The 115,343-nt window shown below is 75.4% G+C and carries 93 protein-coding genes and 3 rRNA genes; 23 read left to right on the top strand and 73 right to left on the bottom strand.

Going from position 1 to position 115,343, the window contains the following annotated elements:
• Window positions 1-38 precede the first annotated feature (38 nt).
• From HNR08_RS16160 to argC, 27 genes are all read right to left on the bottom strand, one after another.
• Complete coding sequence (locus HNR08_RS16160) at window positions 39-644, bottom strand: NUDIX domain-containing protein (RefSeq protein WP_146838768.1); 606 nt, start codon at window positions 642-644, stop codon at window positions 39-41.
• On the bottom strand, window positions 641-2,341 hold the full coding sequence (locus HNR08_RS16155; protein WP_146838766.1) for a CTP synthase: 1,701 nt from the start codon (window positions 2,339-2,341) through the stop codon (window positions 641-643). Before HNR08_RS16155 ends, HNR08_RS16160 begins: the two co-directional genes overlap by 4 nt.
• 187 nt (window positions 2,342-2,528) lie before the next feature.
• The gene (locus tag HNR08_RS16150) at window positions 2,529-3,614 is read right to left on the bottom strand and encodes a glycosyltransferase (protein WP_146840810.1); all 1,086 of its coding nucleotides are present in this window, start codon (window positions 3,612-3,614) and stop codon (window positions 2,529-2,531) included.
• Window positions 3,611-5,344 carry a murein biosynthesis integral membrane protein MurJ gene (gene murJ / locus HNR08_RS16145; protein WP_146840809.1) on the bottom strand — a complete coding sequence of 578 codons (1,734 nt, stop codon included), beginning with the start codon at window positions 5,342-5,344 and terminating at the stop codon, window positions 3,611-3,613. The genes HNR08_RS16150 and murJ overlap by 4 nt, the downstream gene beginning before the upstream one ends.
• The gene (locus tag HNR08_RS16140; protein ID WP_146840808.1) at window positions 5,341-6,285 is read right to left on the bottom strand and encodes a hypothetical protein; all 945 of its coding nucleotides are present in this window, start codon (window positions 6,283-6,285) and stop codon (window positions 5,341-5,343) included. The genes murJ and HNR08_RS16140 overlap by 4 nt, the downstream gene beginning before the upstream one ends.
• Window positions 6,282-7,349 carry a copper transporter gene (locus HNR08_RS16135; protein ID WP_146840807.1) on the bottom strand — a complete coding sequence of 356 codons (1,068 nt, stop codon included), beginning with the start codon at window positions 7,347-7,349 and terminating at the stop codon, window positions 6,282-6,284. The genes HNR08_RS16140 and HNR08_RS16135 overlap by 4 nt, the downstream gene beginning before the upstream one ends.
• A gap of 73 nt (window positions 7,350-7,422) precedes the next feature.
• Entirely contained in the window at window positions 7,423-8,613 is a 1,191-nt protein-coding gene (steA, locus tag HNR08_RS16130; protein ID WP_146840806.1) for a putative cytokinetic ring protein SteA, read from the bottom strand.
• A 6-nt stretch (window positions 8,614-8,619) separates the two neighbouring features.
• A complete protein-coding gene (recN, locus tag HNR08_RS16125) occupies window positions 8,620-10,350 on the bottom strand; it encodes a DNA repair protein RecN (protein WP_168431922.1) in 1,731 nt (576 codons plus the stop codon).
• A 4-nt stretch (window positions 10,351-10,354) separates the two neighbouring features.
• On the bottom strand, window positions 10,355-11,275 hold the full coding sequence (locus tag HNR08_RS16120; RefSeq protein ID WP_146840841.1) for an NAD kinase: 921 nt from the start codon (window positions 11,273-11,275) through the stop codon (window positions 10,355-10,357).
• Entirely contained in the window at window positions 11,272-12,093 is an 822-nt protein-coding gene (locus HNR08_RS16115; protein ID WP_146840840.1) for a TlyA family RNA methyltransferase, read from the bottom strand. Before HNR08_RS16115 ends, HNR08_RS16120 begins: the two co-directional genes overlap by 4 nt.
• A 5-nt stretch (window positions 12,094-12,098) precedes the next feature.
• Window positions 12,099-12,266: a hypothetical protein gene (locus HNR08_RS16110; RefSeq protein ID WP_168431926.1), complete on the bottom strand. Its 168-nt coding sequence runs from the start codon at window positions 12,264-12,266 to the stop codon at window positions 12,099-12,101.
• Between the two features lie 68 nt (window positions 12,267-12,334).
• Window positions 12,335-13,384, bottom strand: a complete 1,050-nt coding sequence (locus HNR08_RS16105; protein WP_146840839.1) for an HAD-IIA family hydrolase — start codon at window positions 13,382-13,384, stop codon at window positions 12,335-12,337.
• Complete coding sequence (locus HNR08_RS16100) at window positions 13,381-14,256, bottom strand: ICP22 family protein (protein WP_183835112.1); 876 nt, start codon at window positions 14,254-14,256, stop codon at window positions 13,381-13,383. Before HNR08_RS16100 ends, HNR08_RS16105 begins: the two co-directional genes overlap by 4 nt.
• Before the next feature lie 1,897 nt (window positions 14,257-16,153).
• A 5S ribosomal RNA gene (gene rrf, locus HNR08_RS16095) occupies window positions 16,154-16,270 on the bottom strand.
• A gap of 97 nt (window positions 16,271-16,367) precedes the next feature.
• A 23S ribosomal RNA gene (locus HNR08_RS16090) occupies window positions 16,368-19,477 on the bottom strand.
• Between the two features lie 363 nt (window positions 19,478-19,840).
• Window positions 19,841-21,361, bottom strand: a 16S ribosomal RNA gene (locus tag HNR08_RS16085).
• Together the 16S, 23S and 5S rRNA genes form the textbook arrangement of a ribosomal RNA operon.
• Window positions 21,362-22,300: 939 nt before the next feature.
• Complete coding sequence (gene tyrS / locus HNR08_RS16080) at window positions 22,301-23,566, bottom strand: tyrosine--tRNA ligase (RefSeq protein WP_146835716.1); 1,266 nt, start codon at window positions 23,564-23,566, stop codon at window positions 22,301-22,303.
• Between the two features lie 53 nt (window positions 23,567-23,619).
• On the bottom strand, window positions 23,620-24,354 hold the full coding sequence (locus HNR08_RS16075; protein ID WP_371862371.1) for a DNA-3-methyladenine glycosylase: 735 nt from the start codon (window positions 24,352-24,354) through the stop codon (window positions 23,620-23,622).
• On the bottom strand, window positions 24,351-24,953 hold the full coding sequence (locus HNR08_RS16070) for a uridine kinase family protein (protein ID WP_246803000.1): 603 nt from the start codon (window positions 24,951-24,953) through the stop codon (window positions 24,351-24,353). The genes HNR08_RS16075 and HNR08_RS16070 overlap by 4 nt, the downstream gene beginning before the upstream one ends.
• Window positions 24,950-26,386, bottom strand: coding sequence for an argininosuccinate lyase (gene argH / locus HNR08_RS16065; protein ID WP_146835722.1), 1,437 nt, complete (start codon window positions 26,384-26,386; stop codon window positions 24,950-24,952). Before argH ends, HNR08_RS16070 begins: the two co-directional genes overlap by 4 nt.
• Window positions 26,379-27,617 carry an argininosuccinate synthase gene (locus tag HNR08_RS16060; RefSeq protein ID WP_146835725.1) on the bottom strand — a complete coding sequence of 413 codons (1,239 nt, stop codon included), beginning with the start codon at window positions 27,615-27,617 and terminating at the stop codon, window positions 26,379-26,381. The genes argH and HNR08_RS16060 overlap by 8 nt, the downstream gene beginning before the upstream one ends.
• A 56-nt stretch (window positions 27,618-27,673) precedes the next feature.
• Entirely contained in the window at window positions 27,674-28,207 is a 534-nt protein-coding gene (locus tag HNR08_RS16055) for an arginine repressor (RefSeq protein ID WP_146835728.1), read from the bottom strand.
• Window positions 28,204-29,139 (bottom strand): ornithine carbamoyltransferase, encoded by a 936-nt coding sequence (gene argF / locus HNR08_RS16050; RefSeq protein ID WP_146835731.1) that lies wholly within the window; start codon window positions 29,137-29,139, stop codon window positions 28,204-28,206. The genes HNR08_RS16055 and argF overlap by 4 nt, the downstream gene beginning before the upstream one ends.
• A complete protein-coding gene (locus HNR08_RS16045; protein WP_146835734.1) occupies window positions 29,136-30,413 on the bottom strand; it encodes an acetylornithine transaminase in 1,278 nt (425 codons plus the stop codon). The genes argF and HNR08_RS16045 overlap by 4 nt, the downstream gene beginning before the upstream one ends.
• Window positions 30,414-31,415, bottom strand: coding sequence for an acetylglutamate kinase (gene argB, locus HNR08_RS16040; protein ID WP_146835738.1), 1,002 nt, complete (start codon window positions 31,413-31,415; stop codon window positions 30,414-30,416).
• Window positions 31,412-32,593, bottom strand: a complete 1,182-nt coding sequence (gene argJ / locus HNR08_RS16035; protein WP_246803001.1) for a bifunctional glutamate N-acetyltransferase/amino-acid acetyltransferase ArgJ — start codon at window positions 32,591-32,593, stop codon at window positions 31,412-31,414. The genes argB and argJ overlap by 4 nt, the downstream gene beginning before the upstream one ends.
• Window positions 32,590-33,660: an N-acetyl-gamma-glutamyl-phosphate reductase gene (gene argC, locus HNR08_RS16030; RefSeq protein ID WP_246803002.1), complete on the bottom strand. Its 1,071-nt coding sequence runs from the start codon at window positions 33,658-33,660 to the stop codon at window positions 32,590-32,592. The genes argJ and argC overlap by 4 nt, the downstream gene beginning before the upstream one ends.
• 79 nt (window positions 33,661-33,739) lie before the next feature.
• Between argC and HNR08_RS16025 the strand changes: the two genes are divergently transcribed.
• From HNR08_RS16025 to HNR08_RS16010, 4 genes are all read left to right on the top strand, one after another.
• A complete protein-coding gene (locus HNR08_RS16025) occupies window positions 33,740-34,444 on the top strand; it encodes a DUF1361 domain-containing protein (protein WP_146835744.1) in 705 nt (234 codons plus the stop codon).
• Between the two features lie 51 nt (window positions 34,445-34,495).
• Window positions 34,496-35,248 carry an alpha/beta hydrolase gene (locus tag HNR08_RS16020; protein WP_146835747.1) on the top strand — a complete coding sequence of 251 codons (753 nt, stop codon included), beginning with the start codon at window positions 34,496-34,498 and terminating at the stop codon, window positions 35,246-35,248.
• A gap of 393 nt (window positions 35,249-35,641) precedes the next feature.
• Window positions 35,642-36,625, top strand: coding sequence for a quinone oxidoreductase family protein (locus HNR08_RS16015; RefSeq protein ID WP_146835750.1), 984 nt, complete (start codon window positions 35,642-35,644; stop codon window positions 36,623-36,625).
• Between the two features lie 119 nt (window positions 36,626-36,744).
• The gene (locus tag HNR08_RS16010; protein ID WP_307724250.1) at window positions 36,745-37,476 is read left to right on the top strand and encodes a DsbA family oxidoreductase; all 732 of its coding nucleotides are present in this window, start codon (window positions 36,745-36,747) and stop codon (window positions 37,474-37,476) included.
• Between the two features lie 67 nt (window positions 37,477-37,543).
• Here HNR08_RS16010 and HNR08_RS16005 read toward each other — a convergent pair whose 3' ends face one another.
• The 8 genes from HNR08_RS16005 to infC form a co-directional block, all read right to left on the bottom strand.
• Window positions 37,544-41,770 (bottom strand): ExeM/NucH family extracellular endonuclease, encoded by a 4,227-nt coding sequence (locus HNR08_RS16005; RefSeq protein ID WP_146835753.1) that lies wholly within the window; start codon window positions 41,768-41,770, stop codon window positions 37,544-37,546.
• A 301-nt stretch (window positions 41,771-42,071) separates the two neighbouring features.
• Complete coding sequence (pheT, locus tag HNR08_RS16000; protein WP_146835757.1) at window positions 42,072-44,645, bottom strand: phenylalanine--tRNA ligase subunit beta; 2,574 nt, start codon at window positions 44,643-44,645, stop codon at window positions 42,072-42,074.
• Window positions 44,645-45,709: a phenylalanine--tRNA ligase subunit alpha gene (gene pheS, locus HNR08_RS15995; protein WP_146835760.1), complete on the bottom strand. Its 1,065-nt coding sequence runs from the start codon at window positions 45,707-45,709 to the stop codon at window positions 44,645-44,647. The genes pheT and pheS overlap by 1 nt, the downstream gene beginning before the upstream one ends.
• Before the next feature lie 257 nt (window positions 45,710-45,966).
• Window positions 45,967-46,596 (bottom strand): RNA 2',3'-cyclic phosphodiesterase, encoded by a 630-nt coding sequence (gene thpR / locus HNR08_RS15990; protein ID WP_146835763.1) that lies wholly within the window; start codon window positions 46,594-46,596, stop codon window positions 45,967-45,969.
• A gap of 62 nt (window positions 46,597-46,658) precedes the next feature.
• Entirely contained in the window at window positions 46,659-47,558 is a 900-nt protein-coding gene (locus tag HNR08_RS15985; protein ID WP_246803004.1) for a TrmH family RNA methyltransferase, read from the bottom strand.
• A gap of 245 nt (window positions 47,559-47,803) precedes the next feature.
• On the bottom strand, window positions 47,804-48,190 hold the full coding sequence (gene rplT, locus HNR08_RS15980) for a 50S ribosomal protein L20 (RefSeq protein ID WP_146835766.1): 387 nt from the start codon (window positions 48,188-48,190) through the stop codon (window positions 47,804-47,806).
• A 61-nt stretch (window positions 48,191-48,251) separates the two neighbouring features.
• Window positions 48,252-48,446, bottom strand: a complete 195-nt coding sequence (rpmI, locus tag HNR08_RS15975) for a 50S ribosomal protein L35 (protein WP_146835768.1) — start codon at window positions 48,444-48,446, stop codon at window positions 48,252-48,254.
• Between the two features lie 87 nt (window positions 48,447-48,533).
• A complete protein-coding gene (gene infC / locus HNR08_RS15970; RefSeq protein WP_246803728.1) occupies window positions 48,534-49,424 on the bottom strand; it encodes a translation initiation factor IF-3 in 891 nt (296 codons plus the stop codon).
• A 445-nt stretch (window positions 49,425-49,869) separates the two neighbouring features.
• Here infC and HNR08_RS15965 point away from each other — a divergent pair, with 445 nt between their 5' ends.
• The 3 genes from HNR08_RS15965 to HNR08_RS15955 all read left to right on the top strand — a co-directional run bounded on the left by HNR08_RS15965 (window position 49,870) and on the right by HNR08_RS15955 (window position 52,409).
• The gene (locus HNR08_RS15965; RefSeq protein WP_146835771.1) at window positions 49,870-50,340 is read left to right on the top strand and encodes a Fur family transcriptional regulator; all 471 of its coding nucleotides are present in this window, start codon (window positions 49,870-49,872) and stop codon (window positions 50,338-50,340) included.
• A 118-nt stretch (window positions 50,341-50,458) separates the two neighbouring features.
• Complete coding sequence (locus HNR08_RS15960) at window positions 50,459-51,964, top strand: catalase (protein WP_146835774.1); 1,506 nt, start codon at window positions 50,459-50,461, stop codon at window positions 51,962-51,964.
• An 88-nt stretch (window positions 51,965-52,052) separates the two neighbouring features.
• Complete coding sequence (locus HNR08_RS15955; protein WP_146835777.1) at window positions 52,053-52,409, top strand: DUF1844 domain-containing protein; 357 nt, start codon at window positions 52,053-52,055, stop codon at window positions 52,407-52,409.
• 5 nt (window positions 52,410-52,414) lie between these two features.
• Here the strand turns inward: HNR08_RS15955 and HNR08_RS15950 are convergent, their stop codons facing one another.
• Window positions 52,415-53,713 carry an MFS transporter gene (locus tag HNR08_RS15950; RefSeq protein WP_146835781.1) on the bottom strand — a complete coding sequence of 433 codons (1,299 nt, stop codon included), beginning with the start codon at window positions 53,711-53,713 and terminating at the stop codon, window positions 52,415-52,417.
• A 112-nt stretch (window positions 53,714-53,825) separates the two neighbouring features.
• Here HNR08_RS15950 and HNR08_RS15945 point away from each other — a divergent pair, with 112 nt between their 5' ends.
• The 3 genes from HNR08_RS15945 to HNR08_RS15935 all read left to right on the top strand — a co-directional run bounded on the left by HNR08_RS15945 (window position 53,826) and on the right by HNR08_RS15935 (window position 55,968).
• Complete coding sequence (locus HNR08_RS15945; protein WP_221286374.1) at window positions 53,826-54,548, top strand: hypothetical protein; 723 nt, start codon at window positions 53,826-53,828, stop codon at window positions 54,546-54,548.
• The gene (locus tag HNR08_RS15940) at window positions 54,545-55,285 is read left to right on the top strand and encodes a S1C family serine protease (protein ID WP_246803005.1); all 741 of its coding nucleotides are present in this window, start codon (window positions 54,545-54,547) and stop codon (window positions 55,283-55,285) included. The genes HNR08_RS15945 and HNR08_RS15940 overlap by 4 nt, the downstream gene beginning before the upstream one ends.
• Before the next feature lie 68 nt (window positions 55,286-55,353).
• Entirely contained in the window at window positions 55,354-55,968 is a 615-nt protein-coding gene (locus tag HNR08_RS15935) for a hypothetical protein (RefSeq protein WP_146835784.1), read from the top strand.
• Window positions 55,969-56,216: 248 nt separating this feature from the next.
• Here HNR08_RS15935 and HNR08_RS22790 read toward each other — a convergent pair whose 3' ends face one another.
• The 6 genes from HNR08_RS22790 to HNR08_RS15905 form a co-directional block, all read right to left on the bottom strand.
• A complete protein-coding gene (locus HNR08_RS22790) occupies window positions 56,217-57,119 on the bottom strand; it encodes an SseB family protein (protein WP_307724251.1) in 903 nt (300 codons plus the stop codon).
• Window positions 57,116-57,856, bottom strand: coding sequence for a bifunctional 1-(5-phosphoribosyl)-5-((5-phosphoribosylamino)methylideneamino)imidazole-4-carboxamide isomerase/phosphoribosylanthranilate isomerase PriA (priA, locus tag HNR08_RS15925; RefSeq protein WP_146835787.1), 741 nt, complete (start codon window positions 57,854-57,856; stop codon window positions 57,116-57,118). The genes HNR08_RS22790 and priA overlap by 4 nt, the downstream gene beginning before the upstream one ends.
• A gap of 44 nt (window positions 57,857-57,900) precedes the next feature.
• A complete protein-coding gene (hisH, locus tag HNR08_RS15920) occupies window positions 57,901-58,548 on the bottom strand; it encodes an imidazole glycerol phosphate synthase subunit HisH (RefSeq protein ID WP_146835790.1) in 648 nt (215 codons plus the stop codon).
• Between the two features lie 73 nt (window positions 58,549-58,621).
• On the bottom strand, window positions 58,622-59,146 hold the full coding sequence (locus tag HNR08_RS15915; RefSeq protein ID WP_146835793.1) for a hypothetical protein: 525 nt from the start codon (window positions 59,144-59,146) through the stop codon (window positions 58,622-58,624).
• A complete protein-coding gene (gene hisB, locus HNR08_RS15910; RefSeq protein ID WP_146835796.1) occupies window positions 59,143-59,757 on the bottom strand; it encodes an imidazoleglycerol-phosphate dehydratase HisB in 615 nt (204 codons plus the stop codon). Before hisB ends, HNR08_RS15915 begins: the two co-directional genes overlap by 4 nt.
• Window positions 59,754-60,887, bottom strand: coding sequence for a histidinol-phosphate transaminase (locus HNR08_RS15905; RefSeq protein WP_146835798.1), 1,134 nt, complete (start codon window positions 60,885-60,887; stop codon window positions 59,754-59,756). The genes hisB and HNR08_RS15905 overlap by 4 nt, the downstream gene beginning before the upstream one ends.
• Window positions 60,888-60,989: 102 nt before the next feature.
• Between HNR08_RS15905 and HNR08_RS15900 the strand changes: the two genes are divergently transcribed.
• Window positions 60,990-63,173 (top strand): RecQ family ATP-dependent DNA helicase, encoded by a 2,184-nt coding sequence (locus HNR08_RS15900; protein WP_146835801.1) that lies wholly within the window; start codon window positions 60,990-60,992, stop codon window positions 63,171-63,173.
• A gap of 66 nt (window positions 63,174-63,239) precedes the next feature.
• Here HNR08_RS15900 and hisD read toward each other — a convergent pair whose 3' ends face one another.
• Entirely contained in the window at window positions 63,240-64,553 is a 1,314-nt protein-coding gene (hisD, locus tag HNR08_RS15895; RefSeq protein WP_146835803.1) for a histidinol dehydrogenase, read from the bottom strand.
• A 74-nt stretch (window positions 64,554-64,627) separates the two neighbouring features.
• On the opposite strand from hisD, the gene HNR08_RS15890 reads away from it, so the two are divergent.
• The gene (locus HNR08_RS15890) at window positions 64,628-64,855 is read left to right on the top strand and encodes an RNA-binding S4 domain-containing protein (protein WP_146835806.1); all 228 of its coding nucleotides are present in this window, start codon (window positions 64,628-64,630) and stop codon (window positions 64,853-64,855) included.
• Between the two features lie 178 nt (window positions 64,856-65,033).
• Here the strand turns inward: HNR08_RS15890 and dnaE are convergent, their stop codons facing one another.
• The 20 genes from dnaE to mraZ all read right to left on the bottom strand — a co-directional run bounded on the left by dnaE (window position 65,034) and on the right by mraZ (window position 89,710).
• Window positions 65,034-68,612, bottom strand: coding sequence for a DNA polymerase III subunit alpha (gene dnaE, locus HNR08_RS15885; protein WP_371862372.1), 3,579 nt, complete (start codon window positions 68,610-68,612; stop codon window positions 65,034-65,036).
• 68 nt (window positions 68,613-68,680) lie between these two features.
• Window positions 68,681-69,616: an RluA family pseudouridine synthase gene (locus tag HNR08_RS15880; protein ID WP_146835811.1), complete on the bottom strand. Its 936-nt coding sequence runs from the start codon at window positions 69,614-69,616 to the stop codon at window positions 68,681-68,683.
• The gene (locus HNR08_RS15875; RefSeq protein WP_146835813.1) at window positions 69,609-70,220 is read right to left on the bottom strand and encodes a signal peptidase II; all 612 of its coding nucleotides are present in this window, start codon (window positions 70,218-70,220) and stop codon (window positions 69,609-69,611) included. Before HNR08_RS15875 ends, HNR08_RS15880 begins: the two co-directional genes overlap by 8 nt.
• Window positions 70,221-70,309: 89 nt before the next feature.
• Window positions 70,310-70,768 (bottom strand): TraR/DksA family transcriptional regulator, encoded by a 459-nt coding sequence (locus tag HNR08_RS15870; protein WP_146835816.1) that lies wholly within the window; start codon window positions 70,766-70,768, stop codon window positions 70,310-70,312.
• A gap of 130 nt (window positions 70,769-70,898) precedes the next feature.
• A complete protein-coding gene (locus HNR08_RS15865) occupies window positions 70,899-71,579 on the bottom strand; it encodes a DivIVA domain-containing protein (protein WP_146835818.1) in 681 nt (226 codons plus the stop codon).
• A gap of 157 nt (window positions 71,580-71,736) precedes the next feature.
• A complete protein-coding gene (locus HNR08_RS15860) occupies window positions 71,737-72,027 on the bottom strand; it encodes a YggT family protein (protein WP_146835821.1) in 291 nt (96 codons plus the stop codon).
• A gap of 23 nt (window positions 72,028-72,050) precedes the next feature.
• Entirely contained in the window at window positions 72,051-72,533 is a 483-nt protein-coding gene (locus tag HNR08_RS15855; protein WP_146835866.1) for a cell division protein SepF, read from the bottom strand.
• Between the two features lie 102 nt (window positions 72,534-72,635).
• A complete protein-coding gene (pgeF, locus tag HNR08_RS15850) occupies window positions 72,636-73,379 on the bottom strand; it encodes a peptidoglycan editing factor PgeF (protein ID WP_146835823.1) in 744 nt (247 codons plus the stop codon).
• Window positions 73,380-73,383: 4 nt separating this feature from the next.
• On the bottom strand, window positions 73,384-74,628 hold the full coding sequence (ftsZ, locus tag HNR08_RS15845) for a cell division protein FtsZ (RefSeq protein WP_146835825.1): 1,245 nt from the start codon (window positions 74,626-74,628) through the stop codon (window positions 73,384-73,386).
• Between the two features lie 144 nt (window positions 74,629-74,772).
• The gene (locus tag HNR08_RS21950) at window positions 74,773-75,549 is read right to left on the bottom strand and encodes a cell division protein FtsQ/DivIB (RefSeq protein WP_246803006.1); all 777 of its coding nucleotides are present in this window, start codon (window positions 75,547-75,549) and stop codon (window positions 74,773-74,775) included.
• 329 nt (window positions 75,550-75,878) lie between these two features.
• Complete coding sequence (gene murC, locus HNR08_RS22785) at window positions 75,879-78,701, bottom strand: UDP-N-acetylmuramate--L-alanine ligase (protein ID WP_146835829.1); 2,823 nt, start codon at window positions 78,699-78,701, stop codon at window positions 75,879-75,881.
• 72 nt (window positions 78,702-78,773) lie between these two features.
• On the bottom strand, window positions 78,774-80,003 hold the full coding sequence (gene ftsW / locus HNR08_RS15830) for a putative lipid II flippase FtsW (RefSeq protein ID WP_146835832.1): 1,230 nt from the start codon (window positions 80,001-80,003) through the stop codon (window positions 78,774-78,776).
• A gap of 11 nt (window positions 80,004-80,014) precedes the next feature.
• Window positions 80,015-81,463 carry a UDP-N-acetylmuramoyl-L-alanine--D-glutamate ligase gene (murD, locus tag HNR08_RS15825; RefSeq protein ID WP_246803007.1) on the bottom strand — a complete coding sequence of 483 codons (1,449 nt, stop codon included), beginning with the start codon at window positions 81,461-81,463 and terminating at the stop codon, window positions 80,015-80,017.
• A 2-nt stretch (window positions 81,464-81,465) separates the two neighbouring features.
• The gene (gene mraY, locus HNR08_RS15820; protein WP_146835837.1) at window positions 81,466-82,542 is read right to left on the bottom strand and encodes a phospho-N-acetylmuramoyl-pentapeptide-transferase; all 1,077 of its coding nucleotides are present in this window, start codon (window positions 82,540-82,542) and stop codon (window positions 81,466-81,468) included.
• Window positions 82,539-84,035 carry a UDP-N-acetylmuramoyl-tripeptide--D-alanyl-D-alanine ligase gene (locus tag HNR08_RS15815; RefSeq protein WP_146835840.1) on the bottom strand — a complete coding sequence of 499 codons (1,497 nt, stop codon included), beginning with the start codon at window positions 84,033-84,035 and terminating at the stop codon, window positions 82,539-82,541. The genes mraY and HNR08_RS15815 overlap by 4 nt, the downstream gene beginning before the upstream one ends.
• A complete protein-coding gene (locus HNR08_RS15810; protein ID WP_183835106.1) occupies window positions 84,032-85,636 on the bottom strand; it encodes a UDP-N-acetylmuramoyl-L-alanyl-D-glutamate--2,6-diaminopimelate ligase in 1,605 nt (534 codons plus the stop codon). Before HNR08_RS15810 ends, HNR08_RS15815 begins: the two co-directional genes overlap by 4 nt.
• Before the next feature lie 73 nt (window positions 85,637-85,709).
• On the bottom strand, window positions 85,710-87,443 hold the full coding sequence (locus tag HNR08_RS15805) for a peptidoglycan D,D-transpeptidase FtsI family protein (RefSeq protein ID WP_146833381.1): 1,734 nt from the start codon (window positions 87,441-87,443) through the stop codon (window positions 85,710-85,712).
• A 128-nt stretch (window positions 87,444-87,571) separates the two neighbouring features.
• Window positions 87,572-87,985: a cell division protein FtsL gene (gene ftsL / locus HNR08_RS15800; protein WP_146833384.1), complete on the bottom strand. Its 414-nt coding sequence runs from the start codon at window positions 87,983-87,985 to the stop codon at window positions 87,572-87,574.
• On the bottom strand, window positions 87,982-89,049 hold the full coding sequence (rsmH, locus tag HNR08_RS15795; protein ID WP_146833387.1) for a 16S rRNA (cytosine(1402)-N(4))-methyltransferase RsmH: 1,068 nt from the start codon (window positions 89,047-89,049) through the stop codon (window positions 87,982-87,984). Before rsmH ends, ftsL begins: the two co-directional genes overlap by 4 nt.
• 226 nt (window positions 89,050-89,275) lie before the next feature.
• Window positions 89,276-89,710 (bottom strand): division/cell wall cluster transcriptional repressor MraZ, encoded by a 435-nt coding sequence (mraZ, locus tag HNR08_RS15790; RefSeq protein ID WP_216446845.1) that lies wholly within the window; start codon window positions 89,708-89,710, stop codon window positions 89,276-89,278.
• A 451-nt stretch (window positions 89,711-90,161) separates the two neighbouring features.
• On the opposite strand from mraZ, the gene HNR08_RS15785 reads away from it, so the two are divergent.
• From HNR08_RS15785 to HNR08_RS15775, 3 genes are read left to right on the top strand one after another with little or no spacing between them, the layout of a single operon-like run.
• Window positions 90,162-91,166, top strand: a complete 1,005-nt coding sequence (locus HNR08_RS15785; protein WP_146833393.1) for an AAA family ATPase — start codon at window positions 90,162-90,164, stop codon at window positions 91,164-91,166.
• A gap of 26 nt (window positions 91,167-91,192) precedes the next feature.
• A complete protein-coding gene (locus tag HNR08_RS15780) occupies window positions 91,193-92,386 on the top strand; it encodes a DUF58 domain-containing protein (RefSeq protein ID WP_246802912.1) in 1,194 nt (397 codons plus the stop codon).
• Window positions 92,383-94,617 carry a transglutaminase TgpA family protein gene (locus HNR08_RS15775; RefSeq protein WP_146833399.1) on the top strand — a complete coding sequence of 745 codons (2,235 nt, stop codon included), beginning with the start codon at window positions 92,383-92,385 and terminating at the stop codon, window positions 94,615-94,617. Before HNR08_RS15780 ends, HNR08_RS15775 begins: the two co-directional genes overlap by 4 nt.
• A 553-nt stretch (window positions 94,618-95,170) precedes the next feature.
• Here HNR08_RS15775 and HNR08_RS15770 read toward each other — a convergent pair.
• The 3 genes from HNR08_RS15770 to HNR08_RS15760 are packed head-to-tail and all read right to left on the bottom strand — an operon-like array spanning window position 95,171 to window position 97,366.
• A complete protein-coding gene (locus tag HNR08_RS15770; protein WP_146833402.1) occupies window positions 95,171-95,551 on the bottom strand; it encodes a DUF3040 domain-containing protein in 381 nt (126 codons plus the stop codon).
• A 37-nt stretch (window positions 95,552-95,588) separates the two neighbouring features.
• On the bottom strand, window positions 95,589-96,938 hold the full coding sequence (locus HNR08_RS15765; RefSeq protein WP_146833405.1) for a DNA polymerase IV: 1,350 nt from the start codon (window positions 96,936-96,938) through the stop codon (window positions 95,589-95,591).
• Window positions 96,935-97,366, bottom strand: coding sequence for an SAV_6107 family HEPN domain-containing protein (locus tag HNR08_RS15760; protein WP_146833408.1), 432 nt, complete (start codon window positions 97,364-97,366; stop codon window positions 96,935-96,937). The genes HNR08_RS15765 and HNR08_RS15760 overlap by 4 nt, the downstream gene beginning before the upstream one ends.
• Window positions 97,367-97,573: 207 nt before the next feature.
• Here HNR08_RS15760 and HNR08_RS15755 point away from each other — a divergent pair, with 207 nt between their 5' ends.
• Entirely contained in the window at window positions 97,574-98,380 is an 807-nt protein-coding gene (locus HNR08_RS15755) for a spermidine synthase (protein ID WP_246802913.1), read from the top strand.
• A gap of 80 nt (window positions 98,381-98,460) precedes the next feature.
• Here the strand turns inward: HNR08_RS15755 and HNR08_RS15750 are convergent, their stop codons facing one another.
• From HNR08_RS15750 to HNR08_RS15740, 3 genes are all read right to left on the bottom strand, one after another.
• Window positions 98,461-98,664 carry a cold-shock protein gene (locus HNR08_RS15750; RefSeq protein WP_146833414.1) on the bottom strand — a complete coding sequence of 68 codons (204 nt, stop codon included), beginning with the start codon at window positions 98,662-98,664 and terminating at the stop codon, window positions 98,461-98,463.
• Between the two features lie 317 nt (window positions 98,665-98,981).
• The gene (locus HNR08_RS15745; RefSeq protein ID WP_146833417.1) at window positions 98,982-100,262 is read right to left on the bottom strand and encodes an MFS transporter; all 1,281 of its coding nucleotides are present in this window, start codon (window positions 100,260-100,262) and stop codon (window positions 98,982-98,984) included.
• A gap of 46 nt (window positions 100,263-100,308) precedes the next feature.
• A complete protein-coding gene (locus tag HNR08_RS15740; RefSeq protein WP_146833420.1) occupies window positions 100,309-101,244 on the bottom strand; it encodes a proteasome assembly chaperone family protein in 936 nt (311 codons plus the stop codon).
• A 246-nt stretch (window positions 101,245-101,490) separates the two neighbouring features.
• Between HNR08_RS15740 and HNR08_RS15735 the strand changes: the two genes are divergently transcribed.
• The 4 genes from HNR08_RS15735 to HNR08_RS15720 all read left to right on the top strand — a co-directional run bounded on the left by HNR08_RS15735 (window position 101,491) and on the right by HNR08_RS15720 (window position 107,816).
• Window positions 101,491-103,722, top strand: a complete 2,232-nt coding sequence (locus HNR08_RS15735; protein ID WP_146833423.1) for a HelD family protein — start codon at window positions 101,491-101,493, stop codon at window positions 103,720-103,722.
• A 60-nt stretch (window positions 103,723-103,782) separates the two neighbouring features.
• Window positions 103,783-104,979 (top strand): phosphoglycerate dehydrogenase, encoded by a 1,197-nt coding sequence (gene serA / locus HNR08_RS15730; protein WP_146833426.1) that lies wholly within the window; start codon window positions 103,783-103,785, stop codon window positions 104,977-104,979.
• Between the two features lie 25 nt (window positions 104,980-105,004).
• On the top strand, window positions 105,005-106,054 hold the full coding sequence (locus HNR08_RS15725) for an aldo/keto reductase (protein WP_146833429.1): 1,050 nt from the start codon (window positions 105,005-105,007) through the stop codon (window positions 106,052-106,054).
• Window positions 106,055-106,115: 61 nt separating this feature from the next.
• Window positions 106,116-107,816, top strand: coding sequence for an AMP-binding protein (locus HNR08_RS15720; protein ID WP_146833431.1), 1,701 nt, complete (start codon window positions 106,116-106,118; stop codon window positions 107,814-107,816).
• A gap of 66 nt (window positions 107,817-107,882) precedes the next feature.
• On the opposite strand, the gene HNR08_RS15715 is transcribed toward HNR08_RS15720, so the two are convergent.
• Together HNR08_RS15715 and nrdR are read right to left on the bottom strand one after the other, a co-directional pair.
• On the bottom strand, window positions 107,883-109,913 hold the full coding sequence (locus HNR08_RS15715) for a S9 family peptidase (RefSeq protein ID WP_146833434.1): 2,031 nt from the start codon (window positions 109,911-109,913) through the stop codon (window positions 107,883-107,885).
• A 235-nt stretch (window positions 109,914-110,148) separates the two neighbouring features.
• On the bottom strand, window positions 110,149-110,649 hold the full coding sequence (nrdR, locus tag HNR08_RS15710) for a transcriptional regulator NrdR (protein WP_146833437.1): 501 nt from the start codon (window positions 110,647-110,649) through the stop codon (window positions 110,149-110,151).
• Window positions 110,650-110,834: 185 nt separating this feature from the next.
• On the opposite strand from nrdR, the gene HNR08_RS15705 reads away from it, so the two are divergent.
• Window positions 110,835-111,296 carry a MarR family winged helix-turn-helix transcriptional regulator gene (locus tag HNR08_RS15705; protein WP_146833440.1) on the top strand — a complete coding sequence of 154 codons (462 nt, stop codon included), beginning with the start codon at window positions 110,835-110,837 and terminating at the stop codon, window positions 111,294-111,296.
• A complete protein-coding gene (locus HNR08_RS15700; protein ID WP_146833443.1) occupies window positions 111,293-112,501 on the top strand; it encodes a DUF6544 family protein in 1,209 nt (402 codons plus the stop codon). Before HNR08_RS15705 ends, HNR08_RS15700 begins: the two co-directional genes overlap by 4 nt.
• Window positions 112,502-112,808: 307 nt before the next feature.
• On the opposite strand, the gene HNR08_RS15695 is transcribed toward HNR08_RS15700, so the two are convergent.
• A complete protein-coding gene (locus tag HNR08_RS15695) occupies window positions 112,809-113,210 on the bottom strand; it encodes a LysM peptidoglycan-binding domain-containing protein (protein ID WP_146833446.1) in 402 nt (133 codons plus the stop codon).
• Between the two features lie 297 nt (window positions 113,211-113,507).
• Here HNR08_RS15695 and lexA point away from each other — a divergent pair, with 297 nt between their 5' ends.
• Window positions 113,508-114,251, top strand: a complete 744-nt coding sequence (gene lexA / locus HNR08_RS15690) for a transcriptional repressor LexA (RefSeq protein ID WP_146833449.1) — start codon at window positions 113,508-113,510, stop codon at window positions 114,249-114,251.
• A gap of 31 nt (window positions 114,252-114,282) precedes the next feature.
• Here the strand turns inward: lexA and HNR08_RS15685 are convergent, their stop codons facing one another.
• Window positions 114,283-115,338 carry an aminotransferase class V-fold PLP-dependent enzyme gene (locus HNR08_RS15685; RefSeq protein WP_246802914.1) on the bottom strand — a complete coding sequence of 352 codons (1,056 nt, stop codon included), beginning with the start codon at window positions 115,336-115,338 and terminating at the stop codon, window positions 114,283-114,285.
• Window positions 115,339-115,343 lie beyond the last annotated feature (5 nt).

The raw sequence follows: 115,343 nt of genomic DNA, 5'->3' as shown, positions 1-115,343 counted from the left end.
GTCCGAACCCCCAGGTCAGAGCCATGCCGTGAGCGGGGTCACACCGGACGCAGCGTGCTCCACCCGCGGTCCCGCGCCGCGGCGGCGGCGAGGACGCCGACGACCGCGCTCGGGCTGTGCAGCCGGCCCGCGAGCACCGCGCCGACCGCCTCGTCGAGCGGCAGCCACAGCGGCTCCATCTCGGCCTCCTCCTCCTCGCGGGCGAACCGCTCGGCCTCGGGGACCTCCGACAGGTCGCGCGCCAGGTAGACGCCGATCCGCTCGGTCGAGCCGCCGGGGCTCGTGGCGAACTCCGTGAGCAGGTGCCAGGTGGCCGCGCGCAGGTCGGCCTCCTCGGCCAGCTCGCGCGCCGCGGTGACGTGCGGCGGCTCGCCGTCGACGTCCCGCAGTCCGGCCGGCGGCTCCCACAGCTCGCTGCGCACCGGGTGCCGGTACTGCTTGAGCAGCAGCACCCGGTCCTCGGCGTCGAGCGCGATCACGGCGACGGCGCCCGGGTGGTCGACGAACTCCCGGACCACCTGCGCCTCGCCGAGGTCCACGGTCTCCGAGACGAGGTCCCAGATCTTCCCGTGGTGCAGGTCGGTGTGCGCGAGCACCGGCCGCGGGGCGGGCCGGTCGGCCGGCCCGGCCCCGGCGACCGTCACGCCTTCGCCTTCGCCCTCGCGCCGGCCGGCACCGCGCCCTGCTGGGCGGCGAGCGCCGCCGCGACCAGGCCCGCGAACAGCGGGTGCGCGCGGGTCGGCCGGGACTTGAACTCCGGGTGCGCCTGCGTGGAGACGTAGTACGGGTGCGTCTCGCGCGGCAGCTCGACGAACTCGACCAGCGACGAGTCCGGCGAGACGCCCGAGATGACCAGGCCGGCCTCCTCGAGCTTGTCGCGGTACGCGTTGTTCACCTCGTACCGGTGCCGGTGCCGCTCGGTGACCCGGGTCGAGCCGTACGCCTCGGCGACGACCGACCCCTCGGCCAGCACCGCCTCGTACGAGCCGAGCCGCATCGTGCCGCCGAGGTCGCCCTCGCCGCCGACGATCGCGAGCTGCTCCGCCATCGTCGCCACCACCGGGTCGGCGGGGTCGGCGTCGAACTCCGAGGAGGACGCGCCCGGCAGGCCCAGCACGTTGCGGGCGTACTCGATCACCATCGTCTGCAGGCCCAGGCAGATGCCGAGCGTCGGCACGCGGTTCTCCCGCGCCCAGCGCAGCGCGCCGAGCTTGCCCTCGATGCCGCGCACGCCGAACCCGCCCGGGACCAGCACCGCGTCCGCGCCGCCCAGCGCCCGCTGCGCGCCGTCCGGCGTCTGGCAGTCGTCCGACGGGACCCAGCGGATCCGCACCTTCGCGTCGTGGTGGAAGCCGCCGGCGCGCAGCGCCTCGGTCACCGAGAGGTACGCGTCGGGCAGGTCGATGTACTTGCCGACCAGCGCGATCTCGACGTGGTGCCGCGGCTGGTGCACGCGCTGCAGCAGCTCGTCCCAGCCGCTCCAGTCGACGTCCCGGAACTGCACGCCCAGGCGCTGCACGACATAGGCGTCCAGGCCCTCGGCGTGGATGACGCGCGGGATGTCGTAGATGCTCGGCGCGTCCACGCAGGAGATGACGCCCTGGGTGTCGACGTCGCACATCAGGGCGATCTTCGCCTTGATCGACTGCGGGATCTCCCGGTCCGAGCGCAGCACGATCGCGTCGGGCTGGATGCCGATGCTGCGCAGCGCGGCCACCGAGTGCTGCGTCGGCTTGGTCTTGAGCTCGCCCGACGGGCCGATGTACGGCACCAGCGACACGTGCAGGAAGAACACGTTGTCGCGGCCGAGCTCGTGGCGGACCTGGCGGGCCGCCTCGAGGAACGGCTGCGACTCGATGTCGCCGACCGTGCCGCCGATCTCCGTGATGATGATGTCGACGTCGTCGGCCGCCTGCGACCGCATGCGCGCCTTGATCTCGTCGGTGATGTGCGGGATCACCTGGACCGTGTCGCCGAGGTACTCGCCGCGCCGCTCCTTCGCGATCACGTGCGAGTACACCTGGCCGGTGGTGACGTTCGCGGAGCCGACCAGGTCGACGTCCAGGAACCGCTCGTAGTGGCCCACGTCGAGGTCCGTCTCGGCCCCGTCCTCGGTGACGAAGACCTCGCCGTGCTGGAACGGGTTCATCGTCCCGGGGTCCACGTTGAGGTAGGGGTCGAGCTTCTGCATCGTGACCCGCAGGCCGCGGGAGCGGAGAAGTCGTCCGAGGCTCGAGGCGGTCAGGCCCTTGCCCAGTGAGGAGGCGACGCCTCCCGTGACGAAGATGTGCCGGGTCGTGGAGTCCGACCGCCCGGAGAGTCGATTTGCGCGCTCTGCCACGGGCTTCCACTGTACCGGACGCGCGGCTCCCGTGGGGCAGCCGCGCGGGCGCGGCGGGGGTGACTCCGGCGACACGCGGCCACCCGCCCCGCCGAGCGGAGGGTTCCGGCGCGACACGCCTGGCGTGTCCGGCGGAACCCTCCTCTCAGGGCGGGCACGGGGCCGCACGGGCCTGCACGCGCCCGCGTCAGCGGTAGTGCGCGTCCAGCTGCGCCAGGACGTCCCCGAGCGCCGGGAGCGTCGCCGCCCGGGCGCGAGCCGCCGCCCGCAGCGCGTCGCGGCGCGCGCCGTCGGCCAGCACCGCCGCGACCGCCGCGCCAAGCGCCGCGGCGTCCCCGACGGGCACCAGCACCGCCGCGTCCCCGGTGACCTCACGGGTCCCGCCCGCGTCGGTCGCCACGACGGCGGCCCCGAGCCCGAGCGCCTCCTGCACCGCGAGCGGCTGCCCCTCCCACACGGCGGTGGAGGCGACCACGTCCGCGGCGGCCATGAGCTCGGCCACGTCCTCGCGCCGGCCGAGCAGCCGCACCGGCGCCCCGGTCGCCGCGACCCGCGCGGCCAGGTCGTCGTGCAGGGGCCCGTCCCCGGCGACCACCCAGCACAGGCCGGACCGCACCCGGCCGGCCTCCGCGGCGGCCGCCACGAGGGTGTCGAGACCCTTCTGCGGCGCGAGGCGCGCGACGGTCACCACGAGGTCGGCGTCCGCCGCCAGCCCGAGTGCGGCGCGGGTCTCCCGCGGGTCCTGCGCCGGGGCGGGACGCCGCGGCGCGGGGACCAGCGCCCGTTCCGCCGTGCGCGCACCCTGCGCGCGCGCCAGGTCCACCAGGTCGCCGGACACCCCGAGCACGACGTCCGCGCCCCGGGCGACCACCCGGCCGAGCACCGCCGACACCGCCCGGACGGCGCGCCCGCCCACCGGCAGGTTGTGCAGCGTCACGACGACCCGCGGGCGGCGGCCGGGCCGCGACCGCACCGCGAGCACCGTGAGCGCGCCGGCGCGCAGCCCGTGCGCGTGCACCGCGTCGGCCTCGCGGGCCAGCGCGGCGAGCCGGGCGACGGCCCGCAGGTCCGAGGCGTGCGGCCGGTCGGCGATCTCGACCGGCGCGAACCGCACCGCTCCCCCGTCGGGCGCGACCGTCCCGCGCAGCCCGGACGGACCCGCGACGACGACGTGGTCCCCCGCCTCGGCGAGCGCCTCCGCGACCTGGGCGACGTGCCGGGCGACGCCGCCCGCGCTCGAGCCCAGCACCTGCAGCACCCGTCGTGCCGTCACCGGTCCGCCTTCCGTGCGGGGTCGTCGTCGTGGGCGGGCGGCTCCGGCGGCAGCGTCCCCGGCACCGCCGCGTCGAGCGGCACGTCCGCCGGGGTGACGGCCGCGCCGCCGCGCCGGACCAGGCCGGTGAGGGTCGTCCGGTCCAGACCCCAGACGAGCGCGACCACCACCGCCCCGGCGACGGCACCGCCGCCCGCCGCGGCCGCGATGGCGCCGGGGAGCCCGTCGGTGAGCGCCTGCACCGTGTCGACGGTCCACCGCCCGACCACCGCACCGACGGTCCCGCCGACCAGCAGCACCGCGGACGTGCGCAGGATCCCGCGGACCGCCTCCGCGCCGGCCGCGGCGCGGAGCACGAGCACGAGGACGACGGCGGCGACCAGCATGCCGGTGCTCGTCCCGATGCCGAGCGCCCGCAGCGTCGCCGGGCCGTCCTTGGCCCCCGGCACGAGGATCGCGCACGCCACCCAGGACGCGACGACGACCGTCGCCCAGCCGCTGCTCACGGCGAGCACCGCGAGGCGCCCGCGCTCGAGGGCGTACAGGGCCCGGGACACGTGGAAGATCAGCCCGAGCCCGAGCAGGCCCGGCGCGATCAGGGTCAGCGCGACGTCCATCGAGGCGATGAGCTCGGTGCGCCCGGAACCGATCACCGAGAACACCGTGGCGACCGCCGGGGCGACCGCCGCCAGCAGCGCCGCACCCGCACCGCCCGCCACCAGGACCGCCCGCGTGGTCACCGCGGCCAGCGGCGCGTACCCGGCCCGGTCCGCCCGCGCGGCGGCCGCGGCCAGCCGCGGGAACGTGCTCGTCGCCAGCGGCACCGCGAGCACGGCGTAGGGCAGCAGGTAGGTCGGCTGCACCATCGACTGGAACACCGTCAGCGCGCCGTCGCCGCCGTAGCGCCGGGACAGCGTGATCGTCGCGAGCACCGAGACCTGCTGCGCGACCAGCCCGCCGATCCCCGCCAGGGCCAGCGACCGGGCCCGCGACGCGACGCCCTCGGGGAACCGCAGGCCGAGCCGGAGCCGCACCCCGGAGCGCCACACCGGGACCAGCAGGGGCAGGCCCATCGCCAGCACGCCGGCGGTGGTCCCCCACGCCAGCAGCTCGGCGGCGCCGGGCGGCAGCCCCGCGACGTCCGCGGTGTCCGCCGACAGGCCCGCACCGGCGAGCAGCCGCCCGTAGCCCGCGTACGTCGCGATCACCACGAGGCTGGACAGCACCGGCGCGAACGCCGGCCAGAAGAACTTCTTCTGCGCCTGGAGCACCCCCGACAGCACGACCGCGAGCCCGTACAGCGGCAGCTGCACCGCGAACACCCGGATGAAGAACGCGACGAGGTCGCGCTCGGCGGGCGACCCGAGGTCCGCGAGCACCGCGATCGGGTGCGCGGCCAGGGCCAGCGCGGCGCCGATCAGCGTGAGCCCGCCGAGCGTCCAGCCGAGCATCCCCGAGGCGATCCGCGAGACGTCGTCCCGCATCCCGCGGGCCAGCGGCCCGGCGATGACAGGGATCAGCGCACCCGCGAGGGCCCCGCCCGCCGCCACCTCGAACAGCACGTTCGGCAGCGTGTTGGCCCAGTTGTACGCGTCGCCGACCGCCTCGGCGCCGACCGCGTTGGCGAAGACCAGGTTCCGCGCGAAGCCCAGCAGCCGGCTGACGACCGTCACGACCGAGATCAGGGCCGCGGCGCCCGCCAGACCGGACAGGACGCCCCGCCGGCTCACCGCCCGGGCACCCCGTCCGGCGCGGGCACGTCGGGCGCGGGCCCGTCCGGCGCGTCCGCGGCGACAGCCGGCGCGTGCGCGGGCCGCCGGCCCCAGCCATCGATCTCCCGCAGCACCGGCGTGCGCGCGATGACCTGCGTGAAGCTCACCTTCTCGGACGCCACCGTCAGGCCCACGACGCCCGCGAGCAGCGCGAGCCGCGCGGGCCGCGGGAGCTGCTGCACCGCGACGGTCCCGAGCACCGCGCCCAGCCCGTTCGCCCCGGAGTCGCCGAGCATGTCCCGCTCCGCGAGGTCGTCGGGCAGCTCCGCGGCGACCGCGCCGAGCACGGCGGCCGCGGCGCCCCCGCCCGGGCCGCCGAGCACCGCGGCGGGCGAGGCGGCCAGGCCGGCGGCCTTGAGCGCGCGCCCGGGCCGCAGGTCGAGCAGGTTCACGAGGTTGGCGGTGGCGGCGATGAGCGCGCCGTCCAGCGCGACGTCCACGAGCCGGGCCGCCGCCGCGGCGCCCCGTCCGGACGGGTGGGTGTCGTGGGGCCGGCACAGCGCGGCGGCGACGAGCGCCCCGGCGCCGATGCCGAGCACCTTGAGCCCGCCGGTCGTCACCTCCCCGCGGGCCAGGGCGCCCAGGTGGCCGCGCAGGCCCTTGCGGACCGTGCCCTCCCGGTCCTCGGTGAGGTCGTCGACCAGGCCGAACGCGGTCGCGGACGTCGTGGCCACGGCGAGCGCGGCCCCGTCCCGGGCCGACGGCGCACCGACGAGCCCGCCGGCCAGCACGCCCGCCGCGACGGCCGGGCCGCCGAGCAGGCTCACGGGCTCGCCGCGGTGGTTGGTGCGCTCCCAGAGCCGCGCCCCGCCGGGCGGGTCGTCGTCGAGGACGCCGCGCACGACGCTGGTGGTCAGCCGCGCGGTGACCGCCGCGGCGACCCGCCGGGCGACGCTCACCCCTCGGCCCCCGCGTCGCCCTCCGTGCCGGCGCCCTCGGTGCCGTCAGCCGGCACCTCGTCGCCGGTGGCGGTCGGCGTGCGGTCCGGCAGCGGCAGCACGGTGGTGGTCGGCAGCGCCGTCAGGTCCTCGCCGCGCCCGTAGTGGCCGTTCGTCCCGCCGATGCGCGCGTTCAGCGCGAGCGGCACGTTGACGCGGCCCGCGGTGGTGTCGCCGTCGGAGACGGTGGTGAGGTCGCCGGCGGCGTCCTCGTCGGCCAGGATCGCGGACACCAGGGTGCCCTCGGCGAGCGGGCCGTCGACCACCACCGCGCCCTCGGAGCGGTCCTGCGCGACGCGGGCCAGCGCGATCTCGGCGTCCAGGGTCGCCTGCAGCTCGTCGGCGTCCGGCGTGGCCTCGGTGCCCGCGGCCGTGGGCACGACGGTCGGCGCGACCAGCACGATCGCGTCGGCCGGCGCGGACACGGTGTCCTCGAACGCCACCAGCGGGTCGTCGCCCGAGGTGAGGAACTCCAGGAGCGTGGCGGCGGAGCTGCTGAGCTGGTCGGGGTTCGCGGCGTCCGCGCCGGTCAGGCCCTGGACGAGCGCCTCGGCGAGCGAGGTGTCCACGGACGCGCCGTCGGCGGGCTGCGGGTCCAGGTACGCCGCGATGCTGCTGACGAGCGCCGAGCGGAACTGCCGCAGGTCCGTGGAGGTCCACGCCTCGTTCAGCGTGACGCGCGCGCTCACCGAGGCGCCCGCGTCGGTGAGCTGGTCCTCGACCGCGGTGCGGGCGTCGCCGTCCACGGTGCCGAGCGAGACCACGGCGACGCGGCGGTCGCTCAGCGTGCCCTCGACGAGCTCGGCCCCGGCGGCCCCGATCCAGGCGTCCGCGGCGGCGACGTCCGCGGCGGACTCGTCGAGCTCGGTGCGCAGCGCGTCCTTCTCGGCGCGCAGCTGGTCGACCTGCCCGGTGAGGGTGTCGCCGATCGTCTCCTTCAGCGGGCCGGCGCCGAGCGCGATGCCGACGGCCAGCGCCAGGAACACCGAGATCAGGGAGACGAGGTGGTAACGGAAGTCGATCACAGCGGGAGCTCTCGGTCGGGTGCCGGCACGAGGGCGGCACGGGAGGGGGCGGGCGTCGGGGCCGGCGGGCACGTCATGGCGTGCCGCCGAACAGCGACCCCAGCCAGGAGACGAAGTCGTCCCACCGGGCCGCGGTCAGGCCGATCAGGGTCTGCCCGGCGGTGGTCGAGGCCAGCGCGACCCCGAGGGCGAGCAGGCCCGCCAGCACGAGCAGGGTGAGCTGGAGGTTCGAGATCCGGTTCCGGTACAGCCGGGACACGCCCTTGGCGTCCACGAGCTTGCCGCCGACCCGGAGCCGCGTGAGGAAGGTGCTCGCCATGCCGGAGCGGCCCTTGTCGAGGAACTCCACCAGGGTCGCGTGCGTGCCCACCGCGACGATGAGCTCGGCGCCCTTGTCGTCCGCGAGCAGCATCGCGACGTCCTCGCTCGTGCCGGTCGCCGGGAAGACGATGTGCGGCACGCCGAGCTGGTCGACGCGGGCCAGGCCCGGCGCGCGGCCGTCGCGGTACGCGTGCACGACGATCTCCGCGCCGCAGCGCAGCGCCCGGTCGGACACGGAGTCCATGTCGCCGACGATCATGTCCGGGGTCCACCCGGCCTCGAGGATCGCGTCCGCGCCGCCGTCCACCCCGATGAGCACCGGGCGGTACTCGCGGATGTACGGGCGCAGGGTGACCAGGTCCTCCTTGTAGTGGTAGCCGCGCACCACGATGAGGACCTGCCGGCCCTCGATCTCCGTGACGATGTCGGGCACGCCGACGCCGTCGAGCAGCAGGTCGCGCTCCCGGCGCAGGTAGTCCATCGTGTTCGCGGCGAACGACTCGAGCTGGACCGACAGGCCCTCGCGCGCGGCCGCCTGGTCGGTGGCCACGGACTGCTCGGTCTGCACGACGCCCTCGGCGACCAGCCGGTCCCCGTCGTGGACGGCTCCGCCGTCGATGCGCAGTGTCCGGCCCTCGCGGATCGTCATGACGTCCGGCCCGAGGTCGTCGACCAGCGGGATGCCCGCGGACACGAGGATGTCCGGGCCGAGGTTCGGGTAGCGGCCCGACGTCGAGCGCGCGGCGTTGAGCACCGCGGCGGGCTGGCAGGCGACGAGCGCCTCGGCCGAGACCCGGTCGATGTCGACGTGGTCGATCACGGCGATCTCCCCGGGGCGCAGCCGCTTGGTCAGCGACTTCGTGCGGGGGTCGACCCGGGCCGGGCCGACGAGCTCGCCCCCCTGGGGCGCGGCGGGGCGTCTACGGGAGGGCAGGAGTTTCATCGGTGTTCATCGTGCCACGCTTCCCAGCTCCAGGAGCTCCGCCGCGTGCGCGCGCGCCGCACCGGATTCCTCCTGGCCGGACAGCATCCGGGCGAGCTCGCGCACCCGGTCCTCCCCCGCGACCTCGCGCACGCCGGACGCCGTCACCGCCCCGTCCTCGGCCTTGGTGACGACCAGGTGCCGGTCCGCGAACGCCGCGACCTGGGCCAGGTGCGTCACCACGAGGACCTGCGCGTTCCGCGCCAGCGCCGCGAGACGACGCCCCACCTCGGTCGCCGCGCGCCCGCCGACGCCGGCGTCGACCTCGTCGAACACGAACGTGCCCGGGCGGTGCTCGCCCTGGTCGGGGGACGTGGCGAGCGCCACCTCGAGCGCCAGCATGACGCGGGACAGCTCGCCGCCGGACGCACCCTTGCCGAGCGGCCGGGCGGGCGCGCCCGCGTGCGGGACCAGGAGCATCTCCACGACATCTCCACCGTGCGGACCCAGCTCCGGCGCAGGCTCGACGCGCACCTCGAGCGACGCGCCCGCCATCGCGAGGCCGGCGAGCTCCTCGGAGACCGTCGCGGCGAGCCGGGTGGCGGCGTCCCGGCGGGCCGCGCGGATGCGGTCCGCGAGGTCCGCGAGCCGCGCGTCCAGGGCCTGCCGCTCGGCGGTCAGGGCGGTGACCCGCTCGTCGCCGTCGCCGATGTCGAGCAGCCGGCGGCTGCCCTCGTCGGCCCAGCGCAGCACCGCCTCGACGTCCTCGCCGTACGACCGGGTCAGGGCGGCCAGCTCCGCGCGCCGGGTCTGCGCCGCGTCGAGGCGCAGCGGGTCGGCCTGCAGGTCCTGCAGGTAGGAGGACAGCTCGGTCGCGGCGTCCGCCAGCAGGTAGCCGGCCTCGGCCACCCGGTCGCGGAGCTCGGCCAGCCGGGCGTCGTGCGCGCCCGCGCCGTCCAGCAGGCGGCGGGCGTGCTCCACCGCGCCGGCGGCGCTCGGGGCGTCGTCCGCGGCGTCCTCGTCACCGACCAGCGCGGCGTGCGCGCCCGTCGCGGCGGCCCGCAGGTCCTCCGCGTGCTCGAGGCGCTCGATCTCCGCGGCCAGCTCCGTGTCCTCGCCGGGCTGCGGGTCGATGCGCTCGACCTCCGCCAGCCCCAGGCGCAGCAGCTCCGCCTCCCGCGCCAGGTCCTGCCGCCGGGACGTGAGGTCGTCGATCGTCGCCTGCAGCCGCGCCCGCTCGGCCCACGCCGCCCGGTACTCGCCGAGCAGCGCGCCGTGGGCCGCGCCCGCGAACGCGTCCAGCGCCTCCCGCTGGTGCGCGGGCGACCGGAGCCGGGCCTGGTCCTGCTGCCCGTGCACCGTGATGAGGTACTCGGCCAGCTCGGCCAGCACGGCCTGCGGCACCGACCGGCCGCCCAGGTGCGCGCGGGACCGGCCGGGTGCGTCGTCGGTCGGCGCGGACACCGTGCGCAGCAGCACGAGGCCGCCGTCGTCGTCGGTCGCCGCGCCGGCCTCCTCCGCCCGGTCCAGCACGGGCGACCCGGCGGGGACGACGACGCGCCCCTCCACCACCGCCGACGCCGCGCCGCGCCGGACCGTCGCCGGGTCGGCCTTGCCGCCCAGCAGCAGGTTCAGCCCGGTCAGCACCATCGTCTTGCCGGCGCCGGTCTCGCCGGTCAGCACCGTCAGCCCCGGATGCAGCGGGATCCGGGCGCCGGTGATGACGCCCAGGTCGCTGATCGTGATCTCCTCGAACACGCCCTCAGTCCTCGTCCGTCCGGTCGGGGTCGTCGTGCCGCCGGCGCGCCGCGTGCCCGGCGTGCAGCTCCGGCGGCCTGCCGCGCCAGCCCGCCACCGGCAGCGCGAACTTGTGCACCAGCCGGTCGGTGAACGGCGCCGGGGTCAGCCGCGCGAGGCGCACCGGCACGGGCGAGCGCCGCACCTCGACCCGCGAGCCGGCGGGCACCTCGATGTGCCGCCGGCCGTCGCACACCAGCACCGCCGGGGACGGCGACCGCGTCAGCACCTCGACGGCCACGACGCTGCGCGGGCCGACCACGAGCGGCCGGGCGAACAGCGCGTGCGCCGACAGCGGCACCACGATGAGGCTGTCCACCTCCGGCCACACGACGGGCCCGCCGGCCGAGAACGCGTGCGCCGTCGAACCGGTCGACGTCGCCAGCACCACCCCGTCGCACCCGAAGCTGGACAGCGGCCGGTCGTCGACCTCGATGACGACCTCGACCATCCGCGCCGGCTCCGCCTTCTCCAGCGCCGCCTCGTTCAGGGCCCACGACGTCACCGGGTCCGCGCGCCCGGGCACCTGGACCTGCACCTGCAGGGTGGTGCGCTCCTCGACGGTGTAGTCCCCCGCCGCGATCCGCCGGACCGCCTCCGTGATGTCGTCCCGCTCGCTCTCCGCGAGGAAGCCGACGTGCCCGAGGTTGATGCCGAGCAGCGGCACCCCGGCCGCCCGGGCGAGCTCCGCGGCGCGCAGGATCGTCCCGTCGCCGCCGAGGATCATCGCCAGCTCGATGTCGTGGAACGCCATCCCCGGCACGTCCTCGCCGGCCAGCACCGGGGTGAACCCGGCTGCGGTCAGCGCGGCGGCGGCCTCCTCGGTCGCCGTCACGGCCTCGGGCCGACCGCTGTGCGTGACCACCAGCACCCGCCTGCTGCTCATGCGCCGGCACCTCCCTCGTCCTCGACGACCTCCCGCACCCGCGCGCCGAGGGCACCGGCGGGCAGCGCGCCCGCCGTCCCGCGGCGCAGCCACAGGAAGAACTCCACGTTGCCGCTCGGCCCGGGCAGCGGGCTGCGCGCCACACCCCGGACGCCGAGCCCCTGGTCCGCGGCGGCCCCGGCGACCGCCAGCACCGCCTCCGCGCGCTGCTCCGGCGAGCGGACCACGCCGCCCGACCCCAGCCGCTCGCGGCCGACCTCGAACTGCGGCTTGACCATGAGCACCAGGTCCGCGTCCGGCGCGGCGACCGCGACCAGCGCGGGCAGCACGATCGCGAGCGAGATGAACGACAGGTCCCCGACCACCAGCTGCGGCGCCGGGTCGACGTCCCCCGCCGCCAGGTACCGGACGTTCACGCCCTCGCGCAGGTCGACCCGCGGGTCGGCGCGCAACCGGTCCACGAGCTGCCCGTGGCCGACGTCCACGGCCACCACCCGCCGCGCCCCGCGGCGCAGCAGCACGTCGGTGAACCCCCCCGTGCTCGCGCCCGCGTCCAGGCAGACGCGGTCCGCCACGGCCACGCCCGGGAACGCCTCGAGCGCCCCCAGCAGCTTGTGCGCCCCGCGGGAGGCCCAGTCGTCCTCGGGCTGCTCCGGGGGCTCGACCCGCGCGTGCTGCCCGTCCGCCAGCGGGGACGCCGGCCGGAGCACCGGGTGCCCGTCGACGGACACCCGGCCGGCGGCGATCAGCTCGGCCGCGTGCCGGCGCGACCGGGCCAGCCCGTCCCGGACCAGGGCGGCGTCGACGCGCGTCGCCACCCGCCTCAGCCCTCCGCGTCGGCGAGGCGGTCCTGCAGGGCCGTGTGCACGGCGTCGAACACGGCGAGCTGCTCGTGCAGCCCCAGCTCGGTGACGTCCGTCAGGCGCGTCAGCACCTCGTCCACCGCCCGGTCGCCCGTCGGATCCACGCTCGCCTCTCCCTGCTCCGCCACCGGCGGCTGCTCGTCGGCGCGACCGTCCGGCCACGCCGTCCCGCGCCCCCCTTGCACTGCCGGCCAGGCTACCGGCCGGCACCCACGCCCGCGGCGTCCTGCGGGTCGACACGCAGCTCCGGCACCGAGGCCGGGTCCAGCTCCGCACCGCCGTCCACGGCCGCCCAGGCGGCGGCGCACGCCGCGCGCACCAGGTCGATCCCGGCGGTCGAGCCGCCGAGCTCCAGCCGCCCGCCGGTCACCCGGGCCGCGGCGTCCCCGCAGGTCCACCAGCCCTCGGCGCCCTGGACCGGCTCCGGGTGCGGCACCAGCAGGCCACCCAGGTCCGCCGCGATGAAGTGCGGCCGCAGCCCCGGGGGCGCCAGCACGTCGTCCCGCGCGGTGCTCACGCCGGTCAGCACGTGCAGCCCCGCGAAGCCGCCGGTGCGCGCCCCCGCGAGGTCGGTGTCCAGCCGGTCCCCGACGACGAGCGCCTCGCGGGCGCCCGCCCGCTGCACCGCCATCTCGTACATCGTCGACGCCGGCTTGCCCGCGCTGTCCGGCTCGACGCCGGTCGCCGCCGTCACCGCGGCCACGAGCGCGCCGTTGCCCGGCGCGAACCCGCGGGCGGTGGGCAGGCTCAGGTCCCGGTTGCTCGCGACGAACCACGCGCCGCCCGCCACCGCGTACGCCGCCTCGGCCAGCTGCGCCCAGCCGACCTCGGGGGCGAAGCCCTGCGCCACGGCGTCCGGACGGTCCTCCGCGGACGTGACGACGGTGAACCCGGCGTTCCGCACCGCGGTGACCAGGCCGGCGCCGCCGACGACGAGCACGGTCGCGCCCGGCTCCAGCCGCGTGGCCAGCAGCGCCGCCGCGGCCTGCGCCGCCGTCATCACGTCGTCCGCCCGCGTCGGGATGTCCAGCGACGTCAGCTGGTCCGCCACCGACTCCGGCTCGCGCGACGCGTTGTTCGTGACGAAGACCAGGCGCATGCCCGCCGCCCGCGCGCCGGCCAGGCCGGCGGCCGCGCCGTCGATGGGCTCGTGCCCGCGGTACGCCACGCCGTCCAGGTCGACGAGGGCCAGGTCGTAGCGCTCGGCCAGCGGGATGTCGCTGCCGAGCAGTCGTGCGTGGGTCACTCGTCCTCCGTGTCGTCCTCGGTCGGCGCGTCGGCCGGGTCGGGTGCTTCGGCGGGCTCGCCCTCCGCGACGTCGGCGTCCCCGGCCTCGGCGGCCGGCTCCTGGTCGGCGTCCTCGGGCTCGGCGCCGGCCTCGTCGTCGTCCGCGAGGTCCGTGGTGCCCGCGTCCGTGCTGTCGCCCTCGGCCTCGTCGTCCTCCTCGAGGTCGAACACGACGACGTCCTCGTCCGGCTCGGGGTCGGCGAGCTGCGCGAGCAGCGCCGGCGGGACCGCGGCCTCGGCGGCGGCAGCCTCCTCCGGGCGGCCCGCGGCGCGTAGCGCCTCGGCCCGGGCCTGCACGACCCGCGCCCCGAGCACCGTCTTCACGGTCCCCGTCGCGATCCCGGACAGCGCCGCGATGGCGGCGTCCGGGTCGCCCATGTCGAGACGCGCCCCGCTGACGACCATCGCCAGCTCCACCCGGCCCTGCACGTCGAGCTGCTCCGCCTCGGGCTCGGCCGCCATGGCGATCGCCCGCTCGGGACGCCCGAGCCCCCGCTCGCAGTCCGCCATGACGGCGAGGTGCTCCGACGACCCGTTGAGCCGCCGCACCGTCCGCAGCTCGCGCAGCGCCTCGGCGAACCGCCCGGTCCGGTACGCCGCCAGCCCGGCGGCCTCCCGCACCACGTCGACCCGGCCGCCGTGCCGCACCGCCGCCTGGGCGTGCTCGTAGGCGAGCTCCGGGTCGACGTCGAGCAGCCGACCGGCCATCACCAGGTGCCGTCCGACGACGCCGGCGTTGTCCTTGCTCAGGGTGCGCAGCCGCGCGCGGACCTCGCGGTCGAGCTGACCGAACTCCACGTCGTCCGGGATCTCCGGGCCGTAGACCCGCACGGCCTGCGGCGGACGGCTGTCCCGCCGGTCGTCCTCGCGGTGCGGGCCTCGGCGCAGGGGACGCCGCTCGTCGGAGCCGCCCGGGCCCCGGCGGTCGTCCCGCGGGCCACGACGGTCGTCACGGAAGCCACCGCGCTCGTCCCGCGGGACGCCACGACGGTCGTCCCGGGGACCGCGACGCTCGTCACGGAAGCCGCCGCGGTCGTCACGAGGCCCCCGACGATCATCGCGGAAGCCCCCGCGGTCCTCCCGCGGACCACGACGGTCGTCGCGGAAGCCCCCGCGGTCCTCCCGCGGACCACGACGGTCGTCGCGCCGGTCCGCACCGTCGCGGCGGTAGCCGCCGGAGCGCTCGCCACGGGCGTCGCCGTGGCGCGCCCGGTCGCGGCCGTCGACGTCCCGGCGCTGGCCGCGCTCCTGCCAGGGACCACGCGGCCGGTCGCCGCCCTCGGTGGGCCGCGGCGCGGAGCCGCGCTCGCCACCGTCCCGCGGACCGCGGAACCCGCCGTCGCGCGGGCCGCCCGACCGCCGGTCGTCGCCGTCGCGCCGGAAGCCGCCCCGCACGTCCCGGTCGTCCCGGCGGATCCCGCGCTCTCCGCCGTCGCGGTGCCCGCCGCGCGACTCCGCAGCACCTTGGCCGCCGCGGTAGCCGCCACGCGTCTCGTCGCGCGGACCGCGGTCGTCCCGGCGGAACCCCCCGGAGCGAGCCCCGGCGTCACGCCCCTGCGGCGCACCGGACGAGCGACGTGCGCCGCCCCGGTCGTCGCGCCCGGCGGCGTCGCGGGGGCGGTCACCCTGGTACCCGCCACCCGGCCGCGAGGAACGGTCGCCCGAGTACCCGCCGGCCCGCTCGCCGCGGTCGCGGCCGTACCCCGACCGCTCGCCCTGGTACCCGCCGCGGGAACCGTCGCCGGCTCCACCGCGCGGGCGGTCCCCCTGATAGCCACCGGAGGGGCGGCCACCGCGGTCGCGCTGGTACCCGCCGCCGTCACGCGAACGGTCCCCCGGGTACCCACCACCGGTCCGCTCGTCGCGGTCACGCCCGTACCCGGACCGCTCTCCCTGCCCGCCGGGCCGCTCGCCTCGCTGGTAGCCGCCGCCGTCACGCGGACGGTCGCCCTGGTACCCCCCGCTCGGGCGACCGGCACGGCCACCCTGGAAGCCGCCCGTGCGCGAGCCGCGGTCATCCGGGTACCCGCCCGTCCGGGGGCCGCGGCTCGCGCCGCCGTCACCCGACTGACGCCCACCGCGGTCGGACCGGTCGCCGCCACGAGCGCCCCGGACGTCCCCGCCGGCGCCCCGCTCGGGCCGCGATCCCGCATACCCACCGCGCTCGCCGCCGGTGCTCCGCTCGCCGTCGCCGCGTCCCCGCTGACCCGCCACCCTCGGGGTGCGGGCGGGCCGGGCACCGCCCGCCGGGCGTGCTCCGTTCCGGTTGCCGTAGCGCCCGACGCCACCGCCGCGGCGATCGCCCTCGTCCGCCGAACGCGTCCCGCGCTCGTCGCTGCTCATGTCCTGCGTCTCCTCGTCATTCGACCGCTGACCATGGTCTCATCCAGCCGCCCCCGCCCCCACATCGAGCCCCGCACCCACGCCGAGACCGCAGCAGATGCCGACTCGAGGAGCCCCGAGACCGCACCTCCTGCACTCTCGGCAGTGGGGGTCAGCTGCGCCGGGCACCCGCACGGCGAAGCCGCGTGCCGGGCCGGCGGTCGACCATCCGTCCCGGGGGTGTCGACTTCGTCACGTCCTTCGAGGCCCCCGAGGCACTCGAGTTCGTCAGGCGGCTCTGAGAGCAGCGCCGCCCCATCCCCGGCGCCCACCGCGGGCGGCACGCGAAAGTCCTCGGGAAACAGAAGAAGCCACCCCAGCGATGGGGTGGCTTCTTCTGAATGATGTCCGGCGGCGTCCTACTCTCCCACACCCTGGCGAGTGCAGTACCATCGGCGCTGAAGGGCTTAGCTTCCGGGTTCGGAATGGGACCGGGCGTTTCCCCTTCGCTATGACCGCCGTAACTCTGTCGAACTGTCAACACGGGACACCCCTCGGGTTCGAAGGGTGCGTGCTCGTGGTTCGGGAACCGCACAGTGGACGCGTAGCAAAGAGTATGAGTGGTGAAGTTGTCGGCTTATTAGTACCGGTCAGCTGCGAGAGTCTTGAGTCCTCTCTTCCACATCCGGCCTATCTACCCGGTGGTCTAGCCGGGAGCCTCTCGGGGCAAGCCCCGTGGAAACCTCATCTTGAAGCAGGCTTCCCGCTTAGATGCTTTCAGCGGTTATCCCTTCCGAACGTAGCCAACCAGCCGTGCTCCTGGCGGAACAACTGGCACACCAGAGGTTCGTCCGTCCCGGTCCTCTCGTACTAGGGACAGCCCTTCTCAAGTTTCCTGCGCGCGCAGCGGATAGGGACCGAACTGTCTCACGACGTTCTAAACCCAGCTCGCGTACCGCTTTAATGGGCGAACAGCCCAACCCTTGGGACCTACTCCAGCCCCAGGATGCGACGAGCCGACATCGAGGTGCCAAACCATGCCGTCGATATGGACTCTTGGGCAAGATCAGCCTGTTATCCCCGGGGTACCTTTTATCCGTTGAGCGACGGCGCTTCCACAAGCCACCGCCGGATCACTAGTTCCGACTTTCGTCCCTGCTCGACCTGTCAGTCTCACAGTCAAGCTCCCTTGTGCACTTGCACTCGCCACCTGATTGCCAACCAGGCTGAGGGAACCTTTGAGCGCCTCCGTTACATTTTAGGAGGCAACCGCCCCAGTTAAACTACCCACCAGGCACTGTCCCTGATCCGGATTACGGACCGAGGTTAGATGTCCAGAGCGACCAGAGTGGTATTTCAACGTTGACTCCACCGACACTGGCGTGCCGGCTTCACAGTCTCCCACCTATCCTACACAAGCCGCACCGAACACCAATACCAAGCTATAGTAAAGGTCCCGGGGTCTTTCCGTCCTGCTGCGCGTAACGAGCATCTTTACTCGTAGTGCAATTTCGCCGAGTTCGCGGTTGAGACAGCGGAGAAGTCGTTACGCCATTCGTGCAGGTCGGAACTTACCCGACAAGGAATTTCGCTACCTTAGGATGGTTATAGTTACCACCGCCGTTTACTGGGGCTTAAATTCTGAGCTTCGCCTTGCGGCTGACCCGTCCTCTTAACCTTCCAGCACCGGGCAGGCGTCAGTCCGTATACATCGTCTTGCGACTTCGCACGGACCTGTGTTTTTAGTAAACAGTCGCTTCTCCCTGGTCTCTGCGGCCCTCCACGCTTCCCGGGCAAGCCGGTACACGCTTCAGGCCCCCCTTCTCCCGAAGTTACGGGGGCATTTTGCCGAGTTCCTTAACCACGATTCTCTCGATCGCCTTGGTATTCTCTACCTGACCACCTGAGTCGGTTTAGGGTACGGGCGGCTAGAACCTCGCGTCGAAGCTTTTCTCGGCAGCATAGGATCACCCAATCATCCAGCATACGCTGTCACCATCGGTTCTCAGGCTGTGTGAGTGGCGGATTTGCCTACCACTCGCCCTACGGCCTTGGACGTGGACTACCATCGCCACGCTGGGCTACCTTCCTGCGTCACTCCCGTTAATACGCTTACCTACTACCGGATCGGGTCACGCGCTCCCCGTGACGGTGACTCCCGAAGGAGTCGGTGCCACGGCTCGGGCGTTTAGCATCACCGGGCTCGGTATGGGCGGTTCTTCGCCGGTACGGGAATATCAACCCGTTGTCCATCGACTACGCCTGTCGGCCTCGCCTTAGGTCCCGACTTACCCAGGGCGGATTAGCCTGGCCCTGGAACCCTTGGTCATTCGGCGGACGGGTTTCTCACCCGTCATTCGCTACTCATGCCTGCATTCTCACTCGTGTGGCGTCCACCACTGGGTTACCCCGCAGCTTCACCCGCCACACGACGCTCCCCTACCCATCCACACGCCTGGACCACGAAGGCCTAGCGCAATGTGTGAATGCCACAGCTTCGGCGGTATACTTGAGCCCCGCTACATTGTCGGCGCGGAATCACTTGACCAGTGAGCTATTACGCACTCTTTCAAGGGTGGCTGCTTCTAAGCCAACCTCCTGGTTGTCTGTGCAACTCCACATCCTTTCCCACTTAGCATACGCTTAGGGGCCTTAGCTGGTGGTCTGGGCTGTTTCCCTCTCGACTACGGAGCTTATCCCCCGCAGTCTCACTCCCGCGCTCTCACTTACCGGCATTCGGAGTTTGGCTAACGTCAGTAACCTGGTAGGGCCCATCGGCTATCCAGTAGCTCTACCTCCGGCAAGAAACACGCGAGGCTGCACCTAAATGCATTTCGGGGAGAACCAGCTATCACGAAGTTTGATTGGCCTTTCACCCCTAACCACAGGTCATCCCCCCGGTTTTCAACCCAGGTGGGTTCGGTCCTCCACGCGGTCTTACCCGCGCTTCAACCTGCCCATGGCTAGATCACTTCGCTTCGGGTCTAGAGCACGCGACTGTGACGCCCTATTCGGACTCGCTTTCGCTACGGCTTCCCCACACGGGTTAACCTCGCCACGTACCACTAACTCGCAGGCTCATTCTTCAAAAGGCACGCCGTCACCCCTGCTAGGGAGGCTCCGACGGATTGTAGGCACACGGTTTCAGGTACTATTTCACTCCCCTCCCGGGGTACTTTTCACCTTTCCCTCACGGTACTTGTCCGCTATCGGTCACTAGGTAGTATTTAGGCTTAGCAAGTGGTCTTGCCAGATTCACACGGGATTTCTCGGGCCCCGTGCTACTTGGGATCCCCTTCGGGAGGTCACGTCATTTCGTCTACGGGGGTACCACCCTCTGTGCCGGGCCTTTCAATGCCCTTCGACTATAACGAGACTTTCTGACTCCCTGCTGACTCGGCAGAATCAGCTGAAAGGTCCCACAACCCCGTACACGCAACGCCTGCCGGCTTGACACGCATACGGTTTGGCCTGATCCGCTTTCGCTCGCCACTACTCACGGAATATCTCTTCCTGCCGGTACTGAGATGTTTCACTTCCCGGCGTTCCCTCCACACACCCTATATATTCAGGTGCGGGTCACACGACATGACTCGTGCGGGGTTTCCCCATTCGGACATCCTCGGATCACGGTTCGTTTGCCAACTCCCCGAGGCTTATCGCAGGCTACCACGTCCTTCTTCGGCTCCTAGTGCCAAGGCATTCACCCTGTGCCCTTAAAAACTTGACCACAAAGACATACTTTAAAAGATGCTCGCGTCCACTGTGCAGTTCTCAAACAACGAACGATCCCCGACCTCACGCCGGCGCCTACCCACCGCCCCGAAGAGCAGCTGGCGGTTCGACCGACCGACCGGGCCCGTCATGAAGCAACCTCCCTCGCGGGCTGTTCCCTCAGGACCCAACAGCGTGCCTGGGCGACCGACCCGACCCGGCGGTGCGCGTTCCATCCCGAAGGAGTACTGACGCGATGCCGGCCCGAGCGGGCCGCCGTAGTTGATGTTCCACCCTTGAGCACCACCCCCGACGCGTTCGGCCGGGGCATGGCCTCTGCACGACCCCACCGAAGCAGGGCGTGTCAGATGCTCCTTAGAAAGGAGGTGATCCAGCCGCACCTTCCGGTACGGCTACCTTGTTACGACTTAGTCCCAATCGCCAGTCCCACCTTCGACGGCTCCCCCTCAAAGAGTTGGGCCACCGGCTTCGGGTGTTACCGACTTTCGTGACTTGACGGGCGGTGTGTACAAGGCCCGGGAACGTATTCACCGCAGCGTTGCTGATCTGCGATTACTAGCGACTCCGACTTCATGGGGTCGAGTTGCAGACCCCAATCCGAACTGAGACCGGCTTTTTGGGATTCGCTCCACCTCGCGGTATCGCAGCCCTTTGTACCGGCCATTGTAGCATGCGTGAAGCCCAAGACATAAGGGGCATGATGATTTGACGTCATCCCCACCTTCCTCCGAGTTGACCCCGGCAGTCTCCTATGAGTCCCCGGCATGACCCGCTGGCAACATAGGACGAGGGTTGCGCTCGTTGCGGGACTTAACCCAACATCTCACGACACGAGCTGACGACAACCATGCACCACCTGTACACCGACCTTGCGGGGCAACCATCTCTGGAAGTTTCCGGTGTATGTCAAGCCTTGGTAAGGTTCTTCGCGTTGCATCGAATTAATCCGCATGCTCCGCCGCTTGTGCGGGCCCCCGTCAATTTCTTTGAGTTTTAGCCTTGCGGCCGTACTCCCCAGGCGGGGCACTTAATGCGTTTGCTGCGGCACGGAACTCGTGGAATGAGCCCCACACCTAGTGCCCAACGTTTACGGCATGGACTACCAGGGTATCTAATCCTGTTCGCTCCCCATGCTTTCGCTCCTCAGCGTCAGTTGCGGCCCAGAGACCTGCCTTCGCCATCGGTGTTCCTCCTGATATCTGCGCATTCCACCGCTACACCAGGAATTCCAGTCTCCCCTACCGCACTCTAGTCTGCCCGTACCCACTGCAAGCCCGAGGTTGAGCCTCGAGTTTTCACAGCAGACGCGACAAACCGCCTACGAGCTCTTTACGCCCAATAATTCCGGACAACGCTTGCGCCCTACGTATTACCGCGGCTGCTGGCACGTAGTTAGCCGGCGCTTCTTCTGCAGGTACCGTCACTTGCGCTTCTTCCCTGCTGAAAGAGGTTTACAACCCGAAGGCCTTCATCCCTCACGCGGCGTCGCTGCATCAGGCTTGCGCCCATTGTGCAATATTCCCCACTGCTGCCTCCCGTAGGAGTCTGGGCCGTGTCTCAGTCCCAGTGTGGCCGGTCGCCCTCTCAGGCCGGCTACCCGTCGTCGCCTTGGTGGGCCGTTACCCCACCAACAAGCTGATAGGCCGCGAGTCCATCCCTGACCGATAAATCTTTCCAACCGCATCGGATGCCCGAGCGGCACGTATCCGGTATTAGACCTCGTTTCCAAGGCTTATCCCAGAGTCAGGGGCAGGTTACTCACGTGTTACTCACCCGTTCGCCACTGATCCCCCCAGCAAGCTGGGGTTCACCGTTCGACTTGCATGTGTTAAGCACGCCGCCAGCGTTCGTCCTGAGCCAGAATCAAACTCTCCGTAAATGTCTACTGGTCCCCACCACCCGAAAGCGGTGGACAACCGACACACGAAACGACCCCCACCCGCTGGCGAGCGGAGATCAGTCAATTCGGCTTCTGCAGGAACCGACCCGACGGGGTCGGACTCGGCTCCCAATCGAAACCAAGACCCACCACACGAACCAGTCACCCCGAACGAGGCGACCAACCCGAGCGATGAACCATCTTGGCATCAACTACTAGGCACACTGTTGAGTTCTCAAAGAACAGACGCGCATCCCCCACTCACCCTTGCGGGCTCCTGGCCGGAGGCTCGGTTCCAATCTACCAGAGCTTCTGGTCCGTTCCGCTCGCGTTTCCGCGGCTTCCCGTTCCTCCACTCTATCAGAGCTTCTGGTTCGCTTTCCCGTTCCCGGTCCGGCGCTCCATCACTCTACCAGAGTTTCTGGTCCGCTTTGCCGGGGCAATTCCCGGCTCGGCTTTCCTTCACTCTACCAGAGTTTTCGTCCCGCTTTGTCGGCGTCAATTCCGACCTCGCGAGCGTCCCGCTCCGGTCTCGGCGCGACCGTCCGGACGCCGAGGCGCCTGCCGGTCGTGCTGAGGGGGTGGCCACCCGTGGGACCAGCCACCGGGTTGATCCTCGGTGTCCGTTCCTCCCTGCCGGGCGACTCGGAGAACATTACGCGGACGTTTCGCCCAGCGTCAAGCCAGCGGGCTCACGGGCCCCGCGCGCTCCCCGCACCCCCGCTGACCTGCGCGTTCGCGCGCGGCCTGCCGGGGTGACCCCAGTTGTGGCGCGACGGGCGCCGGTGCGACGCCCGTCACTCTGGGTCCAGGGTGCCCCGGGGCCGCGGCCGGCGCAAGCCCTCGCCCGTCATCCGGGCACGCCGGGGTCGCACCCCGGACGACGACGGGGCGGCCAGCACCGGACGTGCCGACCGCCCCGTCGGGGCGGAGCCGCGCCTAGGCCGACGCCACCCGCGCCACCGCGAGGGTCCGCTTGCCGCGGCGCAGCACCAGCCACTCCCCGTGCAGCAGGTCGTCGGCCCCCACCACGGCGGTGTCGTCCGCGACCTTCCTGTTGTTCACGGACGCCCCGCCCTCGGCGATGGCGCGGCGGGCGGCGCCCTTGGACGCGACCAGCCCCGTGGCGGCGAGCACGTCGACGACCGGGTCGCCCACCCGCACGTCCGCGGACGGCAGCTCGGCCACGGCCGCGCGCAGCGTCGCCGCGTCGAGCTCGGCCAGGTCGCCCCCGCCGAACAGCGCGCGGCTCGCGGCGATCACCTTGTCGGTCGCGTCGGTGCCGTGCACCAGCGAGGTGACGTCGTATGCCAGCGCCCGCTGCGCCTCGCGCGCCTGGGGCCGCGTCGCCACGGCCTCCTCGAGCTCCGCGATCTCCTCGCGGGGGCGGAAGGTGAACACCTTGAGGTAGCCGACCACCTCGGCGTCGTCGACGTTGAGCCAGAACTGGTAGAAGGCGTACGGGCTCATCATCTCGGGGTCGAGCCAGATCGCCCCGCCCTCGGACTTGCCGAACTTCGTGCCGTCCGCCTTGGTGATGAGCGGGGTGGTCAGCGCGTGCACCGACGCGTGCTCGGACTTGCGGATCAGCTCGACACCGGACAGCAGGTTGCCCCACTGGTCGTTGCCGCCGGTCTGCAGGGTGCAGCCGTGCCGGCGGTGCAGCTCCAGGTAGTCCATGCCCTGCAGGATCTGGTAGCTGAACTCGGTGAAGGAGATGCCCTCGTCGGAGGCCAGCCGCCGGGCGACGGTGTCCTTGGCGAGCATCGTGCCGAGCCGGTAGTGCTTGCCGACCTCGCGCAGGAAGTCGATGGCGGTGAGCTCGCCGGTCCAGTCGAGGTTGTTCACCATGCGCGCCGGGTTCTCGCCGTCGAAGTCGAGGAACCGGCTGATCTGCGTCTGCAGGCGCTGCACCCACTCGGCGACGGTGTCCTTGGTGTTGAGGACGCGCTCCCCCGACATCCGGGGGTCGCCGATGAGGCCGGTGGCCCCGCCGACGAGGGCGAGCGGGTGGTGGCCGGCGAGCTGCAGGTGCCGCATGAGCACGAGCTGCACGAGGTGGCCGTGGTGCAGGCTCGGCGCGGTGGGGTCGAACCCGGCGTAGAACGTCACCGGGCCGGCGTCGAGCGCCTCGCGCAGGGCGTCGAGGTCGGTGGTCTGGGCGACGAGGCCGCGCCAGGCGAGCTCGTCGAGGAGGTGGGTCACGGGTGCTCCTTGCGTCGCGCGGCCGGGGGCGGCCGCACCGTCGGCGGTCGGGGTCATGCCGGCGTCGCCCCGCGCTGCGGGCTGCTTCCCGACGCCGGCCGGCGATACGCCGGGCGGAAGGCGGACACGGTGGGCTCGCCGGCGAGCCAGAACCGCCACGGGTACCGCGCGGCGTCGCCGCCGGCGCCGGAGACGCCGACCCGCGGGCCCGTGGCGTGCGCGCCGGTCACGGCGTCGGGGTCGCGGTGCAGCACGATCCGCCCGCCGGGCTCGGTGACGTCGGCGCCGTAGTCGTCCATGCCGAGGCCGAGCGCCACCGCGAGCCGGGCGGGGCCGCGCGCGATCTGCCGGTCGGAGTCCACGACGCCGGCGCGGGCCCGCCGGTCGCGGGCGAGGTCCACGCCGTCGACGACCTCGCCGGCGCGCAGCAGCACGGCCGAGGCGGCACCGGCGGGCCCGGTGACGACGTTGACGCAGTGGTGCAGCCCGAGGTGCCGGTAGACGTACATCCGCCCGGGCTCGCCGAACATGACGGCGTTGCGCGCGGTGCGGCCGCGGAAGGCGTGCGAGCCGGGGTCGGCCTCGCCCGCGTACGCCTCGACCTCGGTGAGGCGCAGCGTGACGTCGCCGTCGGCGGAGCGGACGGTGAGGTGCGCGCCGAGCAGGTCCGCCGCGACGTCGAGCACGGGCCGGGAGTACCAGACGCGGGCGGGCACGCGGCCGAGGGGGACGCCGGCCGCGGCGGCGTCGGGCACGCCGCCGGCGCTGTCCGGGACCGCCTGGCTCACCGGGCCATCCTGCCCCATGCGTCCACCCGGACGTCGGCGCGTCCGCGGGTGTCCTCGCGGGCGTAGTGCGCGGTCTCGGTCCGCATCCACCGCTCCCACTGCGGCAGGGCCGCCTCCCCGTCGCGCTCGAGGCCGCGCGCCAGCCGGGTGGCGTCGTCGGCCTCCACCCACACGAGCAGGCTGAGGTCGGGCGCCGCCGCCCGCCGGCCGGAGCCGCAGCCCTCCAGCACCAGGACGTCGGGCACGGGCACGTCGACCCAGTCGTCGAACCGGCCGGCGACCCAGTCGTACCGCTGGAACCGCCCGGGCAGCCCGCGGCGCAGCGGCTCGAGCACCTGCGCGGCCAGCCGGGGCCACAGGTCGCCCTCCAGCCCGGACCAGCCCTCGTACAGGTCGTCCATGTGCAGCACGTGGCCGCGCGCCCCGGCCTCGGCGCACCGCTGGACGACCGCGGCGGCCAGGGTGGTCTTGCCCGACCCGGCGGGGCCGTCGACGGCGACCAGCCGGACGGGCCCGAGCCGGCGCGGCGCGGACAGCAGCAGGGGCACGACGACGCCCGCGGCGTCCTCGTGCCCCTGGGGCGGCGCGGTCGAGGTCATCCCGCGATCGTGCCAGACGCGGCCGCCCACCCCCGCAGGTCCGCGGCCCGGGCGCGCGCCCGCTCGAGCTGCTCGGCCACCCGCACCGGGGCGGTCCCGCCGTGCGCGGACCGGGAGGCCACGGACCCCTCGACCGACAGGACGGTCCGCACCTCGGGGGTGAGGTGCGGCGACACGGCGGCGAGCTCGTCGTCCGTGAGGTCCCACAGCTCCACCGGCGGCTCATGCTGCTCGCACGCCCGCACGCACGCGCCGGCCACCTCGTGCGCGACGCGGAACGGCACGCCCTGGCGGACCAGCCACTCGGCGACGTCGGTGGCCAGCGAGAAGCCCTGCGGCGCGAGCGACGCCATCCGCTCCGTGTCGAAGGTCAGCGTCGCGACCATCCCCGCGAACGCCGGCAGCAGGACGGTGAGGGTGTCGACCTGGTCGAACACCGGCTCCTTGTCCTCCTGCAGGTCCCGGTTGTACGCGAGCGGCAGGCCCTTGAGCGTGGTCAGCAGCCCCGTGAGGTCGCCGACCAGCCGCCCCGCCTTGCCGCGCGCGAGCTCGGCCACGTCGGGGTTCTTCTTCTGCGGCATGATGCTCGACCCGGTCGAGTAGGCGTCGTCCAGCCGGACGAAGCCGAACTCGTGCGTCGACCAGAGGACGACCTCCTCCGCGATGCGGGACAGGTCGACGCCGAGCATCGCGGACACCCAGGCGAACTCCGCCACGACGTCGCGGGCGGCGGTGCCGTCGATCGAGTTCTCCACCGGCCCGTCGAACCCGAGCTCCGCGGCGACGGCCGCGGGGTCGAGACCGAGCGACGACCCGGCCAGCGCGCCGGAGCCGTAGGGCGACACCGCGGCGCGGCGGTCCCAGTCGGCGTACCGCTCGACGTCGCGCAGCAGCGGCCACGCGTGCGCCAGCAGGTGGTGCGCGAGCAGGACGGGCTGCGCGTGCTGCAGGTGCGTGCGGCCCGGCATGACGGCGTCGCCGGCCGCGGCGGCCTGGGCGACGAGGGCGTCGACGACGTCGAGGGTCAGCCCCGCGACCTCGCGCGCGGACGACCGCAGGTACATCCGCACGAGCGTCGCGATCTGGTCGTTCCGGGACCGCCCGGCGCGCAGCCGCCCGCCCAGGTCGGCCCCGGCGCGCTCGATCAGCCCGCGCTCGAGCGCCCCGTGCACGTCCTCGTCGGACTCGGCGGCGGCGAACGCCCCCGACTCGACGTCGGCGCGCAGCCGGTCGAGCGCGTCGAGCATGCCCGCGAGCGCGGCGTCGTCCAGCAGCCCCGCGGCGTGCAGCACCCGGGCGTGCGCCCGCGACCCGGCGATGTCCTGCGGGGCCAGCCGCCAGTCGAAGTGCGTGCTCTTCGACAGCGCGGCGAGGGCGTCCGCGGGGCCGCCGGCGAACCGGCCGCCCCACAGCGCGCCCGCCTGCTCAGGCACCGATGCCGCCCTGCGTGCCGAGGTCCTCGCCGTTGCCGAACTGCACGTCGCGCGCGGCGGCGAGCTTGGACGACAGGCCGTAGATCTCGATGAAGCCGCGCGCCGCCGACTGGTCGAACGTGTCGCCCGAGTCGTAGGTCGCGAGGTTGAAGTCGTACAGCGACGTCTCCGAGCGCCGGCCGGTGACCGTCGCGCGGCCCCCGTGCAGCACGAGGCGGACCTCGCCGGAGACGTAGCGCTGGGTGTCGTCGATGAACACGTCGAGCGACTTCTTCAGCGGGGAGAACCACTGGCCGTCGTAGACGAGCTCGGTCCAGCGCTGCTCGACCTGGCGCTTGAACCGGGCCTGCTCGCGCTCGATGGTGACGTTCTCGAGCTCCTGGTGCGCGGCGATGAGCGCGATGGCGCCCGGGGCCTCGTACACCTCGCGCGACTTGATGCCGACCAGGCGGTCCTCGACGATGTCGATCCGGCCGACGCCCTGGGCGCCCGCGCGGCGGTTCATCTCCTGGATCGCCTGCAGCGGGGTGACCGGCACGCCGTCCAGCGCGACCGGGACGCCCCGGTCGAACGTGATGACGACCTCGTCGGCGACCGGCGGGAACGTGGGGTCGTCGGTGTAGGTGTAGACGTCCTTGGTCGGCTCGTTCCAGATGTCCTCGAGGAAGCCGGTCTCGACGGCGCGGCCCCACACGTTCTGGTCGATCGAGAACGGGTTGTGCTTGGTGGTCGCGATCGGGAGCTTCTTGCGCTCGGCGAACTCGATGGCCTTGTCGCGGGTCAGCGCGAGGTCGCGGACCGGGGCGAGGCACTTGAGGTCGGGCGCGATCGACGTGATGCCGACCTCGAACCGGACCTGGTCGTTGCCCTTGCCGGTGCAGCCGTGGGCGACGGTGGTGGCGCCGAACTGCCGGGCCGCGCGGACCAGGTGCTTGACGATCACGGGGCGGGACAGCGCGGACACCAGCGGGTAGCGGTCGAGGTAGAGGCCGTTGGCGCGCAGCGCGGGCATGCAGTACTCGGCGGCGAACTCGTCGCGGGCGTCGGCGACGTAGGCCTCGACGGCACCGCAGTCGAGGGCGCGCTGCCGGATGACCTCGAGGTCCTCGCCGCCCTGGCCGACGTCGACCGCCACGGCGATCACCTCGGCGCCGGTCGCCTCCGCGATCCAGCCGATGCCCACGGAGGTGTCCAGGCCGCCCGAGTAGGCGAGGACGACGCGCTCAGTCATGTTCTTCTCTTTCGTGTCTGCGTGACGGGGATGTCGGAGGTGGTGGCGCGCCGGCGTCAGCCGGTCTGCGCGAGCTCGAGGAACCGGGCCGCGATCGCGGGGCCCTCGGGGCCGTCGGCGCCCTCGCGGGCGATGACGAGGACGGTGTCGTCGCCCGCGATCGTGCCGAGCACGCCGGGCAGGACGGAGTGGTCGATCGCCGAGGCGAGGAACTGCGCCGCGCCGGGCGGGGTGCGGAGCACGACGAGGCTTCCGGACGCCTCGGCGGTGACCAGCAGCTCCGAGCAGAGCCGGGCCAGCCGGGCGGCGAGGGCCTCGGCGTCGGACACCGGGGCCGGGCTGCGGTCGCCGCCCTCCCCCGGCACGGCGTACGCGAGCGCGCCCACGGGGGTGCGGATCTTCACGGCCCGCAGCTCCACGAGGTCGCGGGACAGCGTGGCCTGGGTGACGGTGACGCCCTGGTGCGCGAGCAGGTCCGCGAGCTCGGACTGCGAGTGCACCGACTGGCGGGACAGCACGTCGCGGATCAGGGCGTGCCGGGCGGCCTTGGTCGCGGGGATCCGGCCGGTCGAGACCTCCTCGGCGGTCACGACGCGCGCTCCAGCAGCCAGGCCAGCAGCGCCTTCTGCGCGTGCAGCCGGTTCTCCGCCTCGTCCCAGACGACCGACTGCGGGCCGTCCAGCACCTCGGCGGTGATCTCCTTGCCGCGGTACGCCGGCAGGCAGTGCAGCACGAGGGCGCCGGGCGCGGCGAGCGCCAGCGCGGCGGCGTCCAGGCGGTACGGCACGAACGGCTGCTCCCGCTCGGCGGCCTCCGCCTCCTGGCCCATCGAGACCCACGTGTCGGTGGCCACGGCGTCGGCGCCCGCGACGGCGGACGCGAGGTCGTCGGTCACCGTGACGGACCCGCCGGTGGTCGCCGCCACCCGCTCGGCCGCCGCCACGACCGCGTCCGACGGCCGGTACGCGGCCGGGGTCACGACGCGCACGTGCAGGCCGGCGGTCGCGCCGCCCAGCAGGTAGGACTGCGCCATGTTGTTCGACCCGTCGCCCGTGTAGGCGAGCGTCCGGCCGCGCAGCGCGTCGACCCCGCCCCAGTGCTGGGCCAGCGTCAGCAGGTCCGCGAGGATCTGGCACGGGTGGAAGTCGTCGGTCAGCGCGTTCACGACGGGGACGCCCGCGTGCGCGGCCATCTCCTCGATCCGGGTCTGCGCGTGGGTCCGCCAGACGATCGCCGAGACCTGCCGGCCCAGCACCCTGGCGGTGTCCGCGATCGACTCCCGCACCCCGATCCGGGCCAGGTTGCCGTCCACGGCCAGCGGGTACCCGCCGAGCTCGGCGACGCCCGCGGTGAACGACACCTGGGTGCGCAGCGTGGGCTTGTCGAAGATGATCGCGACGGCCTGCGGGCCGGCGAGCGGCTGCCGGGCGAACCGGTCCTCGCGCAGGACCAGGCCGAGCTCGAGCACCTCGGCCTGCTCCGCGGGGGTGAGGTCGTCGTCGCGCAGGAAGTGCCGGGTCACTGGTGGGCTCCCAGGTCGTGCGGCAGGGCCGCGAGGAAGTCGGTGAACGTGGCCGCCTGCTCGCGCGTGAGCACGTAGGGCGGCGCCATCCGGAGGGTGTCGGGGGTGCACGGGTTGACGACGAACCCCGCGGCCAGCGCCCGGGCGGCGACGTCCGCAGCGACCGGGGCCGTCAGGCCGACCGCGATCAGCAGACCCTCGCCGCGCACCTCGCCGACCAGCGGGTGGCCGAGCGCCGCGATCTGCGCCCGCCACCACGCGCCGAGGTCGGCGACGTGCGCCAGCAGGCCGTCGCGCTCGATGACGCCGATGGTGGCGAGCGCGGCGGCGGACGCCACCGGGTTGCCGCCGAACGTCGTGCCGTGCTGGCCGCGGCCGAGCAGCGTCGCGGCGCGCTCGCCGTACGCGACCACCGCGCCGACCGGGAACCCGCCGCCCAGGCCCTTGGCCAGGGTGACGACGTCGGGCCGGATGCCGCCGCCGAGGTGCGGGTGCTGGTGCGCGAGCCAGGCGCCGGTGCGGCCCATGCCGGTCTGCACCTCGTCGAGGACGAGCAGCGCGCCGTGCGCCGCGGTCAGCTCGCGGGCGCGGACCAGGTAGCCGGGCGGCAGCGGGCGGACGCCGGCCTCGCCCTGGATCGGCTCGAGGAACAGGGCGGCGACCCGGTCGCCGTCGGCGCCCTCGAACGCCGCCTCCAGCGCCGCCGTGTCCCCGAACGGCAGGAACTCCACGCCGCCGGGCAGCGGCTCGAACGGCTCGCGGTAGGCGGCCTTGGAGGTCAGGGCCAGCGCGCCCATCGACCGGCCGTGGAACGCGCCCTCGAGCGCGAGCACGCGGGTGCGCCGGCCGGCCGGGCCGTCCGCGTTGCGGCGCGCCATCTTGAACGCCGCCTCGTTCGCCTCGGTGCCGGAGTTCGTGAGGAACACCCGGGAGCCCCCGGGGGCGTCCGCGACCGCGAGCAGCCGCTCGGCCAGCGCGATCTGCGCCGGGCTGGCGAAGAAGTTGGAGACGTGCCCGAGCGTGCCGAGCTGCGCGGAGATCGCCGCGGTCAGCGTCGGGTGCGCGTGCCCGAGGGAGTTCACGGCGATGCCGCCGAGCAGGTCGAGGTACCGCACCCCGTCGGCGTCCCACACGTACGGGCCCTCGCCGCGGACCAGCACGCGCTGCGGCGCGCCGAACGTGTCCATGAGCGCGTGGCCGTAGCGCTCGGTCCAGTGCGCGACGGAGTCCGTGCCCGCGAGGGCGGAGACCTCGGGCGGCGTCAGGTCGGTCACTCAGCTCACCTCGGGGACGTGGTGCGGCGGGTCGACGCGCGGGATCGGCGCCGTGAACGGGGACGGCACGGGCTCGTCGTCCGGCAGGACCATCGTGCCGACGCCGTCGGAGGTGAAGACCTCGACGAGGATCGAGTGCGCCTGCCGGCCGTCGATGACGTGCGCGCGGCCGACGCCGCCCTGCACGGCCCGCCAGCAGGCCTCCATCTTCGGGCGCATGCCGGAGTCGAGCGTCGGCAGCAGGTCGGCCAGCGCGCCCGCGCGGATCCGGCGGGCCAGCGAGGTGCGGTCCGGCCACGACGTGTACAGGCCCTCGACGTCGGTCAGGACGATGAGCTTGCGGGCGCCGAGCGCGACCGCCAGGGCGGCCGCGGCGGTGTCCGCGTTGACGTTGAGCACCTGCGTCGGGTCCTCGACGTCGGGCGCCACGGTGGACACGACCGGGATCCGGCCGGCGTCCAGGAGGTCGTGCACCGCGCCGGGGTTCACCTCGACCACGTCGCCGACCAGCCCGACGTCCACCTGCTCGCCGTCGACGGTCGCGGTGCGCCGCCGGGCGCGCAGCAGGCCGCCGTCCTCGCCGGACAGGCCGACCGCGTAGGGGCCGTGGGCGTTCAGCAGGCCGACGAGCTCCCGCGACACCTGCCCGGTGAGCACCATGCGGACGACGTCCATCGCCTCGGGCGTGGTGACCCGCAGGCCGCCGCGGAACTCGGACTCGATCCCGAGCCGGTCGAGCATCGCGTTGATCTGCGGGCCGCCGCCGTGCACGACGACGGGACGCAGCCCGACCTGGCGCAGGAACACCATGTCCTCGGCGAACGCGCGCTTGAGGTCGTCGTCGACCATGGCGTTGCCGCCGTACTTGACCACGACCAGGGCGCCCGCGAACCGCTGCAGCCAGGGCAGCGCCTCGATCAGCACCTCGGCCTTCTGGTCGGGGCGCAGGTCGGTGCGGGTGTCGAACGCGTCGTCGTGCGGCGGCGGTGCTTGCAGGCTCATGTGGAGTACGCGCTGTTCTCGTGGACGTAGTCGTGGGTGAGGTCGTTGGTCCAGACCGTCGCGGTGGCGTCGCCGGCGTGCAGGTCGATGTCGACGCGCACCTCGCGGGCCGCGGCCAGGTCGACGCCCTCGCGCGGGTCGCCGACGCCGCCGGCCCGGCACACCTGGACGCCGTTGATCGCGACGTCGAGGGCGGCCGCGTCGTACGGCGCGACCTCCTCCGGCACCGTGCCGACCGCGGCCAGCACCCGGCCCCAGTTGGGGTCGTTGCCGAACACGGCGGCCTTGAACAGGTTGGACCGGGTGACCGCGCGGGCGACCGCGACGGCGGCCTCCTCGGACGTCGCCCCGGTGACCGTCACGGCGATGTCGTGCGAGGCGCCCTCGGCGTCCCCGACGAGCTGCCGGGCCAGGTCGGCGGACACCGCGGCGACGGCCGCGGCGAACGCACCGGCGTCGGGGGTGACCCCGCTCGCCCCGGAGGCCAGCAGCAGCACGGTGTCGTTGGTGGACATGCAGCCGTCGGAGTCGACCCGGTCGAAGGTGGTGCGGGTCGCGCCGCGCAGCGCCGCGTCCGCCTGCTCGGCGGTGACCACGGCGTCGGTGGTGAGGACCACCAGCATCGTCGCGAGGCCCGGGGCGAGCATGCCGGCGCCCTTCGCCATGCCGCCGACCGTCCAGCCGTCGCCCGCGACCGCGGCGGTCTTCGCCACGGTGTCGGTGGTCATGATCGCGGCGGCGGCGTCCGGGCCGGCGTCGGCGGCCAGCGCGGCCGCGGCCGCGTCGACCCCGCCGAGCAGCAGGTCCATCGGCAGCCGCTCGCCGATCAGGCCGGTCGAGCAGACCAGCACGTCGCCGGGGCTGACGCCCAGGACCTCGCCCACGTGCTCGGCGGTGCGGTGCGTGTCGCCGAAGCCCTCCGGGCCGGTGCACGCGTTCGCGCCGCCGGAGTTGAGCACGACCGCGGAGGCGACGCCGTCGGACACCGCCTGCCGGGACCAGACGACCGGCGCGGCGACCACGCGGTTCGAGGTGAAGACGCCCGCGGCGACCTGCAGCGGGCCGTCGTTGACGACCAGCGCGAGGTCGGGCCGCCCGGACGGCTTGAGCCCGGCGGTGACGCCCGCGGCGCGGAAGCCCGCGGGCGCGGTGACACCCTCGGTGGCGATGTCGGTCACGGGGCGACCCCCTCGGTGGTGAGTCCGGTGCGCTCGGGCAGCCCGAGCGCGAGGTTCAGCGACTGCACCGCGGCGCCCGCGGTGCCCTTGACGAGGTTGTCCAGCGCGCACACCGCGACGACCCGGCCCGCGGCCTCGTCGACGGCGACCTGCACCAGCGCGGTGTTCGCGCCGGTCGTCGCGCCGGAGGCCGGCCAGTCGCCCTCGGGCAGCAGCTCGACGAACGGCTCGCCCGCGTAGGCGGCCTGCCAGGCGGCCCGGACGGCGGTCGCGTCGGCGCCGGGCGCCAGCGGGGCGGTCACCGTCGCGAGGATGCCCCGGGACATCGGGACCAGGACCGGCGTGAACGACAGCCGGGTGCCGGGCGACCCGGCGACGGCGAGGTTCTGCACGATCTCCGGGACGTGCCGGTGCGTGCCGCCCACGGCGTACGGCTGGGCCGAGCCCAGCGCCTCGGACGCGAGCAGGTGCGGCTTGAGCGTGCGGCCCGCGCCGGAGTAGCCGACCGCGAGGACCGCGACGACGTCGGCGGGATCCACGACGCCCGCGGCGACGCCCGGCTGGAGCGCGAGGGTGACGGCGGTGACGTTGCAGCCGGGGACGGCGATCCGGCGGGCGGTGCTCAGCGCGGCACGCTGCGCGGCCGGGGTGGTCTCCCCCGCGTGCAGCAGCTCGGGCATGCCGTACGGCCAGGTGCCGGCGTGCTCGGTCCCGTAGAACCGCCGCCACGCGTCGGCGTCCGTCAGCCGGTGGTCGGCGCCCAGGTCGACGACGACGGCCGGGTCCCCCCGGTCCGCGAGCGCCGCGGCGATCTCCCCGCTCGCGCCGTGCGGCAGCGCCAGGACGACGACGTCGTGGCCGGCGAGCTCGTCGACGGTCGTCGGGGTGAGCACGCGGTCCGCGAGCGCCCGCAGGTGCGGCTGGTGGGCGCCGAGGCGGGTGCCGGCGTTCGCGTGCGCGGTGAGCGCGCCGATCTCGGCCTCGGGGTGGCCGAGCAGGAGCCGCAGGGTCTCGCCGCCGGCGTACCCGGAGGCGCCCGCGACGGCGACGGAGAAGGACATGTGCATGACCATACATCCCTCTGCACGATGATTCATCCACCTGCTCGGCGCGCCGGGCGGTCCGCGGCCTGCCACGCTCGGTCGCATGCTGGTCGACCCCCTCGCCGTCTGCGGCATCGCCGGGCTGAACCTGTACGCCGCGCTGCTCGTCCTCGCGCGGCCCCGGCTGTTCCGCACCCGCCTGTACCGGCCGATGCTCCTCAACCTCGCGCTGTCGGTCGCCCCGCTCGTCGTGCTGGCGCTGACGGTCGCCGGGATGCTGCTCGTGCTCGCGCTCGCGCCCTCGCAGGCCGCGCTGCTGACCGTCCTGGCCGTCGGCGGGCTGGTGTGGCTGGTGCTGCTGCCGAACTCCGGCTACCTGGTCACGGAGCTCAACCTGTCGCACCGGCGCGCGGACGAGTCCGTGCCGCTCTGGTACGACATCGTGCTCGTGCTCAGCCTCGCGGTCTCGGGCGTGCTCAACATGCTGGCGAACGTCTACCTGGTGCAGGTCGGCACGGTGCTGCTGGTGTACCCCAACGACGACGACCCGTTCGCCCGGCCGTGGCCGTGGGTCGCCGCCGTCTCGACGCTGGTGCTCGCGGCGTTCGGGATCTACCTGGGCCGGTACGTGCGGTTCAACACCTGGGACCTGCTGCACCCCGTCGGCTTCGCGCGGCGGCTGGCCGGGCACCTGCGCGCGCCGGGGACGGCCCGGACGGCTCTGGCGTTCACCGCGACGCACGCCGCGTTCTTCGCGCTGATGTACCTGGTCGTCGTGGCCCCCGCGGTGCGCGGGTTCGGGGCGTGACGGGGTCCTGGGGCCCAGCTCCGCCCCGGCGACGTCGCTAGGGTCGGGCGGGTGACCAGCACCCGCGCCGCCCTGCACCCCGGACCCGCCGTCGACGGCCCGACCCGCGGGGGCGTCCTCGTCCTCGCGGGCGGCGGCTACGCGATGCGCGCCGAGCACGAGTACCGCGACGTCACGGACTTCCTCGCGGCGCAGGGCGTCCGGTCCTGGTGGCTCGACTACCCCGTCGCTCCGGCCCGGTACCCGGTGGCGCTGCACGAGGTGCTGATCGCCCTCGCCGACCTGCGCGCGGGGCGCCGCGGGGGCGCGGCCGTCGACGGGCCGCTCGCCGTGCTCGGGTTCTCGGCCGGCGGGCACCTGGCCGGGACCACCGCGACGGCCACGGAGGCCGAGCGCGCCCGGGCGGCCGAGGTGGCCGGGCTCGACGCCGCGGAGGTCCGGCGGCCGGACGCCGCGGTGCTCTGCTACCCGGTGGTGTCGATGGTCCGGCACCCGCACGTCGGGTCCCGGCTGAACCTGCTGGGCGACGTCGAGGACGCCGACGCGCGGGCGCTGTCCGTGGAGGCGCGGATCGACGCGGACACGCCCCCGACGTTCCTGTGGCACACCGCGGACGACGCGTCGGTCGCCGTGGAGCACTCGCTGGACGCGACCGCGGCGCTGCGCCGGCACCACGTACCCGTGGAGCTGCACGTCTACCCGAGCGGCCGGCACGGCCTCGGCCTCGCGCCGGGGCACCCGGCGGGCGCGTGGACGGGCGCGCTGCTGCCCTGGCTCGCGACCCGCGGCATCGGCCGCGCCTGACCCCGCGCGCGGCCCGGCCCGGCGCGGCGCCGCTTCGGCCGGGCGCCGCGTCCCGCCCCGCGCGCGCCGCGTCCCGCCCCGAGCGCGCGCCGCGTCCCGCCCCGCCCACCCTCGCCGAGATCGGCAGCTCGCACCGAGATCGGCGCCTCTGCCGACCGATCTCGGCGCGGACGACCGATCTCGGCGGAACACCTGTCGCCGAGATCGGGCCCCAGGCGCGAGAGAGGGCCGCAGCGGGTCCTCTCTCGGCCGGGCGGTCCTGTCTCGGCGGGAGGCGGCAGCGCGGCGGCGGGGCGGCGCCGCGGCGGGGCGGGAGGGGGGCGCGGCGGCGCGGGAGGGGGCCGGGCGGCGCGGGGGCGGAATGACGCGGGGCGGGGCGTCGTTGCAGGTCGTATGCACGCGATCCTCGCCACGGAGCCCGGTGGGCCCGACGTCCTCGCCCCCGACGAGATCCCCGACCCGCTGCCCGGCCCGCGCGACCTGCTGGTGCGGGTGAGCGCCGCGGGGGTCAACTTCATCGACGTGTACCAGCGCAACGGCACCTACCCGATGCCGTTCCCGCACGTGCCGGGGTCCGAGGGCGCGGGCGTCGTCGAGGCCGTGGGCCGCGAGGTGCGGGAGTTCGCCGTGGGCGACCTGGTGGCGTGGGCGTCGGCGCCGTCGTCGTACGCCGAGCTCGTCGTGGTGCCGGAGATCGTCGCGCTGCGGGTCCCGGATGGCGTGGGCGACGAGGTCGCCGCCGCGCTGCCGCTGCAGGGCCTGACCGCGCACTACCTGGTGACCTCGACGTTCCCGGTCGAGGCGGGCCAGGACGTGCTGGTGCACGCGGGCGCGGGCGGCGTCGGCCTGCTGCTCACCCAGCTCGCCGCCGCGCGCGGCGCCCGGGTCATCACGACGGTCGGCACCCCGGAGAAGGAGGCGCTGTCCCGCGCCGCCGGGGCGGCCGAGGTGATCCGGTACACCGAGCTCGGCGACCTCACCGAGGACCTGCCGGCGATCGTGCGGGAGCTCACCGGCGGCCGGGGCGTGCACACGGTGTTCGACGGGGTGGGCCGGTCGACGTTCGACGCGTCCCTGGCCTCGCTGCGCCGCCGTGGCGGGCTCGCGCTGTTCGGGGCGTCCTCCGGCCCGGTGCCGCCGTTCGACCCGCAGCGGCTGAACGCCGCCGGCTCGCTGTTCCTCACCCGGCCGACGCTCGGGCACCACACCGCCACCCGCGAGGAGCTGACGTGGCGCGCGGGCGAGCTGTTCGACGCCGTCGCCGCGGGCACGCTCGACGTGCGGATCGGCGCGACCTTCCCGCTCATGGAGGCCGCGGACGCGCACCGCGCCCTCGAGGGCCGCGCGACCACCGGGAAGGTGCTGCTCACGGCCTGAGCGCCCCGCCTGACGGTTCAGGAATCAACCACTCGCGCGCGGCGTTGCCCCCACCGGACGCACCCAGCGGCGCCGAGGGGACGCCGGTCCCCGACCGCGGGTGCCGGGAGGGAACCCACGTGCGCGACCTGGCCGTCGAGATCTGGTCCGACATCGCCTGCCCCTGGTGCTACATCGGCAAGCGCCGGTTCGCCGAGGCGCTCGAGACGTTCGAGCACCGGGACCGCGTGCGCGTCACCTGGCGGTCCTTCGAGCTGCAGCCGGACGCCGAGCCCTCGTCGGCGCACCCGGGGCAGACCGAGGCGGCGATGCTCGCCGAGCGCAAGGGCATGCCCGTCGAGCAGGTGCGGCAGATGTTCGCCCAGGTGACGGCCGTCGCCGCGTCCGTCGGCCTGGCGTACGACTTCGACACCGTCGTCCCCGCGAACACGTTCGACGCGCACCGCCTCGTGCACATCGCGGGCGACCTGGGCGGGCCCGCCGCGGCGGCCGAGGTCGTGGAGCGCCTGATGAGCGCGCACTTCGAGCACGGCCGCGTCGTCGACGACCCCGAGGTCCTCGTCGCGATCGCCGGCGAGGCCGGCCTGGAGGCCGGGCCGGTGCGCGCCGCGCTCGCCTCCGACGCCGGGGCCGGCGCCGTGCGCGCCGACGAGGCCGAGGCCGCCGCGCTGGGCATCCAGGGCGTGCCGTTCTTCGTGGTCGACCGCCGGCTCGGCGTGTCCGGCGCGCAGCCGGCGGAGGTGTTCACGCAGCTGCTCGAGCAGGCCTGGCGGGACGCCAACCCGCCGCTGGCCATCCCGACGATCGCGGGTGCGGCCGACGCGGAGGCCTGCGGGCCCGACGGCTGCTGACTCCGCCCCCCGGGGACGACGCGAGGCCCCCGTCCCGACAGGCCGGGACGGGGGCCTCGCGCGTGCGTCACCGCCGGACGGTCACCGTCACCGGGTCGCTCGTGCTGCCCGCGACCTTCTCGGGCCGCGACGGCACGAACGTGGCCGTGTACTCGTGCGCCCCGACCGGCGCGGTGCGCGGCACCGTGCCGAGCGCCAGCCCGAGCAGCACGGGCGAGCGGCCGACGACGCGGTCGCCCTCCCGGAACTCGACCGTCCCCGACGGGAACCACGTGCCCTCGACCTGGACCCGGGCCAGCAGGACCGTCGGCAGCCAGGTGCCGTACGCCTGCGTGGACCGGCTCGCGGTCAGCGTGGTGGTGGACGGCGTGAGCACCGGGCCCTGCGGCTCGGCCACCGTGAGCGGCAGCGTCACCACCGTCCCGCTCGGCGCGGCCACCAGGGTCAGCGCGTGCGACCCGGCCGCCGTGCCCGCGGGCACGGTGACCGTGACGTCGGCCGCCCCGGAGGTCACCGTCGCGGAGCCGATCGAGGTGCCGTCGAGCTGCACGTCGAGCGCGGTGTTCCGCGGCGAGCCGAGGCTCGTGAGGTCGAGCCCGGTGACCGGGAACGCGACCGCCTCGCCCGCCGTGACCGACTCCGGCAGCGCCGGGACGCCCACCGCCCGCTCGTCGAACTCGGGCGTCAGGCCCGGGTGCGCCTCGAGGTACGCGATCCACGCGTCCCGGTCGATCAGGCCGGAGTCGGCGGTGCCGGTGCCCTCGGCGAACACCCGGAAGTTGTCCCCGCCCTGTGCCAGGAACGAGAACGTGCCGATCCGGTACTCCGCGGACGGGTCCAGCGGCGCGCCGTCCACGGTCACCGAGGTGATCCGGGAGCCGAGCGGCTGGGACTCGTCGTAGGTGTACGTCACGTTGTCCGACAGCCCGAGCTGCAGGTACGGACGTGACGGGATCGTGCCGTCCGGGTTGGTCTGCCACTGCTGCTCGAGCATCGTGACGACCTGCTCGCCTGTCAGCGTCGTGGTCCAGAGGTTGTTGACGAACGGCAGCACCGCGTTGGCCTCGGCGTACGTGATGGTGCCGTCCGGGGCGTACAGCAGCTCCGCGCGCAGGCCGCCCGGGTTCACGACGCCGATCTGCGCGCCGCCCCGCTCGTCGGAGGCCAGGGTCTCCAGCAGCGCGTCGGCCACCAGGTTGCCCAGCGTGGACTCCTTCGACCGGTCGTCCCGGGTGCCGCCGGCGTAGGTGCCGCCGGGGCCGGTGTACCCGCCGCCCGCGAACGCGGTCGTGATGTCGGCGGCCACCGAGCCCTTGGGCTGGTTGCCGATCACCGCGGCCTCGGCGAGCGCCGCGTCCACGATCGTCTTGACCTCGGCGACCCGCGGGTACTGCGCGACGAGCGCGGCCTGGAACTCGGCCGGGGTCTGCCCCGCGGCGGGGGCGATCCGGGCGACGTTCGTGCCCGCGAGCGCCGACACCGCGTCGGTCGCCGGGTCGTAGGTCAGCGTGACCTTGCCGATGTTCTCGCCGTAGGAGCCGGTCTGGACGATCGGGCGGGTCCACTCGCCCGTGGCGTCCGGCTCGGCCGGGCCGTACCAGGCGTACTGCTTGTGGGTGTGGCCCGTGAAGATCACGTCCACGTCGCCCGACGTGAGCGTCGCGATCTCGGAGAAGGCGCCGCCCGCGGCGATCTCCTCCTCCAAGGTGGCGCCGTCCGGCGTCCCCGCGCCCGCGCCCTCGTGGTACTCGGCCACGACGACGTCGGCCTCGCCGTTCGCCTCGTCGCCGTCCGTGAGCTGCGCGGCCACGCGGTTCACGGCCTCGACGGGGTCGCCGAAGTCGAGGTCCGCGATCCCGCCGGGGCTCACCAGCGCCGGGGTCTCCTGCGTGACGGCGCCGACGACGCCGACGGTCACCCCGCCGGCCTCGACGAGCGCGTACTCGTCCAGCGCGGGCGTCTGCGTGCCCTTCGCGTAGACGTTGGCGCCCAGGTAGGGGAACTCGGCGTTGGTGCCGCCGGCGATGACGCGGTCCACCAGGTCGGCGTACCCGCGGTCGAACTCGTGGTTCCCGACCGCCGAGGCGGCCAGGTCGAGCGCGTTCAGCACGTCGATCGTCGGCTGGTCGTCGGCCACCGCGGAGGCGAACAGCGACGCGCCGATGTTGTCGCCGGCGGACAGGAAGACGGCCGCGCCGCCCGCCTGCTCGGCCGCCGCGCGCTGCTGCTCGACGGTCCCGGCGAACGCGACGGTGTTCGCGTCGATGCGTCCGTGGAAGTCGTTGATGTCGAGCAGCGTGAGGTCGACCGGGCCGTCCGGCGCGACGTCGCCCGCGTCGAACCCGACGAGGACCGGGTCGTGGTCGGAGGACCGGTAGGCGTCCGGCGCGGAGAACAGCGTGCCGTGGGAGTTGTAGCGGCTGTACTCCAGCGCGACCGACTCGCCCGCGTTGATGCCCCAGATGTCCGCGCCCGTCGCCCGCTCCAGCGCCGCCTCGTTCAGCAGCACGTGGTCCAGGGAGCCGGACAGGCCCTGGTAGAGGTACGAGTACTCCCCCGCCGTGCCGAGCGCGGTCGCGGCGTCCGTGTAGCCCGCGCCGTACAGCACCTGCAGCGGGTCCTCCTGCGTGTAGGCGTTGAAGTCCCCGACCAGCGCGACCGCCTCGGCGTCGCCCTGCACGGTCGGCACCCAGTCGCGCAGCGCCTCGGCCTGCCGCACCCTGGACTCGTTGGACGCGCCCTGGCCGTCGCCGGCGTCGGCGTCGCCGGGCCAGGGACCCGCCGAGCTCTTGGACTTCAGGTGGTTGACCACCACGAACAGCTCCTCGCCGCCGCCGGCCGGCGCGAACGCCTGCCCGATCGGCTCGCGCGCGTTGCCGAACGCCTGGTCGTCCCCGGACTGCGTGCCGAGCGCGCGGGGGTCGCCCACGGTCTCGACGGCCGCCGGACGGTAGATCAGCGCGTTGGTGATGGTGTCCTGCTGGTCCGCGGCGGGCAGCTCGGCCGACGAGGGCACGTACGCCCACGTCCCCGCGCCCGCCGCGGCGTTCAGGGCGTCGACCAGGGTGGCCAGCGCCTCGTCCGGCACGCCGTCGACGACCGCGGAGTTCTCGATCTCCATCAGGCCGACGACGTCCGCGTCGAGCGCGTTCACCGCTGCGACGATCTTGTCCTGCTGGCGCTGCAGGTCGTCCGGGTCCCACGCGCCGCGCTGCGCGCAGCCCTCCTTGACGGTGACCGGGTCGCCGGTGCGGTCCGGGTACGCCACGCAGGACGCACCCTCGGCGCCGAGAGTGGTGAAGTAGTTCAGGACGTTGAACGACGCCACGGTGACGTCGGCGTCGCCGAGGCCCTCGGGCGCGGCGGTGCGGTCGTCCTCGAAGGTCGCGGGCGCGGGGGCGCCCGCTGCCAGCGGGGCGGTCGGGCTGAGCTTCCAGGCGTTGTTCCGGTAGTCGACGACCACCGGCGCGGTGAACGTCGCGGCCGCGCCCACCCGGACGGGGTCCTCCAGCGACACGTACGGCGGCGTCAGACCGGAGTTCGCGGCCGAGAGGAAGTTCGTGCTCGCGCCGTCGTCCAGCACCACCCCGCGGGCGGCGTTGTCCGCGACGGCGGCGGCGTACTCCGGCGAGCCCGGCGCGCCGACCTCGGTCGGCTGCACCAGCGGCGTCGTGCCGGCCGCGAGACCGACCTCGCCGTACTGGTTCGTCGTGTAGGTGTTGCTCACCGTCAGGTCGCCCGACGGCAGGTACAGCATCGACTCCAGCGCCTCGCGCCCGGCGGCGTCAGCAGGCCACGGCGTCGTGACCGGCTCGACCGGGGCGGCCTCGCCGCCGGGCTTCACCAGCCCGGCCGCCGAGGAGACCGTGATCTCCGTCAGGCCCTGGTACTCCGAGACGGCGCCGGTCACCTGGACCAGCTCGCCCACCGCGACGGACGCGGCCGTCGACGGCGAGTACACGAACACGGCGTCCGACCCGGTGCGCGGGGCGTCCCCTCCCGTGCCCGGCGTCTGGATGACGTACCCGTTGTAGCCGCCGGTCGCGTAGACCGCGGTGACGACGCCCGTCGTCGTGACGGTCGAGCCCGCCAGCGGCGAGGCGTCGCCCGTGCCCTGGACCTGCGCGATGGTGTGGGTGTCCTCAGCCGCGAGTGCCGGGGCCGCGGCGGCCAGGGGTGTCCCGACCAGTGCCCCGACGGCGGCGAGGCTCGCCGCCCATCTCGTGCGTGTGCGTCCTGCGCTCACCGATGTTCTCCGATCCCCCGGGATGCGAGGACGATCTGCCCTCGTCATCGAGGCTCGTCACAGACGTGACACAGCCGGAGTCAACGTATGGGCGAAATGTCCGATCGGGCAACCACCTCCGGGCGACGCGCGTGCGGCGCCCGGGTGAACACCGGGCGCGCCGCTGCGCCCGACCGGGTGGTGCACAGCGGCGCGCGAGGTCGTCAGAAGCGCGCGAGGTCGTCACTCGTGTCTGACGACCTCGCGCGGATGTGACGACCTCACCGCCCGGCTCGCGCGCCGGAGCCCGGGCAGCACGACGACGGGCCCGGACCCCGTCGTGCGGGGGGCCGGGGCCGTCCGGGGCGGGTCAGGCGCGGAGTGTGGCGCCGAAGCGGCGCCCGGCCTCCGAGACCACGGCCTCGCGCACCGCGGCCGTCTCGTCCGCGGTCAGCGTCCGGTCGGCCGCGCGCAGGCGCAGCGCGAACGCCAGCGACCGGTGCCCGGCGCCGACCTGCTCGCCGGTGTACACGTCGAACAGCCGCGCGCTCTCCAGCACGTCGCCGGCCGGGCTCGCGGCCGCGCCGTCCCGCACCGCGGCGAGCACGTCGGCGACCGGCACGGAGCCGGGCACGACCAGCGCGACGTCCTCCTTGGCGACCGGGAACGTCGACACCTCGCGGGCCACGACCTCGGCGCGCGGCGCGGCGGTCAGCAGCACGTCGAGGTCCACCTCGAACGCGCACGCGCGGGCCGGCAGCCCGAGGGCCGTCACGACCTTCGGGTGCAGCTCGCCGGCCCAGCCGACCAGGGCGCCGTCCGCCGTCGTGAACCGGGCGCAGCGCCCGGGGTGCCACGGCGCGCGCTCCGAGTCGGCGACCACGCGCAGCTCGACCCCGAGGGTCTCCCCGAGCAGCCGGACGGCGTCGACCGCGTCGGCGTGGTCCGCCGCGCGACCCGGACCCCACCAGCCGGCGGGCTCCCGCAGGCCGGCCAGCACGCCGGCGACGTGCCGGGGCTGGGCCGGGACCGCGCCGCGGATCGCGTCCAGCACGTCGGCGGACGGCCGCTCGGCGACCGGCGGCACCGGGGCCGGGGCGGTGCCCGCGCGCGGCAGGGTCACGGCGCCGACCTCGTACACGGCGAGGTCGGACGTGCCGCGGGCCACGTTGCGGCGCGCCGTCTCCAGCAGGGTCACCAGCAGCGAGGACCGCAGGTACGGCTGCTCCTCGGACAGCGGGTTCGCCAGCCGGACCATCGGCCGCCGGTCGTCGTCGGCGGCCAGGGCCAGGGCGTCGAGCTGCGCCGTCCCGACGAACGGGTACGACAGCGTCTCCACCCAGCCCGCGTCCGCGAGCACCTGGGCCACCCGGCGGCGCCGGCGCTGCGCGACGGTCAGGCCCAGCCCGACCGGCGAGCGCGGGACGACCGACGGGATCGCGTCGTAGCCGTGCAGGCGGGCGACCTCCTCGACCAGGTCGACCGGCACCGTGAGGTCCGGCCGCCAGGTCGGGACGGTCACCGGCAGGACGGCGTCCGCGCCCGCGCCGACGACCTCGCCGACCGTGCAGCCGATCGCGCGCAGGTAGCCGGCCACGGCGGCCGCGTCCAGGTCCAGGCCGATCAGCCGCGCGGGCAGGGCCACCGGCAGGTCCAGGTGCGGCGGCGGGGTCGTGCGGTCGACGTCCGTGAGCACCGCGTCGGGCGCGCCGCCGCCGTGCTCCACCAGCAGCTCCACCACCCGGGCGACCGCGACGCGGGGCAGCCGCGGATCGACGCCGCGCTCGAACCGCTTGGCCGCCTCGCTGGGCAGCTTGTGCCGCCGGGCGGTGCGCGCGACGGTGACCGGGTCGAAGTGCGCGGCCTCGATCAGCAGGTCGGTCGTCGCCGCCGACACCTCGGTGTCCGCGCCGCCCATGACCCCGGCGAGGCCGAGCACCCGCCCGGCGTCCGGGCCGTCGGTGATGAGCAGGTCCTCGGGGTCGAGGGTGCGCTCGACGCCGTCCAGCGTGGTCAGCCGCTCGCCCGCGCGCGCCCGGCGCACGACGACGGGCTCCGCCAGCGTGGCCAGGTCGTAGGCGTGCAGCGGCTGCCCGAGGTCGAGCATCACGTAGTTCGTGACGTCCACCGCGAGCGAGATCGGCCGCATGCCCGCCTGGGTGAGCCGGCGCTGCATCCACGCCGGCGAGGGCGCGTCCGCCGCGACGCCCCGCACGACCTGCGCGACGAAGCGGTCCGCGCCCGGCACGCCGTGCACGGGCGCGTCGTCGCGGATCTCGACGGGGAAGCCGCCGGTCGCCGGCACGTCCGGCACGGGGGCCAGCCCGCGGTCGGTGAACACCGCGCCCGTCGCGTGGGAGTACTCCCGCGCCACGCCGCGCATCGCGAAGCAGTAGCCCCGGTCCGGCGTCACGTTGATCTCGAGGACCTCCTCGCCGAGCCCCAGCAGGGCGCGCGCGTCGGCCCCCGGCTCGGCCTCGATCCCGATCTCCGACAGCACGATGATGCCGTCGTGGTCGTCGCCGAGGCCCAGCTCGCGCGAGGAGCAGATCATGCCGTCCGAGACGTGCCCGTACGTCTTGCGGGACGCGATCGCGAACGGCCCGGGCAGCACCGCGCCGGGCAGCGCCACGACGACGTGGTCGCCCACGTCGAAGTTGTGCGCCCCGCAGACGATGCCGCGGGGGGCGCTCGTGCCGTCCTCCGCCGTCGCGTTGTGCGGGCCGACGTCGACCTGGCACCAGTTGATCGTCTTGCCGTTCTTCTGCGGCTCGGGCACGCGCTCGACGACCTTGCCGACCACCAGCGGGCCGGACACGGCGGCCGGGTGCACGGCCTCCTCCTCGAGCCCGACGCGGACCAGGTCCGCCGCGAGCTGCTCGGCCGTCAGGCCGGCGGGGAGCTCGACGTGCTCGCCGAGCCAGGTCAGAGGGATGCGAGGCATCAGATCACCGCCCGGAACTGGGTGGAGAAGCGGACGTCGCCCTCCACCATGTCGTGCATGTCCGCGATCTCGTGACGGAGCATGAGCGTGCGCTCGATGCCCATCCCGAACGCGAAGCCGGAGTACACCTGGGGGTCGATGCCCGCCGCCAGCAGTACGTTCGGGTTGACCATCCCGCAGCCGCCCCACTCGATCCAGCCCGGGCCGCCCTTCTTCTGGGGGAACCACAGGTCCATCTCGGCGCTCGGCTCGGTGAACGGGAAGAACGACGGCCGCAGGCGGGTGCGCGCCTCCGGGCCGAACATCGCGCGCGCGAAGTGGTCCAGCGTGCCCTTGAGGTGCGCCATCGTCAGGCCCTTGTCGACCGCGAGGCCCTCGACCTGGTGGAACACCGGGGTGTGCGTCGCGTCGAGCTCGTCGGTGCGGAACACCCGGCCCGGGCACGCGATGTACACCGGCAGGTCCCGCTCCAGGAGGCTGCGGGCCTGCACCGGCGAGGTGTGCGTGCGCAGCACCAGGTGCGGGTCCGGCTCGCCCTCGGGGGCCGCGACGTAGAACGTGTCCTGCATCTGGCGCGCGGGGTGGTCCGGGCCGAAGTTCAGGGCGTCGAAGTTGAACCACTCCGCCTCGACCTCGGGGCCCTCGGCGATCTCCCAGCCCATCGCCACGAACACGTCGGCGACGCGCTCGGCCAGCAGCTCCAGCGGGTGCCGGGCGCCGCGGGGGGTGCGGTCGGACGGCAGCGTCACGTCGACGGCCTCCTCGACCAGCACGCGGGCGTCGCGCTCGGCGGCCAGCTCGGCCTCGCGGGCGGCGATCGCGGCGTTCAGGCGGCCGCGGGCCTGGCCGACCGTGCGGCCGGCGACGGCCTTGTCCGCCGGGGCGAGCCCGCCGATCGCGCGGTTCGCCAGCGCGAGCGGGCTGCGCTCGCCGGTGTGCGCGAGGCGCGCGGACTTCAGGGCGTCGAGGTCGCCGGCGGCGGCGACGGCCGCGAGGGCGTCGTCCAGGGCGCGACCGACGGCGTCGGGGTCGAGCGGGGACAGGGGTGTGTCGGGCGTGGACATCCGGACCTTCCAGGGCTGGGTCTACGGCCGGCGACGCTGCGACGAGGCAGCGCGGCGACCAACGGGCGAGTCTAGTGGCGCCCGCCCCCGGACCTGGGGACCGTCCGCCCGGCGGGCGGTCGGGTGCTGCGCGTCAGCGCCGCGGCCCGGGAACGGGCCCGGGAAATCGGCGGTCGGTGCGACGCGGCGCGGCGGTCATGCGGGCCATGGTGCCACACGGCCGCGCCGGCGGTCCGGACCCGAGGGCTCGGGCGCGATCAGGGCGGCCCCGCGCCGGGGCGGCCCAGGGGCCAGCGGCCCAGCGGGAGGTAGCGCGGGCCGCCCGCCCGGCCCTCCCCCGGGCGCGACTCGGCGAGCACCAGCTCGGAGACCGGCCACCGTGGGCCCCGGTACACCGCCAGGGCGTGCACGAGCAGGTCGCCCGGGTCCGGCGCGCGGTCCCGGCGGCGACGGCCCGGCGGCGGGGTCACCCGGCCGAGCGTGAGGTGCGGGCGCGAGCGCACCCGGTCGTCCTGCCGCGCGCCGACGGCCTCGCCGGCGTCCCGGCAGCCGTCGACCAGCGCGTGCACCCCGGCGACGTCCCCGCCGACGCCCGCCCAGAGCGTGCGGTGCGCGAACACGCCCGCGCCGGCCAGCGACAGGTCGAACGGGGCGGCCACCGCCGCGACCTCCGCCAGGGACTCGCTCAGCGCCTCGACGCGCCCCTCGCCGAGGTCGCCGTAGAACGCGAGCGTCACGTGCCAGTTCTCCGCGGCGGTCCACCGGACGCCGTCGCCGCCCGACCGCCCGGGGGCGAGCTCGGGGTCGACGCCCAGCGCGGTCACCAGCGCGGACGCCAGGTGGCTCCGTACCTCCGGGGTGGGCCAGATGCCGGCGAAGACGCGCACCGGACCAGCATGCCGCAGCCGCCGGCACCCCGCGGGGTGCTCAGGTCGCCACCCCGCGGTGCTCAGCGGTGCGCGCGCGAGGACGCGTACAGGCAGACCGCCGCCGCGGTGCCGAGGTTGAGCGACTCCGCGCGCCCGCGCAGCGGCACCCGGACCACCGCGTCCGCGCGCTCCCGGTCCGCGGCGGGCAGCCCCCACGCCTCGTTGCCGAACAGCCAGGCGGTCGGCGCACGCAGGTCCGCGCCCGCCGGTGCCGCGCCGCCCGCCGCCCGGGCCGCCGCGTCCTGGAGGTCGTCGAGGTCGAGGTCGCCCGCGCCGTCGGCCGCCAGCACGGTCAGCCCCGCGTCCCGGAGCGCGTCGACCGTGTCGGCGACGGGCACCCCGGACACCACCGGCAGGTGGAAGAGCGAGCCCGCCGTCGAGCGAACCACCTTCGGGTTCGTGGCCTCGACGCTGTCGCCCGCGATGACGACGGCATCCGCCCCGGCGGCGTCGGCGACGCGGATCACGGTGCCCGCGTTGCCCGGGTCCCGGACCTGCGCGAGCAGGGCGACCAGCCGCGGCCGGGCAGCCAGCACCGCGGGCAGGGCGGTGGAGTCGAGCGGGCCGGTCAGCGTGGCGGTCGACTCGCTGCCGGGCAGGTCGGCCACGGCGAGCACGCCCTGCGCGTCCGGCGACATCGCCGCGAGCACCTCCGCTGTCCCCCGGTGCAGGAACAGGCCGGCGGCCGCCGCGTCCGCGACGATCTCGGCGTACCGGTCGGCGGCCTCCGGGGTCAGGTAGACGTCCCGCACCAGGTGCGGCGTCCACCGCACCGCCTCGCGCACCGCCTGCGGCCCCTCGACCAGGAACCGTCCCGCCCGCCGGCGCCCCGCCCGTGCCCCGAGGGCGTGCACTCCCCGGACGCGGTCGGCATGCGGGTTGGCGAGCACGGGTCGGTCCGGGGAGATCGCGTCAGGCACGCCCCCATCCTCCCGCACCCCGCACCGCACGCCGACCCGGCACCGGCGCCGAACCCGCACCGAGGCGGTTGGCCCCGATCACCGGCGCACGTCCCGAGGCGCCCCGCGTGACCGCTGCGCACCCCGTCGCCACCGGACGCGCGACGCGCGGGCACCCCCGGACGCGCGGGACCCCCGGGGGCCTGGTGGCTCCCGGGGGTCCCGGATGCGGTGCGCCGGCGGGGCCGGCGGTCACGCGGGGTGCGTCAGGCCGCGGCCTTCGGCGCGTTGACGTCGGCCGGCAGCGCGTCCTTGGCGACCTGCACCAGCGCGTTGAACGCCGCGACGTCGGTGACGGCCAGGTCGGCCAGCACCCGACGGTCGACCTCGACACCCGCGAGCTTGAGGCCCTGGATCAGGCGGTTGTAGGTCAGGCCCTGCTCGCGCGCAGCCGCGTTGATCCGCTGGATCCACAGCTTGCGGAAGTCGCCCTTGCGCGCCTTGCGGTCGCGGTAGGCGTAGACGAGGGAGTGGGTGACCTGCTCCTTGGCCTTGCGGTACAGGCGCGAACGCTGACCGCGGTAGCCGGAGGCCCGCTCGAGGGTCGCCCGGCGCTTCTTCTGGGCGTTGACCGCCCGCTTCACGCGTGCCACGTGATGCTCCTTGCTCTGTTCTCAGGTCGGCTGGGTGCCTCGGCGCTCGCGCGCCGGGAGGTCACTTGCCGAGCAGCTTCTTGATACGGGGGGCGTCGGCCGCGGAGACGACCTGGTCCGAGGCGAGGCGGCGCGTGCGACGGCTCGACTTGTGCTCGAACAGGTGGCGGGCGTTGGCCTGCTCGCGCATGACCTTGCCGCTCCCGGTGATCCGGAAGCGCTTCTTCGCACCGGAGTGCGTCTTGTTCTTCGGCATGGCTGCCGTCTCTCCTTGTCGTCGCATCGCGCACGGTGGCGCGACTCGTCCGTCCGGTCCCGGTGGGGTCCGGGCGTGTCGTGCAGGTCAGGCGTTCCCGGTGCCGCCGGACGACTGGCCCCGGGGGGCCGGCCGCGCCGATGGACGCGGAGCAGGTGCCGGGCGCGGCGCGGGCCGCGGGACCGGCGTCGCCGTCGTCCCGGTCGCGGGACCGGGGGTCGGGCGGGGGGTGCTGGTCGCCGGCCGGGTGGCCGGCTTCGGGCTGGCGGCCGGACGCGGCGCGGCGGCCGGGCGCGGCGCGGCAGCCGGGCGCGGTGCAGCAGCGGGCCGGGGCGCTGCCGCGGGCGCCGGGGCGGCGGCCGGGGCGGGCGTCGGCTCGGCGGCGGGGGCCGGAGCGGCAGCCGGAGCCGGGGCCTCGGCGGCGGGGGCCTCGACCTCGGTCGCCTCGTCGGCGACCGGCGCGTCCGCGGTGCGCTGCTCGCGCCGGGCGCGGCGCTGCTCGCCCTTCTGCTCCGCCTTCTTCTTGGTCGGCCCGAGCACCATGATCATGTTGCGGCCGTCCTGCTTCGGCATGCTCTCGATGAAGCCGAGCTCGGACACGTCGTCCGCGAGCCGCTGCAGCAGGCGCACGCCCATCTCCGGGCGCGACTGCTCGCGGCCGCGGAACATGATCATGACCTTGACCTTGTCGCCGGCGGCGAGGAACCGCTCGACGTGGCCCTTCTTGGTGCCGTAGTCGTGCGGGTCGATCTTGAGCCGGAAGCGGATCTCCTTGAGAACCGTGTTGCTCTGGTTGCGCCGGGCCTCGCGGGCCTTCATGTCTGCTTCGTACTTGAACTTGCCGTAGTCCATGATCTTGCAGACGGGCGGACGGGCGTCCGGCGCCACCTCGACCAGGTCGAGGTCGGCGTCCTGGGCCAGGCGCAGTGCGTCCTCCACGCGGACGATGCCGACCTGCTCGCCGTTCGGGCCGACCAGGCGGACCTCGGCGACGCGGATCCGATCGTTGATGCGGGGCTCGCTGATGTGGTGCTCCTCGAAGTCGCAGTGGTGACCTCCAGGAACGGGGAAGGCCCCCGGTCCTGAGCACAGGTGGGGGCCGACGGTTCCACGGCGCGCCGCGCGGGGCGGTACGCCGTCGGGCCGGGCTCCCGCGAGGGGCGCTCGGCCTGGACCGTGACCTGGACCCTGTCGCCGGGACGAGCCGGACGGTCGGGACTCAGGTGGGATCGACTCCACTTGTGCACCCGGGCGGCCCCGACCCCGCACCGGAGTGCGGGCGCAGGTCGACCCAGGCCAGTCGTGAGTGACTCTACCAGAACACCCGGACCGCCCCGGACGATTCCCCGCAGGCCCCCGCCCGACGTGACACGCCGTCAGATCCCTACTTGAACAGTTCCAGAAAGCGTGCCAGGGTGAGGGCATGTCCCTCGACCAGCACACCCACGCCGCGCACCCGGCGCACCCGGTGGCGGACGAGTCCCCCGCGGACCTCCTGCGCCGGCGGGGCCTGCGCGTCACCGCGCCCCGCGTCGCGGTGCTCGAGGCGGTCGCCGCCCACCCGCACGCCGACGCGGACGCCGTCCTCACCCGCGCCCGCACGGCGCTGCCGACCGTGTCGGTCCAGGCCGTGTACGACGTGCTGCACGCGCTCACCGACGCCGGCATCCTGCGCCGCATCGAGCCCGCGGGGCACCCCGCCCGCTACGAGCGCCGGGTCGGCGACAACCACCACCACGTCGTGTGCCGCGAGTGCGGCGCGCTCGGGGACGTGGACTGCGCCGTCGGCGAGGCCCCCTGCCTGACCCCCGTGTCCACGTCCGGGTTCACGGTCGAGACCGCCGAGGTCACCTACTGGGGACTCTGCCCGGACTGCCGCGACCGCACCGACTGACCCCCGGCGTCGCGCACCCCGCGCGGCCCGCACCCCCCACCGACCCACCGGTCGGGCGACCCCGCCCACCCGGTCCCCGGCGCGCCCGCACGGGCCCGCCACCGAAGGAAGGAACCGCGTGACCCAGGTCCACCCCACCACCACGAACTCCGGCGCCCCCGTCGCGTCCGACGCCCACGCGCTGTCGGTCGGCGCCGACGGCCCGATCGTCCTGCACGACCACTACCTGGTGGAGAAGCTGGCGCAGTTCAACCGCGAGCGGGTCCCGGAGCGCGTCGTGCACGCCAAGGGCGGCGGCGCCTTCGGCACGTTCACCACCACGGCCGACGTCAGCCGGTACACCCGCGCGGCGCTCTTCCAGCCGGGCGTGGAGACGGAGATGCTCGCGCGGTTCTCCTCGGTGGCGGGCGAGCACGGCTCCCCCGACACCTGGCGGGACCCGCGCGGCTTCGCGCTGAAGTTCTACACGTCCGAGGGGAACTACGACCTCGTCGGCAACAACACCCCGGTGTTCTTCCTGCGCGACGGCATCAAGTTCCCCGACTTCATCCGCTCGCAGAAGCGGCTGCCGGGCTCGAACCTGCGCGACAACGACATGCAGTGGGACTTCTGGACCCTGTCCCCCGAGTCGGCGCACCAGGTGACCTGGCTCATGGGCGACCGCGGCCTGCCGCGGTCGTGGCGCACGATGGACGGCTTCGGCTCGCACACCTACCAGTGGATCAACGCGGCCGGCGAGCGGTTCTGGGTCAAGTACCACTTCACGACCCAGCAGGGCATCGACAACCTGACCGCCGACGAGGCCGCGCAGCTCGCCGGCTCGGACGCCGACCACCACATCCGCGACCTGTTCGAGCACATCGCCGACGGCGACTTCCCGCGCTGGACGCTGTCGGTCCAGGTCATGCCGTACGCGGACGCGGAGACCTACCGGTTCAACCCCTTCGACCTCACCAAGGTGTGGCCGCACGCGGACTACCCGCTGATCGAGGTCGGCGTGATGGAGCTCAACCGCAACCCGGAGAACTACTTCGCGCAGATCGAGCAGGCCACGTTCGCGCCGAGCAACTTCGTGCCCGGCATCGCGGCCAGCCCGGACAAGATGCTGCTCGCGCGGATCTTCTCCTACGCGGACGCCCACCGGTACCGCGTCGGTACGAACCACGCGCAGCTGCCCGTGAACGCCCCGCACGCGGCCCCCGTGCACTCGTACTCCAAGGACGGTGCGGCGCGGTACTCCTTCAACGCCCCCGACGTGCCGGTGTACGCGCCGAACTCCGTCGGCGGCCCCGCGGCCGACCCGGCCCGCGCGGCGGAGTCCGCCGGGTGGGAGTCGGACGGCGCCATGGTCCGCGCCGCGGCGACCCTGCACCCCGAGGACGACGACTGGGGCCAGGCGGGCACGCTGTACCGCGAGGTGTTCGACGACGCCGCGCGCGCCCGGTTCCTCGAGACGATCACCGGCCACGTCGGCGCGGTGAAGAGCGACGTCATCCGCGCCCGGGCGATCCAGTACTGGACGAACGTCGACGCGTCCCTGGGCGCCGCCCTGGCCGCCGCGCTGTCCGGGTCCGCCCCGGTCGAGAACGGCGAGCCGGCGACGGCGAGCACCCCGGTCGCCTGACCGGATCCCCCGACGCCGCGCCCGTCGCCCCGGACCCCTCCGCCGGGCGGCGGGCGCGGCTGCGTCCGCGGATGAGAGGATCCCCCGCATGAGTCAGACCCCCGACGCGGACGCCGCCGCCCGCGACATCGCCGACGTGGCCGCGGTCGAGGTCATCACGACCGCCGCCGTGCACCTCATGAGCGCCGCCGCCGTGAAGTGCGGCCTGGCGGAGGACACCCCCGAGGCCGCCGGCCGGGACCACCTCGACCTGGACGAGGCGCGCAAGCTCATCACGGCGCTCGCCGCGCTCGTGACGGCGTCGGCGCCGGACATCGGCAACCAGCACGCCCGCTCGCTGCGGGACGGGCTGCGGTCGCTGCAGCTCGCGTTCCGCGAGGCCAGCCCCTTCCCCGACGCCCCCGGCGAGGGCCCCGGCGAGAAGTACACCGGCTCGGTGGTCTGAGCGCCTCAGCGGGCGGCGGGCTGCTCCGGGCGGGCCGGCACGTCGTCCGCGCCGACGGGGGCCGGGGTGGGCACGACGCCCGCCGGCGCCGGCCCGGTCGGCACGACGGCCCCGGCCCCGCGTGCTCCGCGCCCACCCGCCCGCCGCCGCACGACCGCGAGCACGGCCAGGCCCAGCACGGAGAGCAGCAGCCCGACGCCGCCGGCCGCCGCGAACCCGGACCACGGCCCGAACCCGTCGATCACGGCGCCGATGACCGGCGCGCCCAGCGCGGCTCCGACCGTGTTCGCCGTGCCGCTCCAGCCCATCACCTCGCCGCGCCGGTGCTCCGGCACCATGCGGACCAGCGACGCGTTGATCGACGACAGCGCCGCGGCGCACGGCAGCCCCGCGACCACGACGGCCACCGCCAGCTGCGCCTGCGTCTGGGCGAACGTCGCCGGGAGGGTCGCCGCGCCGAGCAGAGCCACCAGGGCCAGCGGGTGCAGCTCGTGGCGCCCGGCGCCGTAGACCAGGCCGCCGACGACGGAGCCCAGGCACCACAGCGCGATCATCCAGCCGACCGCCGACTCGTGCTCCCACCCGCGCAGCGCCGCGACGATGCCGACGTCGGTGCCGTTGAGGATCAGCGCGGCGGCGGACGCGGCCGCGAGCACGACCAGCAGGCCCGGGGTGAGGATGCGCTGCCGGGGGCCGGACGCCGCGGCGCCGGGTGCCTCGCCCGGCGACCGCGTCGGCGGGTTGAACCACATGAGCACGAGGCCCGCCACGACGGTCGACACGCCGATCACCGTGAGCGCGGCCGTGGTCGACACCTGGGTCGCGATCAGCACGCCGACGGTCGGCGCGAGCATGAAGGTCATCTCGGTGCCGACCGAGTCCAGGGCGTACGCCGTCTTCTGCTGCTCGGCCGGCACCAGGACCGCCAGCGACTGCCGGACGACCGAGAACACCGGGACGAGGAACGCCCCGGCGACGACCGCCGCCACGACGAGCGTCTCGTACCCGAGCCGCGGCGCGATCAGCCAGACCGCGGACTCCACGACCACCGACGGGATCAGCGCCCGCCGCAGCCCCAGCCGGTCGACCCGGCGGCCGCGCCACGGCGAGCCGATCGCCACGCCCACGGTCATCGCCGCGGCGACCACGCCGGCGCGGCCGTAGCCCTGCCCGAGCGGGCCCACCACGTGCAGGGTGAGCACGACGCCGGTCATCGCGTGCGGGATGCGCGCGACGAACGCGACGAGGACGAGGGGCAGGACACCGGGCAGCCGCAGCAGGCGGGCGTAGGGGGCGAGGGACACCCGGGGATTCTCTCGTGACGGGCGCCTGTCGGACGACAGGATTCCGCCACCCGGGTGCCCGCCAGGTGGTGATCTTCGGCACGTCCGCGCCGGCCGCCCGTAAGGTGGTGCCGTGACGTCTGCCACCGGGCCGGGCGACCCGATCGGCCAGCCGCGGCCGACCGGGCCGTCGTCGTGGCTCCCGCAGGGCGCCGAGGGCGCCACCGCCACCCGCCGCACGACCGCCGTGCCGGCCGGTCCCGGGTCCCCCGGCGCCGCACCCGCGGGAACCCCGCACGCCGAGCACGCGCACCTCGCCCCGCCGCCCGCGCCCCGCCGCCGCGGCCGCACCTGGGCCGTCGTCGTGCTCGCGGTGCTGCTCGCCGCGGTGACCGCGCTGTCCACCTACCTGTGGATCCGCACCGTCCGGTACGAGGAGTACGCCGCGGACATCGAGCAGCAGGCGCGGGACATCGGCACCGAGCTCGCGACGCTGCGCGCCGAGCACGAGGGCACCGTCGGCGAGCTGACCGCCGTGAACGAGCAGCTCACCACCGCGCAGGAGAGGATCACGCAGCTCGCGGACGAGAAGGCCCAGGTCGGCGACGACCGCGAGGTGCAGCGCCAGCTCGTCGACTACCAGGCCCGGATCTCGCAGGCCGCCGCGAACGTGGCCTCGGCCCTGTCCACCTGCATCGACGCGCAGAACCAGCTCATCACCTACCTGGAGGACGCGGCGTCCTACGACCCCGCGGACCTCGAGCGGTTCAAGGGCGACGTGCAGGGCGTCTGCAAGGCCGCGACCGACGCCAACGCCGAGCTGCAGCGCCAGCTCGCCGCGGGGGCCACCGGGTGAGGCGGACGCCCGCGCGGCTCGCCGCGCTCGTGCTGCTCCCGGCGCTCGCGCTGGCCGGCTGCGGCGTGCTGCCCGCCATGCCGCCGACCGCGGCGCCCACCGACCTGGTCCCGTCCTCGGTGCCGGCCGCGACCCCGTCGTCCTCCGGCAACCTGTCCCCCGACGGCTTCGACGCCGCGCAGCGGATGGCCGTGCGGATCCGGAACGTCGGCTGCAACTCGCTGTCGACGGGCTCCGGCTTCGCGATCGACGAGACGACGCTCATCACGAACCGGCACGTCGTCGCCGACTCGGCCGACCTCCAGCTCAGCACCTACGACGGCCGGGACGTCGCGGTCACGGCGTCCTCCACCGCGGCGCTGGCCGACCTCGCGGTGGTGCGGACCGCCGACGCGCTGCCGTCCGCGCCCGGGCTCGCGGAGGCCGACCCGAACCCGGGCGACACGGTGACCGTCGTCGGCTACCCGCAGGGCGGCGCGCTCACCGTGACGACCGGTCAGGTCATCGGCTCGACCACCGACCCGCTGAACGAGAACCTCGGCCAGGTGCTGGTCACGAACGCCGAGGTGGAGCCCGGGAGCTCCGGCTCCGCGGTGCTGGACTCCGAGGGCCGGGTCGTCGGCGTCGTGTACGCGAAGAACTCGACGGGCCAGAGCTTCGTCGTGCCGGTGAGCACCCTGCGCCAGCTGCTGGCCGACGAGTCGTCCTTCACCGCCAGCACGTCCTGCACCGGGTGAGGCCCCTGGTGCGCCGGGGTCCCGGCGTGCCACGGTGGGTGCGGACGTGCCCACCAGGAGGAGGACCCATGCCCCACGACGACCCCCACGCCGGACTGCCCGAGCTCACCCGTGCGGCGAGCGACGTCTTCTCCGCGCGCCGCGTGTTCGGCGAGCCCTACGAGCGCGACGGCGTGCTCGTCATCCCCGTCGCGAAGGTCGTCGGCTCGCACGGCGTCGGCGCCGCGAGCGGCGAGGGCCGGCTCGGCACGCGCAAGCCCGGCGCGCAGGGACCCGGCGGCCCGTCCGGCGACGACGACGGCGGGGACGGGCCGGGCGAGCCGGCGTCCGAGGCGCTGGAGGAGGCGGCCCCCGAGCTCGCCGTCGACGGCACCGGTCCCGGGCCGTGGCCCGCGGGGCGCCCGACGACCGGCTGGGGCCAGGCGAGCCGCGGGCTGGAGGCCCTCGCCCAGTACCGCCCGCAGTTCCCCCGCCCCTACGGCCGGGGCGGCGGCGACGCCGAGGGTGCCGGCTTCGCCGCGCGCGTCAAGCCGCTGGGCGTCTACGTCGTGCAGGAGGACGGGGTCTCGTGGCGCCCGGCGCTGGACCTCAACCGGGTCATCCTCGGCGGTCAGGCCGTCGGCGCGATCGCGGTCGTCGCGCTGTCGTTCGCCGTCGCCTTCGGCCGCCGCCGGCGGCGCTGAGCCCGCGGGCGCGCCGAGGTCGTCGGTTCCGCGCGAGGTCGTCGGTTCCGCGCGAGGTCGTCGGCTGCGCACGAGGTCGTCGGTTGCGCACGAGGTCGTCGGTTGCGCACCCCGGCCGGCGGGCGCAACCGTCGACCTCGGCGGCTCGGGCGCGCGGGGCGAGGCGGCGCGAGCGAGCCGGGCGCGGCTGCGGGAGCGCGCGGGGCGCGGGGTGCGGCGCGCGGGGTGCGGGGCGGCGCGGGGCGCGCTCAGCGCAGCCGGACCTCGACCGAGTCGACGCGCTGCGTGACCGTCTCGTCCGCGGCCAGCGCCGCGCCGACCCGGCGCAGCACCGCGTCGAGCGCCGCCCGGTCCAGGCCGGGCACGAGGGCCAGCTCGACGGCGACCTCCGCGCGCCCGCCGGGCACGGCGGCCACGTCGCGCACGGGGCCGCTCGCGGCCGCCGGACCACCCGGGCCCACCGCGCGCGCCGGACCGCCCGCCCGGCCGGCCGGAGCCTCGCCCGCCGCGGGACGCCGGCGCCGGAACCACGTCCGGCGCTCCCCCGACGACGCCGGCTCGGACGCCGCCGCCTGCTCCGGCGCGGCCGCGGGCGCGAGCGCACCGAGCACCGCCGCCCGCACCGCCGCCGCCACCTCGGCGTCCACCGCCGGGCCCGAGCCGCCGTCCGCCACCGCGGGCCGCCACGCCTGCTGCTGCGCCAGGGCCCACACCGCGGGCCGCGGCACGAGCACGGTCACCGGGCCGCCGGGATCGAGCACGAGCAGCTCCCAGCCCTCCTGCACCGCGGACAGCGCGGCGCGGACCACGTCGGTCGGCACGGGCCGGGCGTCGGACCGCCACGCCGACATCGCGGCGACGGAGGAGAACACGGGCAGCGCGGTGCGGCCGTCGGGCGCCTGCAGGGCGACGATGCCCGCGGACGCCTCCTTCTCGACGGTGTGCGCGTGCCCGCCGACGACGACGGTCTCCGCGGAGTCGAGCTCGGCCAGCACCGGCACCAGCACCCGGGTCCCGGCGAGCGCCGCGACGACGCCGGCGAGCGTGCCGGTGCCGTCGCCGTACCCCGCCAGCGCGGCGGCGACGCCCGGGTCGGCGCGGCCGTCGTCCCCCGCGAACGCGGAGGTCGGCGGGAGCTCCCGGCCGGTCACGGGCGCCCGGCGACGTCCAGCGCCTCGGGCAGGGTGAACGCCCCGGCGTACAGGGCCTTGCCGACGATCGCCCCCTCGACGCCCTCGGGCACCAGGGTCCGCAGGACGCGGAGGTCGTCGAGGGACGAGATGCCGCCGGACGCCACCACCGGCGCGTCCGTGCGGGAGCACACCTCGCGGAGCAGGTCGACGTTCGGGCCGCGCAGCGTGCCGTCCTTCGTCACGTCGGTCAGGACGTAGCGGGAGCAGCCGGCGGCGTCGAGCCGGGCGAGCACCTCCCAGAGGTCGCCGCCCTCCCGGGTCCAGCCGCGCGCAGCGAGCGTGGTGCCGCGCACGTCGAGGCCGACGGCGATCGCGTCGCCGTGCTCGGCGATGACGCGTGCGGTCCACTCCGGGTCCTCCAGCGCGGCGGTGCCGAGGTTCACGCGGGTCGCCCCGGTGCCCAGCGCGCGGGCGAGCGACGCGTCGTCCCGGATCCCGCCGGACAGCTCGACCTTGACGCCCTTGCCGGACAGCACCTGCGCGACGTCCGCGAGCAGGTCGGCGTTCGAACCGCGCCCGAAGGCCGCGTCCAGGTCGACCAGGTGGATCCACTCGGCGCCGCCGGCGTGCCAGTCGAGGGCCGCGGACAGCGGGTCGCCGTAGGAGGTCTCCGAGCCCGCCTCGCCCTGGACGAGGCGGACGGCCTGGCCGTCGGCGACGTCGACGGCGGGCAGGAGCTGCAGACGGTCGGACATGGATCTCCTCGTTCGGGGGGTGGGTGCGGACCGGGTCGGGGCGCTCAGCCGAGCGAGCCGACCCAGTTCTCCAGCAGCTGCGCGCCGGCGTCGCCGGACTTCTCCGGGTGGAACTGGGTCGCGGCGAGCGGGCCGTTCTCCACGGCGGCGACGAACCGGCCACCGTGCGCGGACCAGGTCACCAGCGGGGGCGCCATGCGCTCGGGGTCGGCGGTGTCGAGCAGCGGGAACGCCCGGGCGGCGTACGAGTGCACGAAGTAGAACCGCTCGTCCTCGATGCCGGCGAACAGCCGCGTGCCCTCCGGGGCGTCGACCGTGGACCAGCCCATGTGCGGCACGACGTCCGCCTCGAGCCGGTCGACCACGCCGGGCCACTCGCCCAGCCCGTCGGTCTCGACCCCGTGCTCGTCGCCGCGCTCGAACATCACCTGCATGCCGACGCAGATGCCGAGCACCGGCCGGCCGCCGGCGAGCCGCCGGTCGACGATCTGGTCGCCCCGCACGTCGCGCAGGCCGCGCATCACCGCGGCGAACGCCCCGACGCCCGGCACGACCAGGCCGTCGGCCTCGGCGGCATGCTGCGCGTCGGCCGTCAGCTCGACCTGGGCGCCGACCCGCTCGAGGGCGCGCACGGCCGAGCGGACGTTCCCGAATCCGTAGTCCAGGACGACGACACGAGGCTGGCTGGGCACCGGTCCAGGTTACCGGGACCGCGGCGCGACGCCCGTCGCGCGTCCGGTGCGCGGACCCCGCGGCCCGGCCGGGTCAGCCCTGCTTCCGCCGCCCGCTGCCGAGGGCGCGCATCGCGGCCCACCGGGACATGCCGACGCTGGACTCGACGCCCTCGATCTCGGCGACGGGGCGCCCGCCGACCAGCACGTCGTCGAGCACCTCGGGCGCACCCGACAGGACGAGCCCGGGCGGCAGGTCGTCCTCCCGCTCGCCCGCGGACCAGCGGCTCGCGGCGATCCGCCCGCCCCGGCGGTCCAGCAGCACGACCGGCGAGCTGCGCAGCATCCGCGAGATGGCCCCGGCCGCCTCGGCGGTCCGCTGCGCGTCGGCGGTGTCCCGCAGCACGGCCAGCGCGCCGACGGGTGACGGCACCGCGTCGACGGGCACGCCCGCGAGCGCGCACGCGGCGGCGAGCGGGCGCGCGCCGGCGACCTGCGTCACGACCACCGCGACGACCGGCTCCGGCGGCTCGCCCGGCGCGGAGCCCGCGGCGTCGAGCCCGGACAGGTCGTCCGGGATCTCGATGCCGAGGTCGTCGTCGTCCGGGGTGCCGGTCACAGCGCACCCTTCGTGCTCGGGATGCCCTCGACGCGCGGGTCCAGCGCCACGGCGGCGCGCAGCGCGCGGGCCAGCGCCTTGAACTGCGCCTCCACGACGTGGTGCGGGTCGCGGCCGGCCAGCACCCGCACGTGCATGCCGAACGCGGCGTGGTGCGCGATCGACTCCAGCACGTGCCGGGTCAGCGAGCCGGTGAAGTGCCCGCCGATGAGGTGGTACTCCTGCCCCGCGGGCTCGCCGGTGTGCACGAGGTACGGGCGGCCCGACACGTCGACGACGGCCTGCGCCAGCGCCTCGTCCAGCGGCACGGTCGCGTCGCCGAACCGCGCGATGCCGCGCTTGTCCCCCAGCGCCGCCCGCAGCGCCTCGCCCAGGCAGATCGCGACGTCCTCGACGGTGTGGTGCGCGTCGATGTCGGTGTCGCCCGTGGCCTGCACGGTGAGGTCGATGAGCGAGTGCTTGCCCAGGGCCGTGAGCATGTGGTCGTAGAACGGCACGGTCGTGCTGATGTCCGTGCGCCCGGTGCCGTCGAGGTCCACCTCGACGACCACGCTGGACTCGCTCGTCGTGCGCTCGATCCGCGCGGTGCGCCCGCCGGTCGTGCTGCTCACAGCCCCACCACCTCCTGAAGCGCGGCGCGGAACGCCGCGGTCTCCTGCGGGGTGCCGACCGACACCCGCAGCCATCCTTCCGGACCGACCTCGCGGATCAGCACGCCGCGGTCCAGCAGCCCCTGCCAGACCGCGTGCCGGTCCTCGAACAGGCCGAACAGCACGAAGTTCGCGTCCGACTCCGCGACCGTGAGGCCCCGCTCGCGGAGCCACACGACCAGGGCGTCCCGCTCGTCGCGCAGCGAGCCGACCTGGGCCATGAGCTCGTCCCGGTGCGCGAGTGCCGCCCGCGCGACCGCCTGGGTGACGGCGGACAGGTGGTACGGCAGCCGCACGACGCGCAGCGCGTCCACGAGCTCCCGGGACGCGGCCAGGTAGCCGACCCGCGCGCCGGCCAGGCCGAACGCCTTGGACATGGTGCGGCTCACCGCGAGGTGCGGGTGGTCGGCGAGCAGGGTGAGGGCGGAGTCGACGCCCGCGCGGCGGAACTCCGCGTACGCCTCGTCGACCACGACCACGCAGCCGCCCGGGACCTGCGCCGCGGCGTCCAGCACCGCCCGCACCGTGCCCAGGTCGAGCGCCGTGCCCGTCGGGTTGTTCGGGCTGGTGAGCAGCACGACCGACGGCTGCTCGCGGGCGATCAGGAACCGCGCCTCGTCCGGGTCGACGTGGAAGTCCTCGGTGCGCCGGCCCGCGACCCAGCGGGTGTGCGTGTCGCGCGCGTACTCGGGGTACATGGAGTACGTCGGCGCGAAGGACACCGCGGTGCGCCCGGGGCCGCCGAACGCCTGCAGGACGTGCAGCATGACCTCGTTCGACCCGTTCGCCGCCCACACCTGCTCGGGCGCGACGCGCACGCCCGACTCGACCGCGAGGTAGTCCGCGAGGTCGCCGCGCAGGTCGAGGAACTCCCGGTCGGGGTACCGGTTCAGCCCGGCGGCGGCGTGCGCCACGGCGGCGGCGATGTCGGCGACCACCTGCGGCGACGGCGGGTACGGGTTCTCGTTGACGTTGAGCAGGTTGGGCACGGCGAGCTGCGGGGCGCCGTAGGGCGCGCTGCCGGCCAGCTCGGGGCGCACGGGCAGCGCGGGCCGCGCGGGCCGGTGCGTGGCGGCTTCCTGGGGTGTCACGGGGCCGATCGTATCCGCGCGCCCCCGGCCCCTGGCGAGCCGTCTCGCCGGGCCTGTGGACGACGGGCCCGGTGTCGGCGGGGGCGTCTAGGGTCGAGGGCGATGACGACGAACCCGACCGCCACGCCGACCGGCACCCCGGCCGGTACCGACCTGCGCGCCGAGGCCGAGGCGGTGCTGCGCCGCCTGGTCGGCCGCGACGACGCCCGACTGCGCGACGACCAGTGGCGCGCGATCGACGCGCTGGTCACGGACCACCGCCGGGCGCTGGTGGTCCAGCGCACCGGCTGGGGCAAGTCCGCGGTGTACTTCGTGGCCACCGCGCTGCTGCGCGCCCGGGGCGCCGGGCCGACGGTGCTGGTCTCGCCCCTGCTCGCCCTCATGCGCAACCAGGTGGCCGCCGCCCAGCGCGCCGGGGTGCGGGCGGCGACGCTCAACTCCGCGAACGTCACGGAGTGGGACGAGGTGCACGCCCGCATCGCCGACGGGGAGGTCGACGTCCTGCTGGTGTCCCCCGAGCGCCTGACCCACCCGGCCTTCCGGGACGAGGTGCTCCCGCGACTCGCCGCCGACGCCGGGCTGGTCGTCATCGACGAGGCGCACTGCATCTCCGACTGGGGCCACGACTTCCGCCCGGACTACCGGCGCATCCGCACGCTGCTGTCCGAGCTGCCGGACGGCATCCCGGTGCTGGCGACGACCGCCACCGCGAACGCCCGGGTGACCGCCGACGTCGCCGAGCAGCTCGGCACCGCGGTGCACGACGACGTCCTGGTGCTGCGCGGCCCCCTCGACCGGTCCAGCCTCGACCTCGCCGTGGTGCGGACGCCGGACACCGCGGCGCAGCTCGCCTGGCTCGCGCAGAACCTCCCGGAGTTCGAGGGGTCCGGCATCGTCTACTGCCTGACCATCGCCGCGGCGCACCAGGTCACCGAGCACCTGCGCGGCGCGGGGCTCGACGTCCGTACGTACACCGGCCAGACCGACCCCGCCGAGCGGGAGGTCGCCGAGGCCGACCTGCTCGCCAACCGGGTCAAGGCGCTCGTCGCGACGTCCGCGCTCGGCATGGGCTTCGACAAGCCGGACCTCGGGTTCGTGGTCCACGTCGGCGCGCCGTCCTCCCCGATCGCCTACTACCAGCAGGTCGGGCGCGCGGGCCGCGCGGCCGAGGCGTCGGGCGGCAGAGCCACGGCGGTGCTGCTGCCGGGCCGCGAGGACCGCGCGATCTGGGACTGGTTCGCCTCGACGGCGTTCCCGCCCGAGCCGGACGTCCGCGCCGCCCTGCGCGCGCTGGGCGACGGCGGCACCCTGTCCACCGCCGCGCTCGAGACCCACGTGTCGCTGCGCCGGTCCCGCCTGGAGCAGATGCTCAAGGTGCTCGACGTCGACGGCGCGGTGCGGCGGGTGGCGGGTGGCTGGACGGCGACCGGGCAGCCGTGGTCCTACGACGCCGAACGGTACGACCGGGTGACCGCGACCCGGCGGGCCGAGCAGCAGTCGATGGTCGACTACGTCACGACCGAGGGCTGCCGGATGGCGCACCTGCGCCGCGCGCTGGACGACCCCGAGCTCGCCGGACCCGAGGGCGAGGCGTGGCGGTGCGGCCGCTGCGACCGCTGCACCGGGCGGACCGTCGGCGCCGCGCCGGACGCCGCGCACGTCGCCGGGGCGCAGGCGCTGCTCACCACCGCGGGCGTCGCCGTCGAGCCGCGGCGGCAGTGGCCGTCCGGGATGGCCACGCTCGGGCTGGACCTGCGCGGCCGCATCGCGGAGGACGAGCGGGCCGAGCCCGGCCGCGCGGTCGCCCGGCTCGACTCGGTGGGCTGGGGCGGGCTGCTGCGCGACCTGTTCGGCGGCGACGCCGACCCCGCCGCCGGGCTGCCGGTGCCGCTGCGCGACCCGGTGCTCGCGACGCTCGACGCCTGGCACCCGGAGCACCGCCCCGAGGGGGTCGTCGTCGTGCGCTCGGACTCCCGGCCCGCGCTGGTGCAGCACCTCGCCGAAGGGGTCGCCCGGCACCTGGGCGTGCCGCTGGTCGGCGCGGTCGTCCCCCGGCCGGACGTCCCCGCGGGGCGGCACGACGTGAACTCCGCGCACCGGCTGGCCGCCGTCGCCCGCCGGCTGGAGCTCGACCTGCCGCCCGCGACGGCCGAGGGGCTGCCGGGCCGGGCGGTGCTGCTGGTCGACGACCGCACCGACTCCGGGTGGACGCTCACCGTCGCGGCGCGGCTGCTCCGGCAGGCGGGCGCGGCGGCGGTGCTGCCGTTCGTCCTCGGGGTCGGCTGAGCGGCGCGCGGCGGCCGGCGCGGACCGGCCCGCGCGGCGCCCCGCACGGCCGGCCCTGGCCGCGCGTCAGAACCGCGCCTGCACGGCCTCCCCGTGCGCGGGCAGCCCCTCGGCGTCGGCGAGCGCCACGATCCGCCCCGCGACCTCCCGCAGCGCGTCGGCGTCGTACTCGACCACCTGCACCGCCCGGACGAACGAGTGCACCCCGAGCCCGGACGAGAAGTGCGCGCACCCGCCGGTCGGCAGCACGTGGTTCGACCCGGCCATGTAGTCCCCGAGGGACACCGGCGAGTACGCCCCGACGAAGATCGCCCCGGCGCTGGTGACCCGCTCCGCCACGGCGGCGGCGTCCTCGGTCTGGATCTCGAGGTGCTCCGCGCCGTACGCGTTGACGACGGCCAGCCCTGCCTCGAGGTCGTCCACGAGGACGATCGCGGACTGCGGGCCGGACAGCGCCTGCGCGACCCGCTGGGCGTGCCGCGTGACCTGCACCCGGTCGACGAGCTTGGCCTCGACGGCCCCGGCGAGCTCCACCGACGGCGTGACCAGCACGGACGCGGCGAGCGGGTCGTGCTCCGCCTGGGACACCAGGTCCGCCGCGACGTGGTCGGCGTCGGCCGTCGCGTCCGCGAGCACGGCGATCTCGGTGGGCCCGGCCTCGGCGTCGATGCCCACGACGCCGCGGACCAGGCGCTTCGCCGCGGCGACGTACACGTTGCCGGGGCCGGTGATGACGTCGACGGGCTCGCACAGCGTCCCGCCGTCGGCGTCGGCCGCCCCGTACGCGAGCATCCCCACGGCCTGCGCCCCGCCGACGGCGTACACCTCGTCCACGCCGAGCAGCGCGCACGTCGCGAGGACGACCGGGTCGGGCAGCCCGCCGTTGTCGCGCTGCGGCGGCGACGTCACGGCGAGCGCGCCGACGCCGGCCTCCTGCGCCGCGACGACGTTCATGATCACCGACGACGGGTACACCGCGAGGCCGCCGGGCACGTACAGGCCGACGCGGCGCACCGGGATCCAGCGCTGCCGGACCTGCGCGCCGGGGGCCACCTGCACCGTGTGGTCGGCCGGGCGCTGCGCGGCGTGCACGGTCCGCACCCGGCGGATGGTCTCGTCCAGCGCGGCCCGGACGTCCGGGTCCAGCACGTCGACCGCGGCGGCGATCGCCTGGGCGGGGACGCGCAGGTGCTCGGGGCGCACCCCGTCGAACCGCTCGGCCAGGTCGCGCAGGGCGTCGGCCCCGCGGGTGCGGACGTCCGCGAGGATCGGCTCGACGGCCGCGGCGGCGGACTCCACGTCCAGCTCGGGGCGCGGCAGGGCCTCGAGCAGCTCGCGGCGGGACAGGGTGCGACCACGCAGGTCGATGCGGGAGATCACCCTCCGGAGTCTAGGCGCGTCGCCGCCCCGCGCCGCCCGGCCGTCCACCGCCCGGGCGGGGCCGCGCTGGCAGGATGGGACCCGTGACCACCGTGCCGATCTCCGACGACTCCATCCGCCTCGGCCAGTTCCTCAAGCTCGCGGGTCTGGCCGACTCGGGCGCCGACGCCCGCACCCTGCTGGAGGAGGGCGAGGTCACCGTCAACGGCGACCCGGAGTCCCGCCGCGGCCGCCAGCTCCACCGCGGCGACGTGGTGACCGTGGCCACCCCCGCGGGCGAGCACGCCGCCACCGTCGGCTGACCCGCCGCGCGCCGAGACTGCAGCAGATGCGCGCCTCGGGGCGCCGAGACCAGCATCTGCTGCAACCTCGGCGACCCGGGCGGGCCCGGGCAACCTCGGCGACCCGGGCGGGCCCGGGCAACCTCGGCGACCCGGGCGGGACGGGCGGACCCGGGCGAACCCGGCGGGCCGGGGCCGGCTAGACCCCCAGCGGCGTCGTCGCCGACTCCAGGCAGCCCGGCCCCAGCAGGGCCTTGAGGTCGCCGTACAGGGCCGGGGAGCGTTCGACCCGCCAGCCGCCGCGCGGCATGACCAGCGCCGTGCCGCCGCGGGCGCGGGCGACCCGGAAGTGGATCTCCGTCATCCCGGGGTGCGTCTTGAGCACCTCGAGCAGCCGCTCCAGCACGGGCGGCGTGCACCGGGCCTCGGACATCCGCACCGTCACCGGGGCGTCGGCCACCGCGGACAGGTCGGGCAGCGACACCTCCATGGCCTGCAGCTGCATGGCGTCGTCGCGGCGGCGCACCCGGCCGCGCACGACGATCACGGCGTCCTCGGCCAGCACCGTCGAGTAGGCGAGGTAGGTCTCGCCGAAGAACATGATCTCGACCGAGCCCTCCATGTCCTCCAGCGTCACGGCGGCCCACGGGTTGCCCTGCTTGGACATCTTGCGCTGCAGCGACGTGACGAGCCCCGCGACGACGACGGTGGACCCGTCCGGCCGCGCCTCGTCGGCGTTCAGCGTCGCGATCGACACGTCGGCCGCGGCGGACAGGACGTGCTCCAGGCCGGACAGCGGGTGGTCGGACACGTACAGGCCGAGCATCTCCCGCTCGAACTGCAGCCGCTGCTTCTTGTCCCAGTCCGGGACGTCCGGCACCTGCACGGAGAAGCCGGGGCCGTCGTCGCCGCCCAGGTCGGCGAACAGGTCGAACTGCCCCTCCGCCTCCTTGCGCTTCACGCCGATGACGGACTCGACGGCCTGCTCGTGCACGAGCAGCAGGGCGCGGCGGGCGTGCCCGAGCGAGTCGAACGCGCCGGCCTTGATGAGCGACTCGATGGTCCGCTTGTTGCAGACCACCGCGGGCACCTTGTCCAGGAAGTCGGTGAACGACGTGAAGTCGCCCTTCTCCTCGCGGGTGCGGACGATCGCCTCGACGACGTTGGCGCCGACGTTCCGGACGGCGGTGAGCCCGAACCGGATGTCGCTCCCGACGGCGGTGAACAGCGCGGACGAGGAGTTCACGTCCGGCGGCAGCACCGTGATGCCCATGCGGCGGCACTCGTTGAGGTACAGCGCCGACTTGTCCTTGTCGTCGCCGACGGAGGTGAGCAGGCCCGCCATGTACTCGGTCGGGTAGTTCGCCTTGAGGAACGCCGTCCAGTAGGAGACGACGCCGTACCCGGCGGAGTGCGCCTTGTTGAACGCGTACCCGGCGAACGGCACCAGGGTGTCCCAGACCGCCTGGATCGCGGGCTTGGAGTAGCCCCGCTCCTTCATGCCCGCCTCGAACGGCACGAACTCCTTGTCGAGGATCTCCTTCTTCTTCTTGCCCATCGCGCGGCGCAGCAGGTCGGCCTGGCCGAGCGAGTACCCGGCGAGCACCTGCGCGGCCTTCTGCACCTGCTCCTGGTACACGATGAGGCCGTACGTGCCGTCGAGGACCTCCGCCAGGGGCTCCTCGAGCTCCGGGTGGATCGGCGTGATCGGCTGCAGGCCGTTCTTGCGCAGCGCGTAGTTCGTGTGCGAGTTCATGCCCATCGGCCCCGGGCGGTACAGGGCGATGACGGCGGAGATGTCCTCGAAGTTGTCGGGGCGCATCTGGCGCAGCAGGGCGCGCATGGGTCCGCCGTCGAGCTGGAACACGCCGAGGGTGTCGCCGCGGGCGAGCAGCTCGTACGTCGGCTTGTCGTCGAGCGGGATCTCCTCCAGCTCGATCGGCGGCTTGTCGTTCGCCACGATGTTCCGCAGCGCGTCGTCGAGGATCGTGAGGTTCCGCAGCCCGAGGAAGTCCATCTTGATCAGGCCGAGGCCCTCGGACGTCGGGTAGTCGAACTGCGTGATGACGGCGCCGTCCTGCGGCCGCTTCATGATCGGGATGATGTCGATCAGCGGCTCGCTGGACATGATGACGCCGGCGGCGTGGACGCCCCACTGGCGCTTGAGGTTCTCCAGGCCGCGGGCGGTCTCGAGCACGCGCTGCGCCTCGGGGTCGGCCGCGACGACCTGCCGGAACTCCTCCGCCTCGGCGTACCGCGGGTGCTCCGGGTCGTACATGCCGGACAGGGGGATGTCCTTGCCCATGACGGGCGGCGGCATCGCCTTGGTGAGCTTCTCCCCCATCGCGAACGGGAAGCCCAGCACGCGCGAGGAGTCCTTGAGCGCCTGCTTCGCCTTGATCGTGCCGTAGGTGACGATCTGCGCGACCCGGTCGTCGCCGTACTTCTCGGTCACGTACCGGATGACCTCGCCGCGCCGGCGCTCGTCGAAGTCGACGTCGACGTCGGGCCAGGACACGCGCTCGGGGTTGAGGAACCGCTCGAAGATCAGGCCGTGCCGCAGCGGGTCGAGCTCCGTGATGCCCATGGCGTACGACGCCATCGACCCGGCGGCGGACCCGCGGCCCGGCCCGACGCGGATGCCCTGCTCCCGCGCCCAGGCGATGAAGTCGGCGACCACGAGGAAGTAGCCGGAGAAGCCGAGCTGCACGATGACGTCGGTCTCGTACTTCGCCTGCGCGCGCACGTCGTCGGGGATGCCGGACGGGTACCGCCGGTGCAGGCCGCGCTCGACCTCCTTGACGAACCACGAGTTCTCGTCCTCCCCCTCGGGGACGGGGAACCGCGGCATGTAGTTCGCGCCGGTCGGGAACTCGACCTCGCACCGCTCGGCGATGAGCAGCGTGTTGTCGACCGCCTCGGGCAGCTCGGCCCAGGTGCGGCGCATCTCCTCGGCGGACTTCACGTAGTAGCCGTCGCCGCCGAAGGCGAACCGCGACCCGCCCTGGTCGTACGTCGGCTCGTCGAGGGTCGACCCGGACTGCACGGCGAGGAGCACCTCGTGCGCGTGCGCGTCCTCCTTGGTCGTGTAGTGCAGGTCGTTGGTGGCGACCAGCGGCGCGCCGATCGTCTCGGCGACCCGGAGCAGGTCCTTGATCGTCTTCCGCTCGATCTCGAGGCCGTGGTCCATGACCTCGACGAAGAAGTTCTCCTTGCCGAAGATGTCCTGCAGCTCGCCGGCCGCGCGCACGGCCTCGTCGTAGTGCCCCAGCCGCAGCCGGGTCTGCACCTCGCTGGACGGGCAGCCGGACGTCGCGATGAGGCCCTCGGAGTACGTCTGCAGCAGCTCGCGGTCCATGCGGGGCCACTTGCCCATCTGCCCGTCGAGGGACGCCAGCGACCCCATCCGGAACAGGTTGTGCATGCCCTGCGTGGTGCGCGAGAGCAGCGTCATGTGCGTGTAGGCGCCGCGGGCGGAGACGTCGTCGGCCGCCTGGTGCGCCTCGCCCCAGCGGACGCGCGTCTGGTCGAAGCGGCTGGTGCCCGGGGTGACGTAGGCCTCGACGCCGATGATCGGCTTGATGCCGAGCTTCTTCGCCTGGGAGTAGAAGTCGAACGCGCCGAACAGGTAGCCGTGGTCCGTGATGGCCATCGCGGTCTGCCCGAGCCGCTGGGCCTCGGCGAGCATCTCGCCCACCCGCGCCGCACCGTCGAGCATCGAGTACTCGGAGTGGACGTGCAGGTGGACGAAGTCGGAACCCGAGGCCATGCGAGCCATCCTAGGTGGCCCCTCCGACACCCCCCGACCGCCCCGCCGGGCCGGCGACGGACGTCACAGCGACGGCGTCAGCGGTACCCGTCGCGCAGGGTCTCCAGCGCCCGGGACAGGTCCGCGGGGTACTCGCTGGTGACCTCCAGGTACCGCCCGTCGGCGGGGTGCGCGAACCCGAGCCGCACCGCGTGGAGCCACTGCCGGGCCAGGCCGACGCGCTCCGCCAGCGCGGGGTCGGCGCCGTACGTGAGGTCCCCGACCAGCGGGTGCCGCAGCGCCGCGAAGTGCACGCGGATCTGGTGGGTGCGGCCGGTCTCCAGGTGCACCTCGCACAGCGAGGCCGCCGGCAGCATCTCCAGCACCTCGTAGTGCGTCACCGACGGCTTGCCGTCCGCGGTCACCGCGAACTTCCAGTCCTGGCTCGGGTGCCGGCCGATCGGCGCGTCGATCGTGCCCGTCGTCGGCTCGGGGTGGCCCTGGGCGAGCGCGTGGTACACCTTGTCGACCGTGCGCTCCTTGAACGCGCGCTTGAGCACCGAGTACGCGTGCTCGCTCTTCGCGACGACCATCAGCCCGGACGTGCCGACGTCGAGGCGGTGCACGACGCCCTGCCGCTCAGCCGCGCCCGACGTGGAGATCCGGTAGCCCCGCGCGGCCAGCACGCCGACGACGGTCGGTCCGGTCCAGCCCGGCGACGGGTGCGCCGCGACACCGACCGGCTTGTCGACCACGACGACGTCGTCGTCCTCGTACGCCACGCGCAGCGCCGGCACGTCGTCCTCGACCGGCGCCGGCGCGGCGCGCTCGGGCGCGGGCATCTCGACCTCGAGCCAGGCGTCGCCGGGCAGCCGCGCGGACTTGCCGACCGGCACGCCGTCGACGCGCACGAAGCCGCCCTCGGCCAGCTCGGCGGCGCGGGTGCGGGACAGCCCGAGCATCCGGGACAGCGCCGCGTCGACCCGCTCGCCGGCGAGCGCGTCCGGCACGGGCAGCGTGCGGACGTCAGCCATCGCGCCGGGTGGGGGTCTCGGGCGCGGCGGGGCCGGTGGGCGCGGCGGGCGCGGCGGGCGCGTCCTCCGGCTCCGCACGGCTCTCGCGGGTCCCGTCCAGCCGGATGCCCATCAGCGACAGCAGCATGAGCATGCCGGCTGCCACGACGATCGCGATGTCCGCGACGTTCCCGACGAACCAGTCGAGGTACGCGATGAAGTCCACGACGTGCCCGCGGAACACCCCGGGGTCGCGGACGATCCGGTCCGTGAGGTTCCCGAGCGCCCCGCCGAGCAGCAGTCCGAGGGCCACGGCCCACGCGCGGGACCCGAGCCGGCCCGCGACCCGCACGATGACGACGACCACGACGATCGCGACGATCGTCAGCAGCCACGTGGTGCCGGTGGCGATGCCGAGGGCCGCGCCGGGGTTGAACAGCAGCTGCAGGCCGAGCAGGTCGCCGAGGACCTGGCGGCGGACGCCCTCGTCGAGCGCCTGCAGCGCCCAGGCCTTGGTCGCCTGGTCGAGCACCAGCGTGACGGCGGCGAGGGCGACGAGGCCGGCCACGAGCCGGCGGCGGCGGGCGGGGTCGGTGGCGGGCGCGGGCCCGGGGCTGTGCGACATCGCGGCAGAGTCTACGCAGCGCGCGCGGTCCCCCGGACGCACGACGGCCCCCGGGGCGCTCCCCCGGGGGCCGTCGTCGGGCGCTGGTGTCAGCGGCGCTCCTCGCGCTGCTTGCACGCCACGCAGAGCGTCGCGCGCGGGAACGCCTGCACGCGGGCCTTGCCGATGGCCTCGCCGCAGGAGTCGCAGCGGCCGAAGGTGCCGGCGTCGATCCGCGCGAGGGCGCGGGTCGTCTGCTCGAGCATGTCGCGGGTGTTGTTGACCAGGGTGAGCTCGTGCTCGCGCTCCAGGGCGCTCGAGCCGGAGTCGGCCTGGTCGTCGCCGGCGCCGTCGCCGGAGTTGCGCAGCAGCTCCGACAGCTCCTCGTCGGCAGCGGCGAGCTCGGCGGTCAGGCGGTCGATCTCGGCGACGAGCTCGGCCGCGATCTCCTGCACCTCCTGCTCGGTCCAGGGCTCCTCCCCCGCGCGGACCGGGAACCGGGTGGCTGCGTCCGTCAGGTCGGGGAGCGTGCGGGGGGCGGGCGCGCTGAGCGAGTCGTTGATGGCCACGGGGTCCTCTTTCCTCAGGAGTCCGCAGAGACTATGCGCCGTCGCCTGGACGCACAACACACCACGCCCGACGAGGGCGTGGTGTGTCGTGGGTGACGATCGGCGGCGGTCTGCCGGACGGTCGGACGGGTCAGATGCGGTCGCCGGACGGCGTCGCGCCCTGGGCACCGCGCTGCGGCAGCGCGCTCGCCCGGTTGTCCAGGTCCCCGAGCAGGTTCTCGAGGTAGCTCTTCAGGCGCGTGCGGTAGTCGCGCTCGAACACGCGCAGCTCGTCGATCTTGCGCTCGAGGATCGACCGCTCCTGCTCGAGCTCGCTGAGCGTGCGGGCCGAGGTCTCCTCGGCCTCGCGGACGATCCGCTGCGCCTGGCCCTTGGCCTCGTTGACGATGCGGTCGCCCTCCTCCTGGCCCGAGCGCACGTAGTCGTCGTGCAGCTTCTGGGCCAGCGCGAGCATGCCGGTGGCGGACTCGGGCTCGCTCTGCCGCTGCGGCTGCACGGGCGCGGTGGCGACCGGGGCCGGGGCGGGCGTGGGGGCCGGCGCGACGGGGGCCGGGGCCGCGACCGGGGCGGGCTTCTCCGCCTCGGGCTTCGGGGCCGCGGCGGACTGGGCGCCCTGGCGGCTCAGCTCCGCGATGCGGCGCTCGGCCGCGGCGAGCTTGGCCTTGAGCTCCTCGTTCTCGCTCTGGGTCTCCCGGAGGGTGTTCACGACCTCGTCGAGGAAGTCGTCGACCTCGTCCTGGTCGTACCCCTCGCGGAACTTGGTCGCCTGGAACTTCTTGTTCAGGACGTCGTCTGCCGTCAGCAGTGCCATCGTCGTCACCTCTTCGGTCGTACTGGGTCGAGCCGGTGGCAGTCCGCCGACCACCTCGGGCCACCGTAGCGGACATTCCGGTTTGTGCACGCGACCCGCCCGGGGCGGGAGGTGCGCCGATCGGCCGGGTGGCCGGTCGGTCCTGCGAGCGCACGGGTCATACCGCCAGCCAGCCCAGCAGGGAGAGCAGGAAGGAGCAGCCGAGCATGAGCACCAGGAACGCGAGGTCCAGGCGCACGGAGCCGAGCGTGAGCGGCGGGATGACGCGGCGCAGGGCGCGCAGCGGCGGGTCCGTCACGGAGTAGGTGATCTCCGCGACCACGAGTGCAGCGCCCCGCGGCCGCCAGTCGCGCGCGAAGTACTGCACCCAGTCGAGGACCAGGCGCACGAGCAGGACGAGGATGAAGGCCAGGACGACGAGCTGCAGCAGGCCGAGGACGAAGGTCACGCGCCCCAGTCTCCCCTAGTCCGTCAGCTCTGGTTGAAGAAGCCGGCGCGCGAGCCCTCGGCGGGCCGCCCGTCGCCGGTGATCTCCACGGAGGACGGCGAGAGCAGGAACACCTTGTTGGTGACCCGCTCGATGGCGCCGTGCAGCCCGAAGATCAGGCCGGCGGCGAAGTCCACCAGCCGCTTCGCGTCCGAGTCGTCCATGTCGGACAGGTTCATGATGACCGGCGTGTTCTCGCGGAACGCCTCGCCGATCTTGCGCGCGTCGTTGTAGGAGCGCGGGTGGATCGTGGTGATCCGGCGCACCTCGCCGTCGTGGCGCGGGGCCGGCGCGGCGACCGGGCGCTCGACGGGCGCGGCCGTGCGGTGCAGCGGCGTGACCTCGGCCTCGTAGTCCTGTCCCACCGTCGCCTCCGGCTCGTCGTACTCGTCGACGTACTGGTCGTGCTCGCCACGGTCGTCGGCAAGCCCGAGGTACAGCATGGTCTTGCGCAGCGTTCCGGCCATCGCGATCACTCCATCCCCGAACAACGTCATGCGTCCTGCGTCGTCACGCTAGCAACGCCCCCGAGCCGCGCCCGGTTGCGACACGCGGCGTGTCGCGGCCGGTCAGACCAGCGCGACCACGCCCGCGGACCGCCCGGTGGTCCCGCCGGTCCGCTGCGCGCGCCGGAAGGAGTAGAACCGGGACTCGGTGTCGGTGCACCAGCCGGGCTCGTGGACGTCGCGCACCCCGGCCCGGCGCAGCACCGCGGCGGCGCCGGCCGGCAGGTCGAGCCCGGGCGTGCCCCAGGCCGTCGTGCACGCGGCCTCCGGGACGAGCGCGGCGACCTCCGCCTGCATCTCCGCCGGCACCTCGTACCGCGGGCCGCTGATGGCCGGGCCGACCGCCGCGCGCACCCGCTCCGGGTCGGCACCGCGCGCGACCATCTCCGCCAGGGCCGCCTGCAGCACGCCGGCGGCGAGCCCGCGCCGCCCGGCGTGCACCGCGGCGACCACGCCCGCCGGGGCGTCCGCGAGCAGCACCGGCACGCAGTCGGCCACGAGCACGCCGACCGCCGTGCCGCGCAGCGCCGTGACGAGGGCGTCGGCGTCGGCCACGGCGTCCGCGGCGGCCTCGTCCGGGCCGCCGAGGACGTGCACGTCCGCGCCGTGCACCTGCCGGGCGAACGCGACCGGCGCCCCGGCCCACGCCCCGACGCGCGCCCGGTTCTCCCGGACCGCCGCGGGGTCGTCGCCGACGCCGAGGCCGAGGTTGAGCTCGTCCCACGGCGCCGCGCTGACGCCGCCCACGCGGGTGGTGAACCCGGCGCGGACGCCCGGACCGAGGTCGACCTCGAGGACCGGCAGCACGGGGCTACTTGAGGAAGTCGGGCACGTCGAGGTCGTCCTCCTTGCGGCGGGCGACCTCCTCCTCGAAGATCCGCGGGACCTCGAGCTGGCTGGTGCCGGCCTGGTCCGGGCTGAGGAACGCGGGGACGTCCGACGCGGCGGCGGCCCGCTCCTCGTCCGGGTTGACCGGGCGCGGCGGGACGGCCGCGTGCGCGGCGGTCGTCGTGGGCACGGCGGCCGACGGCGGGATCGCCGCGGGCGCCTGGCCCGCGCGCCCGGCGCTGACCTGGCCGAGCCCGCGCGCGTCGCGGCGGACCACCGGGGCGCCGCCGTCGAAGCCCGCCGCGATGACCGTCACGCGCACCTCGTCGCCGAGGGCGTCGTCGATGACCGCGCCGAAGATGATGTTCGCCTCGGGGTGCGCGGCCTCCTGCACCAGGCGGGCGGCCTCGTTGATCTCGAACAGGCCGAGGTCGGAGCCACCCTGGATCGACAGCAGCACGCCGTGCGCGCCGTCGATGCTGGCCTCGAGCAGCGGCGAGGAGATCGCCAGCTCGGCGGCCTGCACCGCGCGGTCCTCGCCCCGGGCCGAGCCGATGCCCATGAGGGCCGACCCCGCTCCCTGCATCACGGACTTCACGTCCGCGAAGTCGAGGTTGATGAGGCCCGGGGTGGTGATGAGGTCGGTGATGCCCTGGACACCGGAGAGCAGCACCTGGTCCGCCGAACGGAACGCGTCGAGCACCGACACCGAGCGGTCCGAGATGGACAGCAGGCGGTCGTTCGGGATGACGATGAGCGTGTCGACCTCGGCGCGCAGGGCCTCGATGCCGGAGTCGGCCTGCACCGTGCGCCGGCGGCCCTCGAAGGTGAACGGCCGCGTGACCACGCCGATGGTCAGAGCGCCGAGCGAGCGGGCGATCCGGGCCACGACGGGCGCGCCGCCGGTGCCGGTGCCGCCGCCCTCGCCCGCGGTGACGAAGACCATGTCGGCGCCCCGCAGGACGTCCTCGATCTCCTCCGCGTGGTCCTCGGCGGCCTTCTTGCCGACCTCGGGGTCGGCGCCGGCGCCGAGCCCGCGGGTCAGCTCCCGGCCGACGTCGAGCTTGACGTCCGCGTCGGACATGAGCAGGGCCTGGGCGTCGGTGTTGATGGCGATGAACTCGACACCCTTGAGGCCGACCTCGATCATGCGGTTCACGGCGTTGACGCCACCACCGCCGATGCCGACGACCTTGATGACCGCCAGGTAGTTCTGCGGAGCTGCCACGGTGGGTGCCTCTCGTTGCGCTGTCGACGAACCTTCACCCTCAACTAGAGGGTTATAGTTATGTCAGTTCTGGTTCTGACCGTATGGGTCGCACGGCGACCGTTCAACGACCGCGCGCGCGTGTCGGCCATGTCGCGCGCGGCCTCACCCGACGACCGGCATCGTCGGCGCGGACACGTCGTACCGGGCCGAGCCGGCGGTCTCCGGGGCCGCCCGGAGCGCCTGCAGGACCGCCGCCTTGAGCGACACGTCCTGCGCGCTCCCCCACTCCACCGTCGCCCCGTCCCGCAGCACGAAGCTCACGGTGTCCTGGGTCCCCGCGGACACCTGCCCGATGTCGGCCAGCAGCGCCTCGGGCAGCGCGTGCAGCACGCCGAGCGCGGCCGCGAGGATGCGGGCCTCCCCGACGGGGACCTCGACCACGGGCAGGCCCTCCGGCGGCGCGTCGGCCCGGCCGACCTGCACGCCCTCCTCGTCCACCAGCGCGTAGCCCGCCCCGCCGGACTCGCCCGCGTCCTCGGCGCGCTCCACGACGTCCGCCGACTCGGGCACCGCCGCGACGGGCTCGCGGGAGACGAGCGCGACGGACAGCCCGTGCGGCCAGTCCCGGGTCAGCACGACGTCCCGGACCCCGGGCACGTCCAGCAGCGCCGTCCGCAGGCGCGCGGTGTCCAGCCGGGTCAGGGGCGTGCCGGCCTCCTCGTCCACGACCGCGCGCACCTGGTCGACCGCCACGACGGTCCCGGCGCCGGTCACCGCCACCTGCTCCCGGTCCAGCGCGAGCGCCGGCGAGAGCAGCAGCACCCAGGCGAGGCCGGCGACCACGACGACCGAGCCGGCGACCAGCAGGATCTGCCGCCAGGCGAGCCGCTGCCGGGCGCGGGCCCGCTCGGCGAACCGCGCGGCCGAGCCCTGGCTCACCACCGGCGGGCGCACCGGGAACGCACCGGTGCGCGGGGCGAGCGCGCGGCCCGGGGCGGCGGCGGACCCCGCGGCGGGGGTCGCCGGGCCCCCGGGACCGGCGCGGCCGGCGGTTCCCGGTGCCGTGCGGGGCGCGGTGCTGCGGGCGCGGCCTGGCTCCGGGCGGGCGGCGTCGGCGGCCGGGACCGACTGGGTCGGCGCGGTCGCCCCGCCGGACCCGGGCGCGGGCTGCTGCGGCCCGCGCGGCCGGGGCGGCGCGGGCCGGGGCGCGGGCGGGCGCTGCGGCCCGGACGCGCGCCCGGGCTGCGGCGGACGCGGGCGCTGGGGCGTCACGCCGTCCCGCTCCCGCCGTCCCCGGGCTCCGGCGCGCCCAGCGCCTCGAGCACCTCGGCGGCGAGCAGCGTCACGTCGCCGGCGCCGACCGTGAGCACGAGGTCCCCCGGCGCGGCGGCCGCGGCGACTGCGCGGGCCGCGTCGTGCCCGTCCGCGACGAACGCCGCCCGGCCCGGCGTCGGGACGCGCTGCACGATGGTGTCGCCGGAGACCTCCGGGGCCGGGTCCTCGCGCGCGGCGTAGACGTCGGTCACCACGACGGTGTCGGCGAGGTCCAGCGCCGCGCCGAACTCCGTCGCGAAGGTGCGCGTGCGCGAGTACAGGTGCGGCTGGAACAGCACGTGCACCCGGCCGTCGCCCGCGACCTGCCGGGCGGTGCGGAGAAGCGCCGCGACCTCGGTCGGGTGGTGCGCGTAGTCGTCGACGACCCGGACGCCGCCCGCCGTACCGCGGTCCTCGAACCGCCGGCCGGTGCCGCGGAACTCCCCCAGCCCGGCCGCGACGGCCGCCGCGTCGGCCCCGACGGCCCACGCCGCCAGGTACGCCGCCGCGGCGTTCGCGGCGTTGTGCTCGCCCGGGACGGCCAGCTCGAGGTCGGCTCCGGGCACCTCGGCGGACCGGGACGTCAGGGTGACGTGCCAGCGCCCCCCGGTCGCCCGCACCGGGCCGAGCACGAGGTCCGGGCCGGCGTCGTCGGCCGCGATGGCCGCGTCCGTGCCGTACGTGAGCACCCGAACGCCGCGCCGGGTGAGCCGGTCCCGGACGGCCGCGACCAGCCGCGCGGCGCCCGGGTCGTCCAGGCAGGCGACGAGCGCGCCGCCGTCGAGCACGCGGTCCGCGAACGCCTGGAACGCCGCCTCGAAGGCCTCGGTCGTGCCGTAGTGGTCGAGGTGGTCCGGCTCGACGTTGGTGACCACGGCGACCGCCGGCGCGTACGCCAGGAAGGAGCCGTCGGACTCGTCGGCCTCCGCCACGAAGACCTCGCCGGCGCCCGTCCGGTACCCCGGGCCCGCGCCCTCGGCCGTGAGCACGGTGCCGCCGATCGCGTACGACGGGTCGAGCACCGGGTCCTCGCGGCCGGCCGCGGCCAGCGCGGTCGCGACCATGGTCGAGGTGGTGGTCTTGCCGTGCGCCCCGGCCACCGCGATGCCGATCCGGCCCGCCATGAGCGCGGCCAGGGCATCGGAGCGGTGCAGCACCGGGATGCCGCGCTCGCGCGCCCTCGCGACCTCGGGGTTGGTGTCGCGCACGGCGCTGGACCGTACGACGGTGTCGACGTCCTCGACGTGCGCCGCGTCGTGGCCGACGTGCACGGTGACGCCGGCCTCGCGCAGCCCGGCCAGCGCCGGGCCCTCGTGCGCGTCCGAGCCGGAGACCGTCAGGCCGCGCGCGACCAGCAGGCCCGCGACCGCGGACATGCCCGCGCCGCCGACGCCGAGCAGGTGCACGCGGCCGAGGTCGTCCAGCGCGGAGCCGTGCGGCGCGGGCTCCTCGGCCGGGGCGGCGTCCGGCTCGGCGTCGGCGGGCCCGGCGTCGGCGCCCTCCGGCGCGTCCCCGTCCGCTGCGCGGGCAGCCGCCGCGGCCGCCTCCGCCTCCGCGCGCTCCGCCGCCAGCCGCTCGGCCTCGGCCTGCTCGGCCGCTCGCCGCTCGCCCTCGGCCAGCGCCTCGAGCACCAGGTCCGCCACCCGCGCCGCGGCGTCGGGCACGCCCACGCGCGCGGCGGCGGCGCCCATCTCCCGGCGCTCGTCGGCGGCCGCGGGGTCGAGCAGCGGCAGCAGGTGCGCGGCGATCCACTCGCCCGTGAGGTCCTCGTCGGCGACGAGCAGCCCGCCGCCCTCGGCGACCACCGGCTGCGCGTTGAGCCGCTGCTCGCCGTTGCCCACGGGCAGCGGCACGTACACGGCGGGGATACCGAGCGCGGCGAGCTCGCTGACGGTGCCCGCGCCGGAGCGGCACAGCACGAGGTCTGCCACGGCCAGCGCCTGCTCCATCTCGCCGAGGTACTCGCGCACGTGGTACCGCTCGGCGCCGGGCACCCCGCGGACGGCGGCCCGCACGTCCTCCGCCTTGCCCGCGCCGGTGAGGTGGAGCACCTCCGCGCCGGTCGCGAGGATCGCGCGGGCCTGCGCGGCGACGGCGCGGTTCACCGAGACGGCGCCGAGCGAGCCGCCGGTGACGAGCAGCGTGACCCGGGCGGGGTCGAAGCCGAGCTCGGCCGCGGCGCGGCGCCTGGTGCCCTCGGGGTCGCGCGCGCGGTCGGCCAGCAGCCCGGCGATCTCCGGGCGCAGCGGGAGGCCGGTGACCTGGGCGCGCGGCAGCCGGGTGCCGGGGAACGTCACGGCGACGGCCGCCGCGGTGCGCGCGCCGAGGCGGTTCGCCAGGCCCGCGCGCGCGTTCTGCTCGTGCACCACCACCGGGACGCCGCGCGACCGGGCGGCGAGGTACGCCGGGGTCGAGACGTAGCCGCCGAACCCGACGACCGCCTGGGCGCCGGTCTCGTCGATCGCGACGCCGGCCGCGTCCACCGCGGCGCGCAGCAGCCGGGGCAGCCTGAACCAGTCGGGGGTGGGGCGCCGGGGCAGCGGCACCTTCGGGACCACGTGCATCTCGAGGCCGCGCTCCGGGACCAGCCGGGACTCCAGCCCCTCCGCCGTGCCGAGCACCGCGAGGTGCAGCTCGGGGTCGCGGGCGCGCAGCTCCTCGGCGACGGCGAGCAGCGGGTTGACGTGCCCCGCGGTGCCGCCGCCCGCGAGCAGCACGGCGCGCGGACGCGGCTGCTCGGGGTTCTCGCCGCCCGGGGTGGCGTCGGGTGCGGTCACAGGGTCCTCCGGTTCGGGCGCGGTCGCGCCGGTGGTGCGAGCAGGTGTGCCGCGGGTCGCGGCGGCGCGGCGTCAGGCACGGGTCCGCCCGATCACCGCGAGGGAGCGGCGCACGACGCTCGGCCGCGCGGCGAGCGCCTCCGCGGCCCCGGGTTCGGTGCGCGCGAACGAGACGACCACGCCCAGCGCGACGAGCGTGGTGATCAGCGCCGACCCCCCGGCCGACACCAGCGGCAGCGGCACGCCGATCACGGGCAGCAGGCCGACGACCACACCCATGTTCACCAGCGCCTGGCCGATGATCCACGCGGCGACGCCGCCGGTCACGACCTGGGCGAACGGGTCCGGGTGCCGGGCGATGATCCGGAACATGGCGAAGGCGAGGACGCCGAACAGCACGAGCACCAGCAGCGTGCCGATCAGGCCGAGCTCCTCCCCGATGATCGCGTAGATGAAGTCGTTGTGCGCCTCGGGCAGGTACGACCACTTCTCGCGGCTCTGCCCGAGCCCGAGCCCGAACCAGCCGCCGGTGGCCAGCGCCTGCAGGCCGTGCTTGGTCTGGTAGCAGCCGTCGGTGGGGTCGCAGTCGCCGCTGAAGAAGTCCATGATCCGCCCGACGCGGTTGTCGCTGGCGACGGCCATCACGGCGACCACGGCCGCGGCACCCACCCCGGCGACGGCGAAGATCCGCATCGGCACCCCGGCGACGAACAGGGCGCCCGCGACGAGGATGAACATCGTGATGCCGGTGCCCAGGTCGTGCCCGAGCAGCACCAGGCCGATGGCACCGGCGGCGACGGGCAGCGCGGGGATCGCCGCGTGCTTCCAGTCGTCGAACAGCGGCTGCTTGCGCACGAGGATCGCCCCGAGCCACACGACGAGCGCGAGCTTGAGGGCCTCGGACGGCTGCGCCGAGAACCCGGGCAGGTAGATCCAGCCCCGGTTGCCGCCCTTGCTCAGGCCGAGCGGCGAGAACACGAGCAGCTGCCCGGCGATGCCGACGGCGAGCAGCGGCCAGGCGAGCCGCTTGTAGGCGCGCGTCGGCACCCGCGAGGCGAGCCACATCAGCGGCAGGCCGATCAGCGCGAACTGCGCCTGCCCGAGGAACACGGCGTACGGCGAATCCCCGCTCGCCAGGGACTCGACCGACGAGGAGGACAGCACCATGACGAGGCCGAGGACGAGCAGCAGCATGCTGGCGCCGACGAGCAGGTAGTAGCTCGTGACGGCGCTGTTCCACTGCCCGAGGCGGGAGGGGGCGCGCGGGGTCCCGGGCGCCGGGGCGTCGGTCGTCTGGGCCATCGGCGCCGGGCTCACCCCCTCGGCTGCAGTGCGCGGACCTCGGCGGCGAACGCCTCTCCCCGTGCGGCGTACGAGGAGAACTGGTCCATCGAGGCGCACGCCGGCGCCAGCAGGACGGTGGTGCCCGCGCCCCGGGCGTCCGCCAGGCGGCGGGCCTCGGTCACGGCGCGGGTCATCACGGTCCCAGTGTCACCGGGATCGACGCGGACGACGGGGACCTGCGGCGCGTGTCGGGCGAGCGCGTCGGCGAGCGGCGCGGGGTCCACGCCGATCAGGACGACGGCGTGCAGCCGGTCCGCGCGGGCCGCCACGAGGTCGTCGAACGTGGCGCCCTTGGCGAGCCCGCCCGCGAGCCACACGACGCTGCGGGGCGCGAAGGCGGCGAGCGACGCGGCGGCGGCGTGCGCGTTCGTGGCCTTCGAGTCGTCGACGTAGCGCACGCCGTCGACCTCGGCGACGGTCGCGATCCGGTGCGCGCCCGGCGCGTACGCGCGCAGGCCGGCCCCGACCGCCTCCGGCGGCACCCCGTGGGCGAGCGCGAGGGCGGCGGCCGCCAGGGCGTCCTGCACCACGTGCGGCGCGAGACCGTCCGGGCCGGCGAGATGCGCGAGGTCGTCGAAGGTCGCGAGCTCGGCGGCGTGGGTGTGCCGGAGCGCCGCGAAGCCGCGGTCGACGAGCATCCGGTCGACCAGCCCGACCTGCCCGACCCCGGGCGAGCCGAGCGTGAACCCGACCGCGACCGCCCCGTCGGCCACGTCGGCCTCGCGGACCAGGTCCTCGGTCGTGCGGTCGGCGGCGTTGTACACGCAGGCCACCTCGACGCCCGCGTAGACGCGGCCCTTGTCCGCGGCGTACGCGTCGAGCGAGCCGTGCCAGTCCAGGTGGTCGGCGGCCACGTTCAGCACCACGGCGGCCTGCGCGGCCATCGACTCCGTGTGGTGCAGCTGGAAGGAGGACAGCTCGACGGCCAGCACGTCCAGGGCCGGGTCGGTGGCCGCGAGCACCACCGGCGTGCCGACGTTGCCGACGGCGGCCGCCCGCCGGCCGGCCGCCCGCAGCACGGACGCCAGCATCTCCACGGTCGTCGTCTTGCCGTTCGTGCCCGTCACCGCGAGCCAGGGCGCGGGTCCCCCGCCGGAGTCGCGGTCCACCCGCAGGCGCCACGCGAGCTCGACCTCGCTCCACACGGGCACCCCCGCGCCGCGCGCGGCCGCGAGCAGCGGGTGCGCGGGCGGCCAGCCCGGCGAGACCACGACGACGTCCGCCGCCGCGAGACCGTCGCCGGACAGGAACGCCTCGACGGTCGCGTCGGCGTCCGCCGCCCGGTCGTCCACGGTCGTCACCCGCGCGCCGAGGCCGGCCAGCACGTCGCGGGCGGCGCGCCCCGACACCCCGAGCCCGGCGACGACGACCCGCGCCCGGGAGAGAGCCTCCGGCGTCCTGAGGTCGTCGGCACCCACGGTCAGCCCGTCACCCACTCCGCGTAGAAGATGCCGATCCCGAGCGACACGAACAGCCCGGCGATCAGCCAGAACCGGATCACGATGGTCACCTCGCCCCACCCCGACAGCTCGAAGTGGTGGTGCAACGGCGCCATCTTGAACACCCGTCTCCCGGTCAGCTTGAAGAAGCCGATCTGGATGACGTCGGACAGCACGATGATGACGAACAGGCCGCCGATGATCGCCGCCAGCACCTCGGTGCGGGTCACGATCGACATGCCGGCGAGCGCGCCGCCGAGGGCCAGCGAGCCGGTGTCGCCCATGAAGATCTTGGCGGGGCTGGCGTTCCACCACAGGAAGCCGAAGCACGCCCCGGTGATCGCCGCGGCGACCACCGCCATGTCCAGCGGGTCGCGGGTCGCGTAGCACCGGGCGCCGGCCGTCAGGGCGCAGCGCTGGTTGAACTGCCAGACGCAGACGATCACGTACGCGCCGAACACGATCAGGGACGAGCCGGTCGCGAGGCCGTCGAGCCCGTCGGTGAGGTTCACGGCGTTGGACCACGCGGTGATGAGGAAGTTCGCCCAGATCACGAAGAGGATCGCGCCGACGGTCGCCCCGGCGAACGCCAGGTCCAGGCCGGTGTCCCGGATGAACGAGATCTTCGTGGACGCCGGGGTGCGCATCGTGGCGTCGGGGAACTGCAGCGCGAGCACCGCGAACACGATCCCGACGAAGCCCTGGCCGATGATCTTCCACCGCGCGGACAGCCCGAGGCTGCGCTGCCGGGAGATCTTGATGAAGTCGTCGAGGAACCCGACGACGCCCAGCCCGGTCATGAGGAACAGCACGAGCACCGCGGACGCGCTGGGCAGGTTGCCGGACGCGATCGCCGCGGCCCCCCACCCGATGAGCGTCGCGGCGATGATGACGACGCCGCCCATCGTCGGCGTGCCGCGCTTCGTGTAGTGCGCGGTCGGCCCGTCCTGGCGGATGAACTGGCCGTACTGCTTGGTGACCAGGAAGTTGATGAACAGCGGGGTGGCGAGCAGCGCGACGACCATCGCGACGCCGCCGGCGACGAGGACGGAGATCACGGGCGCACCCCCGCCCCGGCCGCGCCGGTGAGCAGGTCGCCGAGCCGCCACAGGCCCGCGCCGTTGGACGCCTTGAGCAGCACCACGTCACCGGGGCGCAGCTCGGCCTCGAGCAGGGACGCGGCCGCGTCGACGTCCTCGACCACGACCACCTCGTCCCCCCAGGAGCCCTCGCGGACGGCGCCGGCGGCGATCCCGTGGGCGCCCGCGCCGACCACGACGGTCAGGTCGATGTTCAGGCGGACGACCTGCAGGCCGATCGCCTCGTGCTCGCGGCGCGCGTCGGCGCCGAGCTCCATCATCTCGCCGAGCACCGCGATCGAGCGCCGCTCCCGCCCGGCGACGACGGCGAGCGCGCGCAGCGCGGCCCGCATCGAGTCCGGGTTGGCGTTGTAGGAGTCGTCCACGACGGTCACCCCGTCGGGGCGCTCGACGACGTGCATCCGGTGCGGGCTGATCGCGTCGGCGGCGGACAGGCCCGCGGCGACGTCCGCGAGCGGCAGCCCCACGGCCAGCGCGGCGGCCGCGGCCCCGAGCGCGTTGTGCACGTGGTGCTCCCCCACGAGCCGCAGGGTCACCTCGGCGCGCTCCCGGGAGTCGTCGCCCTCGACCGGCGGGACCCGGCCCGCGTCCAGGGTGAACGCGGCGCGGCCGGCGCGGTCCACCCGCAGGTCCACCGCGCGCAGGTCCGCGCCCGTGGTGGTGCCGAAGGTCGCGACCGGGCCGGGTGCCTGCGCGGCCATCGCCAGCACGCGGTGGTCGTCGGCGTTCAGCACCGCGACGCCGCCGGGCGCGAGGCCCGCCACCAGCTCGGCCTTGGCGCGGGCGACCGCGTCGATCCCGCCGAAGCCCTCCAGGTGCGCGTGCCCGACCACGAGCACCACCGCGACGTCCGGCGGCGCGATGCTCGTCAGGTACTCCAGGTGCCCGATGCCGGACGCGCCCATCTCGAGCACGAGGAACCGGGTCTGCTCGTCGGCGCGCAGCACCGTCAGCGGCAGCCCGATCTCGTTGTTGAACGACTTCACCGGTGCGACGGTCGGGCCGGCGGCCGTGCAGAGCTGGGCCAGCAGGTCCTTCGTGGTGGTCTTGCCGACCGAGCCGGTGACCCCGATGACGCGCAGGTCCGTGCCGCCGGGCTCGACGGCCGCCTCGCGCAGCTGCGCGAGCACCACGCGGGCGAGGTCGCCGAGCGCCTTCTCGACGTCGTCGACGACGACCGCGGGCAGCTCGACCGGTCCCCCGTCGTCGGGCCCGTCGTGCGTGACCGGCCGCGCGGCCAGCACCAGCGCGGCGCCGGCCCGCACGGCCGCGCCGGCGTACTCGTGCCCGTCCACGTGCTCGCCCGGCAGGGCCACGAACAGCGACCCCGGCTCGACCTGCCGCGAGTCCACGACCACCGGCCCGGTCACCACCGTCGCGGGGTCGAGGTCCGCCGGGCGCAGCCGCCCGCCGGTCGCGGCCGCCACCTGCGCCGCCGTCATCGCGATCACGCGGGCTGCTCCTCGGACGCGCCCCGCCCGCCGCGCGCGGTCAGCGCGGCGTCCGCCGCCCGGAGCACGTCGCGGTCGTTGTAGCGGTGGAAGACCCCGGCGATCTCCTGGGTCGGCTCGTGGCCCTTGCCGGTGATGATGATGGTGTCCAGCTCCGTCGCGAGGTCGAGGGCGTCGTGGATGGCCTGCGTGCGGCTCGTGGCCTCGTGCACGTCGGTCAGGTCGGGGCGCTGCTCGCGCACCCCGTCCAGGATGGCGGCCCGGATGGACGCGGGGTCCTCCGAGCGGGGGTTCTCGTCGGTGACGACGAGCACGTCGGCGAGGCGCGCCGCGATCCGGCCCATGATCGGGCGCTTGCCGCGGTCCCGGTCGCCGTCGGACCCGAAGACGATGATCAGCCGGCCGGGGGTGATCGGGCGCACGGCCTCGAGGGCGAGCACGAGCGCGTCCGGGGTGTGCGCGTAGTCGACCAGGCACAGCGGCCGCTCGTCGGGCGCCGGGCGGCGCTCGATCACGCGCTCCATGCGCCCGGGCACGCCGCTGGACGTGCCCACCGCCTCGATCGCCACGTCCAGCGGCACGCCGGCGCGGTGCGCGAGGACGACGGCCAGCGCCGCGTTCGACACGTTGACCAGGCCGGGCAGCGGGCTGGCGGCCGTGTGCGTCGCCCCGTCCGGGCCGCGCAGGGTGAACGTCGAGCCGACGCCGTCCAGGCCGATGTCCGCCTCGGTGACCGCCCAGTCGGCGGTCTCCCCCTCGGGCGCGCCGACGTAGGTCGCGACCGTGTCCACCGGGACCTCGGCCTCCGCGGCCAGGCGGCGGCCCCACTCGTCGTCGACGACGACGACCGCGCGGCGGGCGTGGCCGGCGCGGAACAGCTGCGCCTTCGCCCGGTAGTAGCCCTCCATGTCGCCGTGGAAGTCGAGGTGGTCCCGCTGCAGGTTGGTGAACCCGGCGACGTCGAGCTCGAGGCCGTTCATCCGGCCGAGCGCCAGGGCGTGCGAGGACACCTCCATCGCCGCCGCCGTCGCGCCCCGCTCCAGCCCGAGGGCGAGCACGGACTGCACGACGGGCGCCTCGACGGTGGTGCGCGGGCTCTCGATGGCCTCGTCGCCGATGCGCAGCTCGACCGTGCCCATGACCACGGTGCGCTCGTGCGCGCGGCGCAGCGCCGAGTCCACGAAGTACGTCGTCGTCGTCTTGCCGTTCGTGCCCGTGACGCCGACGGCGGCGAGGCGCCGGGCCGGGTGGTCGTGCAGCCACGCGGCCAGCGGGCCGGACAGGGCGCGGGGGTCGTCGGTCACGAGGGCCGGCACGCCGAGGTCGCGCACGAGCTCGGCGCCCGCGGCGTCCGTGACGACCGCCACGGCCCCGGCCCGCACCGCCTGGGGGGCGTGCGCGGCGCCGTGCGTGTGCGCGCCCGGCACGGCGACGAACACGTCACCCGGCTGCGCGTCGCCGCTCGCCATGGTGATGCCCGAGGTCAGCAGCTCGTCGGGCACCGGGGCACCGGCCGGGACGAGCCCGAACGCGTCGGCGAGGTCGGCGACCCGGCGCTGGTGGGGGTGCTCCGGGCGCAGCCGGCCCTGCGGGGACGTCATGGGGACGAATCTACCGCGCGGGGCGCGGGCCCCCGCGACCGGAGCGTGCGGGCGGACGGTGCTCACGGGCGTCTCACCAGGTCGTGGGGAAGAGCTCCGGGGTCGTCCCGCTGGGGGCGACGCCGAGCTCGGTGAGCGCGTAGCCCGCCACCTCGGAGAACACGGGTGCGGCCACGGTGCCGCCCCACTCGGACGTGCGCGGGTTGTGCAGCACGACGCTGACCGCGATGGCCGGGTCGTCCGCCGGGGCGACGCCGATGAACGAGGCGCTGATGCCCGGGGTGGCGCTCGCACCCACCCAGGACTGCGCGGTGCCGGTCTTGCCCGCGACGCGGTAGCCCGGGATCTGCGCCGAGGAGCCGGTGCCCTCGTCGACCACGTTCTCCATCATCGTGAGCACGGTCTGCGCGGTCGCCGCGGACACGACCTGCGTCGCCTCGGCCGCGGGCGCGGGGGTGTACGTGCCGTCCGGCTCGGTCCAGCCCTTCACCAGGTGCGGCGTGATCCGGACCCCGCCGTTGGCGATCGTCGCGAACACGTCGGTGGCCTGGAGCGTGGTGACCGAGACGCCCTGGCCGAACAGCACGGCGTACTTGGTGCGGCCGTCCCAGGAGTCGGAGTCGTGCAGGATGCCCGGGGACTCCCCCGGCAGCTCGACGCCCGTGCGCGCGCCGAAGCCGAACTTGGCCAGGTAGTCGTACCGGACCTGCTGCGGGATGTTCTGGCCGATCATCACGGTGCCGGTGTTGGACGACTCCGCGAGGATGCCCGTCGTGGTCAGGCGCAGGCCCGCGTGCTCGTGGGAGTCCTTGAAGGTCTGGCCGTTCGGCGTCGTGTACTGGTAGGGCACCTCGAACTCGGTCGTCGGGTCCACCAGGCCCGTCTCCAGGGCCGCCGCCATCGTGATGACCTTCGCGGTCGAGCCGGGCTCGAACACGTCGGACACCGCGCTGGACCCGTTCCACAGGTCCGTCGTCGCGCCCGGGTCGTTCGGGTCGACCGTGCGGGACTCGGCGATGAACAGGATCTCGCCCGTCTTCGGGTCGATGCCGACGATGGAGCCGGAGTCGGCCCCGGTCGCGGCGACCTGCTCCTCGATGGCCTGCATGGCCTTCCACTGCAGGTCCGCGTTGATCGTCAGCTGCACGCTGCGTCCGTCGACCGCGTCCGTCGACTCGGAGAACCCGCCGGGGATCTGCTGCCCGCCGCGGCCGCGCTCGTAGGTGGTGCTGCCGGGCGTCCCGGTGAGCTCCTCGTTCAGCTGCGCCTCGATGCCCTGGGCGCCGACGCCCTCGGCGTTCACCCAGCCGAGCAGGTTGCCCGCCAGGTTGCCGTTCGGGTAGATCCGCTCGGAGACCTGCGTCGCGGTGATGCCGTTGATCCGCAGCTCGCTGACCGCCTGCCACACCTCCGGCAGGACCGTCTTCGCCACGTAGACGAAGCCCGTGTCGCGGGCCAGCTTGGCGCCGAGCTCCGCGGCGTTCGTGCCGAGGACCGGCGCGAGCAGCTGGGCCGCGCCCGCCGCGCCCGTGTACGTCTCGCCGTCGACCTTCGCGGACCACGTCCGGATCAGGCGGGGGTTGGCCTCGATGTCGTACCGGTCGACCGAGGTCGCGAGGACCTCGCCCTCGGAGTCCGTGATCTGGCCGCGGGCCGCGACGAGCTGCGCCCGGGTCAGCCGGTCGTCCAGCGCCTCGGCGGCGATGGCGCGGTTGTCGATGCCCTGCAGCCAGAGCAGCCGGCCGGAGAACACGGTCAGCAGCAGCGCGACCACGACGACGAGCACGGTCCGCCGGCGGTCCAGCATCGCGACGCTGGGGCCCGCGGGGCGCCGCGGCCCCCGCTGCGTCGGCACGCCGGAGGCGGGGTGCCGGACCGCGCCGGTGCGGGCTCCGGGCCGGGCGGGACGCACGGGGGCGCGGCCGCCGGGCCGGGTCACTCGCCCGCTCCCGTCGCCCCCTGGACCGTGCCGTCGGACAGCCGCAGCCAGGCGGTCGAGCCCGCCGGCTCCATGCCCAGCTCCGCGGCCCGCTCGGCCAGCCGGGCCGGGGCCTTGTTCGCGTCGAGCTCCGCGGACAGCGACTGCTCCGAGCGCGCCAGGTCGGCGAGCCGCAGGTCCAGGGACCGGGTCGCGTAGGAGCCGGCGGCGAGCTGCGTGTTCAGCAGCAGCGCCGCGAGCAGCGCCGCCGCGAGGATCGCCATGCACGTGACCACGAACGGCACGTGCGTGCGGGCCTGCGCCGGCGGCCGGACCAGGCGCAGCCGCGGGCGCGCCGGGGCCGGGGTCGAGGACGGGCGGGGGCGGACGCGCGGGGCGGACACCCGCGGCGTGGCCTGCTCGGCGCTCATGCGGTTCTCCTCGGTCCGGGGGTGCGGGTGGGTCGGGTGCTGCGGCCTCGGGGGCCGCGGGGATCGGGCGGGGCCGGCCGGTCACCGGCGCGCAGGTGCTCGGGCGTCGGCCGGAGGCGTTCCGCCGCGCGCAGGCGCACCGACTGCGACCGCGGGTTGCGGGCCGCCTCGGCGGCATCGGCCTCCTCGGCGCCCCGGGTCAGCAGCCGCAGGTACGGCTCGTGCGTGTCCGGCACCACCGGGAGCCCGGGCGGCGCGCTGATCTCCGCGCCGGCCGCGAACGCCCTCTTCACCAGGCGGTCCTCGAGCGAGTGGTACGCCTCGACGACGATCCGGCCGCCGACGACCAGCGACTCGATCGCCGCCGGCACCGCGCGGCCGAGCACCGCGAGCTCGTCGTTCACCTCGATGCGCAGCGCCTGGAACGTGCGCTTCGCCGGGTTGCCGCCGGTCTGCCGGGCGGCCGCGGGGATGCCGGCGCGCACCAGGTCGACCAGCTCCCCCGACCGCTCGATCGGCGCGGACTGCCGGGCCTGCACGATGCGCCGGGCGATCCGGGCGGCGAACCGCTCCTCGCCGTACTCGCGCAGCACCCGGGTCAGGTCGGCCTCGTCGTACGTGTTGAGAACCTCCGCCGCGGTCCGGCCGCGCGTCGGGTCCATCCGCATGTCCAGCGGGGCGTCCTGCGCGTACGAGAACCCGCGCTCCGCCTCGTCGAGCTGCAGGGAGGAGACGCCGAGGTCCATGAGCACGCCCTGCACGCCCGGCAGTCCGAGGCGCTCCAGCACGTCGGGGATCTCGTCGTACACCGCGTGCACGGGGGTGAACCGGTCGCCGAACCGGGCCAGGCGCGCCGACGCGAGGCGCAGCGCCTCCGGGTCCCGGTCCACGCCGACGACCCGCACGTGCTCGAGCGCGGACAGCACGCCCTCGGTGTGGCCGCCCATGCCGAGCGTCGCGTCCACCAGCACCGAGCCGGGCTCCGCGAGCGCCGGGGCCAGCAGGTCGACGCAGCGCTGCAGGAGCACCGGGGTGTGCCGGGAGGCGGCGTCGCGCTCGGACATGCGGGTCCTCCTCTCGCCGGCGTGCCGGGGGTCTCGTGCTGCTGGGGCTGGGGTGCCACGGGGGTGGTCGGGCGGCCCCTCCGCCGTCCGACCAGATCCCCCACCGGCCCTCTGACGCCGGGGAAGTGGCGGCAGAGCTGCCGGGGGGAGGTCTCGTCGGGCGGTGGCGGGTGCGGTCGGTCGGGGCCGGATCGTGGGTCGTGGGGGTCCGTGGGGGTGCGGCGGGTCAGAAGGCGCCGGGGAAGACCTCCTCGGCGGTCTCGGCGTAGCCGGCCTCCTGCTCGGCCAGGTACGTCTCCCAGGCCTGGAGGTCCCAGATCTCGACCCGGGTGCCGGCGCCGATCACGGCGACGTCCCGGTCGAGACCCGCGTAGGCCCGGAGCATCGGGGGGATGGACACGCGTCCCTGCTTGTCCGGCACCTCGTCGGAGGCCCCGGACAGGAACACGCGCAGGTAGTCGCGCGCCTGCTTCGAGGTCACCGGCGCCTGCCGGAGCTTGTCGTGCATCCGCGCGAACTCGTCGAGCGGCAGCAGGAACAGGCAGCGGTCCTGGCCCCGGGTCATGACGAGCCCCTGCGCGAGCTGGGGCCGGAACTTCGCCGGGAGGATCAGCCGCCCCTTCTCGTCCAGCTTCGGGGTGTGCGTCCCGAGGAAGGGCACGGAGGCGCCGAGCCCGGCCAGCGCCTGCTCGAACCCCACGTCGTCCACCTCCCCCGGACCGCGCGACGAGCACCCGTCGGCACCCGATGGCTCCATGGTACTCCACTTCGCTCCACCTGTACCCCGTGAATCGACTGCGGGTGGGTGAATCTGAGGCGTCGTCGCTGGTCACGCGCGGTGGAGCGAGGTGGAGGAGATCTCACCTCCGGGACGGCGTCCGGCGGTTCGCAGCCGCGGGTCGGCGGGCCCGGGCTCCGCAGCGTCCGCTCGAAACCGCAGGTCAGGCGCGTGTGCGCGCGGTGCCGCGTGACCGGCGCCGCGCCCGGGGAGCGATGTGGAGGACCCGGGCGTACGGCCGGTGGGGGGAAGTGGAGGCGCCGGGGGTCGCTCCACCTCCCACGGCGCACCCGGGACGCCTAGGCTTCGACCACCCGACGGAGGAGACAGTTCGATGCCGCGAGCCGTACCCGGCGCGTCCGAGATGGACGAGCTCATCACCGTGACGGACCGGATGCGCGCGGGGATCGACCGCGTGGTCACCGGCCGCCCCGAGCTGGTCCGCACCACGGTCGCCGTGCTGCTCGCCGAGGGGCACCTGCTCCTCGAGGACGTGCCGGGCGTCGGCAAGACGACGCTCGCCAAGGCCCTGGCCCGGACCATCGACTGCACGGTCGGCCGCGTGCAGTTCACGCCCGACCTGCTGCCGAGCGACCTCACCGGCGTCACCATCTACCGTGCGGCGACCCAGGACTTCGAGTTCCGGCCCGGGCCGGTGTTCTCCCACGTGGTCATCGGCGACGAGATCAACCGCGCCTCGCCGAAGACGCAGTCGGCGCTGCTCGAGTCGATGCAGGAGGCGCAGGTCACCGTCGACGGGTCCACGTACCCGCTCCCCCGGCCGTTCCTCGTGCTCGCCACCCAGAACCCGGTCGAGATGGAGGGCACCTACCCGCTGCCCGAGGCGCAGCGCGACCGGTTCATGGCCCGGCTCACGGTCGGCTACCCGAGCCAGGAGGCCGAGCTCGCGATGCTCGACCTGCAGGAGACCTCCGACCCGCTCGCGCACCTGTCCCCCGTCACCGACGCCGCCCAGGTCGCGCGCCTCATCGAGACCACCCGGCACCTGTACGCGTCGCCCGCGGTGAAGCAGTACGTCGTCGACCTGGTGTCCGGCACCCGCGAGGACCCCGCGCTGCGGCTCGGCGCCTCGCCGCGCGCCGCGATCCAGCTGCTGCGCGCGGCCAAGGGCTACGCCGCCGTCGCCGGCCGGGACCACGTGCTCCCGGACGACGTGCAGCAGCTCGCCGAGCCGGTGCTCGCCCACCGCGTCATCCTGAGCGCCGAGTCCCGGCTCTCCGGGCGGACCGGGCAGGACGTGATCGCCGACCTCGTCGCCCGCACCGCCGTCCCCGTGCCGGCCCGCACGGCGGTCCGCGACCGGACCGCCGCCGGCTGATGCGCCTGCGCCCGACCCGCCGGGGGGTGGGCCTCGTCGTCGTCGGGCTCCTCGTGAGCGCGGCGGGGACGGCGTTCGGGTCCACGGACCTGCTGACCATCGGCACGCTGCCCGTGCTCCTCGTCGCGCTCGGGCTGATCGGCGTCGCCCTGGTCGACCCGGGGCGCGGGCGCGGTCTGCGCACCCGGCGGACCGTGCAGCCCGACCCCGTGCACGTCGGCCGGACCGCGGACGTGCAGGTCGTCGTCGCGCTCGCCCGCGGGGCGTCCCGCGCCCGGCTCACCGACCTGCGGCTGCGCGAGCAGGCGGCCGTCGAGCTGTCCGGCGGCCGGCCGCTGCGCGCCACCGTGGCCCGCGAGCCGCGCGCCGTCCGGCTGCGCTACCCCGTCCAGGCCGTCCGGCGGGGCCGCTGGGCGCTCGGGCCGCTGGTCGTCACCCGCACCGACCCGTTCGGGGTCGCCCAGGTGCGGGCCACCCTCGGCTCCCGGGAGACGGTGACGGTCTGGCCGGCCGTCGTCGACCTGCCGGTGCCGCGCGAGCTGCTGGTCGCCGAGCCGGAGCGCTCCGTGGTCGGCGCCCGCTCGCCCGCCGCCGACGACGCCGCGCTGCGCGACTACCGCGTCGGGGACGACCTGCGCCGCGTGCACTGGCCCAGCAGCGCGCGGCGCGGCGAGCTCGTCGTCCGCTCCGACGAGCGCGCCGGGATGCGCCCCGTGACCGTGCTGCTCGACCAGCCGGCCGCGGGCGACGCCCTGGAGTGGAGCATCTCCCTGGCCGCCTCGGTCGCCCTCGCCGTGCACGCCGCCGGGCACCCCGCCCACCTGCTCACCGGGACCGCCGTCGACGACGCGCAGGTCGACCGGATCCGCCGGCCCGCGCCCCAGGAGCTCCTCGACGCGACCGTCGAGCTGACCGGGCACGCCGACCCCGGCGCCGCCGAGCGCGCGCTGCTCGCGGAGATCGGGCGGATGGACGACGCCGACGGCGGGTCGGGCCTCGTCATCGCCGTGCTCGGCCCCCAGGGCCCCGACGGGCGCGCCGCGCTCGCCGGCGTGAGCCGGACCCGCCCGTCCTGGGCCGTGGTGCGCGGCGCCGACGACGACGAGGCGGCCGGGGCGACCACCCGGGCGCTGCGGCGGGCCGGCTGGCGCGTCGTCCAGGCCGAGCCCGGCGCGGACCTCGCGGACGCCTGGTGGCGGCTGACCGGGGGTGCGGCATGAGCGGCACGTCGCTCCGCCGCGGCTGGCGGTCCCCCGTCGCGACCGCCGTCGTCGCCGCGGCCACCTGCACCGCGCTCGGCGCGCTGTCCGGCCTGCTCGCCGGCGGCACCTGGGCGCTGCGCGCCTGCCTCGCGGTCGCCGCCACCGCCCTCGTCGTCCTCGGCGCCCGCGCCCTGACCCGGTCCACCTGGATCCCGTCCACGATCGGCCTGCTCGTCGCCGCGTACGCCCTGCTGGCGGTGTACGCGACGCCGCCCGGCGCGAACCCGCTGCTCGTCGGACCGGCCACGCTCGACCGGGCCGGGCAGCTCGCCCAGCAGGCCGCGCAGCTCATCGAGACCTCCGTGGTGCCGATGCCGGTGTGGCCGCCGGTCGAGATGCTCATCGTCGGCGCCGCCGTCCTGGTGTTCCTGGCCGCCGACCTGCTCGCCGTCGGCTGCGGCATGCCCGCGCTCACCGGCCTGGCGTACGTCGCGGTGTGGACCCCGGCCGTCGTGCTCGGCTTCCCGGGCAGCGCGTGGGCTCTCGCCGGCACCGGCTTCCTCTACCTCGTGCTGCTGGCGCTCGCGCAGCCACCGGTCGGCCGGGAGCGCGGGGTCCGGCGCGCCGGCGTCGTCGCCGCGGGGGCGGCCGGCCTGGTCGTCGTGACCCTCGCCGCCGGGCCCGTGGTCGCCGCGGTGCCCGCGTGGTCCTGGCTCGACCTGCCCGACGTCGGCACCGGCGCCGTCGGGCCGGTGCGGCTCGCGGACGACCTCGACCTGCGCGACAGCCTGCGCGACCAGTCGTCGCAGGTCGTGCTGCGGTACACCGTCGAGAGCGTGGACGAGGACGCCGAGGGCCCGACCGCCACCGCCGGGCTGGTCGGGCCGCTGCGCTCCTTCACCCTGCGCGACTTCGACGGCCGGTCCTGGCAGCGCGACCCGGGTGCCGACCTCACCGACTGGGACCGCGGCGGGCTGCTCGCCTCGACGCCCGGCCTGGTCGGCGCGACCCCCGACGCGTCGCGCGGCACGCTCACGGCCGTCGACGTGCAGGTCGGCGCGCTCCGCGAGCAGCGACTGCCGGTGAGCACGTTCCCGCGCACCGTCGACATCGACGGGCGCTGGTCGTACGACCCCGCCCGCGACGAGGTGGTCGGGCAGGACCGGACCGACGTCGACACCCGGTACTCGATGATCGTGGAGGTGCCCGACCTCGAGCCCGACCTGCTGCGGTCCACGTCCGGCGAGGTCCCGGACGACGTCACGGGCTACCTCGACGTCCCCGGCACCGAGCACGAGCAGGACCTGCGCGACCTCGCCGCCGAGATCACCGCGGGCGCCACGACCACCTACGACCGGGCGCTCGCGCTGCAGTCGTACTTCCGCGACGGCACCCAGTTCCGCTACGACACCTCCGTCGAGGCCGGGGAGAGCGACGACGCCGTCTGGGACTTCCTGGAGTCCCGACGCGGGTACTGCGTGCAGTTCGCCACCGCGATGACCGTGCTCGCCCGCACCCTCGACATCCCGGCCCGCCTCGGTGTCGGGTTCCTGCCGGGCGAGCTCGGCTCCGACCGCGTCTACCGGGTCACCGGCGCCGACGCCCACGCCTGGCCCGAGCTGTACTTCCCCGGCACCGGCTGGGTCCGGTTCGAGCCGACCCCCGCCGTGCAGACCGGGCCGCCGCCGTCGTGGAGCAACCCGTTCCGCGCAGCCGGCCCGAGCGCCTCGCCCAGCGCCACGGCGCAGCAGCCGGGCGCGGCCCCGAGCACCAGCAGCACGTCCGCCCCCGGCAGCACCGGCGGCGGGCTGCCCGGCGGCACGCTCACCGACGAGTCGCGGGCCCCGCTCCTCGCGCTCGTCGGCCTGGTCCTCGTCGCGGCGCTGACCGTCGCGGGCATCGCCCTGCACCGCCGCCGCCGGCCGCGGACAGGCCTGACCCCCGAGGCCGCGTGGCGGCGGCTCCGCGACCGGCTGCGGCGCGCGGGCATCGTGTGGTCCGACGCGCACACCCCCCGGCAGGCCGCGGCGGCGGTGCGCGACCAGGTCCGCAGCCGGCGCGGCCGGCCGCTGTCCGGCGACGCCGACCGCGCGCTGACCGCCCTGGCCGCGGCGGTCGAGCAGGACCGCTACGCCCCCGCGCCCACCCCGCACGACGCCGCGGAGCTCCAGGCGTGGATCGGCGCGGTGCTGACGGACGTCAGCGCGACCCCTCGCGGCGAGGCGGGCCCGCTCCCCGCCGAGGCCTGACCCGCCCCGCCGCCCGCGCGCCGGTGCGGCGGCGCGGCTCCACACCGGCGCGGCGGGTCGCTCTCACGACGCCGAGATGGGACGCCCGCGCCGACATAGGACCACGGGAGGCCCTGTCTCGGCCGCGCAGCCCTCTCTCGGCGTGCTGCGCTCGCGTGACCGGCGCCGAGATCGGCGCTCCCGACCGAGATCGGTCGTCCGACGCACCGATCTCGGTGGGGAGGACCGATCTCGGCGCCGCGGGAGGGTCGCGGCGGGCGCGAAGGGTGCCGACGGCGGGCGCGAAGGGTGCCGACGGCGGGCGCGCGTGGCACCGTCCGGACGCGCGCACCCTCCCGGCGACCGGTCGCGTGCGCGAGCCAGCCGGGGCGTGTCGGCGGTCGGCGGCGGCTCCGCCGTCGGCGGCGTGTCCGCGCTCGGCGGCGTGTCCGCAGTCGGCGGCGATTCCGCGGTCCGCGGCCGACACGGTGCCCACGAGCCCGACCGCACGCGCGCGTCGTCGACGCGCCGAGCCGGCGTCCCGCGGGTACCGCTCAGACGGGGACGGAGAGGGTCAGCGACCCTGCTCGCGTCGGCGGTCCCAGCGGTCCTCCATGCGGTTCATGAAGCCCTTCTTGCGCGGTGCCGGTCGCGAGGCGGTGCCGTCGGGGCGAACCACGCCGACCGGTCCGCTGCTGCGCCGCGGCCGCGTGAACGCGATCGCGACGGAGGCGAACATCACGACGAAGCCCAGCACCCCGAGCCACACCTCGGACGACGCAGCGCCGCCCACCAGGAGCAGCAGCCCCACGACGGCACCGATGCCGCCCAGGACGTACCGCAGAACCGGCTTCCGCCCACGCGATGTCAGCGTGTTCGCGAGCCGAGGATCGTCAGACGTGAGCTGTCGCTCCATCTGCTCCAGTACACGTTGTTCGTACTCGGAGAGAGGCATCCGGACCCCCGTGCTCCGCCGTCGGGACTACTTCACGTCAGGATAGATGGCGTTCGCGGAAGTCGGTAGTCGGGCGACCCGGCCCGGGCAGTGAACGCGCCGGCACCCGGGCCGCGGGCGGCTCCGTGTCGGCGTCGGGGGCGGGCTCGGCGCGCGCCGAGCGGCCGACGGCACGGGTCCCGGCACCGATCGCGGAGCGCCCGAACCGCTCGCGCACGAGGTCCATCGCGCGCTCCGCGTCCCGGCGGGCGTCGGCGTTCTCCGCGACGGCCTCCTCCAACGTGGGCTGCCGCACCACGTCCTCCGCGGGCGTCAGCCCCTCGGCCCGGACCCCCACGAGCCGCACGGGCAGCCCGCCGAGGTCCGCGGCCGCCAGCAGGTCCCGGGCGGCGAGGTACAGCTCGCGGCCGACGTCGGTCGGCTGCGGGAGGGTCCGCGACCGGGTGAGGGTCCGGAAGTCCGAGGTGCGGATCTTCACGGCCACGGTGCGGGCGACGAGCTGCTGCGCCCGCAGCCGCCCCGCGCACCGGTCGGCGAGCTCGAGCGCCTTGCTCTCCACCACCCGCATGTCCCGCACGTCGACCGCGAAGGTCTCCTCCGCGCCGACGCTCTTCTCCTCCCGGCCCGGCAGCACGGGCCGCGGGTCGCGCCCCCACGCGAGGTCGTACAGGTGGGCGCCGGCGACCCGGCCGACGGCGCGCTGCACGGTGCCGACGTCGCTCTCCGCCAGCTCCGCGACGGTGCGGATGCCCCAGCGCTCGAGCGCGGAGGCCGTGCGCTCGCCCACCCCCCAGAGCGCCCCGACGGGCAGCACGTGCAGGAACGGCACGGTCGCCGCCCGCGGCACGAGCAGCACGCCGTCGGGCTTGGCGTGCCCGGAGGCGAGCTTCGCGACGAACTTGGTCGCCGCGATCCCGACCGAGCACGTGATGCCGTGCTCCCGCTGGACGCGCTCCCGGATGAGCGAGGCGATCCGCGTCGGGCTGCCGAGCCGGCGTCGCGCCCCGCTCACGTCGAGGAAGGCCTCGTCGACGCTCACCTGCTCGACGAGCGAGGTGACGTCCCGGAGGATGCCCATGACGCCGCGCGACACCTCCTGGTACGTGCCGTGGTCGGGCGGGACCACGACCGCCTGCGGGCAGAGCCGCCGCGCGGCGGACATCGGCATCGCGGAGTGCACCCCGAAGGCGCGCGCCTCGTACGTGGCCGCCAGCACCACCGACCGCTCCGACCCGCCCACGACGACCGGCTTGCCGCGCAGGTGCGGTCGCCGGGCGAGCTCCACCGAGGCGAAGAACGCGTCCATGTCGACGTGCAGGATCGAGCACCCGTCCTCCTCGGTGCCCCAGTCCCGCCGCGCCTCCTGCGACCGCGGACCTCGGCTCATCCGGCGCGCACCTCGCCCGCGGCGTCCTCGAGCTCCGCCCGGACGATGTCGAGGAAGTCCTCGGCGTGGCAGAGCACCTGCTCGGCCCGCTCCGCGCTCACGGCGTCGAACCGCCCGGCGTCGACCGCCGCCCGCAGCCCGGCACCCGCGGCGAAGTAGCTCGACCAGCGCCCGAGCTCGGGGGCGACGGAGTCCAGCAGCTCCCAGACGGTGCGCGGCGCGCGGCGGCCCGAGAGCGGCTGCCGCTCGGAGAGCACCGCCGCCCCGGCACGCAGCGCCGCGAGGTGGGCGTGCGTGAACTGCTCCCAGGGCTCGGAGGAGAACTGCGCGGCCACCAGCTCGGCGTCGGCGCGCTGCAGCAGCTCGGCCGCGCGACCCGACAGGCCGGGCACGGCGTTCCGCGGGGCACGAAGGGTCCTGACCGGCATCGCGCACCTCCCTCTCTCGACAGCCCCAGTATCGAACACCTGTTCGAACGCGTCAACCCGTACCGTGTCCGGATGGCGTCCCGCGACCGCTCCCGCAGATCGTCGGGCACAGCCTCCCACCGGCCACCGACACGCGCGTCGCGGGGCGGACCGCCCGCGGAGCGCTGGCCCGTCGGCCCGGTGCCGATCGCGACGGGGACCGCGGAGGTGCAGCGTTCCCCCGACGACCCGGACGCCGTGACCCTCCTCGTGAACGGCGTCCCGAGCTCGCACCTCGACCTGGCCGACCCGGAGCGCCTCGAGTTCGAGTACATGCAGCAGATGGCCGCCGTCCTGGCGCACGTGCCGGTGCCGGGCGGCCCGTTCCGCGCGGTGCACCTCGGCGCCGCGGGCTGCGCGCTGGCCCGGTGGGCGGACGCGCGGTTCCCGGGCGCGCGGCAGGTGGCGGTCGACCTCGACCCGGTCCTGGTCGCGCTCGTGCGGGAGTGGTTCGACCTGCCCCGCTCGCCGGCGCTGCGCCTGCGGGCGGGCGAGGCGCGCGCCGAGCTGGCGACGCTCCCGGGCGCGAGCGCCGACGCCGTCGTCCGGGACGTGTTCGCGGGCGACCGCACGCCGCCGCACGTGACCACCGAGGAGTTCACCCGCGACGTCGCGCGCGTGCTCCGTCCGGGCGGGGTCTACCTGGCGAACTGCGCCGACCGCCCGCCCCTCGCGCTGGCCCGGGCGGAGGCGGCGACCGCGGCGGCGGTGTTCGCGCACGTGGGCGTCGTCGCCGAGCCGGCGGTGCTGCGCGGGCGCCGCTACGGCAACCTCGTGGTGGTCGGCACGGACGACCCGGACCTGCTGGACGACGCCGGCCTCGCCCGGCAGCTGCGCACGCTCCCGGTCCCCGCCCGGCTGCTCACGGGCGATGAGCTCCGCGTGTTCACCGGTCGCGCCGCCCCGCTGCGCGACGCGGCGCCCGAGATCGAGCCGGACCCGGACGTCGATCCCGACCCGGACGCCGGGGCCTGAGACGCGGACGAGGCCGCACCCGAGCGGGGTGCGGCCTCGTCGCGGAGGTCTCCGTCGTCGGACGGATCAGCTCGCTCGGATCAGAGCGGGCGGACCTTCTCGGCCTGGGGGCCCTTCGGGCCCTGCGTGATCTCGAACTCCACGCGCTGGCCCTCCTCGAGGGAGCGGTAGCCCTGGGAGTCGATGGCGGAGTAGTGGACGAAGACGTCGGCGCCGCCGCCGTCCTGGGCGATGAAGCCGTAGCCCTTCTCAGCGTTGAACCACTTGACAGCACCCTGTGCCATGTTCTTGTCCTTCTGTCCATCCGGTGACGGAACCGGGACCTCGTGCCCCGGACCGTGCCGCAATGCCTATCCCGCGTCCTGCACCGGGTGGACCAGCCGGATGGCTGGAGGGTGCCGCGCGGGGGTCCCGGGGGACCGTCCCGACCGGCGCCGGTCAAGCGTCAGTACGTCACTGCAACACGGGGAGTCTCTCACGCAGGTCAGTGGCGCGCCATGCTTCTTCCGGCCCTCGATCCCGCTCGACGACAACGATCCGGTCACGGTCCGGTCACAGGACGACCACGCTGACCGAGCGGTCGGTCGGCCTCCGGCCCGCGTCAGACCGCCAGCCCGGGGTGCGCGCGCCGGGCGCCCCGCCGGCCCAGCACCATCCCCAGGAACCCCACCGCCCACGGCAGCGCCACCCACGCGAACGCCGCACGGAACGCCTCGAGGTCCCGCACGCCTCCCCCGGCGCGGTCGAGGACGACGCCGACCGCGAGCATCGTGGCCAGCGCCCCGACGAACCCGCCCGTGTTGACGAACCCCGTCGCGGTGCCCAGGCGCGCGGGCGGCGTGCAGGACCGTGCCACGTCGAACGCGACCAGCGAGGTCGGCCCGCCGACCCCCACCACGACGACGAAGACCCCGAGCACGACCAGCGGCACCGGCGAGGCGGGCACGGTCACCGCCAGCCACGCCAGTCCGATCGCGACCGAGGTCCCGAGGGCGAGCGGCATCCGGGCGCCGGGGTGCCGCCCGACGAGGAGGCCGACGACCGGCCCGGCGACGACCGCGGCGACGACGTTGAGCGTCAGCAGCGCGCTCGCCTCCCCCGCCGTGCGCCCCTGGCCCTCCACGAAGAACGCGTAGCCCCACAGCAGCACGACGACGTGGTTGCTGAACTGCCCGGCGAAGTGCATCCAGAACGCCAGCCGGGCGCCGGGGTCCCGCAGCACGGCGCGCAGCGCACCGGGCTCGCGCGGCGCCGCCGCCCGGGGGTCCTGCCGCCAGGGCCGCCGCAGCAGCCCCACCCGCGAGGCCGGACCTGCCGCCGGGGCGTCCCGGACCACCGCGAGCACGGCGATCGCCGCGACCAGCCCCGCGGCGGCGACGGACAGGAAGGTCGCGCGCCACCCGGCGGCGTGCAGCAGCGCGACCACCGGGAGCGCGGACAGCAGCTGCCCGAGCTGGCCGATGCTGCCGGTGAGCTGCGTCATCAGGGGCACGCGCCGGACGGCGAACCACGCGGGCACCAGCCGGACCACGGACACGAACGTCAGCGCGTCACCGGCCCCGACCAGCACCCGCCCGGCGAGCACGAAGCCCGCCGACGGAGCGAGCGCGAGGACCGTCTGGCCGACCGCCATCCCGAGCGCCCCGGTCGCGACCAGCGCGCGGGGCCCGTAGCGGTCGAGCAGCACCCCGACGGGCACCTGCAGCAGCGCGTAGACCACGAGCTGCGCGACGGCCATCGACGCGAGCAGCGCCGACGACACCCCGAACCGCTCGGTGACCTCGAGCGTCGCGACGCCGAAGGACGACCGGTTCATGATCGCCACCACGTACGCCGCGACGGCGACGCCCCAGACGAGCAGGGCGCGGCGGTCGGAGGTCACGTGGGGTCATTCTGCCCCCACGCGGCACCCCGTCCCGCACGGGGCGTCAGAGCCCGGGGCCGTCCCCGCGCTGCTCGGCCAGGAACCGCTCGAACTCCTCGCCCAGCTCGTCGGCCGTCGGCAGCTCGGAGGTCTCGGCGAGCAGGCTCGGCCGCCCGATGTTCCGGGTGAAGGCGTCGTACTGCTGCTCCAGGGCGTGCACGACGGCACCGACCTCGGCGGACTCCTCGACCTGCCGCTCGACCTCCAGGCGGGTCTCCTCGGCCGCGGCGGTCAGCGCGCCGAGGTCGAGCTCCAGCCCGGCGGCGCGCTGCACGTGCTCCAGCGCGGTGATGCTGGCCTGGGGGTACGGCGACTGCGCGAGGTAGTGCGGCACGTGCACGGCGAAGCCCATGGCGTCGTGCCCCGACTGCCCCAGCCGGATCTCCAGCAGCGACCCCGCATCGGCCGGCACCTGCACGGTGCCGAACCACGACGTGTAGTCCGCGACCAGCTCGGGCCGGTTGGCGTGCGCGGTGACCGACAGCGGCCGCGTGTGCGGGATGCCCATCGGGATTCCGTGCAGCCCGACGGTCAGCGGCACGTCGAACCGCTCGACGATCTGCCGGACCGCCGCGACGAACCGCTCCCACTGCACGTCCGGCTCGACGCCGTGCAGCAGCAGGAACGGCACGCCCGAGGTGTCCCGCACCAGGTCGACCGCGAGCTCGGGCTCGTCGTACTCGCCCCAGTGGTCGCCGTCGAAGGTCGCGGTGGGCCGGCGGGACCGGTAGTCCAGCAGCTGGTCGACGTCGAAGGTGGCGAGCCGCTCGGTGGGGAGCTGCTCGGTGAGGTGCTCGGCGGCGAGGCGGCCCGCGCCGCCGGCGTCGACGAAGCCGCGCACGGCGTGCACGAGCACCGGCCCGCTGCCGCCCGCGGTCCGCGCCTCGACCTCGGCGGCGACCGCCGGGTCGACGGCGTAGATCTCGCTCGGATCCAGCATGGGTCCTCCTGTGCTCACGTCCTGTCGGGGGCCGCGCGGGTGCGCACGGCCCGTCCAGGTGGCACAACACCGCGGGTGCCCCGCCTCTTCCCGCTGCGGCCGACCGGGTGGCGGCGCGTGGGCGGGCGTGACACGGCACGGCCCCGATGGCGGATAATGGACGGCCGCTCGCGCGGGCCGTCGTGCCCGCCGGGCGCGCGCAGGCGCGGGAGGGACGCGCCGAGGGGACGACCGACGGGAGCACCGGTGACGGGGATCGAGGCGCAGCTGGCGGCCGAGCAGCAGGTCGTGGACGGGCTGTACGCCCGCCTCGACGAGCTCCGGGCCCAGACCCGCGAGCGCCTGGCCGAGGTCCGCCGGGTCGGTCCGTCCGGCTCGCCGCAGAACCGGTCCGAGCGGGACGCGTTCGCCACGCTGTACGAGGACCGGCTCGCGCGGCTGGAGGCCGTGGAGGACCGCCTGGCGTTCGGCCGGCTGGACCTGGCCGAGGGCGGGCGCCGGTACATCGGGCGCATCGGCCTGAACGACGACGAGCACGCCTCGATGCTCACCGACTGGCGCGCCCCCGCGGCGCAGTCCTTCTACCGGGCGACCTCCGCGCGGCCGGACGGCGTCGTGCAGCGCCGGCACCTGGTCACGCGCGGCCGCCGCGTCACGGGCCTCGAGGACGAGGTGCTGGACCTGGACGTGCTCGCGGACGCGGAGGCCGCCGAGGCCCTGGGCGCGCTGTCCGGCGAGGGCGCCCTGCTGGCGGCGCTGGCCGCGCGGCGGACGGGCCGGATGGGCGACATCGTCGCGACGATCCAGGCGGAGCAGGACGCCATCATCCGCGCGGAGCTGGCGGGCGCGCTGGTCGTGCAGGGCGGGCCGGGCACCGGCAAGACGGCGGTCGCGCTGCACCGCGCGGCGTACCTGCTGTACGCGCACCGCCGGACCCTGGAGCGCTCGGGCGTCCTGCTGCTCGGGCCGAGCCGCACCTTCCTGCGGTACATCGACCAGGTGCTCCCCTCCCTCGGCGAGACCGGCGTGGTGTCCACGACGGTCGCCGAGCTGTACCCCGGCGTCGTGGCGAACGGCGAGGAGGACGACGCGGTCGCCGAGATCAAGGGCCGCCTGGTGTGGCGCCGGATCATCGAGCGCGCGGTCCGGCAGCGGCAGCGCGTCCCGGAGCGGCCGACGACCGTGACCGTCGACGGGCACACCATCGTGGTGCGGCCGAACGACGTCCGGTCCGCGATCGCGCACGCCCGCCGCGGCCACCGGCCGCACAACCAGGCGCGCGTGACGTTCGTGCGGGACATGCTCGGCCGGCTGGCGGAGCAGTACATCAGCCAGCTCGGCTGGTCGGTCGCCCCGGACGAGCGCGGGGAGGTCGTCGAGGAGCTGCGCACCACCCGCGAGATCCGGATCGCGCTGAACCTGGCGTGGATGCCGCTCACCCCCCAGGGCCTGGTCTCCGCGCTGCTGTCCCGCCCGGCCCGGCTCGACGCGGCAGCCCCCGAGCTGTCCGCGCACGAGCGGGCCGCCCTGCTGCGCGACCCGGACGCCCCGTGGACCGCCGCGGACGTGCCGCTGCTCGACGAGGCCGCCGAGCTGCTCGGCGAGGACGACCAGGCCGCCCGCGCGCAGGCCCGGCACGACGCCGCGCAGCGCGCGCAGGAGCTCGACTACGCCCGCCAGGTCCTCGAGCAGTCCGGTACCGGCCTGGTGTCCGCGGAGCTGCTGGCGGACCGGTTCGCGTCCACCGGCCCGGCGCTGACGACGGCGGAGCGCGCGGCGGCCGACCGGACCTGGACCTACGGGCACGTCGTGGTCGACGAGGCGCAGGAGCTCTCCCCGATGGCGTGGCGGATGGTGCTGCGCCGGGTGCCGACCCGCTCGCTGACCGTCGTCGGCGACGTCGCGCAGACCTCGACCGCCGCGGGCACCCGCGACTGGGCCGCGACGTTCGACCGGGCGCTGCCCGGCGGCTGGCGGCTCGCCGAGCTCACGGTGAACTACCGCACGCCGGCGTCGGTCGCCCGCACGGCCGAGCGGGTGGGCCGCGCGGCGGGCCTGCCGCTGTCGCCGACCACGTCGGCGCGGGACGTCGAGGACGCGCTGCGCACCGAGCACGTGGACGCCGCCGCGGTCCCCGAGGCGGTCGCCCGGCACGCGGCCGAGGCGCTGGCCGCGGTGCGCGACGCGTCGGGCGCCGGCCGGGTCGCGGTCATCGCCGCGCCCGAGGCCGTGGCCGCCCTCGCCGCGGTGCTCCCCGACGCGGGCGGCACCCGGGCCGGGTCGCCCGACCTGGACGCGCCGCTCACCCTCATGACGCCGACGCAGAGCAAGGGCCTCGAGTTCGACGTCGTCGTGCTGGTCGAGCCGGCCGACGTGCTCAAGGGCGGCGCCGGCGACCTGTACGTCGCGATGACCCGGCCCACCCAGGCGCTGCACGTCGTGCACGCCCGCCCGCTGCCCGCGGGGTGGGACGCCTGAGGTCTGTCCGCCTTTCGGGACCGGCTTGGACCCCCGGGCGGCGAGGCGCACCATAGGGGCGTGCCACGCGCCCTGCTGCTCGAGAACCTGCATCCCCAGGCCCGGACCATCCTGGAGTCCGCCGGCTACGAGGTCGTCACGCGCTCCGGCGCGCTCGACGAGCCCGAGCTGATCGAGGCCCTCCAGGGGGTGCAGCTGCTCGGGATCCGCTCCAAGACCCAGGTCACCGAGGCGGTGCTCGACGCCGCCCCCGACCTGGTCGCGGTCGGCGCGTACTGCATCGGCACCAACCAGATCGACCTGCACGCGGCGGCCTCCCGCGGCGTCGCGGTGTTCAACGCCCCGTTCTCCAACACCCGCTCGGTGGTCGAGATCGCGCTGGCGGACATCATCGCGCTGACGCGCCGGCTCACCGTGCTCAACGGCTCGATGCACGACGGCGTCTGGAACAAGTCCGCCGACGGGGCCCACGAGGTGCGCGGCCGCACGCTCGGCATCGTCGGCTACGGCAACATCGGCACCCAGCTGTCGGTCCTCGCCGAGAACCTCGGCATGTCCGTGGTGTTCTACGACACCGCGGAGAAGCTGTCGCTCGGCAACGCCCGCCGCGCCGAGACGCTGGACGAGCTGCTCGACGTCGCGGACATCGTCACGCTGCACGTCGACGGCCGGAGCGGCAACGCGGGCCTGTTCGGCGCGAAGCAGTTCGCCCGGATGCGCGAGGGCGCGATCTTCCTCAACCTGTCCCGCGGCTTCGTCGTGGACTACGCCGCCCTGCGGGACGCCGTGCTGGCGGGTCACGTCGCGGGCGCGGCGGTCGACGTGTTCCCCGTCGAGCCCAAGCGCAAGGGCGACCCGTTCGAGTCGGAGCTGCGCGGGCTGCCGAACGTCATCCTCACGCCGCACACCGGCGGCTCCACGGAGGAGGCGCAGGAGGCGATCGGCCAGTTCGTGTCGAACAAGCTGCGCGACTTCATGAACACCGGCACGACGATGCTCAGCGTCAACCTGCCGAACCTCACGCTCGAGCACCGCCCGAACGTGCACCGGCTCACCTACCTGCACCGGAACGTCCCCGGCGTGCTGGCCGCGGTCAACCAGACCCTGGCCGAGCACGGCGCGAACATCGAGGGCCAGCTGCTCGCGACCCGCGGCGAGGTCGGCTACGTGGTGACCGACGCGGTCGCCGTGGAGCGCGAGGTCGTCGAGGCGCTGCGCGCCCGCCCGGAGACCATCCGGCTGCGCGTCGTCGACTGAGGCGGGCCGGGCTACGGTCGGGGGCATGCACCTCGCCGACCCGGACCGCCACGACCGCCTCCCCCTGCGCCGCGCGGGCCGCACCGGCCTCGACCTGCCCGCGGTGACGCTCGGGCTCTGGCAGAACTTCGGCGACGGGACCCCGTTCGCGGACCAGCGGGCGCTGGTGCTGCGGGCGTTCGACCTCGGCGTCGTGCACCTGGACCTCGCGAACAACTACGGGCCGCCGCCGGGCGCCGCCGAGGAGTTCGTGGGCCGGCTGCTCGCCACCGACCTCGCGCCGTACCGGGACGAGCTGCTGATCGCGACGAAGGCCGGGTACCGGCAGTGGCCCGGGCCGTACGGCGAGTTCGGGTCGCGCAAGTACCTGCTCGCGTCGCTGGACCAGTCGCTGCGGCGGCTCGGCCTCGACCACGTCGACGTGTTCTACAGCCACCGGTTCGACCCGGACACCCCGCTGGAGGAGACGATCGGGGCGCTGAAGACGGCCGTGGACTCCGGGCGCGCCCGGTACGCGGGCATCTCGTCCTACTCGGCCCGGCGGACGCGGGAGTCGCTGGCGGTGGCCGACGCGATCGGGCTGCCGCTCGCCCTGCACCAGCCGTCGTACTCGATGCTGAACCGCTGGGTCGAGCAGCCCGACGACGCCGCGGGCGGCCGGAGCCTGCTGGACGTGGCAGGCGAGGCGGGGCTCGGCGTGGTGGCGTTCTCCCCGCTCGCCCAGGGGATGCTCACGCGGAAGTACCTCGGCGGCGTGCCCGCGGACTCCCGGGCGGCGCGCGGCGGGCCGCTGCCGGCGGAGTACCTGAGCGACGAGAACCTCGCCCGGGTCCGGGCGCTGGCCGCCGTCGCGGACGCGCGGGGGCAGTCCCTCGCGCAGCTCGCGATCGCCTGGGTGCTGCGCGACCCGCGGGTGACCTCCGTGGCCCTCGGCGCGCGCACGCCGGAGCAGCTCGAGGAGAACCTCGCGGCGGTCCGCGGGCCCGCCCTGACCGACGCGGAGCTCGCCGAGATCGACCGGCACGCGGTGGACGCCGGCATCAACCTGTGGGGCTCGCGGTCGTCGAACCTGTGAATCGACCGTTGCCTGAGGCTACGCGCGCGTAACTTACGGCTGCGTAGGTTACGGTGGCCCCGTGACCGACTTCACGCGACCGTGGCACGACTCCTACGCCCCGGGCGTCCCGCCCGTCGTGGACGTGCCGGACGAGCCGCTGCTCGCCGCCCTCGACCGCGCCGCCGCCGCGTGGCCCGACCGGGTGGCCGTCGACTTCATGGGTGCGCCGACGACCTACGCGGAGCTCGCGGACGCCGTGGCGCGCGGGGCGGGCGTGCTGCGCGACCTGGGCGTCGGTGCCGGCGACCGGGTGGCGATCGCGCTGCCGAACTGCACGTCGCACGTGGTCGCGTTCTACGCGGCGCTGCGCCTCGGTGCGGTCGTCGTCGAGCACAACCCCACCTACACCGCCGGCGAGCTGCAGCACCAGCTCGCGGACTCCGGCGCGACCGTCGCGCTGGTCTGGGAGAAGGCCGTGCCCGCCGCGCTCGAGGCGCAGCCGGGCACCGCGGTCCGCACGGTCGTCGCCGTCGACGTCTCCGCCGACCTGCCGGCGGTCAAGCGGTTCGCCCTGCGCCTGCCGCTGCCCGCCGCCCGGCGCACCCGCGCCGCGCTGCGCACCACGCCGCCCGCCGGGACGCCCGTCTGGCACCGGCTGGTGTCCGGCGCCGCGCCGCTGCCCGCCGACCACCCGCGCCCGGGCGCGGACGACGTCGCGCTGCTGCAGTACACCGGCGGCACGACCGGCACCCCGAAGGCCGCCGTGCTCACGCACCGGAACCTGGTCGCCAACGCGGTCCAGGGTCAGGCGTGGACGCAGGCGCAGCCCGGGACCGAGACGATCTACGGCGTCCTGCCGTTCTTCCACGCGTTCGGCCTGACGCTCTGCCTCACCTACGCCACGCGGATCGGCGCGACGCTGGTCGCGTTCCCCAAGTTCGACCCCGAGGCCGTGCTCGCCGCGCAGCGCCGCCGCCCCGGGACCTTCCTGCCGGCCGTCCCCCCGATGCTCGACCGGCTCGCCACGGCGGCCGAGGCCCGCGAGGCCGACCTGTCGTCGTTCCGGTACGCGATCTCCGGGGCGATGTCGCTGTCGCCCGCCACCGCGGCGCGCTGGGAGCGGCTCACCGGCGGCCTGGTCATCGAGGGCTACGGCATGACCGAGACCTCCCCCGTCGCGCTGGGCAGCCCGCTGTCCCCCGCGCGCCGGCCCGGGGCCCTCGGCCTGCCGTTCCCGAGCACCGACGTCCGCGTCGTCGACCAGGAGGACCCGACCCGCGAGGTCGCCCCGGGCGAACAGGGCGAGCTGCTCATCCGCGGCCCGCAGGTGTTCCAGGGCTACTGGGGCCGGCCCGAGGAGACCGCCGAGCAGCTGCTGCCCGGCGGCTGGCTGCGCACCGGCGACGTGGTCCGGCTCGACGACGACGGGTTCGTCGTCCTGGTCGACCGGATCAAGGAGATGATCGTCACCGGCGGCTTCAAGGTCTACCCCTCGCAGGTCGAGGACAAGCTCCGCACCATGCCGGGCGTCAGGGACGTCGCCGTCGTGGGCCTGCCCGGCGGGGACCTCGGCGAGAAGGTCGTCGCCGCGGTCGTCATGGAGCTCGGGCACGCGCAGGTCGAGCTCCAGGCGGTGCGCGAGTGGTGCGCCGAGCGGCTCGCCCGGTACGCCGTCCCGCGCGAGATCGTCATCCTCACCGACCTGCCGCGCTCCCAGATCGGGAAGGTCCTGCGCCGCGTCGTCCGCGACGACCTGCTGGCGGCGGCCGGCCCGGCCTGAGCCCGCTGCCCACGACGACGGGCCCCGCACCGGATGCCGGTGCGGGGCCCGTCGCGTCGTCGGGGATCAGGCGACCGGCAGGTTCTTCGCCCACCAGCCGAGGACGTGCTCGAACCGCACGAGGCGGTGCCGCGGGCGGCCCGACCGCGTCAGCTCGTGGCCCTCGCCGGGGAACAGCAGCAGCTCGGACGGCACGCCGCGCCGCTTGAGCTCCACGAACCAGCGCTGGCCCTGCTCGACCGGGCACCGCCAGTCCTGCTCGGAGTGGATGACGAGCGTCGGCGTGGTGACGCGGGAGACGTGCGCCATCGGCGACTGCGCGGCCACCGCGGCGCGCGCCTCGTCGGTGTCCCCGTCGCCGAGGTACTCCAGCCCGAAGAACCAGCCGATGTCGCTCGAGCCGACGAAGCTGACGGGGTCGAGGAACCCGCGCTCCACGATCGCTGCGGCGAACCGGTCCGTGCGGGTGGTCAGCCAGGCGGTGAGGTAGCCGCCGTACGAGCCGCCCATGACGCCGACCCGCGCGGAGTCCAGCGCCGGGTCGGCCAGCGCGGCGTCCAGCAGCGCGAGCACGTCGTCCGTGTCGACCGTCCCGAAGCCGTGCCGGATGGCCGAGCCGTGCGCCGAGCCGTAGCCCGCCGAGCCGCGCGGGTTGCCGTACACCACGGCGTAGCCGGCCTCCGCCAGGGTCTGCACCTCGTCGAACAGGCCGACCGTGTACTGCGCGTACGGGCCGCCGTGGATCATGAGGATCGTCGGGTGCGGGCCGGCGAACCGCTCCGGGTCCGGGGTGACGACCCAGCCGTGCACCGGGTACCCGTCGGGCGCGGTGGCGGACAGCTCGACCGGCTCGCGGACCCGGCCGGTCTCCCGCAGGGGCGCCGACCAGTCGGTGAGCACCCGGGAGGCGCCGGACGCCCCGGCCGCGAGGTCGATCGCGTGCAGGTCGCCGGACGTCGCCGGGCCCGCGACGGTCGCGACGGCCACCGAGGCGCCGGACGCGACCGCGACGCCGTGCGCCGCGACCGGGCCCGTGAGCAGGTCCCGGGTCGTGCCGTCCGCGCGGTGCTCGCGCAGCAGCACGGTGCCGCGGTGCAGCACGCCGGCGAGCACGCCCTCCGCGGTCACCGCGACGGTGCCCGGGTCGAGGTCGACGGCCTCCTCGTCGGTCAGCCGCACCGGCGCGCCGTCAGGCCCCGGGACGCCGGCGCCCGGGCGCAGCGCGAGCCGGTACAGGCCGGTCTGCCGGGCGACGAAGTCGCGGCCGGTCGGGCCCATGTCCTGCGCGAGCAGCCACAGCGTCGCGCCGTCCCGGCTCGGCAGCGCCGCCGCGACCGCGAGGGTGCTGCCGGCGTCCGCGTCGGTCAGCGGGTGCAGGGCGTGGTCGGCGTCCGCGGCGGTGTCCACGACGACCGCGTCGGAGCGCAGGTCCTGGTCCCGGCCCGCGTGCCGGGCGGCCACGGCCACCACGTAGCGGCCACCGGGGAGCCAGGCGATCTGCTCGACGTCGACGTCCCCGTCGGTGACGGGGCGGGCCGCCGGCGCGTCGCCCGCGGGCAGAGCGTCGCGCGTGGCGGGGTCGGAGGGCACCGGCACGACGAACAGGCGGCGCCGCTTGTCCCGGGTGAAGCCCACGCCGTCGTGGCGGTACGGCAGCTCGGTGATGTGCCGCGGGCGCTCGGCACCCGCCTCGACCTCCGGGGAGTACCGCCCCTCCTCCGGGACGCGCGCGACGTACGCGAGCTCCGTGCCGTCCGGGGAGAACCGCGCGGCCGACACGCCCAGCGGGGCGTCGGTCAGGCGCACCGGCTCGCCGCCGGCCGCCTCCACGACGAACAGCTGCGGGCGGCCCTTCGGCTCGGCGCGCAGGAAGGCGACCCAGCGCCCGTCCGGCGACACCTGCGGGTCGGTGTCGCGGTGGCCGCGGGTGAGCTGCGCCGGCGGCGCGGAGCCGTCGGCCGGCACGCGCCAGAGCGCGCCGGTGTACTCGTCGGCATCGAGGTCGGGCGCGGTGCGCGAGACGACGGCGAAAGAGCCGTCGGGGGCGATCGCGGGGGTTCCGGGGACGTGCAGGAGCGACAGGTCGGCTGGGATCACGCGGTCGAGATTAGTCCGCCGGGGACCGGGGCCGGGGGCCGGACCACCACGCGAGCGGAGGTTCCGCGGCGCGGGCCGGGGCACGGACCGCCGGGCGGCTCGCCGGGTGGCTCACCGAGTGGAGGTTTCTGGCTCGACACGCCGGCGTGTCGCGGCGCAACCCTCCACTCGGCGCGCGCGGAGGCGGGAGCCCGAGCCTCGGCGCGGCCGCGACCGCGGCCGCCGGGAGCGCGGGTCAGGACCCGGCCGGGTCCCCGTCGGCCGGGCCGGCGGCGGCCTGGCGCGCGACCTCGTTCTCCGCGCGCAGCACCGTGATCGCGGCCTCGAAGTCGTCCAGGCTCTCGAACGCCTGGTAGACGCTCGCGAACCGCAGGTACGCCACCTCGTCCAGGTCGCGCAGCGGGCCGAGGATCGCGAGGCCGATCTCGTACGCGTCGAGCTCCGCGCTGCCGCTGGCCCGCAGGGTCTCCTCCACGCGCTGCGCGAGGATCGCGAGGTCGTCCTCGCTGACGGGCCGGCCCTGGCAGGCCTTGCGCACGCCGTTGACGATCTTCTCGCGGCTGAACGGCTCGGTGGCGCCGGAGCGCTTGACGACCGAGAGGCTGGCGGTCTCGATCGTGGTGAACCGGCGGTTGCACTGCGGGCACTGCCGGCGGCGGCGGATGGACAGGCCGTCGTCGGAGGTGCGGGAGTCGACGACGCGCGAGTCCGCGTGGCGGCAGAACGGGCAGTGCATGAGGGGTCTCCTCCGGGTCCGTGGTCGTGCGGCCGGGGCGGCGGCGGGCGCCGTGCCCGCCCGGACGACCGGGACACGGTAGGACCCCCGCCGCGGCCGGTGCAACACGGTCCGCGGTGCCGGGCGTCCGTGCACGGGGACCTCGGTCCCGGCCGGCCTGCTCAGCTGCGTAATACCTTACGTACATGACGCGGACCGAGGCCGAGGCGGAGCTGTTCGGGACCCTGTTCGTCCTCGGCCAGCACCTGACCCGGCACACCGACGAGGCGCTGGCCGGCTACGGGGTCACGAGCCGGCAGTGGCTCCTGCTGGCCGTGCTGGTGCGCGCGCTCCCCGGCGACGAACCCACGCTCACCCGGGCCGCGGAGGTCTACGGGACCTCCCGGCAGAACGTCAAGCAGATCGCGCTGCAGCTGGCACGGCGCGGGCTCGTCGAGCTCGTGCCGGACCCCGGGGACCGCCGCGCCACCCGGATCCGCGCGACGCCGCGGGTCGCGGAGCTGTTCGACTCCCCCGCCGCCGTCGCGGAGCAGCAGGCGTTCGTCGGGCGGGTGTTCGCGGGCCTCGACGACGCCGACCTCGACCGCCTGGGTCACCTCGTGGGCCGCTGCCTGGCGGGGCTGTCCGACGCGGAGGTCCGGTCGTGACGCACCCGCGCCCGCGCCCCGCGCGCCCCGGGCACCCGGCGCACCGGCCGACGCTGCGCGGCACCGCGCGTGCGCTGGTGGGCGTCCTGATCCTGCTGCACGGCGCGCTGCACGTGCTCGGGTACGTCGCCGCCCCCGGTGGCCCGGGCCTCGCCGGGGCCGAGGGCACCCGGTTCACGGTCGGGCCGGTCGCCGGGTACGCCTGGCTGGCCACCGCCGCGCTGCTCGTCGTCACGGGGCTCGCCCTGCTGGCGCGCCGGCCGGGATGGTGGCGGCTCGGGGCCGTCGCCGTGGTCGCGTCCCAGGCGCTGGTCGTCTCGCAGTGGCCCGAGGCGTGGGCCGGGACGGTCCCCGACCTGGTCCTGGCGATCGCGGTGGTGCACGGCTGGTGCGCGACCGGCTCCCGCTCGGCCCGCACCCGTTACCGGCGGGGCGTCGCCGCGGCCCTCGCCCAGGCAGCGCCCGACCCGTCCGCGCCGCCGAGCCCGATCACCGAGCACGACCTCGCCGTGCTCCCGCCCGCGCTGGCCGGCTACCTGCGCCGGACCGGCAGCGTCGGCCGACCGCCGATGACCGCGTTCCGGGTGACGCTGCGCGGCCGCATCCGCGGCGGACCCGGCGACCGGTGGATGACGTTCACCGGCGAGCAGGTGTCCACGTCCGGCCCGCGCCCGACGCGGCACTTCCTGCTGGACGCCACCGCGGCGGGGCTGCCGGTCGACGTGCTGCACGTGCTGACCGACGGCACGGCCACGATGCGCGCGGACCTGCTCTCCGCGATCCCGGTGGTGCGCGGGGCGGGGCCGTCGATGGACCGGGGCGAGACGGTCACGCTGTTCAACGACCTGTGCCTCATGGCCCCGTCCGCGCTCGTGCGGGCCCCGGTCACCTGGGAGGCGCTCGACGCGCGGCACGTGCGGGGGACGTACCGGCAGGGCGGGCAGACGGTGCGGGCGGTGCTCGCGTTCGACGAGGCCGGCGACCTGGTCGACTTCGTGTCCGACGACCGGCTGCGCGCCTCCCGCGACGGGCGCTCGTTCACCCCCGAGCGCTGGTCCACGCCCGTGCACGGGTACGCGCGGCACGACGGCCGCCGGCTGCCGTCCGCGGCGAGCGCGCTGTGGCACCCCGAGGAGGGCGAGCCGTTCGTTTACGCGGAGATGACGCTCGTGGACGTCGCGGAGCTCGCGGCCCCGGGGTCCTGAGGACCCGGGCCGGGCCGGCGCCCGGAACGACGACGAGGGTGGCCGCTTCCGCGGCCACCCTCGTGGGGACGCCCCCGTCCCGTCTCGTCCGGACGACTCGCCTCGTGCGGACGGTTGCTGCACGCCTTCGCGCCGGACCCGTGGGTCACGACGACGACGCGTCCCTCGCGGCGAGCCCCCCAGCCAGCCGTTCGAGGTGGCACCACCCTAGAGGCGCCCGCTCCAATTACGCAAGCCGCCAGTTTCGTTAATCCTGCGACGCGTCAGCACGGCCCGCGCGACGCCGTCACCAGCGGGGATCCGTCGGTCAGGAGCCCGCCGGGACCAGCAGCACCTGACCGGCGATCAGCGAGGAGTCCGCCATCCCGTTGAGGTCCCGCAGCTGCGCCACGACGTCCCGCACGTCCTCGCCCGGGACGGCGACGTCCGACGCGATCTGCCAGAGCGTCTCCCCCGCGACGACCGCGTGCGTGGTCACCTCGGTCGCGCGCTGCGGGGCGTCGGCGACCGCGCGCCCACCCATGACGCCGGCGGCGACGACGAGCAGGGCGAGCAGCACCAGGACGACGCGCCCGCGCCGGGTGAGGTGCAGCCGCGCCGGGGCCTCGGCCGCAGCAGCGGGGCGCGCCCGCACGGGAGCGGGAGCGGTCCGGGCACCCCGGGGACCGATCGACGGGGCGACTCGCGGGTGCGCTGCGATGGCGCTCATCTCCACCACTTCCCTCCTGGACCGCCGCGCGGCCCCTCGAACACCTGTTCGTTCGAACGTCTGTACGAACTCAACCACACCGAGCGATCGATGTCGAGACACGGTCGAACAGGTGTTTGAAACACCTGCCCGCGCGCCCTACGCTCGGGACGTCGGGTACAGCGCACCACGAGGGTCTGACACGCCCGCCCGGCGGACCGTCAGCGGACCGCCGTCGGGCGTCGTGACCAGCGGGGACGCGACCGGCACGGCGGACGGGTGCGACGCGCACCGGCGCCGCGGACGACGGGAGCGGACATGGCCGGCGAGGGAACGGGTGCCACGGCGAGCACCGGCGGGGACGACGTCTCCGTCGTGGAGCTGCAGCCGGACGGCGACGGGCTGACCCCGCGCCAGCGCCTCGTCCTCGAGACCGTGCGCGCGTCCGTCGAGTCGCGCGGCTACCCGCCGAGCATGCGCGAGATCGGCGACGCGGTCGGCCTCACCAGCCCGTCGAGCGTCAAGCACCAGCTGACCGCGCTCGAGCGCAAGGGCTACCTGCGCCGCGACCCGAACCGCCCGCGAGCGATCGAGGTCGTCCAGCCCGACGACTCGCGCGGCGTCGCCCCGCTGCCGGGCGTCCCGGGGATCGGGGACGAGGACAGCGCCGCCCGCGAGGGCGCCCCCGAGGCGGCCTACGTGCCCGTCGTCGGCCGGATCGCCGCCGGCGGGCCGATCCTCGCCGAGCAGCTGGTCGAGGACGTCTTCCCGCTGCCGCGCCAGCTCGTCGGCGCCGGCGAGCTGTTCCTGCTCAAGGTCGTCGGCGACTCGATGGTCGACGCGGCGATCTGCGACGGCGACTGGGTGGTCGTCCGCCGGCAGCCGGTCGCGGAGAACGGGGAGATCGTGGCCGCGATGCTCGACGGCGAGGCCACGGTCAAGACGCTCAAGCGGCAGGACGGCCACGTGTGGCTGCTCCCGCAGAACCCGGCGTACTCCCCCATCGACGGCGACCACGCCCAGGTGCTCGGCCGCGTGGTCTCGGTGCTCAGGGCGCTCTGACCCCGCGCGGCGCGCGCGGGCGCGGGGGCGGTCAGCCGGCCACGCGCGCGCCGAGGGCGGCCAGCGCCCGCGCGACGTCCTCCTCGTCGTTCCACACGTGGAACGCCACCCGCACCCGCCCCGCCCGGCCCGCGACCCGGCACCCGGCGGACTCCAGCGCCGCCCGCCGCGCCCCGTCCGCGTCCGGCAGGCTGACGATCGCGCTCCCGCCGGGCGGCAGCCCGAGCCCGGCGCGGAACGCGTCCGCGAGCCCGACGGCGTGCGCCCGCACCGCCGCGGGATCGGTCGCGGCGAACGCGTCGAGCGACTCCGCGGCGCCGAGCCATGCCTGCCACGCGGGCGACACGTCGAACCGCCGTGCGTCCGCCGCGAGGTGCATCTCCGGGCCGTAGCAGGACGTCCACGGATCGTCACCGGCGTACCAGCCGGCCTGCACCGGCCGGAGGCGGTCCTGGACCTCGGGCCGCACCGTGAGGAACCCGACGCCCCGCGGCGCGCACAGCCACTTGTACGCCGCCGTCACCGCCACGTCGTACCGACCGGCGTCCACGGGCAGCCAGCCCGCGGCCTGCGTGAGGTCGCAGAGCGTCCACGCCCCCGCGGCCCGGGCTGCGGCGACCACGGCGTCGTCGTCCAGCACCTGCCCCGTGGCGGACTGCACGAGGGAGTACGCGACGAGGTCGACGCCGGGCACGACGGCCTCCGCGAGCCGGTCGGCGGGCGCGTGGCACACCCGCAGCCGCGGCGCCTGCGCGAGGAACGGGTACACGGTGGACGTGAAGTCGCCGTCGACGCACACCACCCGGGCACCGTCGGGCAGCGACGCGGCGACCACCGCGGCCATCGCCGACACCTGCGAGCCGATGGCGACGCGGTCCACGTCGACCGCGGTCAGCGCGGCGAACCGGGCGCGCGCGGCGCCGACCGCCTCCTCGTAGCGCGGCACGTCGAGCCCGCCGCTCCCCCAGCGGTCCAGGTCGGCGCGCAGCGCGCGGACGGTCCGGCGGGGCGGGACCCCGGCCGTCGCCGCGTTCAGGTAGCCGGGGGCGGGGTCGAAGTCGGAGCGGAGGTCGTCGAGGGAGCGCACCACCC

The organism is Cellulomonas hominis (assembly GCF_014201095.1).
Taxonomy (GTDB): Bacteria; Actinomycetota; Actinomycetes; order Actinomycetales; family Cellulomonadaceae; genus Cellulomonas; species Cellulomonas hominis.
Note: the sequence above shows the minus strand (reverse complement) of the source record. Positions and strands in the feature narration are given on the sequence as shown.

Excerpts from the sequence above, each read along its gene's own strand:
- HNR08_RS15890 (WP_146835806.1), top strand. The coding sequence starts at position 64,628 with ATGGGACCCGTGACCACCGTGCCGATCTCCGACGACTCCATCCGCCTC.
- HNR08_RS15725 (WP_146833429.1), top strand. The coding sequence starts at position 105,005 with ATGCACCTCGCCGACCCGGACCGCCACGACCGCCTCCCCCTGCGCCGC.
- priA (WP_146835787.1), bottom strand. The coding sequence starts at position 57,856 with ATGTCCGACCGTCTGCAGCTCCTGCCCGCCGTCGACGTCGCCGACGGC.
- HNR08_RS15855 (WP_146835866.1), bottom strand. The coding sequence starts at position 72,533 with ATGGCCGGAACGCTGCGCAAGACCATGCTGTACCTCGGGCTTGCCGAC.
- HNR08_RS15810 (WP_183835106.1), bottom strand. The coding sequence starts at position 85,636 with ATGACGTCCCCGCAGGGCCGGCTGCGCCCGGAGCACCCCCACCAGCGC.
- HNR08_RS15740 (WP_146833420.1), bottom strand. The coding sequence starts at position 101,244 with ATGCTGGATCCGAGCGAGATCTACGCCGTCGACCCGGCGGTCGCCGCC.
- HNR08_RS15875 (WP_146835813.1), bottom strand. The coding sequence starts at position 70,220 with ATGTCGCACAGCCCCGGGCCCGCGCCCGCCACCGACCCCGCCCGCCGC.
- HNR08_RS16060 (WP_146835725.1), bottom strand. The coding sequence starts at position 27,617 with ATGACTGAGCGCGTCGTCCTCGCCTACTCGGGCGGCCTGGACACCTCC.
- rpmI (WP_146835768.1), bottom strand. The coding sequence starts at position 48,446 with ATGCCGAAGAACAAGACGCACTCCGGTGCGAAGAAGCGCTTCCGGATC.
- HNR08_RS15695 (WP_146833446.1), bottom strand. The coding sequence starts at position 113,210 with ATGAGCGCCATCGCAGCGCACCCGCGAGTCGCCCCGTCGATCGGTCCC.
- rsmH (WP_146833387.1), bottom strand. The coding sequence starts at position 89,049 with ATGTCCGAGCGCGACGCCGCCTCCCGGCACACCCCGGTGCTCCTGCAG.
- HNR08_RS15775 (WP_146833399.1), top strand. The coding sequence starts at position 92,383 with ATGAGCGGCACGTCGCTCCGCCGCGGCTGGCGGTCCCCCGTCGCGACC.
- HNR08_RS15705 (WP_146833440.1), top strand. The coding sequence starts at position 110,835 with ATGACGCGGACCGAGGCCGAGGCGGAGCTGTTCGGGACCCTGTTCGTC.
- ftsL (WP_146833384.1), bottom strand. The coding sequence starts at position 87,985 with ATGAGCGCCGAGCAGGCCACGCCGCGGGTGTCCGCCCCGCGCGTCCGC.
- HNR08_RS16025 (WP_146835744.1), top strand. The coding sequence starts at position 33,740 with ATGCTGGTCGACCCCCTCGCCGTCTGCGGCATCGCCGGGCTGAACCTG.
- argB (WP_146835738.1), bottom strand. The coding sequence starts at position 31,415 with ATGAGCCTGCAAGCACCGCCGCCGCACGACGACGCGTTCGACACCCGC.
- HNR08_RS16005 (WP_146835753.1), bottom strand. The coding sequence starts at position 41,770 with ATGACGAGGGCAGATCGTCCTCGCATCCCGGGGGATCGGAGAACATCG.
- HNR08_RS15880 (WP_146835811.1), bottom strand. The coding sequence starts at position 69,616 with ATGGCTGACGTCCGCACGCTGCCCGTGCCGGACGCGCTCGCCGGCGAG.
- argC (WP_246803002.1), bottom strand. The coding sequence starts at position 33,660 with ATGCACATGTCCTTCTCCGTCGCCGTCGCGGGCGCCTCCGGGTACGCC.
- HNR08_RS15965 (WP_146835771.1), top strand. The coding sequence starts at position 49,870 with ATGTCCCTCGACCAGCACACCCACGCCGCGCACCCGGCGCACCCGGTG.
- lexA (WP_146833449.1), top strand. The coding sequence starts at position 113,508 with ATGGCCGGCGAGGGAACGGGTGCCACGGCGAGCACCGGCGGGGACGAC.
- pheT (WP_146835757.1), bottom strand. The coding sequence starts at position 44,645 with ATGCCTCGCATCCCTCTGACCTGGCTCGGCGAGCACGTCGAGCTCCCC.
- steA (WP_146840806.1), bottom strand. The coding sequence starts at position 8,613 with ATGAAACTCCTGCCCTCCCGTAGACGCCCCGCCGCGCCCCAGGGGGGC.
- HNR08_RS15765 (WP_146833405.1), bottom strand. The coding sequence starts at position 96,938 with ATGAGCCGAGGTCCGCGGTCGCAGGAGGCGCGGCGGGACTGGGGCACC.
- HNR08_RS15935 (WP_146835784.1), top strand. The coding sequence starts at position 55,354 with ATGCCCCACGACGACCCCCACGCCGGACTGCCCGAGCTCACCCGTGCG.
- nrdR (WP_146833437.1), bottom strand. The coding sequence starts at position 110,649 with ATGCACTGCCCGTTCTGCCGCCACGCGGACTCGCGCGTCGTCGACTCC.
- HNR08_RS16120 (WP_146840841.1), bottom strand. The coding sequence starts at position 11,275 with ATGAGCAGCAGGCGGGTGCTGGTGGTCACGCACAGCGGTCGGCCCGAG.
- HNR08_RS16070 (WP_246803000.1), bottom strand. The coding sequence starts at position 24,953 with ATGACCTCGACCGCGCCGCCCCAGGGGCACGAGGACGCCGCGGGCGTC.
- HNR08_RS15750 (WP_146833414.1), bottom strand. The coding sequence starts at position 98,664 with ATGGCACAGGGTGCTGTCAAGTGGTTCAACGCTGAGAAGGGCTACGGC.
- HNR08_RS15955 (WP_146835777.1), top strand. The coding sequence starts at position 52,053 with ATGAGTCAGACCCCCGACGCGGACGCCGCCGCCCGCGACATCGCCGAC.
- dnaE (WP_371862372.1), bottom strand. The coding sequence starts at position 68,612 with ATGGCTCGCATGGCCTCGGGTTCCGACTTCGTCCACCTGCACGTCCAC.
- pheS (WP_146835760.1), bottom strand. The coding sequence starts at position 45,709 with ATGTCCACGCCCGACACACCCCTGTCCCCGCTCGACCCCGACGCCGTC.
- HNR08_RS15865 (WP_146835818.1), bottom strand. The coding sequence starts at position 71,579 with ATGGCACTGCTGACGGCAGACGACGTCCTGAACAAGAAGTTCCAGGCG.
- HNR08_RS15760 (WP_146833408.1), bottom strand. The coding sequence starts at position 97,366 with ATGCCGGTCAGGACCCTTCGTGCCCCGCGGAACGCCGTGCCCGGCCTG.
- HNR08_RS15770 (WP_146833402.1), bottom strand. The coding sequence starts at position 95,551 with ATGCCTCTCTCCGAGTACGAACAACGTGTACTGGAGCAGATGGAGCGA.
- HNR08_RS15900 (WP_146835801.1), top strand. The coding sequence starts at position 60,990 with ATGACGACGAACCCGACCGCCACGCCGACCGGCACCCCGGCCGGTACC.
- HNR08_RS15805 (WP_146833381.1), bottom strand. The coding sequence starts at position 87,443 with ATGCTGGACCGCCGGCGGACCGTGCTCGTCGTCGTGGTCGCGCTGCTG.
- HNR08_RS16015 (WP_146835750.1), top strand. The coding sequence starts at position 35,642 with ATGCACGCGATCCTCGCCACGGAGCCCGGTGGGCCCGACGTCCTCGCC.
- ftsW (WP_146835832.1), bottom strand. The coding sequence starts at position 80,003 with ATGGCCCAGACGACCGACGCCCCGGCGCCCGGGACCCCGCGCGCCCCC.
- HNR08_RS15785 (WP_146833393.1), top strand. The coding sequence starts at position 90,162 with ATGCCGCGAGCCGTACCCGGCGCGTCCGAGATGGACGAGCTCATCACC.